Source organism: Streptomyces sp. NPDC042336 (assembly GCF_055581985.1).
Genome location: NZ_JBVJEA010000008.1, coordinates 225,135 through 338,198 on the forward strand (window position 1 = coordinate 225,135; position 113,064 = coordinate 338,198).

General features: G+C 71.2%; 103 protein-coding genes and 2 pseudogenes (1 of these 105 cut by a window edge). 62 read left to right on the plus strand and 43 right to left on the minus strand.

The genetic code is table 11. The features are described 5' to 3' along the window. Positions 1 to 120: 120 nt before the first annotated feature. From ilvA to ACZ6IM_RS19690, 3 genes are all read left to right on the plus strand, one after another. Positions 121 to 1,350, plus strand: coding sequence for a threonine ammonia-lyase (gene ilvA / locus ACZ6IM_RS19680; protein ID WP_469557773.1), 1,230 nt, complete (start codon positions 121 to 123; stop codon positions 1,348 to 1,350). Between the two features lie 171 nt (positions 1,351 to 1,521). Beyond that, on the plus strand, positions 1,522 to 2,529 hold the full coding sequence (locus ACZ6IM_RS19685; protein WP_469557774.1) for an ATP-binding cassette domain-containing protein: 1,008 nt from the start codon (positions 1,522 to 1,524) through the stop codon (positions 2,527 to 2,529). Beyond that, positions 2,526 to 3,383 (plus strand): ABC transporter permease, encoded by an 858-nt coding sequence (locus tag ACZ6IM_RS19690; protein WP_052839655.1) that lies wholly within the window; start codon positions 2,526 to 2,528, stop codon positions 3,381 to 3,383. The genes ACZ6IM_RS19685 and ACZ6IM_RS19690 overlap by 4 nt, the downstream gene beginning before the upstream one ends. 100 nt (positions 3,384 to 3,483) lie before the next feature. Here the strand turns inward: ACZ6IM_RS19690 and greA are convergent, their stop codons facing one another. Both greA and ACZ6IM_RS19700 read right to left on the minus strand, forming a co-directional pair. Beyond that, the gene (gene greA / locus ACZ6IM_RS19695) at positions 3,484 to 3,981 is read right to left on the minus strand and encodes a transcription elongation factor GreA (protein ID WP_052839654.1); all 498 of its coding nucleotides are present in this window, start codon (positions 3,979 to 3,981) and stop codon (positions 3,484 to 3,486) included. 180 nt (positions 3,982 to 4,161) lie between these two features. After that, positions 4,162 to 4,560, minus strand: coding sequence for a DUF4307 domain-containing protein (locus tag ACZ6IM_RS19700; RefSeq protein WP_030145698.1), 399 nt, complete (start codon positions 4,558 to 4,560; stop codon positions 4,162 to 4,164). A gap of 129 nt (positions 4,561 to 4,689) precedes the next feature. On the opposite strand from ACZ6IM_RS19700, the gene mca reads away from it, so the two are divergent. Both mca and ACZ6IM_RS19710 read left to right on the plus strand, forming a co-directional pair. Continuing rightward, positions 4,690 to 5,571 carry a mycothiol conjugate amidase Mca gene (gene mca, locus ACZ6IM_RS19705; RefSeq protein ID WP_469557777.1) on the plus strand — a complete coding sequence of 294 codons (882 nt, stop codon included), beginning with the start codon at positions 4,690 to 4,692 and terminating at the stop codon, positions 5,569 to 5,571. Next, entirely contained in the window at positions 5,564 to 5,800 is a 237-nt protein-coding gene (locus ACZ6IM_RS19710) for a hypothetical protein (RefSeq protein ID WP_052839652.1), read from the plus strand. The genes mca and ACZ6IM_RS19710 overlap by 8 nt, the downstream gene beginning before the upstream one ends. 21 nt (positions 5,801 to 5,821) lie before the next feature. Here the strand turns inward: ACZ6IM_RS19710 and ACZ6IM_RS19715 are convergent, their stop codons facing one another. Then, positions 5,822 to 9,055 (minus strand): tetratricopeptide repeat protein, encoded by a 3,234-nt coding sequence (locus ACZ6IM_RS19715; RefSeq protein ID WP_469557780.1) that lies wholly within the window; start codon positions 9,053 to 9,055, stop codon positions 5,822 to 5,824. Positions 9,056 to 9,605: 550 nt separating this feature from the next. Between ACZ6IM_RS19715 and ACZ6IM_RS19720 the strand changes: the two genes are divergently transcribed. The 5 genes from ACZ6IM_RS19720 (at position 9,606) to ACZ6IM_RS19740 (ending at position 17,213) form a co-directional block, all read left to right on the plus strand. After that, positions 9,606 to 11,117, plus strand: a complete 1,512-nt coding sequence (locus tag ACZ6IM_RS19720; RefSeq protein ID WP_469557782.1) for a xanthine dehydrogenase small subunit — start codon at positions 9,606 to 9,608, stop codon at positions 11,115 to 11,117. Further along, the gene (gene xdhB, locus ACZ6IM_RS19725; protein ID WP_052839649.1) at positions 11,114 to 13,531 is read left to right on the plus strand and encodes a xanthine dehydrogenase molybdopterin binding subunit; all 2,418 of its coding nucleotides are present in this window, start codon (positions 11,114 to 11,116) and stop codon (positions 13,529 to 13,531) included. Before ACZ6IM_RS19720 ends, xdhB begins: the two co-directional genes overlap by 4 nt. 1 nt (position 13,532) lies before the next feature. After that, entirely contained in the window at positions 13,533 to 14,342 is an 810-nt protein-coding gene (xdhC, locus tag ACZ6IM_RS19730) for a xanthine dehydrogenase accessory protein XdhC (protein ID WP_469557784.1), read from the plus strand. A gap of 194 nt (positions 14,343 to 14,536) precedes the next feature. Next, a complete protein-coding gene (locus ACZ6IM_RS19735) occupies positions 14,537 to 15,040 on the plus strand; it encodes a nucleoside deaminase (protein WP_052839647.1) in 504 nt (167 codons plus the stop codon). A 130-nt stretch (positions 15,041 to 15,170) separates the two neighbouring features. After that, entirely contained in the window at positions 15,171 to 17,213 is a 2,043-nt protein-coding gene (locus ACZ6IM_RS19740) for a thioredoxin domain-containing protein (RefSeq protein WP_469557786.1), read from the plus strand. 11 nt (positions 17,214 to 17,224) lie between these two features. Here the strand turns inward: ACZ6IM_RS19740 and ACZ6IM_RS19745 are convergent, their stop codons facing one another. Further along, positions 17,225 to 17,953, minus strand: a complete 729-nt coding sequence (locus ACZ6IM_RS19745; RefSeq protein WP_052839645.1) for a Mut7-C RNAse domain-containing protein — start codon at positions 17,951 to 17,953, stop codon at positions 17,225 to 17,227. Between the two features lie 96 nt (positions 17,954 to 18,049). Continuing rightward, positions 18,050 to 18,754: a PAQR family membrane homeostasis protein TrhA gene (trhA, locus tag ACZ6IM_RS19750; RefSeq protein ID WP_469557788.1), complete on the minus strand. Its 705-nt coding sequence runs from the start codon at positions 18,752 to 18,754 to the stop codon at positions 18,050 to 18,052. Positions 18,755 to 19,040: 286 nt separating this feature from the next. Here trhA and ACZ6IM_RS19755 point away from each other — a divergent pair, with 286 nt between their 5' ends. After that, entirely contained in the window at positions 19,041 to 20,870 is a 1,830-nt protein-coding gene (locus tag ACZ6IM_RS19755; RefSeq protein ID WP_469557790.1) for a phosphoenolpyruvate carboxykinase (GTP), read from the plus strand. Between the two features lie 322 nt (positions 20,871 to 21,192). Further along, complete coding sequence (locus ACZ6IM_RS19760; protein WP_052839642.1) at positions 21,193 to 21,375, plus strand: hypothetical protein; 183 nt, start codon at positions 21,193 to 21,195, stop codon at positions 21,373 to 21,375. A gap of 88 nt (positions 21,376 to 21,463) precedes the next feature. On the opposite strand, the gene ACZ6IM_RS19765 is transcribed toward ACZ6IM_RS19760, so the two are convergent. The 4 genes from ACZ6IM_RS19765 to ACZ6IM_RS19780 form a co-directional block, all read right to left on the minus strand. Continuing rightward, positions 21,464 to 21,886: an SCO4983 family protein gene (locus ACZ6IM_RS19765; protein ID WP_052839641.1), complete on the minus strand. Its 423-nt coding sequence runs from the start codon at positions 21,884 to 21,886 to the stop codon at positions 21,464 to 21,466. Positions 21,887 to 22,011: 125 nt separating this feature from the next. After that, the gene (locus ACZ6IM_RS19770) at positions 22,012 to 23,223 is read right to left on the minus strand and encodes a pyridoxal phosphate-dependent aminotransferase (protein WP_052839640.1); all 1,212 of its coding nucleotides are present in this window, start codon (positions 23,221 to 23,223) and stop codon (positions 22,012 to 22,014) included. A gap of 98 nt (positions 23,224 to 23,321) precedes the next feature. Continuing rightward, complete coding sequence (locus ACZ6IM_RS19775; protein ID WP_469557792.1) at positions 23,322 to 24,944, minus strand: N-acyl-D-amino-acid deacylase family protein; 1,623 nt, start codon at positions 24,942 to 24,944, stop codon at positions 23,322 to 23,324. A 21-nt stretch (positions 24,945 to 24,965) separates the two neighbouring features. Further along, on the minus strand, positions 24,966 to 26,261 hold the full coding sequence (locus tag ACZ6IM_RS19780) for an amino acid deaminase (RefSeq protein ID WP_052839638.1): 1,296 nt from the start codon (positions 26,259 to 26,261) through the stop codon (positions 24,966 to 24,968). A gap of 230 nt (positions 26,262 to 26,491) precedes the next feature. Here ACZ6IM_RS19780 and ACZ6IM_RS19785 point away from each other — a divergent pair, with 230 nt between their 5' ends. From ACZ6IM_RS19785 to ACZ6IM_RS19815, 7 genes are all read left to right on the plus strand, one after another. Continuing rightward, a complete protein-coding gene (locus ACZ6IM_RS19785) occupies positions 26,492 to 27,553 on the plus strand; it encodes a sugar kinase (protein WP_052839637.1) in 1,062 nt (353 codons plus the stop codon). Then, on the plus strand, positions 27,550 to 28,314 hold the full coding sequence (locus ACZ6IM_RS19790) for an IclR family transcriptional regulator (protein ID WP_052839636.1): 765 nt from the start codon (positions 27,550 to 27,552) through the stop codon (positions 28,312 to 28,314). Before ACZ6IM_RS19785 ends, ACZ6IM_RS19790 begins: the two co-directional genes overlap by 4 nt. Then, positions 28,311 to 28,721, plus strand: a complete 411-nt coding sequence (locus tag ACZ6IM_RS19795; protein ID WP_052839635.1) for a RidA family protein — start codon at positions 28,311 to 28,313, stop codon at positions 28,719 to 28,721. Before ACZ6IM_RS19790 ends, ACZ6IM_RS19795 begins: the two co-directional genes overlap by 4 nt. A 126-nt stretch (positions 28,722 to 28,847) precedes the next feature. Next, on the plus strand, positions 28,848 to 30,341 hold the full coding sequence (locus tag ACZ6IM_RS19800) for a GntP family permease (RefSeq protein WP_469557795.1): 1,494 nt from the start codon (positions 28,848 to 28,850) through the stop codon (positions 30,339 to 30,341). 104 nt (positions 30,342 to 30,445) lie between these two features. Then, a complete protein-coding gene (locus tag ACZ6IM_RS19805; RefSeq protein ID WP_469557797.1) occupies positions 30,446 to 31,111 on the plus strand; it encodes a hypothetical protein in 666 nt (221 codons plus the stop codon). 67 nt (positions 31,112 to 31,178) lie between these two features. Further along, positions 31,179 to 32,501, plus strand: coding sequence for an Nramp family divalent metal transporter (locus tag ACZ6IM_RS19810; RefSeq protein WP_052839632.1), 1,323 nt, complete (start codon positions 31,179 to 31,181; stop codon positions 32,499 to 32,501). A 143-nt stretch (positions 32,502 to 32,644) separates the two neighbouring features. Then, a complete protein-coding gene (locus ACZ6IM_RS19815; RefSeq protein WP_052839631.1) occupies positions 32,645 to 33,601 on the plus strand; it encodes a hypothetical protein in 957 nt (318 codons plus the stop codon). Between the two features lie 27 nt (positions 33,602 to 33,628). On the opposite strand, the pseudogene ACZ6IM_RS19820 reads toward ACZ6IM_RS19815, so the two are convergent. Beyond that, positions 33,629 to 33,931 (minus strand): annotated as a pseudogene (locus ACZ6IM_RS19820) (sigma factor-like helix-turn-helix DNA-binding protein); the annotation flags it as partial. A 352-nt stretch (positions 33,932 to 34,283) separates the two neighbouring features. Then, positions 34,284 to 35,993 carry a chitinase gene (locus tag ACZ6IM_RS19825; protein WP_469557800.1) on the minus strand — a complete coding sequence of 570 codons (1,710 nt, stop codon included), beginning with the start codon at positions 35,991 to 35,993 and terminating at the stop codon, positions 34,284 to 34,286. A gap of 306 nt (positions 35,994 to 36,299) precedes the next feature. On the opposite strand from ACZ6IM_RS19825, the gene ACZ6IM_RS19830 reads away from it, so the two are divergent. From ACZ6IM_RS19830 to ACZ6IM_RS19890, 13 genes are all read left to right on the plus strand, one after another. Continuing rightward, complete coding sequence (locus ACZ6IM_RS19830; RefSeq protein WP_469557802.1) at positions 36,300 to 37,256, plus strand: hypothetical protein; 957 nt, start codon at positions 36,300 to 36,302, stop codon at positions 37,254 to 37,256. Between the two features lie 73 nt (positions 37,257 to 37,329). Continuing rightward, positions 37,330 to 38,037 carry a Flp pilus assembly protein CpaB gene (gene cpaB / locus ACZ6IM_RS19835; protein WP_052839623.1) on the plus strand — a complete coding sequence of 236 codons (708 nt, stop codon included), beginning with the start codon at positions 37,330 to 37,332 and terminating at the stop codon, positions 38,035 to 38,037. Positions 38,038 to 38,044: 7 nt separating this feature from the next. Further along, a complete protein-coding gene (locus ACZ6IM_RS19840; RefSeq protein WP_469557804.1) occupies positions 38,045 to 39,334 on the plus strand; it encodes an AAA family ATPase in 1,290 nt (429 codons plus the stop codon). Beyond that, a complete protein-coding gene (locus ACZ6IM_RS19845; RefSeq protein WP_052839621.1) occupies positions 39,331 to 39,732 on the plus strand; it encodes a TadE/TadG family type IV pilus assembly protein in 402 nt (133 codons plus the stop codon). Before ACZ6IM_RS19840 ends, ACZ6IM_RS19845 begins: the two co-directional genes overlap by 4 nt. Position 39,733: 1 nt before the next feature. After that, entirely contained in the window at positions 39,734 to 40,114 is a 381-nt protein-coding gene (locus ACZ6IM_RS19850; protein ID WP_052839620.1) for a TadE/TadG family type IV pilus assembly protein, read from the plus strand. A gap of 18 nt (positions 40,115 to 40,132) precedes the next feature. Continuing rightward, on the plus strand, positions 40,133 to 41,470 hold the full coding sequence (locus ACZ6IM_RS19855; protein WP_052839619.1) for a CpaF family protein: 1,338 nt from the start codon (positions 40,133 to 40,135) through the stop codon (positions 41,468 to 41,470). 9 nt (positions 41,471 to 41,479) lie between these two features. Beyond that, positions 41,480 to 42,424, plus strand: coding sequence for a type II secretion system F family protein (locus ACZ6IM_RS19860; protein WP_052839618.1), 945 nt, complete (start codon positions 41,480 to 41,482; stop codon positions 42,422 to 42,424). A gap of 17 nt (positions 42,425 to 42,441) precedes the next feature. Next, positions 42,442 to 43,344, plus strand: a complete 903-nt coding sequence (locus ACZ6IM_RS19865; protein ID WP_052839617.1) for a DUF5936 domain-containing protein — start codon at positions 42,442 to 42,444, stop codon at positions 43,342 to 43,344. Positions 43,345 to 43,617: 273 nt separating this feature from the next. Next, complete coding sequence (locus ACZ6IM_RS19870; RefSeq protein WP_469557807.1) at positions 43,618 to 43,818, plus strand: Flp family type IVb pilin; 201 nt, start codon at positions 43,618 to 43,620, stop codon at positions 43,816 to 43,818. Continuing rightward, entirely contained in the window at positions 43,815 to 44,426 is a 612-nt protein-coding gene (locus ACZ6IM_RS19875) for a pilus assembly protein TadG-related protein (protein ID WP_469557809.1), read from the plus strand. Before ACZ6IM_RS19870 ends, ACZ6IM_RS19875 begins: the two co-directional genes overlap by 4 nt. Positions 44,427 to 44,442: 16 nt before the next feature. After that, on the plus strand, positions 44,443 to 45,018 hold the full coding sequence (locus ACZ6IM_RS19880; RefSeq protein WP_469557811.1) for a hypothetical protein: 576 nt from the start codon (positions 44,443 to 44,445) through the stop codon (positions 45,016 to 45,018). 8 nt (positions 45,019 to 45,026) lie between these two features. Next, a complete protein-coding gene (locus ACZ6IM_RS19885) occupies positions 45,027 to 45,647 on the plus strand; it encodes an OmpA family protein (protein WP_052839613.1) in 621 nt (206 codons plus the stop codon). A gap of 17 nt (positions 45,648 to 45,664) precedes the next feature. Next, the gene (locus ACZ6IM_RS19890) at positions 45,665 to 46,195 is read left to right on the plus strand and encodes a hypothetical protein (protein ID WP_469557813.1); all 531 of its coding nucleotides are present in this window, start codon (positions 45,665 to 45,667) and stop codon (positions 46,193 to 46,195) included. A 19-nt stretch (positions 46,196 to 46,214) separates the two neighbouring features. On the opposite strand, the gene ACZ6IM_RS19895 is transcribed toward ACZ6IM_RS19890, so the two are convergent. Together ACZ6IM_RS19895 and ACZ6IM_RS19900 are read right to left on the minus strand one after the other, a co-directional pair. Further along, a complete protein-coding gene (locus ACZ6IM_RS19895) occupies positions 46,215 to 46,613 on the minus strand; it encodes a hypothetical protein (protein ID WP_469557814.1) in 399 nt (132 codons plus the stop codon). Further along, complete coding sequence (locus ACZ6IM_RS19900) at positions 46,600 to 47,082, minus strand: hypothetical protein (protein WP_469557816.1); 483 nt, start codon at positions 47,080 to 47,082, stop codon at positions 46,600 to 46,602. The genes ACZ6IM_RS19895 and ACZ6IM_RS19900 overlap by 14 nt, the downstream gene beginning before the upstream one ends. Positions 47,083 to 47,356: 274 nt before the next feature. Between ACZ6IM_RS19900 and ACZ6IM_RS19905 the strand changes: the two genes are divergently transcribed. Further along, complete coding sequence (locus tag ACZ6IM_RS19905; RefSeq protein ID WP_469557818.1) at positions 47,357 to 48,280, plus strand: AraC-like ligand-binding domain-containing protein; 924 nt, start codon at positions 47,357 to 47,359, stop codon at positions 48,278 to 48,280. A gap of 210 nt (positions 48,281 to 48,490) precedes the next feature. After that, positions 48,491 to 48,664 (plus strand): hypothetical protein, encoded by a 174-nt coding sequence (locus tag ACZ6IM_RS19910; protein ID WP_052839610.1) that lies wholly within the window; start codon positions 48,491 to 48,493, stop codon positions 48,662 to 48,664. On the opposite strand, the gene ACZ6IM_RS19915 is transcribed toward ACZ6IM_RS19910, so the two are convergent. Then, positions 48,661 to 49,062: a DUF192 domain-containing protein gene (locus tag ACZ6IM_RS19915; protein ID WP_052839609.1), complete on the minus strand. Its 402-nt coding sequence runs from the start codon at positions 49,060 to 49,062 to the stop codon at positions 48,661 to 48,663. The two genes, ACZ6IM_RS19910 and ACZ6IM_RS19915, sit on opposite strands and share 4 nt — an antisense overlap. Before the next feature lie 242 nt (positions 49,063 to 49,304). On the opposite strand from ACZ6IM_RS19915, the gene ACZ6IM_RS19920 reads away from it, so the two are divergent. Further along, the gene (locus ACZ6IM_RS19920) at positions 49,305 to 49,970 is read left to right on the plus strand and encodes a hypothetical protein (protein WP_469557821.1); all 666 of its coding nucleotides are present in this window, start codon (positions 49,305 to 49,307) and stop codon (positions 49,968 to 49,970) included. A gap of 41 nt (positions 49,971 to 50,011) precedes the next feature. Next, positions 50,012 to 50,995, plus strand: a complete 984-nt coding sequence (locus tag ACZ6IM_RS19925) for a hypothetical protein (protein WP_469557929.1) — start codon at positions 50,012 to 50,014, stop codon at positions 50,993 to 50,995. Between the two features lie 90 nt (positions 50,996 to 51,085). On the opposite strand, the gene ACZ6IM_RS19930 is transcribed toward ACZ6IM_RS19925, so the two are convergent. The 3 genes from ACZ6IM_RS19930 to ACZ6IM_RS19940 all read right to left on the minus strand — a co-directional run bounded on the left by ACZ6IM_RS19930 (position 51,086) and on the right by ACZ6IM_RS19940 (position 56,371). Continuing rightward, complete coding sequence (locus tag ACZ6IM_RS19930) at positions 51,086 to 51,274, minus strand: hypothetical protein (RefSeq protein WP_469557822.1); 189 nt, start codon at positions 51,272 to 51,274, stop codon at positions 51,086 to 51,088. Between the two features lie 77 nt (positions 51,275 to 51,351). Next, positions 51,352 to 51,852, minus strand: a complete 501-nt coding sequence (locus ACZ6IM_RS19935) for an Imm26 family immunity protein (protein ID WP_052839605.1) — start codon at positions 51,850 to 51,852, stop codon at positions 51,352 to 51,354. Positions 51,853 to 51,883: 31 nt separating this feature from the next. Next, positions 51,884 to 56,371, minus strand: a complete 4,488-nt coding sequence (locus ACZ6IM_RS19940) for a DUF6531 domain-containing protein (protein WP_469557824.1) — start codon at positions 56,369 to 56,371, stop codon at positions 51,884 to 51,886. Between the two features lie 304 nt (positions 56,372 to 56,675). Here ACZ6IM_RS19940 and ACZ6IM_RS19945 point away from each other — a divergent pair, with 304 nt between their 5' ends. From ACZ6IM_RS19945 to ACZ6IM_RS19980, 8 genes are all read left to right on the plus strand, one after another. Further along, positions 56,676 to 57,341, plus strand: a complete 666-nt coding sequence (locus tag ACZ6IM_RS19945; protein WP_052840919.1) for a hypothetical protein — start codon at positions 56,676 to 56,678, stop codon at positions 57,339 to 57,341. Beyond that, the gene (locus ACZ6IM_RS19950; RefSeq protein ID WP_469557826.1) at positions 57,329 to 58,357 is read left to right on the plus strand and encodes a hypothetical protein; all 1,029 of its coding nucleotides are present in this window, start codon (positions 57,329 to 57,331) and stop codon (positions 58,355 to 58,357) included. Before ACZ6IM_RS19945 ends, ACZ6IM_RS19950 begins: the two co-directional genes overlap by 13 nt. 107 nt (positions 58,358 to 58,464) lie before the next feature. Beyond that, positions 58,465 to 58,752 (plus strand): hypothetical protein, encoded by a 288-nt coding sequence (locus tag ACZ6IM_RS19955; RefSeq protein WP_052840917.1) that lies wholly within the window; start codon positions 58,465 to 58,467, stop codon positions 58,750 to 58,752. Further along, positions 58,749 to 60,101 (plus strand): zinc ribbon domain-containing protein, encoded by a 1,353-nt coding sequence (locus tag ACZ6IM_RS19960; protein ID WP_469557828.1) that lies wholly within the window; start codon positions 58,749 to 58,751, stop codon positions 60,099 to 60,101. The genes ACZ6IM_RS19955 and ACZ6IM_RS19960 overlap by 4 nt, the downstream gene beginning before the upstream one ends. An 86-nt stretch (positions 60,102 to 60,187) precedes the next feature. Then, positions 60,188 to 60,781, plus strand: coding sequence for a hypothetical protein (locus ACZ6IM_RS19965; protein ID WP_469557829.1), 594 nt, complete (start codon positions 60,188 to 60,190; stop codon positions 60,779 to 60,781). 32 nt (positions 60,782 to 60,813) lie between these two features. Continuing rightward, the gene (locus ACZ6IM_RS19970) at positions 60,814 to 61,464 is read left to right on the plus strand and encodes a hypothetical protein (protein ID WP_469557831.1); all 651 of its coding nucleotides are present in this window, start codon (positions 60,814 to 60,816) and stop codon (positions 61,462 to 61,464) included. A gap of 49 nt (positions 61,465 to 61,513) precedes the next feature. After that, positions 61,514 to 62,389: an LLM class flavin-dependent oxidoreductase gene (locus tag ACZ6IM_RS19975; protein ID WP_052840914.1), complete on the plus strand. Its 876-nt coding sequence runs from the start codon at positions 61,514 to 61,516 to the stop codon at positions 62,387 to 62,389. Between the two features lie 2 nt (positions 62,390 to 62,391). Then, the gene (locus tag ACZ6IM_RS19980; RefSeq protein ID WP_469557833.1) at positions 62,392 to 63,237 is read left to right on the plus strand and encodes a class I SAM-dependent methyltransferase; all 846 of its coding nucleotides are present in this window, start codon (positions 62,392 to 62,394) and stop codon (positions 63,235 to 63,237) included. A 23-nt stretch (positions 63,238 to 63,260) separates the two neighbouring features. Here ACZ6IM_RS19980 and ACZ6IM_RS19985 read toward each other — a convergent pair whose 3' ends face one another. Next, positions 63,261 to 64,472 (minus strand): winged helix DNA-binding domain-containing protein, encoded by a 1,212-nt coding sequence (locus ACZ6IM_RS19985; RefSeq protein ID WP_052840913.1) that lies wholly within the window; start codon positions 64,470 to 64,472, stop codon positions 63,261 to 63,263. 1,094 nt (positions 64,473 to 65,566) lie between these two features. On the opposite strand from ACZ6IM_RS19985, the gene ACZ6IM_RS19990 reads away from it, so the two are divergent. The 3 genes from ACZ6IM_RS19990 (at position 65,567) to ACZ6IM_RS20000 (ending at position 69,619) form a co-directional block, all read left to right on the plus strand. Further along, the gene (locus ACZ6IM_RS19990; RefSeq protein WP_052840912.1) at positions 65,567 to 66,892 is read left to right on the plus strand and encodes a PhoH family protein; all 1,326 of its coding nucleotides are present in this window, start codon (positions 65,567 to 65,569) and stop codon (positions 66,890 to 66,892) included. 439 nt (positions 66,893 to 67,331) lie between these two features. Further along, positions 67,332 to 68,030 (plus strand): aggregation-promoting factor C-terminal-like domain-containing protein, encoded by a 699-nt coding sequence (locus ACZ6IM_RS19995; RefSeq protein ID WP_469557836.1) that lies wholly within the window; start codon positions 67,332 to 67,334, stop codon positions 68,028 to 68,030. 161 nt (positions 68,031 to 68,191) lie between these two features. Further along, positions 68,192 to 69,619: an AI-2E family transporter gene (locus tag ACZ6IM_RS20000; RefSeq protein ID WP_469557837.1), complete on the plus strand. Its 1,428-nt coding sequence runs from the start codon at positions 68,192 to 68,194 to the stop codon at positions 69,617 to 69,619. Between the two features lie 69 nt (positions 69,620 to 69,688). Here the strand turns inward: ACZ6IM_RS20000 and ACZ6IM_RS20005 are convergent, their stop codons facing one another. Next, entirely contained in the window at positions 69,689 to 70,225 is a 537-nt protein-coding gene (locus tag ACZ6IM_RS20005; RefSeq protein ID WP_052840909.1) for an alkyl hydroperoxide reductase, read from the minus strand. Positions 70,226 to 70,231: 6 nt separating this feature from the next. Continuing rightward, on the minus strand, positions 70,232 to 70,786 hold the full coding sequence (locus ACZ6IM_RS20010; RefSeq protein ID WP_030145756.1) for a peroxiredoxin: 555 nt from the start codon (positions 70,784 to 70,786) through the stop codon (positions 70,232 to 70,234). A gap of 138 nt (positions 70,787 to 70,924) precedes the next feature. Between ACZ6IM_RS20010 and ACZ6IM_RS20015 the strand changes: the two genes are divergently transcribed. Then, positions 70,925 to 71,863, plus strand: coding sequence for a LysR substrate-binding domain-containing protein (locus tag ACZ6IM_RS20015; protein WP_469557840.1), 939 nt, complete (start codon positions 70,925 to 70,927; stop codon positions 71,861 to 71,863). 58 nt (positions 71,864 to 71,921) lie between these two features. Here the strand turns inward: ACZ6IM_RS20015 and ACZ6IM_RS20020 are convergent, their stop codons facing one another. The 5 genes from ACZ6IM_RS20020 to ACZ6IM_RS20040 all read right to left on the minus strand — a co-directional run bounded on the left by ACZ6IM_RS20020 (position 71,922) and on the right by ACZ6IM_RS20040 (position 76,865). After that, a complete protein-coding gene (locus ACZ6IM_RS20020; protein WP_052840907.1) occupies positions 71,922 to 74,264 on the minus strand; it encodes an ABC transporter permease in 2,343 nt (780 codons plus the stop codon). Continuing rightward, positions 74,261 to 74,950, minus strand: a complete 690-nt coding sequence (locus tag ACZ6IM_RS20025) for an ABC transporter ATP-binding protein (RefSeq protein WP_052840906.1) — start codon at positions 74,948 to 74,950, stop codon at positions 74,261 to 74,263. The genes ACZ6IM_RS20020 and ACZ6IM_RS20025 overlap by 4 nt, the downstream gene beginning before the upstream one ends. Continuing rightward, on the minus strand, positions 74,947 to 75,471 hold the full coding sequence (locus tag ACZ6IM_RS20030; RefSeq protein WP_003973941.1) for a PadR family transcriptional regulator: 525 nt from the start codon (positions 75,469 to 75,471) through the stop codon (positions 74,947 to 74,949). Before ACZ6IM_RS20030 ends, ACZ6IM_RS20025 begins: the two co-directional genes overlap by 4 nt. A 180-nt stretch (positions 75,472 to 75,651) precedes the next feature. After that, on the minus strand, positions 75,652 to 75,930 hold the full coding sequence (locus tag ACZ6IM_RS20035) for a type II toxin-antitoxin system antitoxin (protein WP_469557846.1): 279 nt from the start codon (positions 75,928 to 75,930) through the stop codon (positions 75,652 to 75,654). Beyond that, positions 75,927 to 76,865 carry an SPFH domain-containing protein gene (locus ACZ6IM_RS20040; protein ID WP_052840904.1) on the minus strand — a complete coding sequence of 313 codons (939 nt, stop codon included), beginning with the start codon at positions 76,863 to 76,865 and terminating at the stop codon, positions 75,927 to 75,929. Before ACZ6IM_RS20040 ends, ACZ6IM_RS20035 begins: the two co-directional genes overlap by 4 nt. A 248-nt stretch (positions 76,866 to 77,113) precedes the next feature. On the opposite strand from ACZ6IM_RS20040, the gene ACZ6IM_RS20045 reads away from it, so the two are divergent. Then, positions 77,114 to 79,438: a transglycosylase domain-containing protein gene (locus ACZ6IM_RS20045; protein WP_052840945.1), complete on the plus strand. Its 2,325-nt coding sequence runs from the start codon at positions 77,114 to 77,116 to the stop codon at positions 79,436 to 79,438. Positions 79,439 to 79,518: 80 nt separating this feature from the next. On the opposite strand, the gene ACZ6IM_RS20050 is transcribed toward ACZ6IM_RS20045, so the two are convergent. The 4 genes from ACZ6IM_RS20050 to ACZ6IM_RS20065 form a co-directional block, all read right to left on the minus strand. Continuing rightward, a complete protein-coding gene (locus ACZ6IM_RS20050; protein ID WP_469557851.1) occupies positions 79,519 to 81,681 on the minus strand; it encodes a SpoIIE family protein phosphatase in 2,163 nt (720 codons plus the stop codon). 282 nt (positions 81,682 to 81,963) lie between these two features. Then, a complete protein-coding gene (fomD, locus tag ACZ6IM_RS20055) occupies positions 81,964 to 82,668 on the minus strand; it encodes a cytidylyl-2-hydroxypropylphosphonate hydrolase (RefSeq protein WP_052840902.1) in 705 nt (234 codons plus the stop codon). An 89-nt stretch (positions 82,669 to 82,757) separates the two neighbouring features. Continuing rightward, a complete protein-coding gene (locus tag ACZ6IM_RS20060) occupies positions 82,758 to 84,161 on the minus strand; it encodes a class II fumarate hydratase (RefSeq protein ID WP_052840901.1) in 1,404 nt (467 codons plus the stop codon). Between the two features lie 77 nt (positions 84,162 to 84,238). After that, entirely contained in the window at positions 84,239 to 85,906 is a 1,668-nt protein-coding gene (locus ACZ6IM_RS20065) for a fumarate hydratase (RefSeq protein WP_052840944.1), read from the minus strand. Between the two features lie 249 nt (positions 85,907 to 86,155). On the opposite strand from ACZ6IM_RS20065, the gene ACZ6IM_RS20070 reads away from it, so the two are divergent. Both ACZ6IM_RS20070 and ACZ6IM_RS20075 read left to right on the plus strand, forming a co-directional pair. Continuing rightward, positions 86,156 to 86,836, plus strand: coding sequence for a DUF1707 SHOCT-like domain-containing protein (locus ACZ6IM_RS20070; protein ID WP_052840900.1), 681 nt, complete (start codon positions 86,156 to 86,158; stop codon positions 86,834 to 86,836). Between the two features lie 106 nt (positions 86,837 to 86,942). Beyond that, positions 86,943 to 87,320 (plus strand): WhiB family transcriptional regulator, encoded by a 378-nt coding sequence (locus ACZ6IM_RS20075; RefSeq protein ID WP_052840899.1) that lies wholly within the window; start codon positions 86,943 to 86,945, stop codon positions 87,318 to 87,320. A 256-nt stretch (positions 87,321 to 87,576) separates the two neighbouring features. Here ACZ6IM_RS20075 and glpX read toward each other — a convergent pair whose 3' ends face one another. Beyond that, positions 87,577 to 88,608 (minus strand): class II fructose-bisphosphatase, encoded by a 1,032-nt coding sequence (glpX, locus tag ACZ6IM_RS20080; RefSeq protein WP_052840898.1) that lies wholly within the window; start codon positions 88,606 to 88,608, stop codon positions 87,577 to 87,579. A 135-nt stretch (positions 88,609 to 88,743) separates the two neighbouring features. Between glpX and ACZ6IM_RS20085 the strand changes: the two genes are divergently transcribed. After that, positions 88,744 to 89,268, plus strand: coding sequence for a DUF4245 domain-containing protein (locus ACZ6IM_RS20085; protein ID WP_052840897.1), 525 nt, complete (start codon positions 88,744 to 88,746; stop codon positions 89,266 to 89,268). A 90-nt stretch (positions 89,269 to 89,358) separates the two neighbouring features. Here ACZ6IM_RS20085 and ACZ6IM_RS20090 read toward each other — a convergent pair whose 3' ends face one another. Continuing rightward, positions 89,359 to 89,949, minus strand: coding sequence for a malonic semialdehyde reductase (locus ACZ6IM_RS20090; RefSeq protein WP_052840896.1), 591 nt, complete (start codon positions 89,947 to 89,949; stop codon positions 89,359 to 89,361). 264 nt (positions 89,950 to 90,213) lie between these two features. Here ACZ6IM_RS20090 and ACZ6IM_RS20095 point away from each other — a divergent pair, with 264 nt between their 5' ends. The 4 genes from ACZ6IM_RS20095 (at position 90,214) to ACZ6IM_RS20110 (ending at position 94,986) form a co-directional block, all read left to right on the plus strand. Next, positions 90,214 to 91,494: a nucleotide sugar dehydrogenase gene (locus tag ACZ6IM_RS20095; RefSeq protein WP_469557857.1), complete on the plus strand. Its 1,281-nt coding sequence runs from the start codon at positions 90,214 to 90,216 to the stop codon at positions 91,492 to 91,494. Beyond that, positions 91,491 to 92,954, plus strand: coding sequence for a glycosyltransferase family 2 protein (locus tag ACZ6IM_RS20100; protein ID WP_469557859.1), 1,464 nt, complete (start codon positions 91,491 to 91,493; stop codon positions 92,952 to 92,954). Before ACZ6IM_RS20095 ends, ACZ6IM_RS20100 begins: the two co-directional genes overlap by 4 nt. A gap of 100 nt (positions 92,955 to 93,054) precedes the next feature. After that, positions 93,055 to 94,635, plus strand: a complete 1,581-nt coding sequence (locus ACZ6IM_RS20105) for a polysaccharide deacetylase family protein (protein ID WP_469557861.1) — start codon at positions 93,055 to 93,057, stop codon at positions 94,633 to 94,635. A gap of 102 nt (positions 94,636 to 94,737) precedes the next feature. Next, positions 94,738 to 94,986 (plus strand): DUF4287 domain-containing protein, encoded by a 249-nt coding sequence (locus tag ACZ6IM_RS20110; RefSeq protein WP_052840893.1) that lies wholly within the window; start codon positions 94,738 to 94,740, stop codon positions 94,984 to 94,986. On the opposite strand, the pseudogene ACZ6IM_RS20115 reads toward ACZ6IM_RS20110, so the two are convergent. The 4 genes and pseudogenes from ACZ6IM_RS20115 to ACZ6IM_RS20130 form a co-directional block, all read right to left on the minus strand. After that, positions 94,976 to 95,236, minus strand: a pseudogene (locus ACZ6IM_RS20115) (zinc-binding dehydrogenase); the annotation flags it as partial. The gene ACZ6IM_RS20110 and the pseudogene ACZ6IM_RS20115 overlap by 11 nt on opposite strands. 74 nt (positions 95,237 to 95,310) lie before the next feature. Then, positions 95,311 to 95,577, minus strand: a complete 267-nt coding sequence (locus tag ACZ6IM_RS20120) for an exodeoxyribonuclease VII small subunit (RefSeq protein WP_052840891.1) — start codon at positions 95,575 to 95,577, stop codon at positions 95,311 to 95,313. A gap of 9 nt (positions 95,578 to 95,586) precedes the next feature. Then, a complete protein-coding gene (xseA, locus tag ACZ6IM_RS20125; RefSeq protein WP_052840890.1) occupies positions 95,587 to 96,795 on the minus strand; it encodes an exodeoxyribonuclease VII large subunit in 1,209 nt (402 codons plus the stop codon). A 55-nt stretch (positions 96,796 to 96,850) separates the two neighbouring features. Next, positions 96,851 to 98,233, minus strand: coding sequence for an APC family permease (locus ACZ6IM_RS20130; RefSeq protein ID WP_052840889.1), 1,383 nt, complete (start codon positions 98,231 to 98,233; stop codon positions 96,851 to 96,853). 127 nt (positions 98,234 to 98,360) lie between these two features. Between ACZ6IM_RS20130 and ACZ6IM_RS20135 the strand changes: the two genes are divergently transcribed. Then, positions 98,361 to 99,377 (plus strand): 4-hydroxy-3-methylbut-2-enyl diphosphate reductase, encoded by a 1,017-nt coding sequence (locus tag ACZ6IM_RS20135; RefSeq protein WP_469557866.1) that lies wholly within the window; start codon positions 98,361 to 98,363, stop codon positions 99,375 to 99,377. Positions 99,378 to 99,431: 54 nt separating this feature from the next. Then, positions 99,432 to 100,172: a polyphosphate--glucose phosphotransferase gene (gene ppgK / locus ACZ6IM_RS20140; RefSeq protein WP_469557869.1), complete on the plus strand. Its 741-nt coding sequence runs from the start codon at positions 99,432 to 99,434 to the stop codon at positions 100,170 to 100,172. A 66-nt stretch (positions 100,173 to 100,238) separates the two neighbouring features. Here the strand turns inward: ppgK and ACZ6IM_RS20145 are convergent, their stop codons facing one another. Further along, the gene (locus ACZ6IM_RS20145; protein WP_469557872.1) at positions 100,239 to 100,844 is read right to left on the minus strand and encodes a DUF6542 domain-containing protein; all 606 of its coding nucleotides are present in this window, start codon (positions 100,842 to 100,844) and stop codon (positions 100,239 to 100,241) included. Positions 100,845 to 101,031: 187 nt separating this feature from the next. Here ACZ6IM_RS20145 and ychF point away from each other — a divergent pair, with 187 nt between their 5' ends. Beyond that, entirely contained in the window at positions 101,032 to 102,120 is a 1,089-nt protein-coding gene (gene ychF, locus ACZ6IM_RS20150) for a redox-regulated ATPase YchF (RefSeq protein WP_052840888.1), read from the plus strand. Positions 102,121 to 102,213: 93 nt separating this feature from the next. Here ychF and ACZ6IM_RS20155 read toward each other — a convergent pair whose 3' ends face one another. Continuing rightward, complete coding sequence (locus ACZ6IM_RS20155) at positions 102,214 to 103,098, minus strand: SCO4651 family lipoprotein (RefSeq protein ID WP_469557875.1); 885 nt, start codon at positions 103,096 to 103,098, stop codon at positions 102,214 to 102,216. 238 nt (positions 103,099 to 103,336) lie between these two features. Next, positions 103,337 to 106,201: an AAA family ATPase gene (locus tag ACZ6IM_RS20160; RefSeq protein ID WP_469557877.1), complete on the minus strand. Its 2,865-nt coding sequence runs from the start codon at positions 106,199 to 106,201 to the stop codon at positions 103,337 to 103,339. 196 nt (positions 106,202 to 106,397) lie between these two features. On the opposite strand from ACZ6IM_RS20160, the gene ACZ6IM_RS20165 reads away from it, so the two are divergent. Both ACZ6IM_RS20165 and ACZ6IM_RS20170 read left to right on the plus strand, forming a co-directional pair. Then, the gene (locus ACZ6IM_RS20165; protein WP_052840885.1) at positions 106,398 to 107,312 is read left to right on the plus strand and encodes an MBL fold metallo-hydrolase; all 915 of its coding nucleotides are present in this window, start codon (positions 106,398 to 106,400) and stop codon (positions 107,310 to 107,312) included. Between the two features lie 47 nt (positions 107,313 to 107,359). Further along, entirely contained in the window at positions 107,360 to 108,853 is a 1,494-nt protein-coding gene (locus tag ACZ6IM_RS20170; RefSeq protein ID WP_469557880.1) for a carboxylesterase/lipase family protein, read from the plus strand. Between the two features lie 29 nt (positions 108,854 to 108,882). Here the strand turns inward: ACZ6IM_RS20170 and ACZ6IM_RS20175 are convergent, their stop codons facing one another. From ACZ6IM_RS20175 to ACZ6IM_RS20190, 4 genes are all read right to left on the minus strand, one after another. Then, positions 108,883 to 110,190 (minus strand): M14 family zinc carboxypeptidase, encoded by a 1,308-nt coding sequence (locus ACZ6IM_RS20175; RefSeq protein WP_052840883.1) that lies wholly within the window; start codon positions 110,188 to 110,190, stop codon positions 108,883 to 108,885. A gap of 13 nt (positions 110,191 to 110,203) precedes the next feature. After that, complete coding sequence (locus ACZ6IM_RS20180) at positions 110,204 to 110,416, minus strand: hypothetical protein (protein ID WP_469557882.1); 213 nt, start codon at positions 110,414 to 110,416, stop codon at positions 110,204 to 110,206. A 179-nt stretch (positions 110,417 to 110,595) separates the two neighbouring features. Further along, a complete protein-coding gene (locus ACZ6IM_RS20185; protein ID WP_052840882.1) occupies positions 110,596 to 111,108 on the minus strand; it encodes a DinB family protein in 513 nt (170 codons plus the stop codon). A 25-nt stretch (positions 111,109 to 111,133) separates the two neighbouring features. Beyond that, positions 111,134 to 111,760, minus strand: a complete 627-nt coding sequence (locus ACZ6IM_RS20190) for a class I SAM-dependent methyltransferase (RefSeq protein WP_052840881.1) — start codon at positions 111,758 to 111,760, stop codon at positions 111,134 to 111,136. A 146-nt stretch (positions 111,761 to 111,906) separates the two neighbouring features. On the opposite strand from ACZ6IM_RS20190, the gene ACZ6IM_RS20195 reads away from it, so the two are divergent. Further along, on the plus strand, positions 111,907 to 112,503 hold the full coding sequence (locus tag ACZ6IM_RS20195; RefSeq protein ID WP_469557886.1) for a helix-turn-helix domain-containing protein: 597 nt from the start codon (positions 111,907 to 111,909) through the stop codon (positions 112,501 to 112,503). Between the two features lie 61 nt (positions 112,504 to 112,564). Here ACZ6IM_RS20195 and ACZ6IM_RS20200 read toward each other — a convergent pair whose 3' ends face one another. After that, positions 112,565 to 113,064, minus strand: partial view of a LysR family transcriptional regulator gene (locus ACZ6IM_RS20200; RefSeq protein ID WP_052840879.1) — the 3' portion only. Its footprint extends 424 nt past the window's final position; only the last 500 of its 924 coding nucleotides appear in the window; its start codon lies beyond the right edge, outside the window — the gene reads right to left on this strand; the stop codon is at positions 112,565 to 112,567.

Genomic DNA, 113,064 nt, shown 5'->3' on the forward strand with positions numbered 1-113,064 from the left:
CTGCTAATTGGGGGACAGGGTACGCGGCCGGGCGGCAGGGCGTACCGGCGCTGGGCAAAGCAGGTCTCGGAGGTTGGTCACAACGGCGCACGGCGCCCGTGAACTGCGATGCTGGAGGCTATGAGCTACAGCACAGCGCCCCGCGTCGCTCCCGTCACCCTCGACGACGTGCGCGGAGCCCAGAAGATGCTCTCGGGCGTGGCGCGGGTGACGGCGATGGAGGGCAGCAGGCACCTGTCCCAGCTGGTCGGCTCCCCGGTGCACTTCAAGTGCGAGAACCTCCAGCGGACCGGCTCGTTCAAGCTGCGTGGCGCCTACGTGCGGATTGCCGGGCTGCTGCCCGAGCAGCGCGCCGCGGGTGTGGTCGCGGCGAGCGCGGGCAACCACGCGCAGGGCGTCGCGCTGGCCTCGGCGCTGCTCGGTGTGCGCTCGACGGTGTTCATGCCGCAGGGGGCGCCGCTGCCGAAGATCAGCGCGACCCGGGAGTACGGTGCCGAGGTGCGGCTGCACGGCCAGGTGGTGGACGAGACGCTGGCCGCCGCGCAGGAGTACGCGGAGCGGACCGGCGCGGTCTTCATCCACCCCTTCGACCACCCCGACGTCATCGCGGGCCAGGGCACGGTCGGGCTGGAGATCCTGGAGCAGTGCCCCGAGGTGCGGACCGTCGTGGTCGGCATCGGCGGGGGCGGGCTGGCGGCCGGGATCGCGGTCGCGGTGAAGGCGCTGCGGCCGGACGTGCGGATCGTCGGCGTGCAGGCGGAGGGCGCCGCCGCCTACCCGCCTTCGCTGGCCGCGGGACGCCCGGTCGCCGTCGAGCACCCGGCGACGATGGCCGACGGGATCAAGGTGGGGCGGCCCGGCGACGTGCCGTTCGGGATCGTCGGCGAGCTGGTGGACGAGGTCCGCACGGTCTCCGAGGACGAGCTGTCGACCGCTCTGCTGCTGTGTCTGGAGCGGGCCAAGCTGGTCGTGGAACCGGCCGGGGCGAGCCCGGTGGCGGCGCTGCTGAGCGCGCCGGACGCCTTCGAGGGGCCGGTCGTGGCGGTCCTGTCCGGCGGCAACGTGGACCCGGTGCTGATGCAGGGCGTGCTGCGGCACGGCATGGCCGCGCAGGGCCGCTACCTGGCGGTCCGGCTGCGGCTGACGGACCGGCCCGGGGCCCTGGCCACGCTTCTCGGGGTGTTGTCAGTGGTCGACGCTAACGTCCTCGACGTGAGCCACGTCCGAACCCATCCGCGGCTCGGGCTCACGGAGGCGGAGGTCGAGCTGCACCTGGAGACGAAGGGTCCGGAGCACTGTGCCGAGGTCGGCCGGGCGCTGGGGGAAGCGGGGTACACCGTCATCGCCTGAGCCCGGGCAGGAGGCCGGCAGCCGCTTCGTCCCTCGCTTGTCACTCGTTCGAGCAACTGCATTGTGAGACGCGATACATCGCGTTATGGTGTGTCGTAAATCGCTCGCTGAGCGCGACGAAAAGTACAAACCTAGGCTTTCCGAAGAATCCCCGACGACGTGGAGACTCATATGCCAGGCGCCATCTATGCCGAAGGTTTGGTGAAGACCTTCGGTGACGTAAGGGCTCTGGACGGCGTCGACCTCGACGTTCCCGAGGGCACGGTCCTGGGCCTGCTCGGGCCGAACGGCGCGGGCAAGACCACCGCCGTCCGCTGCCTCACGACCCTGCTGCGCCCCGACAGCGGCAAGGCGGTCGTCGCGGGCATCGACGTCCTCAGGCAGCCCAACGAGGTACGGCGCTCCATCGGCCTCTCCGGCCAGTTCGCCGCGGTCGACGAATACCTGACCGGCCGGGAGAACCTGCAGATGGTCGGGCAGCTCTACCAGATGAAGGGCAAGGCCGCGAAGGCCCGCGCCGCCGAGCTGCTCGACCAGTTCCATCTCTCGGACGCCGCCGACCGTCCCACCAAGACCTACTCGGGAGGCATGCGCCGCCGGCTCGACCTGGCGGCGGCCCTGGTCGTCTCCCCGCCCGTCATGTTCATGGACGAACCCACGACCGGCCTCGACCCCCGCAACCGCCAGGAGCTGTGGGAGGTCATCAAGCAGCTGGTCGCCGGCGGTACGACCCTGCTGCTGACCACGCAGTACCTGGAGGAGGCCGACCACCTCGCGCACGACATCGCGGTCGTCGACCACGGCCGCGTCATCGCCCGCGGCACCTCCGACCAGCTCAAGGCCCGCACCGGGGGAGAGCGCGTCGAGGTCGTCGTCCACGATCGCGACCACATGGCGACCGCCTCCGAGGTGCTGGCCGGATTCGGCAAGGGTTCGACCACCGTGGAGGAGCACACCCGCAAGCTGACCGTCCCCGTCACCGGCGGCGCGAAGCTGCTCGCCGAGGTCATCCGCGAGCTCGACGTCCGCGGCATCGAGATCGACGACATCGGCCTGCGCCGCCCGACCCTCGACGACGTCTTCCTCTCCCTCACCGGCCACGTGGCCGAGGTGGCGGACGAGGCGAACGGCTCGGCGGACGACGCCGGCCACGAGCAGGAGAAGGAGGCCGCCAAGTGAGCGCCGCCACCGACGCGGCGCCGGTCACGGCGCCCACCAACGCCATCGGCCAGTCCGTCCGGGACTCGCTGGTCATCGCCCGCAGAAACCTCATCCGGATGACCCGGATCCCCGAGATGGTCCTGTTCGGGGTCATCCAGCCGGTGATGTTCGTGGTCCTCTTCACGTACGTCTTCGGTGGCTCGATGAAGATCGGCAACACCACCGACCCGGACGTCTACAAGGACTTCCTGATGGCCGGCATCTTCGCCCAGACCGTCACCTTCGCCACCGCGGGATCGGCGGCCGGCATCGCCGACGACATGCAGAAGGGACTCGTCGACCGTTTCCGCTCGCTGCCGATGGCCCGGGGCGCGGTCCTCACCGGCCGCACCGTCGCCGACCTCGTGCAGACGGCCATCACCCTGCTCGTCCTCGCGATAGTCGCTCTGATCGTGGGCTGGCGGACCGGCTCCGCCGACCCGACCAGCGCCGGCGAGGTCCTGGCCGGATTCGGGCTGCTGCTGCTCCTGGGATACGCCTTCACCTGGATCGGCGCGCTGATCGGTCTGTCCGTGCGCACCCCGGAGGCGGCGACCTCGGGCGGGATCATCTGGCTGTTCCCGGTGACGTTCGTCTCGAACGCCTTCGTGGACTCCAGCCAGATGACGCCCTGGCTCCGGCACATCGCCGAGTGGAACCCGTTCAGCGCCACGGTGCAGGCCTGCCGCGAGCTGTTCGGCAACCCCGGCGTGGTGCAGTCCGACGCCTGGCCCATGCAGCACCCCGTCTGGGCCTCGGTGATCTGGTCCGTCCTGATCATCGCGGTCTTCCGGACGCTGGCGGTGCGCAAGTACCGCTCGGCGGCCACCTGACCACCGGACGAAGGAACGACGCGACGAGCCCCCGGCGTCACGGGGACGCCGGGGGCTCGGTCACGTCGGACGGCCGGCCGCGGCCGGTCGGCGAAGCGGGTCAGCCGTTGTACGGCTCGGCCTTGAGGATCTTCACCGAGGCCGGCTTGCCGTTGGGCAGCTCGTACTGCGCGTCGTCGCCGACCTTGTGGCCGATGACGCCCGAGCCGAGCGGGGACTGCGGAGAGTAGGTCTCGATGTCCGAGCTCGCGTACTCGCGCGAGGCGAGCAGGAAGGTCAGCGTGTCGTCCTCGTCACCGTCGAAGGCGATCGTGACGACCATGCCGGGGGCCACCACGCCGTCGGCGGCCGGGGCCTCACCCACCTTGGCGCTCTCCAGCAGCTGGGTCAGCTGGCGCACGCGGAGCTCCTGCTTGCCCTGCTCCTCCTTCGCCGCGTGGTACCCGCCGTTCTCACGCAGGTCCCCCTCCTCGCGAGCCGCGGCGATCTTGGCAGAGATCTCGGTGCGCGCAGGACCAGTAAGGTATTCAAGCTCCTCCTTGAGCTTGTTGTACGCCTCCTGGGTCAGCCAGGTGACGTTCTCGCTGGTCTGGGTCACGGGTGCTCCTCGTTGGTACTGGGAATACAAATCAACGCCCTACCCAGAAGGATGTTCCTTCACGGAAGGGCGAAACCACGAGCCTAACAATTCAGTGGCCAAAGGGGGAGGACATAAGCCACCAGATTCATGTCCCCGCAGGTCAGGCAGCCTGTATTGGCGCCAGTGGGCCCCGCCGGATCACTCCGGGTGGCAGCCGAGCAGCTCGGCGGACGTCCCCGCCGCCTTGGTGCGCAGGGTGACGACCTTGTCGATGCGGGTGTCGTCCCCGGCGAAGCGGAAGTCGGCCCGGCCCACCTCGTCGCCGTCCTCGGCCTGGGAGCGCACCGTGCAGTAGCCGGTGACGCCGGCGTCCTTGCGGACCTCCAGGTGCACCTGCACCGAGTCCTCGGCGAGCTCGAAGCCGATCAGCTCGCCGCTGATCTTGTTCTGGCCGACATAGTGGTAGCCGAACCAGCCGATCAGGGCGAGGAGGAGGGCACCGAGCACGGCGCCGACGACCTTGAGTGTGCGGTCGGCCTGCTCGTCCGAGGAGCGGCCGTAGCGACCCTGAGGCGTCCGCGTGCTCGCCGTACTCATGATCGTCCTCTCCGCGGGAGCGGGTCCGGTTGCCGGGCCCCGGAATTATTCCGCTCCCGATTCGGTCACTATAGAAGCCGCCGATTGCGCCGCTGTACGCCGGGGCGCCGACTGACCGAGGATTGAGTCTTGACTGACCAGCTGCGACTGATGGCCGTTCACGCCCACCCCGACGACGAGTCGAGCAAGGGCGCGGCCACCATGGCGAAGTACGTGTCCGAGGGGGTGGACGTGCTGGTGGTGACCTGCACGGGCGGGGAACGCGGCTCCATCCTCAACCCCAAGCTCCAGGGGGACGCGTACATCGAGGAGAACATCCACGAGGTGCGCAGGAAGGAGATGGACGAGGCCCGGGAGATCCTGGGCGTCGGGCAGGAGTGGCTCGGCTTCGTCGATTCCGGGCTTCCCGAGGGCGACCCGCTGCCGCCGCTGCCGGAGGGCTGCTTCGCCCTGGAGGACGTCGACAAGGCGGCCGGTGAGCTGGTGCGGAAGATCCGCTCCTTCCGGCCCCAGGTGATCACCACCTACGACGAGAACGGCGGCTACCCGCACCCCGACCACATCATGACCCACAAGATCACGATGGTGGCCTTCGAGGGCGCGGCCGACACCGAGAAGTACCCGGAGGCCGAGTACGGAGCGGCGTACCAGCCGCTGAAGGTGTACTACAACCAGGGCTTCAACCGGCCCCGCACCGAGGCACTGCACAACGCGCTGCTGGAGCGCGGCCTGGAGTCGCCCTACCACGACTGGCTCAAGCGCTGGTCGGAGTTCGAGCGCAAGGAGCGCACCCTCACCACCCACGTGCCCTGCGCGGACTTCTTCGAGACCCGCGACAAGGCGCTGATCGCGCATGCCACGCAGATCGACCCCGACGGGGGCTGGTTCCGGGTGCCGATGGAGATCCAGAAGGAGGTCTGGCCCACCGAGGAGTACGAGCTGGCGAAGTCCCTCGTGGAAACCTCCCTCCCCGAGGACGACCTCTTCGCAGGCATCCGGGACAATGCCTGACATGAGTGCAAGCGCAAGCCTGGCAATGACGCACCTCGTCACTCTCGCCGAGCTGGACGAGGACAAGGTCACCCCCGGCGTCCTCGGGTTCATCGTGTTCGCGGTGATGGCTCTGGCGGTGTGGGGACTGATGAAGTCCATGAGCCGGCACATGGGCAAGGTGGACTTCAAGGAGGCGGCGGAGCAGGACGCCTCCGGCGGCCCCGAGGCCAAGCCCCAGCGGGGCTGACCCAGGGCGGGCGGCCCGGCCTCAGGCCGTGACCGCCACGCCCATCACCTCCCTCGCCTGGCGGCCCGGGACCATGCCCAGGCGCCAGGCCTGCCAGCCCGCCTCCAGTTGCACGCCGCGCTCCAGGAGCAGCTGGTAGGCATCCACGTAGTCGTCCAGCTTGGCGTCGCGGGCCCGGTGGCGGGCGCGGGACAGCTGGGCCAGCTCCTCCTGCGCCACCGCCGTACCGACCTCCACCCCGCCGGGAGCGGCGTACGGCAGCAGCGTGCAGCGCAGGAAGCGGGCCCAGTCCTCGCCCCGCCGGTCGCCGTACCCGGCGAAGAGGGCGGCGGCCTCGTCGCACAGGGCCAGTGCCTGCGGCGTGCGCGCGTTGCCCGCGTCCACGACCGCCAGCTCCAGGCAGGTCCACGCCTCCCCGTGCCCGACGCCGATGCGCTGGAAATCGGCGCGCGCGTCGACCAGGAGCTGCCGGGCGAAGCCCGAGTTGCGCAGGGAACCGGTCTGGGCGGCGCGCTGGTCCCGGGTGACCCGCGCCGAGTGGTGCCGGGCGCAGGCCAGGCCGTACACGTCCCGCATCCGGGAGAACATGGTGCGCGAGCGTTCCAGTGCGCGCACCGACTGGTCCAGGGCGCCCGTCTCCTCCAGTGCCTGGCCCAGGTAGTAGATGCTCCACGCCTTGCCGCGCGCGTCCGCGTTCTCCCGGTGCCGGGTCTCCGCCCGTCGCAGCCCCTCCACCGCCGCGGGCACGTCCCCGTCCACCAGCCGGGCCCGCGCCAGCTGGGTCAGCGCCCAGGCCTCGCCGCGGGCGTCCTGGGTACGGCCGTACAGGTCCAGGGCGACCCGCAGATCCGACTCCGCGCCCGGCACGTCGCCCATCCGCAGGTGCAGCTGGCCGAGCTGGAAGTGGGCCCACGCCTGGCCGTGCACCGACTCGCCCGCCCGGTGCAGCACCAGTGACTCGGTGAGCAGCTCCAGGGCCTCGGCCAGCCGGGCCCGGTCGCGCTGCACCGCCGCCAGCGCGTGCAGCGTCCACGCCCGGTCCGTGGCCAGCTCCGGCGCGGCCTGGAGGTCCAGCGCCTCCCGGAGCTTGGCCGCCGCGTCGGTCAGGTTGCCCTGGTGGTGCAGCGTGATCCCCAGCGAGCACAGGGCCCGCGCCGCCCCGGCGTCGTGATGGGCGTCCCGGTACAGGTCGACCACGGAGGCCAGCGTCGTGCGCGCCTTGTCCAGCTCGCCCAGCTGCCGGGCCGCGATACCGGTGCGCCACTGCACCGAGCGCACCAGCAGCCCCTGGTCCACGGACTGCGCCAGCTCACTGATCTCCCCCAGCCGGTACAGGTCGCCCCGCAGCAGGCAGTAGTCGCACAGCGCGCCCAGCAGGTTCAGCACCGCGCCCTGGTCGACGCCCTCGGCGTGCCTGAGCGTCGCCGTGATGAAGCTCGACTCGTCGTCCAGCCAGCGCAGCGCCTCGTCCAGCGACGTGAAGCCGTACTGCCCGAACTGGTTGGAGCGGGTCGACATGTTGCCGTCGACCAGGCGCAGCACGGAGTCGGCCAGCTCGGCGTAGTTGGCGATCAGCCGTTCCTGCGCGGCCGTCCGGTCGGCGGGCTCCTCCTCGTCGGCGAGCCGGGCGCGGGCGAAGGCGCGTACCACGTCGTGCAGGCGGTAGCGGCTGCCGCGGACGTGGTCGATCAGGCCCGCCCGCGACAGTGCCGTCAGCTGCCGGGTCGCCTCCGCCTCGTCCGTGGCCATCAGCGCGGCGGCGGCCGCGGCTCCCAGCGAGGTGCGCCCCGCGAGCGCCAGCCGGCGCAGCAGCCGACGGGCCTGCTCCGGCTGGTCGGTGTAGCGCAGCCACAGCGCCCGCTCGACCGGCTCCACCGGCCCGTAGGCGCCCAGGTCGGTCGCCAGCGCGCGCGGCGAGCGCGGGCCCAGCGAGGACCCGGCGACCCGCAGCGCCAGCGGCAGCCCGCCGCACAACTGCCGGATCAGCTCGCTCGACTCGGCGTCGTAGGGCCCCGAGGCGTCCTCGGCCGCGGCGCCCAGCAGCTCCTCCGCGCCCGCCGCGTCCAGCTCCTCGACCGGCAGGTCGTACACCCGGGCGGGCAGGTCCGGCGGGAGTCGCAGCGGCTCCCGCGCGGTGACCAGCACCAGGCTGTCCGAGCGCTCCGGCACCAGGGTGCGCACCTGCTCGGGGTCCGAGGCGTCGTCGAGGACGACGGTGACCGGGACGCCCGTCAGATGCTGGTGGTACAGCTCGCTGAGCCGCTTGACCTGCTGGTCCGCCGAGGAGCGCTCCCGGAACAGCAGCTGCTCGCGCGGCGCCCCGAGCCGGTTCAACAGGTGCAGCAGGGCGTCCCGGGTGCTCAGCGGCGCCTCCGAGCCCGCCGAGGAGCCGCCCGCCGCGGACCCGCCCGCCCCGGAGCCGGCCCCGCGCAGATCGACCAGGCAGGCCCCGCGGAAGTAGTCCCGCAGCTCGTGGACGGCCCGGACCGCCAGCGTCGTACGGCCGCTGCCGGGCGCCCCGTGCAGCACCACCACCGTCGGCTTGGTCTCCGTGCTCGCGCGGGCCGCCTGCACCCACTGCCGCAGCCGCGCCATCTCCTGCCGCCGGCCCGCGAACACAGCCTCCGGCTCGGGCAGTTGCCCGAACGACTGCTCCAGCGCGCTGCGTCCGCGGGCGGCCGCGCTCTTGTCGGCGCCCCGCAGCTTCGGCCCGGTCTTGGCCGGCCCGGTGGACGCGGCCAGCATCCGCTGCTGGTCGAGGAAGGGCCGGATGCCGCGCACCTCCAGCGCGGTGAGCCACTGCAACCGCAGCTGCTCGGGCCCGCCGGGCTGGCTGACCGCACCGGCGCGGTGGTGGGCGGCCGGCACATGCACCCCGACCACCTTGACCACCGTCGCCGCCGCGCCGACGACCCCGACCGTCACGCCCGCGCCCACCGCGGTGCCGGTCCCGGTGCCGAGCGCCACGTCGGCCACCACCGCGGCGACCGCCGCCACGGCGGCCACCAGCAGGGGAGTGCCGGCGCCCTCACGGGCGTAGCGCTGGCGGAAGGTGAGCTGTCCGGCCGCGGCCTCGTCGAGGGCGCGGGTGTAGGCCTCGTACTCCTCGCCGGCCGTCCCCGCCATCGCGTCCAGCGCCGCGCGGGCCCGGGAGAGAAGTACGGTCCCGTCCGTGCGTCCGCCCGAGCGCCGTACCTCCTCCTCCACGGCCCGCCTGAGCAGCCCTTCGGCCTCCGCCCGATGACTGTCCCGCATGTCGCGCCCCCTCCGGCGGCATCGGTGTCCTGCCGGGTCGCCCCAGGCGCCCCGGTCGCCCCGGACGTCCCAGGGGCCCTTCCGGCCCATCCCCGGGTCCTTCCCCGGTTATGCGTCGGTCAAGTGTCCTGCCGGGAGGAGACCCTGGGGAGGATCGGTCCGCACCGGCCGGGAAAGTCGACGAATTCCCCTCTTGACCCGGGTGGGCGCAGCCACTAATTTTCGATGGAAGCAGACCCATGACTACCGACAGGAGGCGACCGGCAGATGTGCACCAATTCTGACCTGAGTCGCCTCGCCCGCCGCACGGTGTGGGTTTCGGGTCGGGTCGCACACGGCTGCTGACACGCCGTTCCGCTGTGCCCCCGCGTGGCACATTCCGGGTTCTCCCTCACTTTCACCACTTCACGGCATGCCGTAGTCGCGTGCCGATGTGCGCTCGCACTTCTGCTGCGGCGCGTCCGGACTCAGAAAGCTGCCTGAAATTGGCGAACATGATGAATCGACCTGTCCAGAATCGACCTGTCCCGAGTCGAAATGAAGGTCTGTCATGGTGACGGCACGGATCACGGTCAACGGAAAAGAAGCACCGATCGCACCGGCCGCGCCGCACACCACGGTGCTCGACTTCCTCCGCGAGCGCGGTCTCACCGGCACCAAGGAGGGCTGCGCGGAGGGTGAGTGCGGCGCCTGCTCGGTCCTGGTGGCCCGCCCCGGAGTGAACAAGCCCACCGACTGGGTGCCGGTCAACGCCTGCCTGGTCCCGGTCGCGGCACTCGACGGCCAGGAGGTCGTCACCTCCGAGGGTCTCGCCACGGTCGAGGCACCCGGCACACCGCCCGTCCTGCACCCGGTGCAGGAGGAGATGGCGGTCCGCGGCGGTTCCCAGTGCGGTTACTGCACGCCGGGATTCGTCTGCAGCATGGCGGCCGAGTACTACCGGCCCGACCGCTGCGCGCACGCGGACCAGGAGGCGCACGCCGGCCAGGGCCCGGGCACGGCCGAGGGCGCCGACGACGTCGCCGGTACCGACGCCGAGCACGGTCCGAACGGCTTCGACCTGCACGCGCTCAGCGGCAATCTGTGCCGCTGCACCGGCTACCGGCCCATCCGCGACGCCGCGTTCGCCGTCGGCACGCCCACCGACGAGGACCCGATGGCCCGGCGCCGCGAGCAGGACCCGCCCGCGCCGGTCGCCACCGAGTACCGCCAGGACGGCAGCGCCTTCCTGCGCAGGAGCACCCTGGCCGAGACCCTGCGGCTGCTGCGCGAGCGGCCCGACGCGGTGGTCGTCGCGGGCAGCACCGACTGGGGTGTCGAGGTCAACATCCGTGCCCGCAGGGCGGATTGCGTGATCGCGGTCGACCGGCTGCCCGAACTGCGGGACCTCCGGGTCGAGTCCGACCACGTCGAGATCGGGGCGGCGCTGACGCTCACCGAGATCGAGCGTCGCCTCGACGGCAGCGTCCCGCTGCTGGCGCAGCTGTTCCCGCAGTTCGCGTCCCGGCTGATCCGCAACGGCGCCACCCTCGGCGGCAACCTGGGTACCGGCTCGCCCATCGGCGACAGTCCGCCGGTGCTGCTCGCGCTGGAGGCGTCGCTGGTGCTCGCCGACGCCGACGGCGAGCGCGAGGTCCCGCTGGCCGACTACTTCACCGGCTACCGGCAGAGCGTGCGCCGTCCCGGCGAGCTGATCCGCGCGGTGCGCCTGCCGCTGCCGCTGTCCCCGGTCACCGCCTTCCACAAGATCGCCAAGCGGCGCTTCGACGACATCTCCAGCGTGGCGGTCGCCTTCGCGCTCGACGTCGAGGGCGGGACCGTCCGCAAGGCGCGCATCGGTCTGGGCGGCGTGGCCGCCACGCCGGTCCGCGCGCTCGCCACCGAGGCCGCCCTGGAGGGCAGGCCGTGGACGGCCCGGACCGCCGAGGCCGCGGCCGAGGTGCTGCGGGGCGAGGGCACTCCGATGAGCGACCACCGCGCCAGCGCCGGCTACCGTTCCGCGATGCTCGGCCAGAGCCTGCTGAAGCTGTACGCACAGACCACCGAGGCGGTGCCGTCATGAGCCATCTGTCCGAGCGCCCCGAGAAGCCGGTCGTCGGCGTCTCCATGCCGCACGAGAGTGCCGTCCAGCACGTCACCGGAACCGCGCTGTACACCGACGACCTGGTCCAGCGCACCAAGGACGTGCTGCACGCCTACCCGGTCCAGGTCATGAAGGCCCGCGGCCGGGTCACGGCGGTGCGCACCGGGCCCGCCCTCGCGGTGCCGGGCGTGGTGCGGGTACTGACCGGCGCCGACGTGCCCGGCGTCAACGACGCGGGCATGAAGCACGACGAGCCGCTCTTCCCCGACGAGGTCATGTTCCACGGCCACGCGGTCGCCTGGGTGCTCGGCGAGACGCTGGAGGCGGCCCGGATCGGCGCGGCGGCCGTGGAGGTGGACCTCGAGGAACTGCCCTCGGTCATCACGCTCCAGGACGCCATCGCGGCGGACAGCTACCACGGTGCCCGTCCCGTCATGACGCACGGCGACGTCGACGCGGGCTTCGCCGACTCGGCCCACGTGTTCACCGGCGAGTTCCAGTTCTCCGGCCAGGAGCACTTCTACCTGGAGACGCACGCGGCCCTCGCCCAGGTCGACGAGAACGGGCAGGTGTTCATCCAGAGCAGCACCCAGCACCCGTCCGAGACCCAGGAGATCGTCTCGCACGTGCTCGGGGTGCCCGCCCACGAGGTGACCGTGCAGTGCCTGCGGATGGGCGGCGGCTTCGGCGGCAAGGAGATGCAGCCGCACGGGTTCGCGGCCGTGGCCGCGCTCGGCGCCAAGCTGACCGGCCGGCCGGTGCGGTTCCGGCTCAACCGGACCCAGGACCTCACCATGTCCGGCAAGCGGCACGGGTTCCACGCCACCTGGAGGATCGGCTTCGACGCCGAGGGACGCATCCAGGCCCTGGACGCCACGCTGACCGCGGACGGCGGCTGGAGCCTGGACCTGTCCGAGCCGGTCCTGGCCCGGGCGCTGTGCCACATCGACAACACCTACTGGATCCCCAACGCCCGCGTCGCCGGACGCATCGCCAAGACCAACACGGTCTCCAACACCGCCTTCCGCGGCTTCGGCGGACCGCAGGGCATGCTGGTGATCGAGGACATCCTGGGCCGCTGCGCGCCCCGGCTCGGCCTGGACGCCAAGGAGCTGCGGGAGCGCAACTTCTACCGGCCGGGCCAGGGCCAGACGACCCCCTACGGGCAGCCGGTCACCCAGCCCGAGCGGATCGCCGCCGTCTGGCAACAGGTCCAGGACAACGGCCACATCGCCGACCGCGAGCGCGAGATCGCCGCCTTCAACGCCGCCCACCCGCACACCAAGCGGGCCCTCGCGGTCACCGGGGTGAAGTTCGGCATCTCCTTCAACCTGACCGCCTTCAACCAGGGCGGCGCGCTGGTGCTGATCTACAAGGACGGCTCCGTCCTGATCAACCACGGCGGCACCGAGATGGGCCAGGGCCTGCACACCAAGATGCTCCAGGTGGCCGCGACCACACTGGGCATCCCCCTGCACAAGGTGCGCCTCGCTCCGACCCGGACCGACAAGGTGCCCAACACCTCCGCCACCGCGGCCAGTTCCGGAGCGGACCTCAACGGCGGAGCGGTGAAGAACGCCTGCGAGCAGCTGCGCGAACGGCTGCTGCGGGTGGCCGCGAGCCAACTGGGCTCCAACGCTTCCGACGTGCGCATCGTCGAGGGCGTCGCGCGCACCCTGGGCAGCGACCGGGAGCTGGCCTGGGACGACCTGGTGCGCACCGCGTACTTCCAGCGGGTCCAGCTCTCGGCGGCCGGCTACTACCGGACCGAGGGGCTGCACTGGGACGCCAAGACCTTCCGCGGGTCCCCGTTCAAGTACTTTGCCATCGGCGCCGCCGCGACCGAGGTGGAGGTGGACGGCTTCACCGGCGCGTACCGCATCCGGCGGGTGGACATCGTGCACGACGTCGGCGACAGTCTGTCCCCGCTGATCGACATCGGCCAGGTCGAGGGCGGGTTCGTGCAGGGCGCGGGCTGGCTGACGCTGGAGGACCTGCGCTGGGACACCGGTGACGGCCCCAACCGCGGCCGGCTGCTGACCCAGGCGGCGAGCACGTACAAGCTGCCGAGCTTTTCGGAGATGCCCGAGGAGTTCAACGTCACCCTCCTGGAGAACGCCACCGAGGAGGGCGCGGTGTTCGGCTCCAAGGCGGTGGGCGAGCCTCCGCTGATGCTGGCGTTCTCGGTGCGCGAGGCGTTGCGGCAGGCGGCCGCCGCGTTCGGGCCGAGGGGGACGGCCGTCGAGCTGGCCTCGCCCGCCACGCCGGAGGCGGTGTACTGGGCGATCGAGTCGGCCCGGCAGGGCGGTGCCGCCGGGAACGGCCGCGCCGGCGACGGGGCGGCCGCCGGCGGCGGGGTCCGCACCGGCGTGGAAGCGCTGAGCGGTGCCTGACATGACCTGGGTCGCCGCGGTCGCGCGGTTGCGGGCACGCCGGGAGCCCGGCGTGCTGGTGACCGTCGCGACCGTGCGCGGCCACGCGCCGCGTGACGCCGGTGCGAAACTCGTCGTGGGGCGGACCGGGACCTGGGGATCGATCGGCGGCGGCAACGTCGAGGCCGTCGCCATCGACCGGGCCCGGGAGATGATCGCCGCGGCCGAGCCGGAACCGGAGATGCTCGACTTCGCCCTGAACGACAAGGTGACCAACCGGCACGGCGTGCAGTGCTGCGGCGGGACCGTCGCGCTGCTGCTGGAACCGCTGCCGGTGGTCCGGGCGGTGGCGGTCTTCGGCGTCGGGCACGTCGGTCTGGAACTGGCGCGCATCCTGGCGCGTCAGGACCTCGACCTCCACCTGGTCGACAGCCGCGCCGACATGCTCACCGAGGAGCGCCTCGGCGTGCTGGGGGACGCGGTGGCGCAGGTGCACACGCACCACACGCCGCTGCTGCCGGAGGGGGTGCTGGCCGAACTGCCGCCCGGCACCCACGTCCTGATCATGACCCACGACCACGCCGAGGACGCCGCCCTGTGCGACGCCGCCCTGCGCACCGGCCACCTCGGTTCCGTCGGGCTGATCGGATCGGCGGCCAAGTGGGCGCGGTTCCGCAAGCGCCTCGCCACCGAGGGCGGCCACGACGACGCCGTCATCGACCGGATCAAGACCCCGATCGGGCTGGCCGACATCACCGGCAAGGAGCCCGCGACCATCGCCGTGAGCGTCGCGGCCGACCTGCTGCGCACCTTCGAGGCCGAGGGGGACTGACCCCTTCCGCGGCGGTTGCCCGTCCTTGTGGGAACCTACGAAGCGCCGGTCGCGGCCGGTCCGTAGTTCATGTTTTCGGCCCCTGGCCGGGTGCCGCGGGCGAGCTGTGTACTGCTCCTACGAATCCTCCTCCCCGTGAGTCCGTAGGCCCGCACGCCGTACTCCGCACGCTGCCTGCCCAAGAAGGAGCACGCATGACGACCGACACCATCGAGACCGGCATCCGCGAGTTCGAGCGCGCCTGGATGGACAAGGCCATCGAGCTGGCCACCACCAGCGTCCGCGACGGCGGCGGCCCCTTCGGCGCCCTGATCGCCAAGGGCGGCGACGTCGTCGCCCTCGGCAGCAACCAGGTCACCTCCAGCCTCGACCCCACGGCACACGCCGAGGTCAGCGCCATCCGCGCCGCCTGCAAGACGCTCGGCACGTTCAGCCTGGAGGGCTGCACGCTCGTCACGTCCTGCGAGCCCTGCCCGATGTGCCTGTCCTCGGCGCTGTGGGCCCGCGTCGACCGGCTCGTCTTCTGCGCCGACCGCCACGACGCCGCCGTGGCCGGCTTCGACGACCGCAAGTTCTACGACCTGTTCGAGAAGCGGCCCCAGGACCTGTGGCCCATGACCGTGGAACACCTCGACCTGCCCCACCGCACCCAGCCGTTCGACGCATGGATCGCCAAGACCGACCGCGTCGACTACTGAGTCATCGACTGGGCCGACCACCATGTCGACCGCCGAGAAGAGCCTTTCCGAGGGCTCCGGCCGCCCCGTCCGTACGCCCCGCACCCGTGGCGTACGGACGGGGCGGCGGCGCGTGCGCCAGGATGGGGGCATGCCCAACCGACTTGCGCAGGCGACGTCCCCCTACCTCCTCCAGCACGCGGAGAACCCGGTCGACTGGTGGCCGTGGGAGGCCGAGGCGTTCGAGGAAGCCCGGCGGCGCGGCGTCCCCGTGCTGCTGAGCGTCGGCTACAGCGCGTGCCACTGGTGCCACGTCATGGCGCACGAGTCGTTCGAGGACGGAGCCACCGCCGAGTACCTCAACTCGCACTTCGTGAGCGTCAAGGTCGACCGCGAGGAGCGCCCCGACATCGACGCCGTCTACATGGAGGCCGTGCAGGCGGCGACCGGACAGGGCGGCTGGCCCATGACCGTGTTCCTCACGCCGGACGCGGAGCCCTTCTACTTCGGCACCTACTTCCCGCCCGAGCCCCGGCACGGCATGCCCTCCTTCCGCCAGGTGCTCCAGGGCGTCCAGCAGGCCTGGGCCGAGCGGCGCGACGAGGTCGACGAGGTCGCCGGGAAGATCGTCCGGGACCTCGCCGGGCGGGAGATCTCCTACGGCGACGCGCAGGCGCCCGGCGAGGAGCAGCTCGGCCAGGCGCTGCTCGGACTCACCCGGGAGTACGACGCGCAGCGCGGCGGGTTCGGCGGGGCGCCGAAGTTCCCGCCGTCCATGGCGATCGAGTTCCTGCTGCGCCACCACGCCCGCACCGGCGCCGAGGGCGCGCTCCAGATGGCGCGGGACACCTGCGAGCGGATGGCGCGCGGCGGGATCTACGACCAGCTGGGCGGCGGCTTCGCCCGCTACTCCGTGGACCGCGAGTGGGTCGTGCCGCACTTCGAGAAGATGCTCTACGACAACGCCCTGCTGTGCCGCGTGTACACCCACCTGTGGCGGGCCACCGGCTCGGACCTGGCCCGCCGGGTCGCTCTGGAGACCGCCGACTTCATGGTGCGGGAACTACGCACTGCCGAGGGCGGGTTCGCCTCCGCGCTGGACGCCGACAGCGACGACGGCACCGGGAGGCACGTCGAGGGCGCCTACTACGTGTGGACGCCCGCGCAACTCACCGAGGTCCTCGGCGCCGAGGACGCGGAGTCGGCCGCGCAGTACTTCGGCGTGACCCAGGAGGGCACCTTCGAGCACGGCGCCTCCGTGCTCCAACTGCCGCAGCAGGAAGGCGTCTTCGACGCCGCGAAAATCGCGTCGGTCCGGGAGCGGCTGCTCGCCGCGCGGGACGGACGCCCCGCCCCTGGCCGCGACGACAAGGTGGTCGCCGCCTGGAACGGCCTGGCGATCGCCGCGCTCGCCGAGACCGGCGCCTGCTTCGAGCGCCCCGACCTGGTCGAGGCCGCCGTCGCCGCCGCCGATCTGCTGGTGCGCGTGCACCTCGACGAGCAGGTCCGGCTCACCCGCACCAGCAAGGACGGCCGGGCCGGCGCCAACGCCGGGGTGCTGGAGGACTACGCCGACGTGGCCGAGGGCTTCCTCGCGCTGGCGTCGGTCACCGGGGAGGGCGTCTGGCTGGACTTCGCCGGTTTCCTGCTCGACCACGTCCTCACCCGCTTCACGGACGAGTCCGGCTCGCTGTACGACACCGCGGCCGACGCCGAGCAGCTGATCCGCCGCCCGCAGGACCCCACCGACAACGCCACCCCGTCCGGCTGGAGCGCCGCCGCGGGCGCCCTGCTGTCGTACGCCGCCCACACCGGCTCCGCACCCCACCGCACCGCCGCCGAGCGCGCCCTCGGCGTGGTGAAGGCGCTCGGCCCGCGCGTCCCGCGCTTCATCGGCTGGGGGCTGGCGGCCGCCGAGGCGCTGCTCGACGGCCCGCGCGAGGTCGCCGTCGTCGCCGCGGAGCCGAACGACCCCGCCGCGCGCGGGCTGCACCGTACGGCGCTGCTCGGCACCGCGCCCGGGGCGGTCGTCGCCTTCGGCGTGGCCGGGAGCGACGAGTTCCCGCTGCTCGCCGACCGGCCCCTGGTGGGAGGGGCAGCGGCCGCGTACGTCTGCCGGAACTTCACCTGCGACGCGCCGACCACCGAGGCGGAGCGGCTGCGCGCCGCACTGGGCGCCGCCCCGGGCAGCTGAGGGCGGCCTGCTCAGGCGTCCCGGGTGCTGCTCACGGCGCGCTCCACAATGGTCTCCAGCTGTTCGTGGTGCGCGCCCCGCCAGTAGGCGCGGCCGCACGCGGTGCACTGGGCGAAGACGTCGTACGACCGCTGGGTGCCGCCCTTGAGCTGTTCCGCCACCTCTTCCTTGGTGGCCGCCCGGAGCAGCCCGTTGCAGGCGGTGCAGCGCGTCCAGGGGCGCAGCGCGGGCCGGAACCGGTCCAGGACCTGCTGGAGCTGTTCGTCGGGGCGGGTGCTGTAGACGTATGCACCGGCCCACAGCTCGCGGCGGCGCAGCAGTCCCCGGTCGCGGCTGAGCAGGACCCGCTTCTCGGCCGCCGACAGCGCGGCGAGCGCCGGATCGCCGAGGTCCGTCGACTCGTACGCCGTGTCCACGCCGAGCAGCCGCAGCCGGCGGGCCAGGGTGCCGAGGTGCACGTCGAGCAGGAACCGCAGGGGAGCGCCGGGTACCCGCTGGGGGTGCTGGACGGGCCGTACGCGCACCGACTCGCCGCCCGCCGGGACGTGGCCGGGCGGCACCTCGCGGCCGTCGACGAGCAGGGTGCCGACCTCGGTCAGCGGCACGCCGAGGGACTCGACGAGGTGGCCGAGGGTGGAGACGCCGTCGGTGGCCGCGCGGGCGGTGCCGGTGGGGCGGGCGCGCGGGACGAACAGGTGCAGCTCGGGGGCGAACTCGACGTGGATCTCGGGACCGTTCACCCGGTCAGAATGCCACGGGGGCCGGGGCCGGGCCCCGGCCTTTTCGCAGGCCCTGCCGCGGGCCCCCGGCGGGAAGGAGGGCGGAACCCGCGGCGGCTAGTACGCGACCAGCGAGATCCCCACGTAGTGCGCGATGAAGGCGGCCAGCGTGAAGGAGTGGAAGACCTCGTGGAAGCCGAACCAGCGCGGCGAGGGGTTGGGGCGCTTGAGGCCGTAGATCACGCCGCCCGCGCTGTAGAGGAGGCCGCCGACGATCACCAGGACGAGGACGGCGATGCCGCCGGCCCGCATGAACTCGGGCAGGTAGAAGACCGCCGCCCAGCCCATGGCGAGGTAGCAGGGGGTGTAGAGCCAGCGTGGGGCGCCGACCCAGAAGACGCGGAAGACGATCCCGGCCGCGGCGGCCGCCCAGATGCCCCACAGCAGCCACTCGCCCTTGGCGCCGGGCAGCAGCAGCATCGTGAGCGGGGTGTAGGTGCCCGCGATGATCAGGAAGATGTTGGCGTGGTCGAGACGGCGCAGTATGCCGTCCATGCGCGGGCTCCAGTTGCCCCGGTGGTAGAGCGCGCTGACGCCGAACAGCAGGCAGGCCGTCAGGACGTAGACACCGCAGGCTATGCGGCCCTCGTGCGACTCGGCGAGGGCGGTGAGCACCACACCGGCGATCAGGACGGCGGGGAACATGCCCAGGTGAAGCCACCCGCGCAGCTTCGGCTTGACCGGATGCGGGAGGGGGAGCGCTACGGGCCCGCGGCCGCCGGCCGGCAGGTCCCTGGGCGCATCGGGGACGGACGCAGTCATGGACGCATCGTACCTACGGTTCCGTAAGTTACGCATCAGTACGGACGGCTGCCGTCCGGCAAGTGGTCATCGTCTCACGGGGAACCCGGCGGCGCACTCCCGGTTGGAGCACGTGGCGCTCCTCACTCCGCTCAGGTGTGACGCCCTCTGGACAGATGGGCGCTCGCGTCGGATGATCAAATGAGTGCGGTCGACACCGGATGAGCGCCCACGAGGTCACCATCACGCATCCGGGTCGCAGCCCCCACGGGGCCTCCAACAAAAAACCCCTCATTTAGGAGCAATCGTGGCGCGCGACATCGCGGCTCCCTCCGTCCCCACCAACCACCAGGAACTGATCTCGTGGGTGAACGAGATCGCCGAACTGACCCAGCCGGACGCAGTGGTCTGGTGCGACGGATCCGAGGCCGAGTACGAGCGCCTGTGCGGGGAGCTCGTCGAGAAGGGCACCTTCCGCAAACTCGACCCGATCAAGCGCCCCAACTCCTACTACGCGGCCTCCGACCCCTCCGACGTCGCCCGCGTCGAGGACCGGACCTTCATCTGCTCCGCCAAGGAGGAGGACGCCGGCCCGACCAACCACTGGAAGGACCCCGCCGAGATGCGGGAGATCTTCACCGGTGACAAGGGCCAGGGCGGACTGTTCCGCGGCTCCATGCGCGGCCGGACCATGTACGTCGTGCCCTTCTGCATGGGCCCCCTCGGCTCCCCGCTCTCCGCGCTCGGCGTCGAGATCACCGACTCCGCCTACGTCGCGGCCTCCATGCGCACCATGACCCGCATGGGACAGCCGGTCCTGGACGAGCTGGGCGACGAGGGCTTCTTCGTCAAGGCCGTGCACTCCGTCGGCGCCCCGCTGGAGCCCGGCCAGGAGGACGTCCCCTGGCCCTGCAACGGCACCAAGTACATCTCGCACTTCCCCGAGGACCGCGAGATCTGGTCCTACGGCTCCGGCTACGGCGGCAACGCCCTGCTCGGCAAGAAGTGCTACGCCCTGCGCATCGCCTCCGTCATGGCCCGCGACGAGGGCTGGCTCGCCGAGCACATGCTCGTGCTGAAGCTGACCCCGCCCACCGGTGAGCCCAAGTACGTCGCCGCCGCCTTCCCCTCGGCCTGCGGCAAGACCAACCTCGCCATGCTGGAGCCCACGATCTCCGGCTGGACCGTGGAGACCATCGGCGACGACATCGCCTGGATGCGCTTCGGCGAGGACGGCCGCCTGTACGCCATCAACCCCGAGGCCGGCTTCTTCGGCGTCGCGCCCGGCACCGGTGAGCACACCAACGCCAACGCCATGAAGACCCTGTGGGGCAACTCGGTCTTCACCAACGTCGCCCTCACCGACGACGGCGACGTGTGGTGGGAGGGCATGACCGAGGAGACCCCGGCCCACCTCACGGACTGGAAGGGCAACGACTGGACGCCCGAGTCCGGCACGCCCGCCGCCCACCCCAACGCCCGCTTCACCACGCCCGCCGCGCAGTGCCCGATCATCGCGCCGGAGTGGGAGGACCCCAAGGGCGTGCCGATCTCGGCGATCCTCTTCGGCGGGCGCCGCGCCACCGCCGTACCGCTGGTCACCGAGTCCTTCGACTGGAACCACGGCGTCTTCCTCGGCGCCAACGTAGCCTCCGAGAAGACCGCTGCCGCCGAGGGCAAGGTCGGCGAGCTGCGCCGCGACCCGTTCGCCATGCTGCCGTTCTGCGGCTACAACATGGGCGACTACATGGGGCACTGGGTCGACGTGGCCAAGGACAAGCACCAGTCCAAGCTGCCGAAGATCTACTACGTCAACTGGTTCCGCAAGGACGACGAGGGCCGGTTCGTCTGGCCCGGCTTCGGCGAGAACGGCCGCGTCCTGAAGTGGATCGTGGAGCGCCTGGAGGGCAAGGCGGACGGCGTCGAGACCCCGATCGGCGTGCTGCCGGCCAAGGAGTCCCTGGACACCGAGGGGCTCGACCTCGCCGACGCCGACCTGGAGCTCCTGCTCAGTGTCGACAAGGAGGTGTGGCGCGAGGAGGCGGCGCTCGTCCCCGAGCACCTGAACACCTTCGGCGACCACACGCCCGCCGAGCTGTGGGACCAGTACCGGGCGCTGGTGCGGCGCCTGGGCTGAGCACCGTCCCCACCCAGCTCCGTGGCCGGTCCGACTAGCCCTGACCCGCGAAGTCGTCACGAAGGCCGGTCACGAGGGGGTCTCCCCGCGCTCCAGTAGCTCGTCGCAACCCCGGAGCGCGGAGAAGCCCCGCTCGGGCCGGGTCCCCGCACAACGGCGTGCGACGGACCCGGCCCTTCGGCATGTCCGGGCCCGCCCGGCCTCGCGGCCGCTGCGGGCAGGCGACGTCGTGGCCGGTGGGCATGTGCTGCCGCCCTTGCGGTACCCGGAAGGCCGAAGCCGCGCAGAAGCGGAGAGCAGGAAGAGGAAGGAGGGACCCGCCATGGCAGACGGTGGTGATTTCTACTCGCGCGACCGGCCGCGGGACCCCGACCCGCAGCTGGCGGAGGACCGCCCACGCGGTGGTGGCCCGGAGGATCCGCACAGCCGGGGCAACTGGCCCGTGTGGGCGATCGTCCTCGTGGTCATCCTGGTCTTCGTCGTCCTGACGGTGATCTTCGGCTGACCCGCCGGACGGTGGGATGTGTGGCGCCCGGTCCGCGCGTCGCTGCGGGTGCGCGCGGACCGGGGCCGTACGTGGGGCCCGGGAGGGCTCAGCGGGCCGCGAGCTCGCGCGGTTCCAGGGCGGCGGAGTGCGCGTCCATGCGCTCGGCGGTCAGGATCGCCACCGCCGTGTCGGCGCGGGAGGCCGCGACCACCAGGGCGCGGGCCGCCAGGGTGTGCGCCCGCCGGTGCAGGGCCGCCGGACGCGGCTCCGGACGGGCGGCGGCCACCTGGAGGCGGGCCGGCGCCTGACCTCCCCGCAGCCGGGTCACCTGCTCGGCGAGCCGGTCGGCGGCGGTGTCCAGGCCGGTGTCGGGTGCCAGTGCGCGCAGCTCGTCCGTGACGGCGAGCAGTGCGGCGAGATGGCCCGCGAGCTGGATGTCCAGCTCCTCGTCCCGGGACCGGTGGGGGAAGTCGGGGGTGCCGTCGGCCATCGTGCTGTGGACCGACTTGCTGCGGATCGGCTCGTACATGGGATGGCCTCCTGAGTGGTTCAGGAAACCATCCTACATTGGATTCAATCTAAAGTTGACGGGGTTCAGGACACGACCCGGAAACGGCGGTGGTCGAACGTCCGTGACTCGGGAGCGGGCGTGGCTCAGGGCTGGCCGTAGCCGTCCAGGAAGTTCCCGATCCGGTTCACGGCCTCGCGCAGGTCCACGGCCGTCGGCAGGGTCACCACCCGGAAGTGGTCGGGCTCGGGCCAGTTGAACCCGGTGCCCTGGACGACCATGATCTTCTCCTGGCGCAGCAGGTCCAGGACCATGCGCCGGTCGTCCTTGATCTTGAAGACCTTGGGGTCGAGCCGCGGGAAGAGGTACAGCGCGCCCTTCGGCTTCACACAGGTCACACCGGGAATGCTGGTCAGCGCCTCGTGGGCGGCGTCCCGCTGCTCGCGCAGCCGACCGCCGGGCAGCACCAGTTCGTTGATGGTCTGCCGCCCGCTGAGCGCCGCGACCACGCCGTGCTGGCCCGGCATGTTGGCGCACAGACGCATGTTCGCCAGGATCGTCAGGCCCTCGATGTAGGACTCGGCGTGCGCGCGCGGCCCCGAGATCGACATCCACCCGACCCGGTAGCCGGCCACCCGGTACGCCTTCGACATGCCGTTGAAGGTGAGCGTGAGCAGGTCCGGCGCGATCGCGGCGGTCGGGGTGTGCGTGGCCTCGTCGTACAGGATCTTGTCGTAGATCTCGTCGGAGCAGACCAGCAGGTTGTGGCGGCGGGCGATGTCGGTCAGGCCGCGCAGCATCGCCTCGTCGTACACCGCGCCCGTGGGGTTGTTCGGGTTGATGACGACGAGCGCCTTGGTGCGGTCGGTGATCTTCCGCTCCACGTCCGCGAGGTCGGGCATCCAGTCGGACTGCTCGTCGCAGCGGTAGTGCACCGCGGTGCCGCCGGACAGTGAGACGGCGGCCGTCCACAGCGGGTAGTCGGGCGCCGGGACGAGTACCTCGTCGCCGTCGTCCAGCAGGCCCTGCATCGCCATCACGATCAGCTCGGAGACGCCGTTGCCGATGAAGACGTGCTCGACGTCCGTCTCGATGCCGAGGGTCTGGTTGTGCATGACGACCGCCCGGCGCGCCGCCAGCAGGCCCTTGGCGTCGCCGTAGCCGTGCGCCGTGGAGACGTTGCGGAGGATGTCCTCCAGGATCTCCGGCGGGCATTCGAAGCCGAAGGCGGCCGGGTTGCCGGTGTTCAGCTTCAGGATGCGGTGCCCGGCCGCCTCCAGCCGCATGGCCTCCTCGAGCACCGGGCCCCGGATCTCGTAACAGACGTTGGCGAGCTTGGTCGACTGGATCACCTGCATGTCCGTGAGCTTACGACCCGGTTACGTTCCACGGCTCGTGTTATCCGCCACTTGAGACATGCGGTTTGGGTGGGTTTCGTCACTCGCACGTCGTCGGGTCACCGCGCGGCCCCGTGCGGGGACCGCCGCACCGACCGCCCCGCCAGCACGTCCGTGCGCCGCCCGTCCTCCATCACGAACCGCCCGTCGACCAGCACGTACGGGATGCCCGTCGGCAGCACCCGGGGCTCCGCGAACGTGCTGCCCGCCGCGACCGTCGCCGGGTCGAAGAGCACCAGGTCGGCCCGGTACCCCTCGCGGACCAGACCCCGGTCCGCCAGCCGCAGCCGGGCCGCCGGGCGCGAGGTGAGGTGGGCGACGCACTCCTCCAGCGGGAGCACGCCCAGCTCGCGCACGTAGTGCCCCAGGTAGTGCGGGAAGGTGCCGTAGGCGCGCGGGTGCGGCTTGGCGCCCTGGAGGATGCCGTCCGAGCCGCCGGTGTGCACCCGGTGCCGCATGATCGCGCGCACGTTCTCCTCGTGGCCGACGTGCTGGAGGATGGTCGGCGCCAGCCGGTCGGCCAGCAGCAGGTGCCGGACGGTCGTCCACGGGCTCTCGCCGCGCAGCCGCGCCGACTCCAGCACCGTACGGCCCACGTACTCCGCGAGCGCCGGGTCGCCCGTGCCGGAGATCTCGATCGTCTCCCACTCCATGGGCACGCCGTGCGAGCCGTCGGAGCCCAGCTCCTCCATGTGGTGCCGGATGCGCTCGGCGGTGCCGTCGTCCGCCAGCCGCTTCATGATCTGCTCCGGGCCGCCCTCGCTCGCCCAGCTCGGCAGCAGCGCCACGAGGGTGGTGCAGCCGGGGGTGTACGGGTAGGTGTCGAGCGTGATGTCGGCGCCGCCGGCCAGCGCCTCGTCGAGCAGGGTCAGCAGCTCGGGCGCCTTGCCCTTGTTCACGCCGAAGTTCATCGTGGCGTGGGCGAGGTGGAGGGGACAGCCCGCCTCCCGGGTCAGCTCCACCATCTCCTCGTACGCCTTGAGGGCCCCGGCGCCGTAGGAGCGGTGGTGCGGGCAGTAGTAGCCGCCGTACGACGCCACCACTCGGCACAGCTCGGTCAGCTCGGCGTCCTTGGCGTACATGCCGGGCGTGTACGTCAGCCCGGACGACATGCCGACCGCGCCCTGCTCCAGGCCCTCGGCGACCAGGCGCCGCATGTGCTCCAGCTCCGACCCGGTCGCCTCCCGGTCGTCCCAGCCGACGGCGAGGGCGCGCACCGTGCCCTGCGGGATCAGGTAGGCGGCGTTGACCGCGATGCCCTCGTCCAGCCGGTCCAGGTACTCGCCGACCGACCGCCAGTCGAAGTCGATGTCGTCGCCCGAGCCGTTCCACCCGGCGATCGCGCGGCGCACCTCGCCGAGGGTGCGGTCGTCGACCGGCGCGTACGACAGCCCGTCCTGGCCGATGACCTCCAGGGTCACGCCCTGCGCGGCCTTGGCGCTGTGGTCGGGGTCCCGCAGCAGCGCCAGGTCGCTGTGGGCGTGCATGTCGATGAAGCCGGGGGAGAGGACCAGGCCCTCGGCGTCCAGCTCGCGGCGCGCCTTCGGGCGCTGGCAGCCGGCGGCCGCCGCCTCCTTGACGATCGAGACGATCCGGCCGCCGTCGACCACGACGTCGGCGCGGTAGGAGTCGGCGCCGGAGCCGTCCACGACGTCGGCGTCCCTGATGACCAGCTCTTCCATGCCTGGCTCCTCCTGGCTTCTCTAGAAGAACGTGCGGATGTAGTCGACGACCGTCCCGTCCGCCTCGGCGACCGGGATCAGCTGCCACTTGTCGAAGGAGGTGCACGGGTGGGACAGGCCCGTCCCGAGCCAGTCGCCGACCTCCAGGTCCGCCTCCCCGGTCGTGCGCAGCCAGGCGTGCTGGTCGGACAGGCCGGTCACCTCGATGCCGGTGGCCGGGCGCTCCACGCCGTCGCGGCGCACCACCTGGGCGAAGGGCAGGTGCAGGTCGTACGCAGCGTCCCGTTTGCCCGCGTTGGTGAACGCCTGCTCGGGGGAGGGACGGGAGACGACCTGGCTCCACAGCCGGAAGGCGGGCTCCAGGGCGCCCTCCTGGGGGACCCGGTTGAAGGGGGTCAGTTCGCGGTAGTGGCCGTCGTCGTGGGAGACGTACGCGCCCGAGCGCAGCAGCTTCAGCACGGGCCGGGAGAGGCCGGGAACCTCGGCGAACACGTCGGCCACCGCGTCGAACCAGGCGCTGCCGCCCGCGCTCAGCACGATGTCGTCCAGCCCGTCGAACCGCCCCGCCTTGTCGAAGTCGACGGCCAGCGCGACCAGCCGCCGCAGCCACGCGTGCACGCGCTCCGGGTCGGCGTCCGGCACCTCGCCCTCGTACCCGGCGACCCCGGCCAGCCGCAGGGTCCGCGCCCCGGCCACCGCGTCGGCGACCGCCGCGCACTCGGCCTCGGTGCGCACACCGGTCCGGGCACCCTCACCGGCGCCCAGCTCGACCACGACGTCCAGCGGCCGGACGGCGCCCGCGTCCGTCAGGGCGGCGTCCATCAGCTCCGCGCCGCGCACGGAGTCGACGTAGCAGACGAAGCGGAAGTCGGGGTCGGCGTCCAGCTCGGCGGAGATCCAGCGCAGGGCGGCGGCGTCGACCAGTTCGTTGGCCAGGAAGACACGCTGGATGCCGAAGGCCCGCGCCACCCGTACCTGGTGCGGCACGGCGAGCGTGATGCCCCAGGCGCCGTGCTCGATCTGGCGGTGGAAGAGCTGCGGGGCCATGGAGGTCTTGCCGTGCGGCGCGAAGGCGAGGCCGTGCCGGGCGGAGTACGTCTCCATGAGCTTCAGGTTGTGCTCCAGGCGCTCGGCGGACAGCGCGAGGACGGGAGAGGTGAAACCGCCGGTGAAGAGGTTGCGGCGCTGTCCGGCCAACTCGGCGACGGTCAGACCGTACGCGTCCGGCGGGAGGCCCTTGAAGCGGTGGTCGACGTGCTCCTCGGCCAGCTTGGCGAGAGCGTCGCGGCCGGTGGCGGGGCCGGAGTCGAGGGCCATGGAGCCTCCCTGGTCTGATGCGTTGCAAACTCTGCAACGACCATTGCGTATATCGCTTAGTGCTGTCTAACATCTCGGCGAACGCGGGGTCAACGGAGCCGCCGCCCGCGGGACGCGAAGACGAGACGCAGGACGAGCCGGACGGCCCGGACGACCGGAAGATCCGGACGGCCCGACGATCCGGACGACCCGGACCGCGCGACGACGCCAGACGAGGAGCCCCCACCATCGTGACCGCCATCGGACGAACCAGCACCGCCCCCGACGTCGTGGACGTCGTCGCGCTCGGCGAGTCCATGGTCACCTTCCTTCCCTCCCGCCCCGGGCGCCTCGCCGACGTTCCCTCCTTCGACAGGGCCATCGGCGGTGCCGAGTCCAACCTGGCCTGCGTGCTCGCCGCCGCCGGACACTCCGCCCGCTGGGTCGGCCGGGTCGGCGCCGACGGCTTCGGCGACCACCTCGTCGAGGCGATCGGCGCCTACGGCGTCGACGTCTCCGCCGTGCGCCGCGACCCCGCACGCCCGACCGGCATCTACTTCCGCACCGCCGGGGACCGGGCCACCGACGCCCACGAGGTGGCGTACTACCGGGCGGGCTCCGCGGCCTCCGCGATGTCCGTCGACACCATGGACCTGGACGCCATCCGCTCCGGCCGCGTCCTGCACCTGTCCGGCATCACCCCCGCGCTCTCCGCCGACTGCCTCGGCCTGATGCGCGAGCTGACCGCCCGCCGCCCCGGTCGCCCTCTCGTCTCCTTCGACGTCAACCACCGCCCCGGCCTGTGGCGCGACGCCGGTCACGGGCACGGCCCCGAGGTGCTCCTCGAACTGGCCCGCGGCGCCGACCTGGTCTTCGTCGGCGAGGACGAGGCCTGGGGGCTGGGCGGTCCCGAGGCCGTACGCGCCGCGCTGCCCGAACCCGAGCTGCTCGTCGTCAAGCAGGGCGCGAGCGGCGCCACCGCCTTCCACCGCACCGCCGGGACCGGCGACGAGGTCACCTCCGTCCCCGCGCTCACCGTCGACGTCGTCGCCGCCGTCGGCGCGGGCGACGCCTTCGCCGCCGGGTTCCTCTCCGCCACCCTGCGCGGACTGCCCGTACGCGAGCGCCTGCGCCACGGGCACCTCATGGCCGCCGCTGCCCTCACCGTCCCCGGCGACCTGGCGACACCCCCCGCCCGCGACCACGCCGACCGACTGGCCGCCCTCGACGACGGCGCGTGGGGGAGACTGCGACTCGGCCCCGGCTGGACACAGGACGTCCGAGGGGCCGACGAGGAGGTACGTACGCCATGAGTCAGACCGTCGACCGCGCGCTCAGCATCCTGCCGCTGCTCGCCGAGGGCCCCGCCGACCTGGGCCGGGTCGCCGAACGCCTGGACGTGCACAAGTCCACGGCCCTGCGCCTGCTGCGCACCCTCCACGAACACGGCTTCGTCTACCGCCAGTCCGACCAGCGCTACCGCCTGGGCGCCCGGCTGATCTCCCTCGCCCAGGAGGCGATGGAGAACCTCGACGTCCGCGAGATCGCCCACCCCCACCTCGTACGCCTCAACGAACAGGTCGGACACACCGTCCACCTCGCCGTCCACGAGGAGGACGAGGTCCTCTACATCGACAAGGTCGAGAGCCGCTACCCGGTCCGCATGTACTCCCGGATCGGCAAGCCCGTCGCCATCACCGTCGCGGCCGTCGCCAAGCTGCTGCTCGCCGACCTCCCCGAGAACGAGCGGCGGGCCGTGGCCGAGCAGCTCGACTACCCCATGTACACGGCCCGTTCGACACCGAACGCCGACGGGTTCCTCAAGGAACTCGCCAAGGTGCGCGAACAGGGCTGGGCCACCGACCTCGGTGGCCACGAGGAGTCCATCAACTGCGTCGCCGCGCCCATCCGGGGCGCCGATGGCCGGGTGGTCGCCGCCATGTCGGTCTCCGCGCCGAACGTGGTCGTCACCGCCGAGGAACTCCTCACCCTGCTCCCGCTGGTGCGCCGTACGGCGGACGCCATCAGCGGCGAGTACTCCGGCAGGACCCCAGTCAAGGAAGTCACCGCATGACCGACAAGATCGCTCTCACCCCCGCGACCCACACCGTCCCCCCGGCGAAGTTCAGCCACGGCGTGAAGAAGGGCAACATCCTCCAGGTCGCCGGCCAGGTCGGCTTCCTGCCCCACGAGGAGGGCAAGGCCCCCACCCCGGCCGGGCCGACCCTGCGTGAGCAGACCCTCCAGACCCTCGCCAACGTCAAGGCGATCCTGGAGGAGGGCGGCGCCTCCTGGGACGACGTGATGATGATCCGCGTCTACCTCACGGACGTGGACCACTTCGCCGAGATGAACGAGATCTACAACGCCTACTTCGAGGAGCAGGGCCTCACCCAGCCGCCCGCCGCGCGCACGACCGTGTACGTCGGTCTGCCGGCCGGCCTCCTCATCGAGATCGACGCGCTCGCCGTCCTGGGCTGACCGTCCCCCCTCCCCGCCCGTCCGACCATCTGCATGTGAACGGCACGGCGTCCCTCACCCCCGGGGGCGCCGTGCCGCGCTCCACCCTGCCCGAAAGCTCCATGTACTTATCCAGAGGACCCCCGTATGTCCTGTCCGTCTTATACAACTCTCCAGTTCGCCGCCGCCGCCCCGGAGACGCCGCCCCACACCGGCGGGCTGCTCACCCTGATCGACGGCACGGCCGGTCTGCTGATCGTCGCCGCCATCGGCATCGCGCTCCTGCTCTTCCTCATCATCAAGGCGCGGTTGCAGCCCTTCGTCGCGCTGCTCGCCGTCTCCATAGCCGTCGGCCTGCTCGCCGGTCTCTCGGTCACCGAACTCTTCGGCACCGTGCAGAAGTCGGACGCCGTCTCCACGATCGAGTCCGGGATGGGCGGCATCCTCGGCCACGTCGCCATCATCATCGGCCTGGGCACCATGCTCGGCGCGATCCTCGAAGTCAGCGGCGGGGCACAGGTGCTGGCCTCACGGCTCCTCCGCCTCTTCGGGGAGAAGCGCGCCCCGCTCGCCATGGGGCTCACCGGCCTGATCTTCGGCATCCCGGTCTTCTTCGACGTGGGCATCTTCGTCCTCGCACCCATCGTCTACGCCGCCGCCAAGCGCTCCGGCAAGTCGATCCTGCTCTACTGCCTGCCGCTGCTGGCGGGCCTGTCCATGACCCACGCCTTCCTGCCGCCGCACCCCGGCCCGGTGGCCGCGGCCGGACTGCTGAACGTGAAGCTCGGCTGGATCATCCTCATGGGCATCGTCTGCGGCATCCCCGCCGTCCTCGCCGCCTGGGTGTTCTCCGCCTGGATCGGCCGCCGCATCTTCGTGCCGGTGCCGCAGGACATGGTCGAGGCGGCCGAGGAGGCCAAGCAGGCCGTCATCGAGGAGCAGCGCAAGGCCGGTGTCGCGCCGACCGAGAGCCCCGTCGCGCTCGGCACGGTCCTCGGCATCATCGGCACCCCGCTGGTCCTGATCCTCGCCGCGACCTTCTCCTCCATCGCCCTGGACCCCTCCACTCTCCGCTCGGTGATCGAGTTCTTCGGCAACCCGTTCGTCGCCCTGACCATCGCCCTGCTCCTCGCCTACTACCTGCTCGGCATCCGGCGCGGCTGGTCCCGCAAGTCCCTGGAGACCGTCTCGACGGCCTCGCTGAAGCCGGTCGGCAACATCCTGCTGGTGGTCGGCGCCGGCGGGGTCTTCGGCGCCGTGCTCAAGGCCAGCGGCGTCGCCCAGGCACTCTCCGACACCTTCAACGACGTCGGCCTGCCGGTGATCGTCCTCGCCTACCTGATCTCCGTGGTGCTGCGGGTCGCGCAGGGCTCGGCGACGGTGGCCATCGTGACGACGGCGGGCATCGTGGCGCCGCTGCTCGCCGAGGGCGACCACTCGCAGGCGTTCGTCGCCCTGGTCATCATGGCCATCTCGGCCGGCTCCATCTTCGCCTCGCACGTCAACGACGGCGGCTTCTGGATGGTCGCCAAGTACTTCGGCATCAGCGAGCGGGACACCCTCAAGACGTGGACGGTGCTGGAGAGCGTGCTGTCGGTCGCCGGGTTCGTGGTGGCCGCGGTGGTGAGCCTGTTCGTGTAGGCGGGGCCCGCCCGTACGACGCGTACGGGCGGCTCGTGTAGGCGTCTGATAACGAAGTCGGGGCTGGCTGTGTCCGACACAGGATCGTCGACCATACTGCCCGCGTGGAGCAGCGCAGAGGATCGACGAGCCAGCCCCTGGAAGGCGCCGGATTCGACCCGGCATTCATCCCCGGGCTCACCGCCCCCGTGACCGGTGGGCCCGAGGACGTGAGACGCGACGAGGCCGACGCGGTCGACGACGCCGAGGCGGAGACCGAGCAGCCCTCGGAGTCCACGGAGTCCACGGAGTCCTCGGCGTCCTCGGTCGTCGGCGAACCGCCCGCCGAGGACGCCGCGGAACCGGACAGCGAGGCCCCGGTGGACGGCCCCGTCTTCGAGGCCGCCGACCGCCGCGCGAAGATCGTCGCCGACCACAGGGGCGTACGCCTCTCCCTGGACGACCAGAGCTGCGAGTTCCGCTGGGACGAGGTCGGGGCCGTGGAGACGGAGACCGGCCGCTTCGGCAAGCGGTTCACGGTGACGGTGCACACGCCGGACCGCCGCTGGTACCCGATCGAGATCGAGGCCGCGTCCCGGAGCCGCTTCGCGGAGTGGGAATCGGCTCTGGACGAGGTCCTGGACGCGTACTTCGAGGACGGCGAGGCGCAGGCCGCGGCCGACTCGGAAGCCGACTCGGAAGGTGAATCGGAACCCGGGACGGAAGCCGGAGCCGAGGGCGCCAGCCGGGCCGCGAAGGACGACGAGGAGACCACGGCCCGCGCGGAGTAGGCGCATCGGGTGAAGATCCGTGCACGCCCTCTTGTCGCACCGGCGGCCATGGGCTTTCTTGACCCCCATGGCGGACACCACGGGCAACACCTCAGACGTAGGCGTATCGGGCGGCGCCGACCGGGCTCCCCGCAAGTCCAGTTGGCGCTACATCGGCCCCGGCATCGTGGTGGCGGCGACCGGTGTGGGCGCCGGCGACCTCGTGGCCACCCTCATCGCGGGCAGCAACTTCGGTTACACCCTGCTCTGGGCGGCGGTCATCGGCTGCCTGGTGAAGATCTCCCTCGCCGAGGCGTGCGGCCGCTGGCACCTGGCCACCGGCCGCACCCTGTTCGACGGCTGGGCCAGCATCGGCTCCTGGACCACGTGGTTCTTCGCGATCTACGCCGTGATCTGGGGCTTCGTCTACGGCGCCGCGGCGATGTCGTCCAGCGCCCTCCCGCTCCAGGCGCTTTTCCCGGACGTGATGGGCCTCGAATGGTGGGGCATCGCCTGCGGCCTGGTGGGCCTGGTCTTCGTCTGGTTCAACAAGTACAACGTCTTCGAGAAGGTCATGACGGTCCTGGTGGGCGTCATGTTCGTGGTGACGGTGTACCTGGCGATCCGCGTCACGCCCCACCTGGGCGACGCCTTCGCCGGACTCCTCCCGGTCCTCCCGGACGAGAAGGACTCGGTCCTCAACACCCTGGGCCTGATCGGCGGCGTGGGCGGCACCATCACGCTGGCCGCGTACGGCTACTGGGTCAACGCCAAGGGCTGGACCAACACCGGCTGGATGAAGGTCATGCGCCTGGACAACCGGGTCGCCTACGCCACCACCGGCATCTTCGTCGTCGCGATGCTCTTCGTCGGCTCCGAGCTGCTGCACTCGGCGAACATCGCGATCGCGAGCGGCGACAAGGGCCTGATCCAGCTCGGCGACATCCTGGAGCAGGAGTACGGCACGGCGACCGGGAAGCTCTTCCTGATCGGCTTCTTCGCCACGAGTTTCACCTCGCTGATCGGCGTCTGGCACGGCGTGAGCCTGATGTTCGCCGACTTCCTGGCCCGCCGCCGGGGCGAACGCGAGGCGCGCGGCGACGAACTGGCCTCGGGCCGCCGCGAGCGCTCCTGGGCCTTCCGCGCCTACCTGCTGTGGCTCACCTTCCCGCCCATCGTCCTGCTCTTCCAGGACGAGCCCTTCCGCCTGATCATCATCTACGGCGTCCTGGGCGCCGCCTTCATGCCCTTCCTCGCCCTCACCCTGATGTGGCTCCTCAACTCCTCCCGCACCCCGCGCGAATGGCGCAACGGCCACCTCAGCAACGGCATGCTCACCGTCGCCGGCCTGCTCTTCCTCGTCCTGTGCGTGAAGCAGATCTGGGACCAGCCGTGGTCGGAGTTCTTCTGACCACGCCTGTCCTTTCGGGCACGCGGCCATGTCCCGAAGGGTGCTCTTCCCGTCCTTCCCGGGTGTCGACGAGTCGTATAGGTCTGATGCTGGAGAACTCTGGCCACCCGGGCCAGGCACTGGCGTCCCTCGGAGGGAACAGCATGCGAGGACACGACCGGCAGTCCGACTACGAGCTCACAGGCCGGCGCAGTGCTGGGGACCGTGGCACGGTCGTGCGGACGGACCAGGCCGCGTCGACGACGGGCCAGTCGTGGTCGGCGGGCGACCTCTCGCCCCATGCGGTGTCGGACCTCCAGAACTCGGCGGGAAACGCAGCCGTCGCCGCGTCCTTGGCGGGGCAGCGGCAGCGGCACGGGTCGCAGCCGCCGGTGCAGCGCATGTTCCAGAAGATGAAGAACGCGGTGAGTGGAAACCGCCCGGCGGCGCCCCAGCAGGTGAACGTGCGCGTGGGTGACGAAGAAGTACCCATGACGCGGCAGGGCGCGTTCTACGTCTTCCGGACGCCCCAGGGCGGCAGGGCGTACATCCACGATGTTGCCGTCGTGAACGGTGTACTCAACGACGACCTCACACCGCATGTGATGAAGTACCGGATGGGCGGCCTCGCCCTGTACCGCGGGATCCCACGCCATCACGAGACCTGGCACGACGTCAACGGTGGGGGGGTGATCCCCCCGCTCGGCAGTGGAGAGCTTCCCGACTACCTGACCAACAACACGTCGTTCATCCCGTTCAGCCCGAGCGAGCAAGTCGCGCGCGCGTCCGCCGTCGCCACGAGGGGGATGTCCGAACGCAATCGCGCCGAGTACGTGCAGGGTTACACGCGGAGCAACGAGAACTTCTTCGTCGGCCTGGTCGCGACGGTCGTGGCCGGCCCCAACCTCGACGTCGGGTTCTTCAACGGAGCCGAGGTCCAGATCCGGGGCCCGCTGCACAGCTTCGACACGGATCACATCCGGATGAGTACCGATGTGCACGAGGCTCTGAACGGCACCCCGGGGAACCCGCCGGAACCGATCAGCGAGAACCGCCCCGGGACACCGAACGAGGAGCAGAAGAAGGAGTTCGAGAAGAAGCACGGCGGCCTGCTGCCCTGAGCCGACGGCGGCCCGGACGGCGGAGGCCTAGGGTCTCGCGTACTCCGAGAGGTCCTCGCCCAGCAGGTCCCGCAGCCGGCCGAGCGCCCGCGAGCACCGGGTCCGTACCGCCGCCGAACTGACGCTGAGCAGGCCGGCGGTCTGCTCGACCGAGCGGTCGTCCCAGTACCGCAGCACGACGACGGCCCGGTCCTTGGCGGGCAGCCGCGCGAGCGCGTCCCGCAGCGTCAGCCGCAGGGACGCGTCCCCGTCGCCGGCGCCGGGCAGACCGGGGAACACGTCGGTCCCGCGCCCGCTGCTGCGGCGCCGCTGGTGGGCGAGGAGGGCGCGGGGTGCACCATGGGCATCACCAGGGACAAGTGGAAGGGTCCGCGTCTGGCGGCCGACGAAGCGCGCGGGGGGTGGGAGCGTTACCGGGGTCCGCTGGCCCCGATGTCCGCCTTCATCTCATTGACGCGGTGGACCCCGCTCGATTGGTCGGAGGCCCAGGCTGTGGTCGTCGAGGAGATCATCCCCGCCCCGGACGGTTGCGTGCACGAGATCGCGCTGACGGATGCGACCGTGCTGGTGCGGTGTGCCGATTTACGGGCGACTTGGGAGACGGCTGGCACCCAGCGAGAGGCCCCTGCCCACGTGGCTGCGGGCAGGGGCCGGGTCGGGTCGGCAGTCGGATCAGCCGGAGTTACGGCAGCGCGTCCACGTGCGCCCCCACTGCGTTGGACCACGCGTTGCCCGCCGTCGCGTCCCAGTTGGTGGACCAGGTCATCGCGCCCCGCAGGTCGGGGTACGTCCGCGGCGGCTTGAAGGAGCCGCAGTTGGTCGCCTTGGTGAGGCAGTCCAGGGCGGCGTTGACCACCGACGGGGAGACGTAGCCGCCGCCCGCCGCCCGGGTGGAGGCCGGCAGGCCCAGGCCCACCTGGGACGGGGCGAGGCCGCCCTCGAGCTGGATGCAGGCCAGGGCGGTGAGGAAGTCGACCGTGCCCTGGGCGTACACCTTGCCGTCGCAGCCCAGCATCGTGCCGCTGTTGTAGTACTGCATGTTGACGACCGTGAGGATGTCCTTCACGTTCAGCGCCGTCTGGAAGTAGCCGCCCTGCGTCGACTGCATGTCGATCGTCTGCGGGGCCATCGTGAGGATCATGGCCGGGCCGGCCTTCGCCGACAGGGCGCGCAGGGCCTGGGTCATGTACGTCGGGTTGAGCCCGTTCTCCAGGTCGATGTCGACGCCGTCGAAGCCGTACTCCTGCATGAGGGAGTGGACGGAGCTCGCGAAGTTCGTCGCGGAGGCGGAGCTGTTCACCGAGACGGTGCCCTTCTCGCCGCCCACCGAGATGATGACCTTCTTGCCCGCAGCCTGCTTGGCGCGCACGTCCGCCTTGAACTGGTCGACGGTGTAGCCGCCGAGCCCGGCGGAGTCCAGGTTGAAGGTCACCGCGCCCGGCGTCGTGGTCGCGTCGGCGAAGGCCACCGCGATGATGTCGTACGCGGACGGCACGTCGGAGATCTTCTGGACCGTCGCCCCGTTGTTGAAGTTCTGCCAGTAGCCGGTCACCGCGTGCTTGGGCAGGTCGCCGCCGTTGCCGCCGTCGTCCGGTGCCGTGGTGCGGGCCGTGACCGCCGCCGACTTGGCCGACTCACCGGCCGCGTTCGTCGCCGTGACCTGGAAGGAGTACGAGGTCGAGGCCGCCAGGCCGGTCACCGTCGCCGACGTGCCGGTCACCGCGGTCACCTTCGTGCCGTCGCGGTAGACGTTGTAGCCGGTGGCGCCCGACACCGTGTTCCAGGCCAGCGAGGCGGAGTTCGGGGTCGTACCGGAGACACTCAGGCCGGCCGGGGCGGACGGGACCGTGGGGTCGGGGTTCCCGTCGCCGCCACCGCCGTCGGGGCCGAAGACGGACAGGTCGTCGACGTAGTACGCCGCCTGCCCGTACCAGCCGTGCGTGTACACCGTCACGGAGGTCGTCGAGGAGCCGGTGCTGAAGGTGGCCTTCAGCTGCTTCCAGGAGGCCGAGTCGGGGGTCCAGGTCGACACGTCCGTCGTGCCGGTGCCCGTCACGCCCAGATAGCTGTAGCCGCCCTGCACCCACGCGCTCAGCGTGTACGTCGAGTTGGGCTTCACCGCGACGCTCTGCGAACAGCGCGCGTTGTCCTGCCCCGCCGGGGTGGCCTTCAGCGCGGCCGAGCCCGCGTGCGCCGGGGAGGCGACGGTGGTGCCGCTGTTAGCCGAGCAGGTCCAGCTGCTCAGCCCGGACTCGAAACCGGCGTTCTTGGCGTTGTTGACGTCGGCGGCCGATGCCGGGCCGACGGCCGTGAACGCGAGTGCCAACGCGGCGGTGACGGCGCCCGTCAAGGAGCCGAGACGTCTTCCGCGCCGTCTGCGTACGGGGTCCACTGCTGCCTCCGGGGGTGAGGTGGGGCGGAATGGGGGACGGTGGCCACCGTTGAGGTACAAGGTGGTCCAGACCAATTGAAGGTGTCAAGAGGTAGGTACGGACCAAGTTCGCGGTCGGGGGCCGGGCGTCGGCCCGCTCTCGAAAATGCTCAACCTGCCCCGTTTTGACGCACCTTGTGCAACACAAGATGTTCCACAGCTACAGAAACGCTGTTCTCCGGTCACAGACGCGTGGATACAGTGCTCAGGTAGTCACGCAGTGAAGTCATCCGGGTGTGCCGGAGTAATACCGGCGGACCGACGGGCATGGGAGACGGGGAGCCGCGCGTGCCAACTGCCATTGCCGTGACCAGTGCCGACATGGCACTGCCGCCGCAGGACGAACGGACGCTGCCCGCGGCCGTGCTCCAGGACGTCGACCGGCGACCCCTGGAACAGGTGCTGGCCGAGCTCCAGACGCTGGTCGACCAGCACGGACACCTGATCGTGGTGTGCTCCGAGGCCGTCCCGGCGAGCGTGGAACGACGCCTGCACACCGTCCGCGCCCTCCTGGAGACCGACCGCATCGCCCTGTTCCGGCCGCCCCTGCCACCGCTCGGAATCGCCGTACTCGCCCGCCAGTTGCGCCAGCTGGCCTCCTGCGACCTCGGCCCCGGCGTCCTCGCCTCCGCCGGCCGGCTGCTCACCCACTACGTCCACGCGGGCGCCCTGCTCGGCTCGGTCGCCCGGCTCGACCACGTCCCCGTGGGCCTGAAGGCGCACGCCAGGTCCTGGGTGCCCGGCAGCCAGTTCGGCGTCGTCGCCCACCCCGTGCCGCAACTGGTGAAGGTCGGGCCCGAAGCCGCCCTGGAGGGACCCGAGTTCGGCACCTGCCTGCTGGTCGCCAAGGGCCAGCTCGCCCCCGACTGGGTCACCGGCACCCTCGCCCCGTCCTGGCGCGTGCAGGGGCTGCGCGAGGCGGCGCTGCCCGCCGAGTCCGCCGCCTGGTGGGGCACGGGGCGGCTGACCGAGTTCTGCGCGTACCTCCCCGACCTCTCGGTCCTCTACCAACTGGTCACGTCCGTACGGCGCAGCGCCTGCCACTGGTGCGGCATCGACGTCATCGGCGACCGCTGCGTGTTCTGCTCCGCCACACCGCCGGTCTACGACGACACCGGCGGCGGAAGCGGCAGCGGGCGTGGCGGTGGCCGGGGCCAGTCGCTGGGCCACCGCCGCGATCCCGCCCTCGGCCGCCGCCGTGAGAGACGGGCCCTGACTGGGTAGGCCCGTAGCGCCCCGACCGCCCGCCCAGTCCGTCCGCCCGGACATCCGACCCCCCAATGAGGTTGCACGGCCCATGAACTCCCGTCAGCGCCGCGGCATCATCCTGCTGATCCTTTCGGTCCTCTGCGCCCTCGGCGCCTTCGCCGGCGTGCTGTCCGTCATCAACGACGTGAAGTCCAAGGTCGGCCCCGAGGTGACCGCGTACCGGCTGAAGAGCGACATCGAGCCCTACACGCAACTCGGCGCTACGCAGTTCGAGAAGATCGAGATACCCGAGCGCTGGCTGTCCGAGAACGCCGTCACCGACCTGTCCGAGGTCCGCGGGAAGACAGCCGTGACCAAGCTGAAGGCCGGCTCGCTGCTGCAGAGCGACATGATCGTCGACACGCCCGCCCTGCGGCCCGGACAGCAGGAGGTCGCCATCATGATCGACGCGGCGACCGGCGTCGCCGGGAAGATCACCCCGGGCTCCACCGTCAACGTGTACGCCACCTTCGAGGGCCCCCGCGAGGGCGACCCCGACCAGTCGAAGATCATCGTGACCAACGCCAGGGTCATCGACGTCGGCGAACTCACCTCGCTGGAGCCCGACGAGGACAGCCGCGACCGCGAGCCCACCGACGCCGTCCCCATCACCTTCGCCCTGTCCACCATCGACGCCCAGCGCATCACCTACGCCGAGTCGTTCGCCCGGCGCGTCCGGCTCGCGCTGGTGGCCCCCGGCGGCGACACCACGGTCCCCGACAAGGACCGGACGTACGAACTCGCGAAGGACAAGTGAGAGCCGTATGGCCACGAGGATCCTCCCGGCAGTCGGCGACCCGGACGCCGTACGGTCCCTCACGTCGCTGCTCAGCCAGCTCCCGGACGCCGAACCGGTCGCCCCGGTCGCGGACTCCACCCAGCTCGTCGACACCCTCGCCCGGCTCGCCGCCGAGTCGGTCGACGAACTGCCCGAGGTCGTCGTCGTCCACGAGCGCATCGGCCCGGTCCCGGCCCTGGAACTGATCCGCGAGGTCGCCCTCCGCTTCCCGGCCGTCGGCGTCATCCTCGTCACCTCCGACCCCGGCCCCGGCCTCTTCCAGGCCGCCATGGACCACGGCGCCCGCGGCCTGGTCGCCCTCCCGCTCGGTTACGAGGAACTCGCCAGCCGCGTCCAGGCGGTGGCCCAGTGGTCGGCAGGCGTACGCCGGCACCTCGGCGGCGCCGTCGACGTGTTCACCGGAGCGGGCGGCACCGTCGTCACCGTCAGCGGCGCCAAGGGCGGCGTGGGAGCCACCCTGACCGCCGTCCAACTCGCCCTGGCGGCACAGGCGTCCGGCCGGTCCACGGCGCTGCTCGACATGGACCTGCAGGCCGGCGACGTCGCCTCCTACCTGGACGTCCAGTTCCGCCGCTCCGTGGCCGACCTGGCCGCCATCACGGACCTCTCCCCGCGCGTCCTGGCCGACGCCGTCTTCCGCCACGACAGCGGCCTGGCCCTGCTGCTCGCCCCCGGCGAGGGCGAACGCGGCGAGGAGGTCACCGACCGCGCAGCCCGCCAGATCGTCGCCGCCCTGCGCTCCCGGTACGAGGTCGTCGTCATCGACTGCGGCGCCCAGCTCGGCGGGGCAGGCGCGGCCGCCGTGGAGACCGCCGACACCGCGCTGCTGGTCACCACCCCGGACGTGGTCGCCGTACGGGGCGCCAAGCGGGCGGTGCGGATGTGGGAGCGGCTGCAGATCCGCAAGGCGCAGGAGACGACCGTGGTCGTCAACCGGCACACGCGGAGTACGGAGATCCAGCCCCCGCTGATCCAGAAGATCACCGGCACGGCGATCGCCGCCACCACCGTCCCGGCGAACTTCAAGGAACTCCAAGGTGCCGTGGACGCGGGCCGCGTCCACGAACTGGACGCGAAGAGCACCGTGAAGCAGGCCCTGTGGGCCCTCGCGGGCGAACTGGGCCTGGTGGCCGGCGCACCAGAGGGCGGCCGGAAGGGCCACGGCCATGGCCACGGGCGCTTCCGCGGCGACCGGGGCGACCGGGGCGACCGGGGCCCGGCCGGCTTCAGGCGGCGGAAGGACGGTGCGGGGTGAGGGGATTACGCACCAGGAAGCCGCCCGGGGACCGGGAGAGCGGCCAGGTCACCATCGAGTTCCTCGGCATGACCCCGGTGATCATCGCGACGCTGGTGGTGCTGTGGCAGCTCGTGCTCGTGGGATACACGTACACGCTCGCGGGGAATGCTGCGGACGAGGCGGTGCGGGCGGCGACGGCCGCCGGGCGCGGGGCGCGGCAGGGGGCCTGCCAGGAGGCGGGCCTGGACAAGCTGCCGGGCTCCTGGGAGGGAGGTGCCCGGGTGGACTGCGGCACGGCGGGCGGTTACGTCACCGCCGACGTCCACATCTCGGTCCCCCTCCTCTTCCCGGGCACCCTCAGCGTCCCCTTCACCGTGCACGGACACGCGGGGGCCGTGGAAGAGGAGGACGACTGAGATGCCGTACTCCCGCAGGGGGCGAGACTCCCGCAGGGGACGAGCCGGGGACCGGGGCCAGGTGGCCATCGAGTACCTCGGATTCCTCCCGATCCTGGTCCTCGTCGGCATGGCCGTCGTACAGCTCGGCCTGATCGCGTACACCGCCCAGCAGGCCGGCACCGCGGCCCGCGCCGGGGCGCGCGGCGCCTCGCTCCAGCAGAGCGCGCAGGCGGCGTGCGCGGCGGCCGTCAGCAGCTGGCTGGCGGACCGCACCGACTGCCCGCCCGCGGAAGGCGGCGACGAGGTGACGGTCACCGCCACCGTCCACATCCCCTCGATCGTCCCCGGCTGGGACTTCGGGGACGCCACCCGGACCGCCACCATGCCGCTGGACCACTGACCGAGGAGCCGAGGACGCATGAGCCTGCGCGCACGCATCCACTCGCCCGAGGAGCACGGCAGCCGGGGCGAGGACGGACACCTGGTCGCCTCCTACCGGGCCAAGCTCCTGGAGGAGATCGACCTCGCCGAGATGAGCTCGCTGGCGACGGCCGAGCGCCGGGCCCGCCTGGAGCGGGTCCTCGGGCACATCATCAGCCGCGAGGGCCCGGTCCTGTCGACGGTCGAACGCTCCCAGCTGATCCGCCGGGTCGTCGACGAAGCCCTCGGCCTGGGCATCCTGGAACCGCTCCTCGAAGACCCGTCGATCACGGAGATCATGGTCAACGGCCCCGACGCGATCTTCGTCGAACGCGCCGGCCGCGTCGAACAGCTGCCGCTGCGCTTCGCCTCCCACGACCAGCTGATGCAGACCATCGAGCGGATCGTCTCGACGGTCAACCGCCGCGTGGACGAGTCGAATCCGATGGTCGACGCCCGGCTGCCCTCCGGCGAGCGCGTGAACGTCATCATCCCGCCGCTCTCCCTCACCGGCGCGACCCTCACCATCCGCCGCTTCCCGCGCTCCTTCACCCTGCACGAGCTGATCGGCCTCGGCTCGCTCGACGAGAACATGCTCTACCTGCTGGCCGGGCTGGTGCAGGCCCGCTTCAACATCATCGTCTCGGGCGCGACGGGCACCGGGAAGACCACCCTCCTCAACGCCCTCTCCGGCCTGATCCCCGAATCCGACCGCATCATCACCATCGAGGACTCGGCCGAACTCCAGCTCCAGCAGGCGCACGTCATCCGCCTGGAGTCCCGCCCCCCGAACGTGGAGGGCCAGGGCCGGGTCACGATCCGCGACCTGGTCCGCAACTCGCTGCGCATGCGCCCCGACCGCATCGTCGTCGGCGAGGTACGCGGCGGCGAGTCCCTGGACATGCTCCAGGCCATGTCCACGGGCCACGACGGCTCGCTGGCCACCGTGCACGCCAACAGCGCCGAGGACGCCCTGATGCGCCTGCAGACCCTGGCCTCGATGTCCGACGTCGAGATCCCCTTCGTGGCGCTGCACGACCAGATCAACAGCTCCGTCGACGTCATCATCCAGCTCACCCGCTTCGCCGACGGCGCCCGCCGCATCACCGAGATCGCCCTGCTGGCCAGCCACGGGGGCGAGCCGTACCGCCTGGCCACGGTCGCCCGCTTCAACGCCCGCCCGATGGCCGCCGACGGCCGCGTCGTCGGCGCGTACGAGTACCACCCCCTCCCGCACCGCACCGCCGAGCGCCTCTACATGGCGGGCCAGCCCATCCCGCAGGCCTTCGGCGTGGCCCACACACCGGACCAGCTCACCACCCGAGAAGCCAGGTAGGACCGCCCGATGGAACTGGACACGCTCGTCACGCTCACCACCGGCATCACCCTGCTGACCTGCGTCCTGGCGGTCGTCGGACTGCACTCGTACGCCGCCGGAAAGGCCCAGCGCGCGGCCCTGGTCGACCGCCTCACCGCGACCGGCGGGACCCCGGTGGCCGGACGTCGACGCCGCTTCCCGGGGCTGGACCGCCGCCTGCGCCGCACCGCGTTCGGCAGGAAGCTCGAACTGCGCCTGGGGGCGACGGGCCTGGACGTCACACCCGGGGAGTTCTTCGCCTACATGCTGGCCACCGTCGCCGGCCTGTGGCTGATCGGCCAGGCGGCCCTGGCCCCCTTCTTCGGCCCGCTGGCCGGCCTGCTCGGCATCGGTGTCGCGATCCAGTTCCTCAACTGGCAACGCCAGAAACGCATCGAGAAGTTCATCAACCAGCTCCCCGAACTCGCCCGCATCCTCGCCAACGCCACCCAGGCCGGCCTCGCCCTGCGCACCGCCATCGGCATGGCCGCGGAGGAACTGGAGGCCCCGGCCGGCGAGGAACTCGGCAAGGTGGCCGACCAACTCGCCATCGGCGCCTCGATGGACGACGCCCTCGGCGAACTCGCCGGCCGCCTCCCCTCCCGCGAACTGGTCGTCCTCGTCACCACCCTCGTGCTCTCCAACCGCGCGGGCGGCCAGGTGGTCGGCGCGCTGCGCAACCTGACGGAGACCCTGGAGGAACGCAAGGAGACCCGGCGCGAGGTCCGCACCCAGCTCTCCCAGGTCACGATGACGTCGTACGCCGTCCCCGTCCTGGGCATCGGCTCGTTGCTCCTCATGAACGGGGTCAAGGACGGCGCCCTGGAACGCATGACGGGCTCCCCGGTCGGCCAGGCCGCGGTGATCACCGCCTTCGCGCTCTACGCCGTCGGCTTCGTCCTCATCCGCCGCCTGTCCCGCATCGACGTCTGAGAAGGGGAGACACCGACATGGGCCCCGCACTCCCCGGCATACTCCTCGCCCTCCTCATGGCCCTGGGCGTCTGGGGCGTCTTCGCCGGCATCCGCATGTACCGGGCCGACGCCAAGCTCCCCGACGACCTCGCCCTCGCACTGGAGGTCGGCGCCACCCGCACCGGCGCGGCGCACTCCCTCATCGACCGCATGGGCATGCGCTACGCCCCCGCCGTACTGCGGCTGATGGGCCCCTCCCTGGTCGCCAGGTACCGCCGCCGGATCGACCTGGCCGGCAACCCCGGCGGCCTCACCATCGACCGCTACGCCGCCCGCCGCGCCGTCTACGGCTTCCTCGGCGCCCTCGGCTTCCTGGTCTTCCTGCTCCGGGGCCAGTACGTGGTGGCCCTTCTGCTGCTGGCCTTCGGCGCGTTCTGGACGGAGGTGGGCATCTGGTCGGCGATCCGCATCCGCAAGGACGTCATCGAGCGCACCCTCCCCGACTTCCTGGACGTCCTCGCCGTCGTGGTCAGCGCCGGCCTGGGCTTCCGCCAGGCCCTGGACCGGGTGTCGACGCGCTACGAGGGCCCGTGGGCCGACGAACTGCGCATCACGCTCCGCCAGATGGACCTGGGCATGAGCCGCCGGGAGGCCTTCACGGAGCTGCGCCGGCGCAACGACTCCGAACAGGTGGCGATGTTCGTGACGGCACTCCAGCAGGGCGAGGAACTGGGCGCACCGATCGTCGACACCCTGGTCTCCCTGGCCAAGGACATGCGCCGCACGGACGCCCAGAACGCCCGCCGCAAGGCCGCCCGCGCGGTCCCCAAGGCCACGCTGATGATCACGACCTTCATGGTCCCGGCCACGATGATCCTCCTCGGCGCGGGCCTGATCCTGGGCTCGGGGACGGACTTCGGCACGATCACGGGCGAGTAGGGGAGGTGAGCGTAAACAATAAGAGTGCGACTGCACACGTACCGGCAAGGTCAACAACCGATGAAACTAGGTCTAGTAGGGCCCATTTCGCGCAAAACCTTTCGCACATGCAATCAGCTGTGGGACAGTCGTTGCCTGGTTCTCCCGACAGGCCGAGGTCCCGACCGAGCGCAAGGGAGGTGGAGATCGTGGACGCCGTGACGTCCGGCATGACCAGCCAGCAGATCCCCGCCGCCCACCCGCACGGCTCCGCCCACCCTGGAGGGGAACACCATGACCAACTGGCTTCACACCGCCGCCGCCTACCTGCACTCCCGCACCACCGCCCACAACGACAGGGGCCAGACGGCGGTGGAGTACCTGGGCATCATCGCGGTCGTGGTGGCGATCGTACTGGCGATCACGGGGACGGACATCGGGCAGACGATTTTCGACGCGATCACGTCGAAGATCGCCGAAGTCACCGGTGGATGAGCCGATCCGGTCAGCGCGGCGACGCGGGGCAGGCCTTTCCCATCTACATCACGGTGGTGGGAGGCCTGCTTCTGCTGGCCCTCGCGTACTTCGCGGTCGGCCAGGCGGGAGCGACTCGTAGCAAGGCCCAGACGGCTGCGGATGCCGCCGCGCTTGCCGCGGCTCTCGAAACACGGGACCAGCTTGTCGATGAGTGGGTCACGCACATACTCGACCCGGAGTCGTGGCAGGACATCTTCGACGGCAAGGCCCCCGTTACCGACGCCTGTTGGCGCGCTCAACAGTTCGCTGCGCGCAATGACGCGAGCGTTACCTGCCGTCCGGACGGCTTGCTGGGTTACACCGTTGTCGCGGAGACCAATGATGCCGTAGGCGACACCATCGTCCCGGGAACGGAAGGCCAGAAGGCCACGGAGTCTGCCACCGCCGTCATCGAGGGCCGTTGCTCGTTCGACCTTCCCTCCGAGGACCCTGACGGAGCCGAGTTGCCCAGTCTCTCGTGCAAGGGCAAGCAATGGGACCTGAAACCGGATGACCTCACGGATCTACCGCAGCCCGAGGATCTGTTTGACGTCCATCTGGCCGACTCACCAGCGAGTGACGAGTGACGAAGGAAAAGAAGACATGAGCATTCGGATCCCGACCCGCAGAGCGACGCTCTCCCTGGCTGTCCTTCTCAGCCTGACCCTTGGCGCTGTCGGCTGCAGCAGTAGCGGCGGCGACGACGAGAAGCCAGAGGCGACGGTGTCGGCGTCGACTGCAGAGGGGGACGGACCGAGTGCTCAAGAAGGCAACGCAGAGGATCCCTTGGCTGAGCTGCAGGGGAGCAACGGATTGTTGCTGCGGATCACCTCAGCCGAGCGCGACTCCGGTGGTTTCGTGACGGTGAACGGTGAGCTGAAGAACGATGGTGACAAGAGTGTGGCGGTCCCGTCGGGTCTGAGTGGCAACGAGACGGAGATCATCAAAAACGGCCGGTCACTTGGCGGCGCCACGTTGGTCGACTCCAAGAGCAAGAAGCGGTATTACGTTCTGCGTGATACGGAGGGGCGGCCATTGACGACCACGGGGCTCTCAACGATCAAGGCTGGGGACCGACTGGCTGTGTTCATGCAGTTCCCGTCGCCTCCAGCGGCCACGACCGAGGTCACCTTCCAATTGCCGACCTTCGCCAGCGCGACCATCTCCATCTCCGGGTGAGGCACACCATGACCTCACCCCCACGCCTGATGGCCGCACTCACCCTCGTCCTCGCCACCACCCTCTACGGCACCACCACCGCCCACGCCGACGACGACCCCAACGACCCCCCGGGCACGGAACCCTCCGCCTCCGCCCCCGTGGACGTGGACCCCAACGACCCCGACCTGAAGCTCCCGGACGGGGCCACGCTCGCCCAGGCGAAGGTCCTGGACATCAAGTCGGTGGTGGAAGAGCAGAGCGGCGACGAACGCCGAGAGGACACCAACACGAGCGTGACACTCGCGCTCCAGGCCGAGGTGCTGTTCGACAAGGACAGCTCCAAGCTCGGCGCCGAGGCCAAGTCCCGCATCAGAGGCATCGCCGACGAGATCAGGACCCAGAACGCCACCAGGGTCCGCGTCTTCGGCTTCACCGACAACCTCGGCTCCTCCACCCACGGCGACGCGCTCTCCAAACGGCGCGCCAACGCCGTACACGACGTGCTGTCACAGTCCCTCAACGACGCGGGCATCACCTACGAGGTCCGCGGCTACGGCGAGCAATACCCCATCGCCGACAACTCGACGGAGGCCGGCCGCAAGAAGAACCGCAGGGTCGAGGTCTCCTTCCCCCGCTCGGAGTCTTGAGGCCCATGAGGAGGCACATGCGCCATCGCCCCCGTCCTGCCCGCTCACTCCTGACGGCCCTCGCGGCGCTGACGGCCCTGACAACGACCGCGTGCGGCAACACGGACGAAGCGGACGACGAGGCACCCGCCACGCCCCGGGACCGCCCCACGACGTCCCGCCCCGCGCCCCAGCCCTCCTCTTCGCCGGCCGCGGACGGCAGCGACGCGGGCGCCTGCGCCGACGGCAACTGCGAGATCGCGGTGACCGAGCCCGTGACCATCCGCTTCCCGGCACCGGGCGACGCCGGCCGGGCAACGTTGTCGGTGACGAAGGTCGGCCCGAACGAGATCGAGTACGCGGTGACGTCCGGCGACAACCGCTCCGAGGGCGGCGCGAGCGGCCCCGGCCAGGGCTGTCTCACGTACCTCCGCGAAGGCGGCAGCGGCAACTCCTGCGGCGCCCTGGACCCCACCCGCCCGAGCCCGCAGCCCGGCGCCGTGGTGATCCAGGCGACGACGGGCACGGACGGCACGGCGCTCCTCCACATCGTCTCGTCCTCGCCCTGAGCCAGCCCCCTGGGACACGTCACGCCGTGGTGACGTCGATCAGCAGGCTCTCCCGTGCGGTCGCGAACAAGCGGGCCTGCTCGGCGAGGCGTTGCGCGGTCGCCTCGGTGTCGACCAGCAACTGGTACACGTAACCCGCCCGCCCGGCGACGAAGAGCTCCAGGCGCTTGCGGGGTTCGCTCTGCTTCGCCCAGTGGTAGTCGATCTCCAGCCAGAGGGCGTCCCGGCCGTTCTGCCGCGTCTTGTGCGTGGTGACCTCGAGGTCCGCCATGGACGACTCGGCGGTGTCGCGGTACCAGGCCAGCTGCCCCGCCGAGGCGGCCTGCGGAGTCGACCCGTACGACCTGTCCCGCTTGAGGCTCATGTCGTACGCGCCGTCCGGCGAACGCCAGGTGCTCTGCACCTCACTGGCGGGCACTTCGTCCCACCCGTCCGGCCGCCCGAAGCAGGCGGTCAGCGCGGTCTCCCTGACTCGACGCCAGGTTTTGGGCAGCGAAGGCGAACAGGACGAGGCGGGTGCCGAAGCAGAAGCGGAAACGGACGCCGATGCCGAAGCTTCCCCCGAACCCGAACCCGAACCCGAACCCGAACCCGACGCCGAAGCCGACGGCGAAGTCAACGGCGATGCCGATACCGATGCCGACGGCGACTGCGATGCCGACGGCGACGCGGCAGCGACCGAATCCGAGGTCGACGCCGCGTCGGCCGCGACTCCCCGACCGAGCGGCGAAGAGCCCCCTACCAGCGGTATCCCGAAGACGGCCAGCAGCAGCCCCGCGACGGCGGTGATCGCAGAGACCACGGCCGCCACCTCCCCCATCCGCCGCCCCGGCGAGGCGGCGCCCCCACTCGAACTGCTCAACTGCCCTACCACGCCTCTCTGTCACCGACCGGGCTCACTACTGTCGGACACACTCGCGCCCCTGTCCTCGACCGAGCGCGCAGACTTCCTTGACGATGAGCGCACCCCGCCCGAACTGTCCGGTCCAGTGCTCCCGCAGCGCGGGCCGGAGTCGGAGAATGACGGCAGAGGTGCGACTGCTGCGGGGGTGATGGGGCATGGAACGGGGGACAACGGTGGGGAAGAACGGGGCCGGGGCCTCGGTGTTCCTCTCCACGGACAGTGTCAGTGGACCCGAAGGGTTCGGCTGGTGGAGGGACATGGTCAGCAGGGACGTGATGCCGGTCTCGATCACGAGCGAGCACGCCCACCACTTCAAAGGGCAGGTGACCACGGTGGAACTCGTGGACACCGAGTTCTCGGCCTTCTCCTTCTCGCCGATGTCCGCGCGCCGGACAGCGGACCACGTCCGCTCGTCCGACCCGGGGAACTACTACCTCTTCCTCGTCCACGGCAGCCCCGTCGGTCTGGAGCAGCGCCGCAACAACGCTCTGCTCCAGGCCGGAGACGTGGCACTCTTCGACACGTCGCAGCCCCTGGCCTGCGAGTTCCAGGACCATGGCCGCCACTCGCGGGTGAGCATGCTGCGGCTGCCCCGCACGGCTGTGCCGTTGCCCAGCGACAAGACGGACCGGCTGGTGGCCACGCCGCTGACCGCCCGCACCGGCTCGGGCGCGCTGCTCACCTCCTACCTGGCGGGTCTGCGTGAGAACGCCGCGGACTGCGGCCCGTCGGAGCTGCGCCGCCTGGGCACCATGGCCCTGGAACTCACGTTCACCTTCCTCGCCGCCCGCCTCGGCAGTGCTCCGGCGCTGCCGGTCGAGAGCCGCAAGCGGGTGCTCCTGGCCCGTATCAACGCCTTCATCGACCACAACCTGCACGAGCCGGACCTGGGCCCGGCGGCGATAGCCGCACACCACCACATATCGGTGCGCCTCCTGCACGCCCTCTTCGAGGAGGAGCCCGAAACGGTCAGCGCCACGATCCGTCGCCGCAGACTCGAACGCAGCCGGACCGACCTCACCGATCCGCGCCTACGGCACCACACGATCGGCGAGATCGCCGCCCGGTGGGGTTTCCGCCACCCCGCCGCCTTCAGCCGCACCTTCCGCGAGGCGTACGGCATCGCCCCGACCGAAGCCCGCACTGCGCTCCGCGACAAGCAATCCTGCACTCCCCACTGAGGACCGGGACACCGCTCCCCGGCACAGTGAAGCGGCGCAACCACGGCACCGAGCGGGGGAGAAGCCCAAGAGATGACACCGAACGACACGGGGGAGCCCGAGGGCAGACGCCCCTGGGAACGTTCGCCGGCCCGAAGCGGACCACCGCCACGGAGCCCCGGCGACCCCCGCCCGGGGAACGGTGACGGCCCATGGCACACGACGCGGAGCGTGCCGTCCATCGTGGTCGTCGTCCTCATCGTCATCTGGACGGTCTTCGCCGTGCAGTGGAAGGAGAAGGACTGCGCCCTCGTGCCGACCTCCTACATGCTCGTGATCACACACGGCACCCCGAGCATCTTCGAGGGCTGCGGCGACTACGCCGTCGACGTCACGGACGACTAGTCCTGCCGACCGGCTCCGCCGGCCGACGCTGCCGGCCCCTCCACGACCTCCACCCGCGCCCCCACCCGCACACCCCATTCACCCAACGCCCCGGCCTCCGCCTCCAGCACATGCCGTGCCCGCAGCCGCGGCAGCCCCAGCCGGCCCGGCCGCATCGTGCGCACGGCGATGACCGTGAGCCGCCGGTCGAGGTAGGCCACGTCGATGGCCATCCGCATCCGGAACGTGTGCACACTGCCGGCGGGGCTCAGAAGCATCGCCCCGTCGACCGAGTCGCGCCCCAACAGCCCCTTGGTACGCGCCCGGTACGAGCTGGCGATCTCCAACGGCACGCGAACGCCCCCGCCGTCCGCCCCCACCACGACCAGAGCCCCCACCCCGTCCCGCCACCGCCCCATACAGACACCCTCCCTACGACCCCACCGCCTCCCGAAGGTATCCGCCCCGGACCGGTCGGCAGGCGAACCCCTTTACTGCTTCCGGTGCGTTACGGAACCGTTATGGCCCCAAAAGCCACACGTACCGGTGCTTCGGACTCACCGAGCACCTCGGGGAGACAGGATTTGCCCTGGTGTCGCTCGAACCCGGTGGATAGCGTTGCTTCGCTGAAGAGAAGCCTCGTCCCACCCAGGAGCCGACAGTGAATCGCCGCCGCCCCGCCCTCCTCGCAGCGCTCACGCTGACCGCCACAGCGGCCCTGACGCTGTCCGCCTGCGGCAGCGACGACAGTTCCGGCAAGGGGGAGGACAAGATCGCGGGAGCGGACACGGGTGACAAGCCGTCCGCTTCGCCGACTTCGTCCTCCTCGTCCGCTGCGGCAGCGGAGCGCCCCAGGGTGGAGCTGCCGTCGGACTTGAAGCTGACCTTCGAGGGCGCTGAGACCGGAGACCCGGTGAAGGACGCTGTTCTCGCCGACAACGCGGAGCGGATGCGTGCCGTCGACGCCGCTATCGCGGGTACGGACCCTGAGGGCAAGGCACTCGGCTTCTACAACACGGGCAAGGCCCTGGAAGCGGCAGTGTCGTGGGTCGGGCAGTTCGAAAAGGCCAATGCCACCGTGACCGGTCAGGTCCGCTACTTCGACCGCAAGGTGGAACTCAGGGACAAGACCTCAGCCGTCCTCACGTTCTGTGCGGACGAGAGCAAGGGCTTCAGCAAGGACAAGAAGACCGGCAAGGTCGCGAAGACACCGGTCACGAACAACAGTTACGTCCAGTACAACACCAGGCTCGACAAGAATGCCGACGGCGTCTGGCAGACGTCACAGATCCTTTCCACGAGGGGGGCGGCCCAGTGCCAGCCGTAGTGAGGGGGTCGGTATGCGCGGTGGTGCTGGCGGGTATCACGGTGCTGGCCTCGAGCCCGACAGCCTGGGCTGACATCGTGCCGGGTGGGGCGGGCACAGGGTCCGAGACCCAAGTGGACGGGGGCAAGGGAGACCAGTCCGTCTCGGCGACCGCAGGTGCCGTCGTCTTCGACCGTTCCAAGAACGGCTCGGGGGCGTCCGTGGGCCGGGTGGCCGCTGCGACGAACTGGACACCGCCTGCTTGCTACTACGCCCCGAAGTACACCCCGGAGCAGCTGAAGAAGGCCAAGGAGCCCGTCTGGGAGGCCGAGTCCACGGGCTACCAGTGGGACGCCGAGCAGCGCGACAAGTACGTGAACGGGAAGCCGTACAAGGACTTCAACAAGGAGAAGGCCGGCGAGGGCTACTGGTGGGACTCCTACGTCACGCCTGGACGGGAGGGTGACCCGGGGGCGCTCGACTGCAATAAGGACACCTTCTGGGTGGACACCGGTGACGATCCGCCGGCGGACATCCCGCAGGCGATCACGCCGGAGGTCCTCGCCCAGCTCGCCTACGCGGAGATACGCGTCCCCACCACGGAAGTGGAGCTGAGGCCGGCAGGGGAGACCAAGGTGAACCTTCCGACCTGGGCGTGGCTCGACGCAACGGACTTCAAACCCGTGTCGGTGACGGCTTCGGTGCCTCTGCTGGGCGTCAAGGCGACCACCACGGCGGAGCCGGTCTCGGTGAAGATCGACCCGGGTACGGCAGACGCCCAGACCTATCCCGCTTCCGGAGTGTGCGAGGCCGTGAACGGCAGCATCGGTGAGCCTTACGCGAAAGGCAAGGCCGATGAGACGCCCCCCTGTGGGGTCAAGTATCTGCGTTCGTCGGGCAACGGCTCGTATCAGCTGAAGGCCACGGTCACCTGGAAGATCCACTGGACCGGTACCGGAGTGACCGGGGAACAACCCCTGCCCGACGGCGACTTCGGCGGAGAACAGAACGTCGTCGTCCAGGAGATCCAGGCCGTCAACCGCTGAGCAGCGAGACGCCACTGGGGCGGTGGGACAGAGGTGGGGGTCGAGCCACGGCCGGGTCATCCGTAAGGGGTCGTGAAGAACTCAGGCTGATCACCCGGGAAGTCGGGCGGGAAGAACGGAACGACCGTCGACGGTAAGCAGGTCGGCGTTTTCGGTCGCCCCCCATTGCACGAGGCCGTCGGCGTGGCGCCCTTCCTCGTCCAGGTCTTTGCGTACTGCGATCAGTTCCTTGCTTCGCGGAATGGTTCGCAGCTCGCGGGTGCGCTCCACGATGTCCAATTGCGCCCTTGTGGCACCCTCCGCGAACACCCGGATGAACTCATCGAAACGCCCTGTCCATGTCCGGGCCGAGTTGCTCAGTCACCTGCTTGCCGCGCGTGTGCTCCGGACACCGGGCGCCCTGCGAGCGCTTCGTCCAGCTCGTACTGGAAGTGCTCGAAGTTGGTGAGGGCGAACCATCCGCACGGCTCCACCCGCTCCGGAATGATGTCGTCGTTTTCGTCCACGTAGCCCTCGGTGCTGGCATCGTAGAAACAATGTTGCTTCAATACGTGACCAGGCTCCAGATCCTCATGCGCGACAGTCCGGAAGTAACCCTTCTGCCAGACCCAGTTCATGGTGAAGAACGGGGGCATCAACAACCGATCCACCGTCAGCGAGGCGAGATCAGGTTGAGGCTCGTTGGAGGCGACATCATAGATGTAGGCAAGAATCCCTCCGGGAAAACGCCCGCGGGGCCCACTCTCTCCGATTTTCACGATTCTGCCGAATCGGTAGCTGGAGTCAGCCACTTGGAGGACGAACACGTCGCCGATCTCGTGCTTGCGACGCTGCCCCTTCATCTTCTGCAATGGCATCTGCAGATCACCCTTCCTGTCTGATGCCCATCTAGGACAGAAATATCCTGCCGTACCGCACGGCCGTTCCGTAAATCAAGCGCTTCGGCGCTATCGAGTTGATCTGCGGGATGGAAACACCGTTCCTGGCCCGACTGAGACCTGAGGCCCTGACATCCTCGATGAGGCCCTGCTCGATCGCACGCGCCTGCCACTTCTTGAGGCCGGTAGCTCCACGGACCTCCTGGAGCCTCACGATCCCATAGTTCTTAGCGATGTGCTGCCGTTCACGTCTCGCTATGTTATTGGTTATTCCCGCATAAATTTTCCTTCCTTGGGAATCCAACCCATGGTAGACAGAGTAGCCTCCTTGATTGTTACGGGCCTTCCAGGCTCGAAGCGCGATAACCTTGGCACACGGCGCCAGGCCCAGGGCGTCGAGCCAGGACAGCGGGTTGCGTACATAGCTGTGCTGGTTGTCCTCGGGAAGGAGGCCCAGAGGGTCGGGCGTCGTGTACTGAGCCGTCTGGGGATCGTAGTAACGGTAGAAGTTATAGTGCCAGCCACTCTCTTCGTCGAAGTACTGGCCTGGGAATCGCAGTGGACAGTCGACGTCGCCGGGGCGTGCCGGCCCCGCGTCCAGGCCCCACAGCGTGGTCCTGGACCGCCATGCGATCTCCCCCTCCTCGGAGAGGATCTCTGTAGGAGTGCCGATCAGGTCCGTGACGATTGCGTAGAAGCGCCGGTCGTACTCCTGTTGGTCCGCCCCTCGATCCGTCTGCAGGACTGGTCTGTGCGTATCGGGTTCGTACTCCCAGGTCCGGACCCGGCCGGTGACCGTCGCCTCTTCGGCCAGATTCTCTCCGTCCCAGTCGAAGAGAGCGGCATCACTGACCAGTCCGCCATCATCTACACGCTGCTTGGCTATGCGACGGCCAAGAGGGTCGTACCGGTACTTCCAGTGGGCACCCTCAGGCGTGACCAGGTCCGTGAGCCTGTTCTCGGGGCTCCAGACATAGCTCCACACCTTGCGGATTCCAGAGAGTGTCTTTTTGAACCGACGCACGACACGCCCTTGCTTGTCGTGTTCGTACCGGTAGCCGCCGGCCTTGCGTACCAGTGTTCCGCTGGTTTCCCGCTCATCGGTGCCGATGTTGTTCGTGTCGTGCCCGCCATCGGCTTCGGTCATCGGCGCTGCGGCGCGCACCACGTTCCCGACCGAGTCGTAGTCGTATCGCTCCTGCCACTGGCCGCCGGCCACCGACGTCACACGTCCTACGGCGTCGAACCGGAATCTGCGCGATTCTCCGCCCGGAGTCTCCATCGTCGACAGACGGCCACCGGGTGTGTAGGCGAAGTTTCGGTGCCATCGCCGTGTGCGACCCTCCGGGGCCTCGGTCAGGATCTCCTGTCCGACCAGGTGCCCGTCCGGGCTCCACGATTGGGTGAGAACGGTTGATGGGCCGAGTCGACGTCCTACGTCCCGTCCGCAGGCATCGTGCTCGAAGTCCAGCGTGTGCCCCTGCAGCCTGAGGCGAGTGGGCCGGTCTTCGGAGTCGTAGTCCCACCGGGAGACCACTCCGGACGGAGTGACTCTCTGAGTGCGGCGTCCCAAAGCGTCGTACACGGAGCTGACGACACGGCCGTTGACGGACTCGCGGAGGATGCGCCCCAACGGGTCGCGCTGGATCTCGACCTCGGCGTCGGAGTTGCGAGCCCAAACGAGTTGGCCGACAGCATTGTGGCGAAACGTCGTGATACTGCCGTCTGAGCAGTTTTGCGTGACCGTGTTACCCAACAAGTCATAGGTGAAGGCGACCGATTCTCCGGCTTCATTCGAGCGCCGGGTGAGTTGGCCGGCTGCATCGTACTGATAGGTCCGATCGCTTCCATTGAAGTCACGCTCGGCCGTCAATCGGCCCACCGCGTCGAGGTCGAACGTCCAGGCACGCCCCTGCGGATTGGTGACGCTGCGCAGTTGTTGCTCGGTGTCGTAGGTGAACTGGTAGACCGCTCCGTCGGGGTCGGTCCGAGTGCGCGGCAGGTCGAAGGGGCCGACTTCATGACGCACGATTGCACCGGACGGGTCCTGGTGCAGCAGCTCGTTCCCCTCGGCGTCGTACTCCCAGATCTCTCGCGAACCATCGACTTCCTCGCGAAAGGCGGGGAGCCCGTCGACCGTCCACCCCATGCGGGTGGTGACACCCATCGGATCCGTCAGTTCGACGACGCGACCGAAGGAGTCGCGCGAGCATCGTGTGACTCCTCCCAGTGAGTCCGATATCTCCAGCGGGAGTCCCGCCGCGTCCGTCACCAGTGACCGAGTACTCCCGAGCGCATCGGTGTGCGAGGTGAGGCGGCCACCGGCGGCATAGCTGTACCTGGTGACGGCACCGGTCGGGTCCACGGCCTCGACGAGATTGCCGTGCGCGTCGTAACGCTGTCGCCAAGTTGCCCCATCGGGCTCCACCGTGGCGATCGGAAGCCCCAGGTCGTCATACTCCGTCGCCGTGACAGATCCGTCCGGCAGTTGTACGCGCACGGGGCGCCCCGCGTTGTCGTACGCGCACTCGGTACGCCGTTCGAGCGGATCGGTAAGGGCGAGCAGGTTGTCGTGTCGGTCCCAAGTGCGGTGTGTGGTGCCGCCCAGCGGATCGGTCTCGGTGACCAGTTGGAACGAGTCGTTGAACTGGAAGCGGGTGGTGTGCCCGAGCGAGTTGGTCGCCGTCACCGTGCGGGCATCGTCGTCGTACGAGTAGGTGTAGTCGAGGATTCCGTCGACCCCTCGTGCGGCGACACACCTGTCCGAGTTGTCGTACGTGTAGCGGTACCACGTGCCTATGCGGTCTTCCCAGCCCGTAATCCGATGACGCTCGTCGTAAGTGAACTTCAGGGGGAGACCGGATGAGTTGTATATCTCGGCCAGGTCGCCACGCCGGTTGTACGCGTATCTGCGCAGGGACGGCCGGTCAGGGTGGTTGAGGAGGGTCAGGTCGGTGATCCGACCGTCCTCGCATGCCACTCCGATGCGGTAGCCACCGTGATGCACGACCTCCTGCGGCGTGCCCTCGATGTCATAGGAGATCGAGATCGTGTTGCCGTTTCGATCGCTGAGAAGATGCAGACACAGCTCACCTTCACTCCGCCCGGGTGTGGGGCGGAAATGGAGTGTCTGTCCGGTCTCCGGTTGATGCACGGTGATGTCACCACCGGGCGTGCCGTTCCAGCGAATGGGCCACCTTGGCCCCTCAACGGGCAACAGGACCACGTCCCGTTCTGGGACGGGGTAGTAGAGAGTCATGCCATCGGCCGTGAGAAAACGCACCCCCGAGCGGTCCAGTTGCAGCCGCTGGTCGAGGGTCGAGGACCAACTGCGCCCGAAGAGCCGACCTGTTGTCAGACCGGTCCGATGGTGACGTTCCAAAATGAGAGGAAGGACCCCCGGCAGGGACACGTCCGTCTCGGACATCACCATCTGACCCGTGGCCATGTCGATGGGGTCGCCGCAGGTGACCAGTTTCTTCATCGGACGGCCCAGGGCGCGGGCCCCTTTCCCCACCCCCTTGACTCCCATGGCCATACCCTTGAGACCGACCTTGCCGAAGGCTTTCAGCCCTTTCGCGAGTCCGCCGAGGGTGGTGAGGCCTTTCATGCCGGGTATGCAGTCCAGCGCGGCGAGTCCCACGTCCCACAGGGATGCTTGGCCCTTGCGATATTTGTTGAGCGTGTCGGCGAGGACGACGAGGGCGGCGACGAGGACGATCGCGCCGAGGATCGGGCCGCCGATGATCATCGCGACGATGCCGACGACGGCGACGACGACCTTGCAGACCGCGACGATGGTGTCCCAGTTGTCGGAGAACCAGTCGCCGACGTCCTCCCACCAGGACCGGTTCTGGATGCCGGCGTCGGACGCCTCGTCGATCTTGTTCTTGGCCTCCCGCGCCGCGTCCTCACGCATCTTGCGCGCGTCCTCGGCCATCTTCTTCGCCGCGTCCAGCGCCCCCTGCGCGGAGTCGACGGCGGACTGGGCGTCGGCGTGAGCGGTCTTGGCGTGCTGGACGTCACGGGTGGCGGCCCGGACCTTCGCCTCGTCCGGTTTGTCCGCGTCCGACTTACTGCCCGTCGGATCGTCCTTGTACTTGTCCGCCTCCTTCGACGCCCGCGTCACCCACGAATCCGCCGAGGACAACTTCGACTGCGCCGACGTCAGGTCCTGGCGCGCCTCCCGCGCCTTGACCAACGCCCTGTCCGCCAGCGCCTGCGCCCGCTCCAGCTTCGGCCAGAAGTCCGCGAGCGCGTCACCGCACATCCCGTACGACTTCTCCAGCTTCCTCAAGTTCTTGGGAACCCCGTCGAACTCCTCCTTGAAGACCGTCGCCGACTTCCCCGCCCACTCGGCCAGGGTCGACTCCCCCGCCATGCCCTTCACCAGACGCAACGCCTCCGACACATCGTCGGCGAAGTCGTGCAACGTCTTGGCGAGCGTCCGCACCCGCTGCGGATCCCCCGGGGTCGGGTCCTTGTCCAGGTCCAGCACATGCCAGTCACTCGGCCTGTGGCCCACCATCCCCGCAACCCCCCGTCAGCTCACGCGTCGCACCAGCAACCACCCGTACGCACACGTGAACTTACAAGGCGCAGCAGTTCGAATAAAGGTCATCCGGCCAGACGCCCAGGTGATTGAAGGACGGCCTGCGGGGTCTGTCGTCGGCTTGTGAGACGGAACTGCCGCCCAGTCCCGTTGGGGCCGCCGAGGGACAGGTCTCGCCCTGGTGTCTCTCGGCTCCGATGGATAGCGTTGCGTCGCTGAAGAGAAGCCTCGTCCTACTCAGGAGTCGACCGTGAATCGCCGCCGCCCCACCCTGCTCGCAGCGCTCACGCTGACCGCCGCAGCGGCCTTGACGCTGTCCGCGTGCGGCAGCGACGACAGCCCCGGCAAGGGAGAGGGGGAGGACAAGATCGCGGGGGCGGACACAGGGAGCAAGCCGTCTGCCTCCCCGAGTCCTAGCGAGACGACAGCCGGAGACCGGCCGGTGATCAGCTTTCCGTCCGACGCCAAGAACGTCTTCGAGGGCGGCAAGACGGGCGATGCCAAGAAGGACGCTGTCCTAGCGGACAGCTCATTGGCGGTGAACGCGGTGGACGAAGCCATTTTCAAGGGCAGTACCGGCACGAAAGCGCTCGGCTACTACAACACCGAGAAGGCCCTGAGCTCGTCGATTACGTACGTGCAGGGCTACATCGACGACAATGACACCTGGATCGGTGTGACCCGGTACTTCAACCGTGAGGTCACCTTCTCAGACGAGGGCCAAGCGTACGTGACCTACTGCTCGGACGAGAGTAAGTCGTACATCAAGAACAAGAAGACCGGCAAGGTCGACAGGTCGGCGTCAACGGCTGACAGCTACGTTCTTTACCACACAAAGCTCGCCAAGAACGCAGCCGGTGTCTGGCAGACCACCGATATCGCTTCTACCCGGGGGGACAAGGCGTGCCAGCCGTAAGAACGTTGGGCAGGACGGTGACCGTTCTGACTCTTGTCTGTGTATCCGTTCTCGTCGCGCCGTCGGCATTCGCTGAGCGTGGTAAACACGGGAGCAATGGTCAGACGGAGCAGCACGCCGAGGCCGGTGGTGACGGGACCGTTTCGGTGAGCGTGGGTGGTGTTGTCTTCGATCGTTCGAAGAACGGTAGTGGAGATTCGGTGGGGCCCGTGACGTCGGCGACGTCGTGGAGCCCGCCGGCGTGCTGGTACGCCCCGAAGTTCTCGCCCCAGGAGTTGCAGGATTACCTGGAGCCGATCTGGGAGGCCGAGTCCACGGGATACCAGTGGGATGCCGAGCAGCGGGAGAAGTACAACGCGAAGGATGAGAAGAAGGGATTCCACAAGGACAAGACCGGCCAGGGATATTGGTGGGGCTCGTATGTGAACGAGAGCTTCCCGCCGGGCTGGGACAAGTGCGACACGGATTACTTCTGGGTGGACATCGGCGACCCGCCACCCGCGGACAAGGAGAACGCCGTCACCCCGGAAGTCCTCGCCGAGCTCGCCTACGCGGAGATCCGTGTCCCCGGTACCGAGGTGACGTTGGCGCCCGCGGGGGCGACCAAGGTGAACCTTCCGACGTGGGCCTGGCTGGACGGTGCCGAGTTCAAGCCGGTCTCGGTCACCGCGTCCGTGGAGGAGATCGGTATCTCGGCGACGGCCACGGCGGAGCCGGTCTCGCTGCAGATCAAGCCGGGCACGCCGGATGCCGAGACCTACCCCGCCTCGGGAGTCTGCGAGATCAAGGGCGGTCGTATCGGTGCTCCGTACGAGAAGGGCAGGGCGGACGACACACCGCCGTGCGGCGTGAAGTACCTGCGGTCCTCGGGTGACGGGACGTTCCCGCTTCAGGCGACGGTCACGTGGGAGATCCACTGGACCGGCACCGGCCCCACGGGCGGAGACCTGCCCGACGGGACGTTCGGCGCGACCCAGGATGTCGTCGTCCAGGAGATCCAGGCCGTCAACCGCTGATCCTTTCCGCCAGTCCTCAGGGCGGCGGCGGTCGCCAGGGCGTCACGCAAACCGGATGGCGTCGTTCCTCTCATCGGTGCGGTGGATCGGTGAGAGGGGACGGGCGCATGGCGGAGCGGCTTGCCGTGGACGGGGACGAGCTCGGGCGGTTCATGAAGTCGCTGAGGGAGTCGTCGACTTCGCTCAGGGGAGTGCGGAAGGCGCTGTCGGACGCGACGGTCCTCGGGCTGGGCACGGATGAGCTGGACTCGGCGTGCGAGGCATTCCAGGAGGACTGGAAGTACGGCTCCGAGGAGATCGGCAAGCAGACCGAGGACCTTGCCGACATCATCGGCAAGAGCAAGGACAGTTACCTCGAGGTCGACAAAGCGCTCGAGGCGGCGGTGCGGAAGTGACCGTCACGGCCGGCCAGGACCAGTACGGCGCCGCTCTCGACCCGCAGTCGCGGGCGGACCTGGGCAAGCCGCAGGGGCTCAAGTCCGCTCCGCCCATCCCGAACCCCGGGTATCCGCACCTCGGCTTCAATCCGGTGCCGGGGGACACGGAGACCGTGCGGGGGCTGGAGAAGAAGCTCAGCGGATGCGCGAAGGTGCTCCAGGAGGCGTACGACCTCGTCACCAAGCTTCTCGACGGCAGCTGTTGGAAGGGCGACGCGGCCGTCGCCTTTCGCGAGCATTTGGACGGCGGTCCGTTGCCGCTGAACCTGAGGAACGCGGCGCACTCGGTCCGCAAGGCGGCCCGGCAACTGGACCGCTGGGAGGGCGAGCTGGACGACTTCCAGCGGCGGGCCAGGAAGCTGGAGGACGACGCGAAGGAGGCCCGGGCCGCGCTCGACCGTGCGCAGGGGCGCGCGGACTCGGCGGGCCAGGACCCCGGCCTGAAGAAGGAGGGGGCCGATGGCGATGCCGCGCACAAGGCACTCACGCGCGCGAACGGTGATCTCGATGACGCGCTGGCCGAGCTGAAGAAAGTCATCGGCAAGGCGAAGAGGCTGGCCGAGGAGCACGAGGAGAAGGCCGGGTACCGGGCGCGGAAGATCCGCGACGCCACGAAGAAGCTGGTGCCGCACGAGCCGGGTTGGTTCGACGAGGCACTCGACTGGCTGGGCGACAACCTCCCGGACATCCTCAGTTTCGTGGCGGGTCTGATCGGTGTCGTGGCGCTGCTTTTCGCAGGGCCGTTGGGGCTGGCGACGGTGGCGGCGTTGATGCTGACGGCTTCTGCGCTGAGCGCTACGGCGCTTGGCCTGCGGCTCGGCGACGCAGAGGTGCGAGCGTCTCTGATGGACGGGATCACCGAAGGGGAGCTCGACGCGGATTTCTGGAGTAACGCGGTCTCGGTGGGTGCGGATTTTGCAGGCGTGCTGCCGGGGCTCGGAGCTGTTTCTAAGGGGGGTATCGAAGCGGCAGATGCCATTCAGACGGGTGCCGGGTCGATGAATGTTTGGCAGAAGCTTGCCACCTTCGGGTCGAAATCGCTGGACGAAGCTGGCCAAATCGCTGGACTGGAGAATCAGTTGATTGCGCGAGCTGTGCGCGGGTTCAGTGATCCGGAAAAGGCGGCGAAGGTCGTCTCCGCGACATCTGGCCTCACCGGGATCGCCACCGGCGGTTTCGGCCTCTACCACAAGGCCGTAGATGCAGACGATGACGGTATCAAGGACGGTGCCGTAGCGGGAATCGACGGATCCCGTCTCGTCCTTGATAATGGTGGGCTCGTCGGACTCGTTCGTTACGTCCTCTAGACCTGCTCGGGAGTGCCAAGTTGCATTCTGTAAGTAATTCCCCGGCTTGGAACTGTCGATCGACGCGATGGGCTTGGGTATTGCACATGACCATGAACATCATTGGGCTGATCGGATGGGCCACAGGCTGGATCGCGTTGTTGCAGGTGTCGCTCTGGACTCCAGACTGGGTCGTATGGGTTTTCATGCCCTACTTCATCTACGGCCCGTACCGAGTGCTGATCCAGTTCAAGTACTTTCCGGCAGCATTCTTGATGCTGCGTGTTCTGCGTGCATACCCATGGGAAGTTGTACGAGATGCTCCACGAGGGTTGACCAGGCGCCCAGAAGTGGTGAGTAAGCAATATGGGTGGTTTGAGTTCATCAACCCGGCTTTCTCTGATCAGCGGCTACCGCTCGTATTCCCCAGCCACCTGCGGCGGCGATGGTGGGCTCGCCGAATGTCCCCCCGTACCGAGGCCCGTTTGAGGGCGGAGATCGCGACCATCTGGTTTGCCGGGGATCCGCGGTTCATCGGAGTTGTTGCCGCGCCGCCTCGCTGGGGAACGGTCCCCCGTCGGCTCCATGTCGTCGAGCAGCGCACAGACGCACGGAGTGGTCGGCACTTTGCCGACTGGGGTGCTACGCCCGATGACATCGAGCGTGGGCGACGCGCCGGCGTTTATCCGGTCAATCCTTGAGTCATGAGACGAGGCGTGCTGTGAGTTCTACTGTGGTCGTCGCCCACGAATCTCTTCATGCCCCTTACGCAGAACTGTGGTTCGCTGAACCCGCAAGCTTCATGGCCCTGCCCCTGGAGGCTCTTCTCGCAGAGCCGGAAACGCCTGAGGCCGACCGGCTGTACGCCGCTGCTGCTCCGTTGCTCGCGTCCGCTCCGAACGAAATGGCCCGGCAGCAGTTCATCGCGTTGTTCGCCTCGGGACAGCGGGCGCTGGGCGCGCTGCGCGAGCACGGGACGGTCCATTGTTCCGTGGGCCTGCACCGTGACGACGTCGGCGGTGGCGCACAGCCGTTGCTCTCCTTGTTCACCATCACCTGGCGAGGCACCGCAACGGCTCCGCGTGCGGCGACCGCTGCCCGGGCTGTCACCGAATCGGCCGGTCACCGCCAGGTCGAGTATCTCGAACTGGCCTGTGGCCCCCTCACCATCAGTGAGGTCGTGCGCCGTCCGGCGGCGCAGAGCCCCCTCCCCCAGCTCCCCCTCCTCCAGGTTCACGCTCACCTCCCGCATCCCGACTGCAAGCGGATGGCCGTGTTCACGGTCAGTACCGGGGCGGTCGGGCGTCGGGAGGAGTACCGGGGGTTGTTGAGGGGGATCGTCGAGACCGTTCGTTTCGAGGGACCGCTGGGGGCGGTCCCGTAGGCCTCGTAATCGTGTTGAACGGGGCCTCGGCCGACGGTAGGAAGGCAGCATGACTGGACTCGGTGCCGTATTCCGCCCCCAGCTCGCCCCCGAGCGGCTGCGTGCCGTGGCGCGTGTCGCCGATGAGGTGGGGCTCGAGGAGCTGTGGCTGTGGGAGGACTGCTTCCGCGAGGGCGGGATCTCCACGGCCGCCGCCGCCCTCGCGTGGACCGAGCGGGTGCGGGTCGGGGTCGGGCTGTTGCCCGTGCCGTTGCGGAACGTGGCCGTCACCGCGATGGAGGCCGCCACGCTGCACCGGATGTTCCCCGGCCGTGCCGTCCTCGGCGTGGGGCACGGGGTGCAGGACTGGATGGGGCAGGTCGGGGCGCGGGCCGAGTCGCCGCTCACGCTGCTGCGGGAGCACCTCGTGGCGCTGCGGGCGTTGCTGGGCGGGGAACGGGTGACATCGAAGGGGCGCTACGTCCGGCTTGACGACGTCGCGCTGGACTGGCCGCCGGAGCAGGCCGTCGAGGTGCTGGCCGGCGCCACCGGGCCCCGTTCGCTGCGGCTGGCCGGTGAGGCCGCCGACGGGACCGTGCTCACGGCGAACACTCCGCCGGACGGGGTGCGCCGCGCCCGGCGCCTCATCGACGAGGGGCGGGCCGCGGCCGGCCGGACGGACGCGCACAGGGTCGTCGTGTATCTCCTCACCGCCACCGGCCCCGGCGCCGGTGAAAGGCTCCGGAGCGAGCTGGTCGCCGAAGGCGTCGGGGACGTCCCGGACCTCGGGGCCGCCGGGGGCGCCGAGGCCGTCGCCGACGCCGTGCGGCGGCTGGCCGGGGCCGGGGCCGACACCGTGATCCTCCAGCCCACCGGCGACGAGCCCGACCCGGAGGGATTCGTGCGGTTCGCCGCCGAGCAGGTCCGGCCCTTGGTGGTGGCCTAGTCATGTCCGCCGACCCCTCCTTCGACAACGATCGCTCGACGCGCCGTTCCGTCCGCCGTTCCGCCAGCCGTGACTTCGACGAACTCGTGGCCGAGGGCGCCGCCGTTCCCACCGAGGGGTGGGACTTCTCCTGGTTCGAGGGACGGGCCACCGAGGCCCGGCCGTCCTGGGGATACGCCCGGTCCATGGCGGAGCGGCTGGCCGGGGCCACCGCCGTACTGGACGTGCAGACCGGGGGAGGGGAGGTGCTGGACTTCGCCCTCGAAGCCGCCGGCCCGCAGCGCGCCCCGCTCGTCGTCGCCACCGAGGGCTGGGAGCCCAACGTCGCCGAGGCCACCCGGCTGCTGCGCACGCGCGGGGTCCCGGTGGTCGCCTCGGCGGACGACGCGCCCCTTCCCTTCGCGGACGGCGCCTTCGACCTGGTCGTCAGCCGGCATCCCGTCGAGCCGCACTGGGACGAGCTGGCCCGCGTGCTCGCGCCCGGCGGCACCTACTTCGCCCAGCACGTCGGGCCCGCCAGCGTCTTCGAGCTCATCGAGTACTTCCTCGGGCCGCTGCCGGAAGCGAGCCACCGGCACCGTCACCCGGAGCGTGAGCGCGCCGACGCCGAGGCGGCCGGGCTGGAGGTGGTGGAGGTGCGGGCGGAGCGGCTGCGGATGGAGTTCTTCGACGTCGGTGCCGTGGTCCACTTCCTGCGCAAGGTGGTGTGGATGGTCCCCGGGTTCACCGTCGAGGCGTACCGGGACCGGCTGCGCGACCTGCACGAGCGCATCGAGGACGAGGGACCGTTCGTCGCCCACAGCTCCCGTCACCTCTTCGACGCGCGCAAGCCGCCGGCGACGCCCTGACCACCACCCCCGGCATGCGGTCCTCACGCGTGCGCCCCGACCGTCACCTCCCCGATCACCAGCTCCGCCCCCGCCTCCAGTACGGCCCCCACCCGTTCCACACGGTCCGCCAGCTCGCGTTCCTGCCGTGCCGTCAGGGGGCCAAGCGGCTCCACCGTGACCGTCGTACGGCGGCCCCGGCGGCGCTGGTGCCAGACGCCCGCCACGACCCCGTCCACCAGCAGCACGGGGAAGTTGCCGGCCTGCCCGCCCGCCAGAGCCCGCCGGTACGCGGCCCCCGGGAAGAGCAGCTCCCGCGGCTGCGCGGCGACGACGTACGCGTCGAAGTACGGCAGCAACCGCACCCCCCGGGTCAGTTCGTCCCGCTCCGCGGTGTCCGGGAACCCGGTGTCGCCGGCCACCACCCACGCCGGCGCCCCCTCGAAGCGGACCTCCTCGATCTCGCCCGCGGCGGCCAGTTCCGCGTAGTGGGCCTTCGCCCAGCCGGGCGGTGCGGCCAGCCAGCGGGCGAAGTGCTGCGGTGTCGCGGGTCCGTACGCGTACAGGTATCGGCGTACGAGGAGTCGCGACGCCTCCTCGGGCGGCAGCGGGGTGAAGTGGGGCGGGCGGGTGTACGTCACCTTGCGGCCGCGGTTCGGGCCGAAGGAGAGGGCGCCGCACTGGCCGGCCCGGTGCATGACCTGGCGCCAGCGGGGCCACATGGTCTGGAAGGCAGGCATGACCAGGTCACCGGCCCAGGGGCCGGTACGGGCGACGACCTCCTCGCCGAGTTCGTCGACGGTCAGGAAGGCGCCGTCGAGCGCGTCGGCGATCGCCGCCACCACCTGCCCGGCCTGCTCCTCGGTGAGGTGGGCGCCGGTGGCGGAGGCGGCCGTGCGGGCCGGGATCGCGGGCAGGGCGGCGCACCACATCGGCAGGTCGCGGGCCGGGAGCAGGTGCACCGTCCCGCGTGGGCCGTGCGCCTTCACCAGCGAGGGCGGGGGAGGAGGCGGGGAGGGCGGCGCGGTGGGCGAGACGGTCGGCCACAGGGCGCCGCGTACGTCCGCGCGGGCCACGCCGTCGGCCCGCAGGCCGACCGACAGCTCGGCCGCGGACAGTACCTGGGCGTGGACACCCAGCATCGAGGCGGCCACGTCGGCGACGGGCGTGCCCGTACGGGCGTACTTGGCCAGGAACTGCCGTTCGAATCGTCGTGCGCTCGCCGCGGCCCAAGTGATCCCCGTCGTCTTCGTCATGAGGTGACGTTAGGAGAGGGGTAGGACGGAAGTCGTCCTACCCCTCCAGGGACCGTTTCGGTCGTCGGGAGGGAGCGGGGGAGAGGGGATCTTCCGGATTTAAGGGGCGCACCTTCGCAAATATCTACGCGCTGGCGGCAGGGTGCGGAACCGCTTGTCGATCCTCACAGGGTTTCCACATCGTTATTCACCGTTGTCCTTCTCGGGTCGAACTCGACGCACCCGGTCGCGTAAGTTCGAGCCCAGGTGATTCGCGTGAGCAAAGTCTCGTGCGTGGCACCGCGCAGTGGAGGGGGCTGCGCGGTGCCGGATCGGGCATCGGTCGCCCGCCGGTCGAGCGCCGGACCGAGGCCGGGTCAAGCTTCGGCGTCCCGGTGACGTCACCCGGACGGGGGAAAGGGGCTTCCCTGCTGCGGCGCCCCTCGTCGGCCCGGCCGGGTCACTCCAGTCGCACCCGAATCGGCGGCTCGCCCGGTGGCGCACGGTGATTTGGCCACCGTTCGGGGCGGAATGAGGGCCTCCGTGGTCATCCGGGCGTCGCCGTGCGACTCCGGAGAGTAGTTGTGGCACGCCGATGCACGCAGCATCACTTACGAAGGGTTATGGTGGAAACCCCCCCTCGGGCCGGTCCGTCTCCCCCCCCACGGACCGGCCCGTTTTTTTGTGCTCTCCCGGGCGCCCCCGCGAGTGGGGCGCCCGTAACGAGGAGTTCACCGGTGCGCCGTCCCGTGTCGTGGCATGGCGGCGCTTGTTCGAGGGCATAAGCCAAGCAGGTCGACGCCCGAACCACGGGTGTCGGATCTCAGCGGACGGCACGGAGCCGTCCGCCCGGGAGGCCCTTTGCACCAGCCCCACCGTGCGGTCACGGCACGGAAGACGCGGCGGAGGGCCGGTCCACGGCCCGCGCCAGTGCAGGGCGGCCCCAAGGACCAGCCCGGCCGTTCCCGTCCGCCCCGCGGACGGGACGTGAACGGCCAGGCGGGCCCTGGACCGGTCGGCTCGTTCCCGCCCTCCGGGTGCGGCTCGTTCCCGCCCTCCCGGCCCTGCGTCCACTCCGTCGCTCCCCGACCTCTTCCGAGGGGGTACGTCCTTCCGTGGTGACCAGCACAAAGCGCCACAAGCCCGACAGGCGCACCTACGTTCTCGACACCAGCGTCCTGCTGGCCGACCCGAACGCCCTGAACCGCTTCGACGAGCACGAGGTCGTGCTCCCCATCGTCGTGGTGACGGAGTTGGAGGCCAAACGGCACCATCCCGAACTCGGGTACTTCGCCCGGCAGGCCCTGCGCCTGCTCGACGAGTTCCGGGTGCGGCACGGTCGCCTCGACGCCCCCATCCCGATCGGGGACCTCGGCGGCACCGTCCGTGTCGAGCTCAACCACTCGGACCCCAGCGTGCTGCCCACCGGCTACCGCCTTGGGGACAACGACTCCCGCATCCTCGCGGTCGCCCGCAACCTGCAGGCGGAGGGATTCGACGTCACCGTCGTCTCCAAGGACCTCCCCCTCAGGATCAAGGCGTCCTCCGTCGGACTCCTCGCCGAGGAGTACCGCGCCGAGCTGGCCATCACGGACGCCTCCGGCTGGACCGGGATGTCCGAACTCACCCTGCCGGGTGAACAGGTGGACGTGCTCTTCGAGGAGGGCCGGGTCCACGTCCCCGAGGCCGCCGAGCTGCCCGTGCACACCGGTCTGACCATCCAGTCGGAGCGCGGCAAGGCGCTCGGCCGGGTCACGCCCGACGGGAACGTCCGGCTGGTGCGCGGCGACCGGGAGGCGTTCGGCATCAAGGGCCGCAGCGCCGAGCAGCGGATCGCCCTCGACCTGCTCCTCGACCCGGACATCGGCATCGTGTCGATGGGCGGCCGGGCCGGCACCGGCAAGTCGGCGCTCGCGCTGTGCGCGGGACTGGAGGCCGTGCTGGAGCGCCGGCAGCACCAGAAGGTGATGGTCTTCCGTCCGCTGTACGCGGTGGGCGGGCAGGAGCTCGGCTATCTGCCCGGCTCCGAGGCCGAGAAGATGAGCCCCTGGGCGCAGGCGGTCTTCGACACGCTGTCGGCGGTCACCAGCCGGGAGGTCATCGAGGAGGTGACCGCGCGCGGGATGCTGGAGGTGCTGCCGCTCACCCACATCCGGGGACGCTCGCTGCACGACGCCTTCGTGATCGTCGACGAGGCCCAGTCGCTGGAGCGGAACGTCCTGCTGACCGTGCTGTCCCGGATCGGGGCCAACTCACGCGTCGTACTCACCCATGACGTGGCCCAACGGGACAATCTGCGGGTGGGCCGGTACGACGGGGTCGTCGCCGTCGTCGAGAAGCTGAAGGGGCATCCGCTCTTCGCGCACGTCACCCTGACGCGCTCCGAGAGGTCCCAGATCGCGGCGCTCGTGACCGAAATGCTGGAGGACGGCCACATCTGACCCGTCTCCCACCGGTTCCGAGAACTCCGACCCGACAAGGGCCGGTTACCCGTCGGTCGGCGCCGTCCGGAAAGGCCCAGAGCCTAGCCGGGCGGCGCCTCGGTGTGTGGGAATTTCCGCGAATCCCCTGGGCCAAACGGGATGTGAGCTTTCACACTCAACACAGAATTGCCTCACCCCGCCGGGTTACGGCAGAGTCTCATTCCTGTCAGGCCCCGCATACGACACAGCTGTACCCCCAGCGGTACGGCGCCCCAGAAGCACCAGATCCAACTCCATAGCCGAGTCGTATGCCGCCCGAGCACCACGCGGCGCTCCCGTCGAGGGAGTTGTCCACCGGGCCCGTGCCTCCCGTGACCCGTAGTTGGGGAGGCCAGTGCCAGGGGCACGATTGCGTCCGCGAGGGTCACCGAAGCGGGCGATGCTGGAAGGAAACCGTGTGAGCCGGATCTCGGTCCGGGGATTCGCAGTGGCCTCGGCCACGGCGGTCACCGCCGTCGGAAGCGTCGTCGGAGTTGCCTCGGGCAGCGTCGCGCAGAGCAACGACGACGCGGAGGCGACGGCAGCAGGCACGACCCTGCTCGCCGACATCCCCATGGGTGAGCAGGCGCAGGTGCAGACCGCGTCCCTGACGCAGCAGGCCGACGTGCAGGCCATCGCGGCGGACGCGAGCGCCAAGAAGGACGCCGAGGAGGCGGCCCGCAAGGCCGCCGCCAAGACCGCCGTGGCCAAGCAGGAGAAGGCCAAGAAGGCGGCCGCGGACGCCAAGAAGCGCGAGGCGCAGAGGGAAGCGGCCAGCCGCGACGCCAAGCGCGAGTCCACCACCTTCGCCGTCCAGAGCTCCTACAGCACCGGCCAGATCCAGGCGATGGCCCGGCAAATGGTGCCCAGCGGCCAGTTCCAGTGCTTCAGCAACATCGTGGACCACGAGTCCAGCTGGAACTACCAGGCCGTGAACGCCTCCTCCGGTGCCTACGGCCTCTTCCAGGCCCTCCCCGCGGGCAAGTACGCCTCCGCGGGCGCCGACTGGCGGACCAACCCGGCCACGCAGATCAAGTGGGGCCTCAGCTACATGGACGGCCGATACGGCAGCCCGTGCGAAGCCTGGGCCTTCTGGCAGGCCAACCACTGGTACTGAGCCCGCCGTCCGCCCGTCGTCCCCGTCGGCGCGGCCCACGCTCAACCTCGCGCAGCCCCTCACCGTCCTAGGGTGAGGGGCTGTCGCGCTCCCGCCATGTACGGTCGGACCGGACGACTCCGGGGGGAGTGGTGGGGAAAGACGGGGGAAGAGGACGGATCATGTCACGAGTGCCAGGGTGGCTCGGCCGGCTCGGCGCCGGACTGACGCGGGCCGGCGAGCGGTTGGAGCAGCGCCGCGAGGAAGCGCGGCGGGACGACGCCGACGACGGACCGGCGCACCACTCCGACCACGTGCGGCGGCCCCCGGCCCCCCAGGACGACGACGTGGTCGAGCACGCGGCCGCGGACCCGGTCGCCGAGCACGCCGGGGCGTACCGCGCAGCAGCCGTCGGCAGCCGCCCCGACCCGGCGCAGGCCGTGCCCTGGGGAGTACGGGTGGCCGCCGAGGCCGGCTGGCGGCTGCTGGTGCTCGCGGGCACCGTGTGGGTGCTGATGCGGGTCATCAGCGCCGTACAGCTGGTGGTGCTGGCGTTCGTGGCCGCACTGCTGATCACGGCGCTGCTCCAGCCGGCCGTGGCCTGGCTGCGCCGGCACGGGGTGCCGCGGGGGCCGGCCACCGCGCTGACCGCGATCCTCGGATTCGTGATCATGGGCCTGATCGGCTGGTTCGTCACCTGGCAGGTGATGGAGAACATCGACAACCTCTCCGACCAGGTCCAGGACGGCATCGACGAACTGCGCAACTGGCTGCTGAACAGCCCGTTCCACGTCACCGACAAGCAGATCAACGAGATCGCCAAGAACCTGCGCGACGCGGTCGGCGCCAACACCGACCAGATAACGTCGGCCGGACTCGAGGGCGTCACCGTCGTCGTCGAGGCGCTCACCGGCATCCTGCTGGCCGCCTTCTCGACGCTCTTCCTGCTCTACGACGGCAAGCGCATCTGGCAGTGGACGCTGAAGCTGGTGCCCGCGGCGGCCCGCCCGGGCGTCGCCGGAGCCGGTCCGCGCGCGTGGCGGACGCTGACCGCGTATGTGCGCGGCACGGTCGTCGTGGCGCTGATCGACGCCATCTTCATCGGCCTGGGCATCTACTTCCTGGACGTGCCGATGGCCGTCCCGCTGGCCGTGTTCATCTTCCTGTTCGCCTTCATCCCGCTCGTCGGCGCGGTGGTGTCGGGCGCCCTCGCGGTCGTCGTGGCGCTGGTGACGCAGGGCATGTTCGCGGCGGTCATGACGCTCGTGGTGGTGCTGGCGGTGCAGCAGATCGAGGGGCACATCCTCCAGCCGTTCATCCTCGGGCGCGCGGTGCGGGTCCATCCGCTGGCGGTGGTGCTGTCGGTGGCCGCCGGCGGCATGGTGGCCGGCATCGGCGGCGCCGTGGTCGCCGTACCGCTGGTGGCGGTGACCAACACCGTCGTGGGCTATCTGCGGGCGTACTCGCGTGAGGCCGCCCTGCGGCAGACGCCCAGGCCGCACGGCGCCACTTCGACCGACGCCGCCCCGGCGGCCGACCGGACGCCGGTCCCGCCGAAGACCCCGGAGCCTCCCGCGGACGGCCCGCCGTCGGACCCCTCCCCGGCGTAGCGACGCGAACGGGCCCCGCCCACCTCTCGGTGAGCGGGGCCCGTGCCGTGTGTGCCGCGTGGAGCGGGACTACTCGGCGGCCAGCACCGCCTCGGCGTCCAGCGTGACGCCGACGGCCTCGACCACGGCGGCGATCTTGAACGCCTCCTGGATCGTCTCGCGGTCCACACCGGCCTTGCGGAGCACCTGCTCGTGCGAGTCCAGGCACATGCCGCAGCCGTTGATGGCGGACACCGCGAAGGACCACAGCTCGAAGTCGACCTTGTCGACGCCCGGGTTGCCGATGACGTTCATCCGCAGCCCGGCGCGCAGGGTGCCGTACTCGTGGTCCGACAGCAGGTGCCGGGTGCGGTAGAAGACGTTGTTCATCGCCATGACGGCGGCGGCCGACTTGGCGGCCGAGTACGCCTCAGGCGTCAGGTTCGCCTTCGCCTCCGGCTCCAGTTCGCGCAGCACGATGGGGGAGCGCGAGGCGATGGCGGTCGCCAGCACGGTGCCCCACAGCTGCTGCGCCGGGAGGTCGGAGTTGCCGATGACCGAACCCAGGTTGAGCTTCAGGTCCTTGGCGTAGTCCGGTACGGCGGACTTCAGGGAGTCGAGGGACATGTCAGCTCACTCCCCCGACAGCAGCGCGACCGGGTCCAGGGTCTCGTCGCCCTTGCTCCAGTTGCACGGGCAGAGCTCGTCGGTCTGCAGGGCGTCGAGGACCCGCAGGACCTCCTTGGGGTTACGGCCGACGGAGCCGGCGGTGACCATCGTGAACTGGATCTCGTTGTTCTGGTCCACGATGAAGACCGCGCGCTGCGCGAAGCCGTCCTCGCCCTCGATGCCGAGGTCACGCATGAGCTCGTGCTTCGAGTCGGCCATCATCGGGAAGGGCAGGTCGGTCAGGTCCGGGTGGTCCTTGCGCCAGGCGTGGTGCACGAACTCGGAGTCGCCGGAGAAGCCGAGGATCTGGGCGTCACGGTCGGCGAACTCGTCGTTCAGCTTGCCGAAGGCGGCGATCTCGGTCGGGCACACGAAGGTGAAGTCCTTGGGCCACGCGAAGACGACCTTCCACTGACCCTCGTAGGTCTTGTGGTTGATCTGCTGGAACTCCTTGCCCTTCTCCAGCGAGACGCAGGCGGTCAGGTCGAACTCGGGGAACTTGTCACCGACAGTGAGCACGCGCTCTCCAAAAAATGCAGCGAGGAAACACCTGTTTTGCGAGTGTTTCCCATGGGTTGGACGTTGGTGATGTTGGCACAGGGTGCATTGATTAGTGAAATAGCTACAATCGGTCGAGTTGATCGGAGGTGGCTATTAGTGTCCAGCAAGAAGAGGCAGCCCAGCCTCGCTCAGCTGCGGGCTTTCGACGCGGTCGCCGAGCACCTGCATTTCCGGGACGCCGCTGCCGCGATCGGCATGAGTCAGCCGGCGCTCTCGGGCGCCGTCTCCGCCCTGGAGGAGGCACTGGGTGTCACCCTCCTGGAGCGTACGACGCGCAAGGTGCTGCTCTCGCCGGCCGGGGAACGGCTCGCGGTGCGCGCCAAGGCGGTCCTGGCGGAGGTGGGCGCGCTCCTCGAGGAGGCCGAGGCGGTCCGGGCGCCCTTCACCGGCGCGCTGCGGCTCGGCGTCATCCCGACCGTGGCGCCGTACCTGCTGCCGACGGTGCTGCGGCTGGTCCACGACCGCTACCCCGACCTCGACCTCCAGGTGCACGAGGAGCAGACCGCGAGCCTCCTGGACGGGCTGACCACCGGCCGCCTCGACCTGCTCCTGCTCGCGGTCCCGCTGGGCGTGCCCGGCATCACTGAACTCCCGCTGTTCGACGAGGACTTCGTCCTGGTCACGCCGCTCGATCACCGGCTCGGCGGCCGGGAGGGCCTCGATCGCACGGTGCTGCGCGAGCTGAAGCTGCTGCTGCTCGACGAGGGCCACTGCCTGCGCGACCAGGCCCTCGACATCTGCCGTGAGGCGGGCCGCGCGGGTGTCCCGGCGACGACGACGGCCGCCGGACTGTCCACGCTGGTGCAGCTGGTGGCGGGCGGCCTCGGGGTGACGCTGCTGCCGCGCACCGCCGTCCGGGTGGAGACCTCCCGCTCCAGCCAGCTGCTCACCGCGTCCTTCACCGACCCGGCCCCCACCCGCCGCATCGCCCTCGCCATGCGCACGGGCGCGGCCCGCTCGGCGGAGTACGGGGAACTGGCGGAGGCCCTGCGGGAGGCGATGGCGGACCTGCCGGTGCGGACGGTGCACGACTGAGGGACCGAACGGCCACCCCGGGGCGGTCGTTCGGTCCCTCAGCCGTGCGACGGCGCGGCTACTCCGTGCGCAGGCCCTCCGGCCGCATCAGCCGCAGCAGCGGCGGCAGGCTGCACAGCGTCACCGCCAGGACGACCGCTGCGCCGATGCCGGTCATGGACAGGACGCCGGTCCAGTCGACGCGCACCGGGGTGCTCGTCATCTTCAGCAGCACCGTGCCCAGGGTCAGGCCCACGACCATGGAGAGCAGCAGCCCGAGCACGATGGGAATCGCCGTCTGCCACAGCACCGACATGCTCAGCGTGCGGCGCCGGGTGCCGAAGGCGACCAGGGCCGACAGCAGCTTCTTCCGCTCGCGCAGCTGCTCCAGCTGCGAGACCAGCAGGCTGGCGCCGATCAGCGCCAGCACACACGCCGCGCCGACGAACAGACCGGTGCGGATGGTGTCGAACCGGTCGGTCCGCTCCGTCTCCGCCCACGTCACGGTGTCCGCCAGCCGGTCGATGCCCGACGCGGTGTTGCGGACCCGGTCCTGCACGTCCGGCACCGACTCGTCCACCTTGAGGTAGGCGTGCCCGTCCAGCGTCGTGGTGAGCGCGTCCGGCAGCGCCCCCGGCGTGATCAGGAAGCCGCCCCGGTCGGTCCCGGCCACCAGCCCCCCACGCGCCTTCGCCGTCTTGATGCCCTGCGGAACCGTCCAGGGAACCGCCCGGTGCTTCGGGCCGCCCTCGTAGGACGGGTCGGCGTACAGTTTCCGGCCGGGTGCGGCCAGCTTCGTCATGTCCTCCCCGGTGTCCCACTCGGCACCATGGACGGCGAACACGTCCCCGTCCGCGCACGAGGTCAGCCGGGAGACCTCCCGCAGCGACGCGCAGTCGCCCACAGTGATCATCGTGCCGTGGTCCGGGTCGTGGGCGCGGTCGCCGAGGTAGCCCTCGGAGAAGGCGTAGACCGCCCGCACCCCCTTGGTGCCGCGGAACTTCTCGGCCGCCGGGGCCATCGGGACCCCGCTCGACAGGGTCACCTCCATCTGCGCCCGCGACACGTCCTGCCCGGTGGACTTGGTGTAGTCGTCGTCCACCCCGGCGAACAGCATCTGCAGGGCGATCGCCCCGGCCACGGCCACCGCGATGCCGTTGACCATGCGGGCCGCCGTACCGCTGCTCAGCTGGAGCCTGCGCACGGCCAGCTGCCAGGCCACGCCGCCGGATCCGAGGCGGGCGACGACACTCTCCACGACCCATGGCAGCAGCGCGGTCACACCCACCAGGAGCAGGACGACACCGCCGGTCACCAGGTACTGGTTGAAGTCGCCGTTCTCGCGGCCGTTGCCGATCATCGGGTAGAGCATCGCCAGTCCGGCCAGCGGCAGGATCAGCCGCCACCACAGCCGGCGCCGGGCCGGCCGTCCCGCGCGCACCACACCGAGCGGCTCGATGACCACCCCGCGCAGCGCGAACAGCGTCACCAGCACCGCCGCCGCGGGGACCGCCACCGCGACCAGCAGGGCCAGCAGCGGCGAGGGGTTCAGATAGCTGGGGAACACGCTGATGCGGAACACCTCGGCGCTGCCCGCGAGTTGCCGCCCCACCATGAAGAACGCGGCGCCGAACACCAGCCCGAGGATCGCGCCGGCCAGGGCCTCACCGGCCGCGATGCGCCGCGTCATGCGGCTGTCGGAGCCCACCAGGCGCAGCGCCGCGAGCCGCCGGTCCCGCCGCTCGCCGCCGAACCGCACGGCGGCGGCGATGAACACCGCGACCGGCATCAACAGCACCACGAAGACGACCAGGACCAGCAGGAGCAGCACCGGGTCGGAATCCTCCTCCCCGGGCTCCGGGTCGCCGAACCGGTCGATGCGCTCGACCCGGCCCTGGGAAATCTGCTCGGCGAGACCCTCCGCGCCCCGGTAGTAGGCGAGTTCGGCCGAGCCGATCAGCCCGTCCTCCGCGATCGTGCCGACGATCCGGTCCGGCAGCCGCTCCCGCAGCAGCGCGCCGGAGTCCGACTCCAGCAGCTTCTTCAGTGCGGGGGAGACCACCATCTCGCCCACCGCCGGGAACTTCTCCACGCCCGGCGGCAGCGGTGCCCGCGGTCCCTCGGGCTCCAGGGCGCGGCCCCGGAGGTCGTCGTCGCGGAAGTAGTCGTCGATCCTGGCGAGCACGAGCGTGTCGTTCGCCTTCGGCATCGGGTCGGAGGCGAAGGTGATGTCGGAGCGCGCCGCCTCCCGTTCGTGCCGCACGCTCAGCGCGCTCGGGATCGCGGTCGTCAGCAGCAGCAGCGCCACGCCGAGACCGACGCCGACGGCGGTCAGCACGGCCCGGGTCCAGCCCTCACGGCCGCCGGTGAAGGCGAAGCGGACGCCCAGCGTCAGGTCGGCCGCCCACTGGCGCACGTTCATACGACCCGCTCCATGTCCCTGGACTTGCCGTCCCGTACGACGATCTCGCGGTCGGAGTAGGCGGCCACCCGCGCCTCGTGCGTGACCAGCACGACCGCGGCGTTGGTGGAGCGGGCGGCGTCCGTGAGCAGCTCCATCACGCGCTCCCCGTTGAGGGAGTCCAGCGCGCCGGTCGGCTCGTCCGCGAAGAGCACGCGCGGGTTGGTGACCAGCGAGCGGGCCACCGCGACCCGCTGTCCCTGGCCGCCGGAGACCTCGCCGGGCCGCTTCTTCCTGAGGTCGTCGACCTCCAGCCGCTCCATCCAGGTCAGCGCGGCCCGCTCGGCCTCCTTGCGCGAGGTGCCGTTCAGGCGCAGCGGCAGGGCGACGTTCTCGACACAGGTCAGCTCCGGCACCAGCTGGCCGAACTGGAACACGAACCCGAAGTCCGAGCGGCGCAGCGCACTGCGCTCGGCGTCGGACATGGCGGACAGCTCCCGCCCGTTGTACGTGATCGTCCCCGAGTCGGGCGTCACGATGCCGGCGAGGCAGTGCAGCAGCGTGGACTTGCCGGAGCCGGAGGGGCCCATCACGGCGACGACCTCGCCGGGGTGGATGGAGAACTCGGCGCCGTCGAGGGCGAGGGTGGGACCGTAGGCCTTGCGGAGCGCCTCGGCGGAGAGCAGGGAACCTGCGGGAGGAGTCATCGGGTTACCGCCTCACGGAGCTTGTCGAGGCGCGCGGCGGTCAGTTCCAGCCAGCGCAGGTCGGCCTCGAGGTGGAAGAGGGCGTGGTCGCAGATGAGCTGGTCCGCGAGATCGCCCTTGCGCTTGCGGTCCGTGAGGATGCGCATGCTGCGCAGGTGCTCCGAACGCTGGGTGTCGAGGATGTCGGCGGCGTCGCGGTGGGTGAGCAGTGCGAGGACGACCTTGGTGTACAGCGTCGACTGGAGGTACGGCTCTGGCTTCTCCGGCGTGGCGAGCCACCGCTGTACGTCGGTGATCCCCTCGTCGGTGATCGCGTACCGCTTTCGCTCGGGACCGCCGCCCGCCTCGATGCCGTCGACCACGACGAGGCCGTTCTTCAGCAGGCGGGACATCGTCGAGTAGACCTGGCCGTAGTGCAGCGGCCGGTCGTGACCGAACTTCTCGTCGAAGGCGCGCTTGAGGTCGTAACCGTGGCGCGGCCCGGACTCCAGGAGCCCCAGGAGGGTGTGACCGATGGACATGCCGAGCACTCTACACACGGTGTATACGCCCCATGTATACGCACGGTGCAGAGGCCGTGGCGGCGGGTTCACCAGGGCGGCCGAGCCGCAGGTCGGAGGCGATTGTCACGGTTCCGCTACGACGGAGGCCGCACCTCCGCATCGCTGCGGTGGTGCGGCCGGCGAAGGCGTTCAGGGTGGTCAGGGCGGTGGCGCGGCCCCCGGGCCCCCGCTCCCCGGTGGGCGGCCGCGGCGAGGCAGCGGCCCGGCGTCACCGGGCAGCCGGCCGGCCTCCGCCAGCGCCCTGCGGAGCAGGAACTCGATCTGGGCGTTGGCCGAGCGCAGCTCGTCGCCCGCCCAGCGGGCCAGTGCCTCGTACACCTGAGGGTCGAGCCGCAGCAGCACCTGCTTGCGCTGCCGCGGCCGACGCCCGGGTGCCGGGCCACCGGACGGCGCGGAGCCCTCGGGCGGGGTCGTCACTGGTAGAGCGTCCCCGTGTTCAGGACCGGCTGGGCGGCGCGGTCCCCGCAGAGCACGACCATCAGGTTGGACACCATCGCCGCCTTCCGCTCGTCGTCCAGCTCCACGATGCCCTGCTCGCTGATGCGGACCAGCGCCGCCTCGACCATGCCGACCGCGCCGTCCACGATCTGCCGCCGGGCCGCGACGACCGCGCCGGCCTGCTGCCGCTGGAGCATGGCCGAGGCGATCTCCGGCGCGTAGGCGAGGTGCGTGAAGCGGGACTCGATGATCTCCACCCCGGCCGCCTCCACGCGTGCGTGCAGCTCGACGGCGAGCTTCTCGGTGATCTCCTCGGCGTTGCCGCGCAGCGAGAGGCCGTCCTCGTCGTGGGCGTCGTAGGGGTACTCGATGGCGATGTGCCGCACGGCCGCCTCGGTCTGGGTGGAGACGAACTCGATGTAGTCGTCCACCTCGAAGGTGGCCTGCGCGGTGTCCTCCACCCGCCACACCACGACCGCCGCCAGCTCGATGGGGTTGCCGTAGGCGTCGTTGACCTTCAGGACGGCCGTCTCGTGGTTGCGCACCCGGGTCGAGATCTTGGTGCGGGAGGTGAAGGGGTTGACCCAGCGCAGGCCGTCCTGCCGGATCGTCCCCCGGTACCGCCCGAAGAGCTGCACCACGCGGGCCTCGCCCGGCGCCACCATGTTCAGGCCGCACATCGCGAGGAAGGCGGCCAGGGCGATCACGATGCCCGCGATGATCAGCACCGCCTTCGCGCCGGTGGCGGTGACCGCGGTCGCGGTGACGATCAGGCCGGCGCCGACCAGCAGCCCGACCAGACCCAGCAGCAGCGCGAGGCCGCCGCCGATGCTGGGCGCCTGGATCTCGCGGACCCGGGGCGTCGGCATCTCGGGCACATCGGCGGTGACCTGTGGGGCATCGTGCGTGGACATGGGTAGTCCCCCGTTCTCTCTTTGCTGGCAAACTGATAGCACTTTACCCGCCGATCACAACCCTGAACCCCTCTCGTACGTCGGTTCCTGTGGAACGGGTGCTGATTCTCACGTCCGTACAAGGCCGGATCGGTTGCCGTTTGTCACATCTCCCGGTGTTAGCTTTCTGAGCTGACCTGAGCGACGAACCTGTGTGACGCGTGAGCAGTGCGCGCCCACAGATGACCGAAGCGGAGCGGATCGGATCCATGGGACGAGCGGAAGAGAGAAAAGCGCGACAGCGCGGTGGACGCCGCGCGGCGCCGAAACGCCGCCGTTCGTCGGGCGCGGGCGGGGCCGCGGGCGGGAAGAGCCGGATACGCCGGCTGTTCACCTGGAAGAAGATCCTGGGCACGTTCTTCGGCCTCTGCCTGCTCGGCATGGGCGCCTTCATCGTGCTGTACATGATGATCGACATCCCCGAGGGCAACCCCGAGGCCGAGCTGCAGAGCAACGTCTACAAGTACAGCGACGGCAGCATCATGGCCCGCACGGGCGAGCGCAACCGTGAGATCGTCGACCTCGCCAAGATCCCCAAGGACGTCCAGCGCACCTTCGTCGCCGCCGAGAACAAGACCTTCTACAAGGACGCGGGCGTCGACCTCAAGGGCACCACGCGCGGTGTGCTCAACACCCTCTCCGGCAAGGGCGCGCAAGGCGGTTCGACGATCACCCAGCAGTACGTCAAGAACTACTACCTGAGCCAGGAACAGACGGTCTCGCGCAAGCTGAAGGAACTGGTCATCTCCCTGAAGCTGGACCGGGAGAAGTCCAAGGACTACATCCTGGCCGGCTACATCAACACGAGCTACTACGGCCGCGGCGCCTACGGCATCCAGGCCGCCGCCCAGGCCTACTACCGCGTCGACGCCGAGGACCTGACGGTCGAACAGGGCGCGTACCTCTCCGCGTTGCTCCAGGCACCGAACCAGTACGACTGGGCGATCGCCAGCGAGACCGGCAAGAAGCTCGTCCAGGAGCGCTGGAACTACGTCCTGGACAACATGGTCGAGCAGAAGTGGCTGAGCGCCTCCGACCGGCAGGGCATGAAGTTCCCGACGCCCAAGGAACCCAAGGCCGCCGCGGGGATGGACGGCCAGACCGGATACCTGGTGGACGCGGCCAACTTCGCGCTCAAGAAGCAGCTCGTCGCCCAGGGCGCCGCCGAGGACATGGAGCAGGCCAAGGCCCTGGTGGACCTCGGCGGCTACACCGTCACGCTCAACATCGACAAGAAGAAGCAGGCCGCGCTGGAGAAGGCGGTCAAGGAGAAGCTCACCAGCAAGCTGGACCCCGACAAGCGCAAGGTCGACGCGGACGTCCAGGCCGGAGCCGTCTCGGTCGACCCGAAGACGGGCTCCGTCGTGGCGATGTACGGCGGCGTGAACTACCTGAAGCACTACACCAACAACGCCACCCGCGACGACTACCAGCCCGCCTCCACCTTCAAGCCGGTGATCCTCGCCGCCGCCGTGGACCACGACGCCGAGACCCAGGACGGCGTGCCGATCACGGCCAACACCCTCTACGACGGCGACAGCGAGCGCCCCGTGATGGACGGCGACCAGAAGGTCGGCTTCGCCCCGCCCAACGAGGACGACCGGGACTACGGCGAGATCGACGTGCAGGAGGCGATGAACAAGTCGGTCAACTCCGTCTTCGCGCAGATGGGCATCGACGTCGGCATGCCCGAGGTCATGAAGGTCGCGGCCGACCTCGGCATGGACACCGAGGGCGAGCAGGCCGTGCCCGCGCAGACCCTGGGCAGTATGGGCGCCAGCCCGCTGGAGATGGCCGGCGTCTACGCCACCTTCGACAACCACGGCAAGAAGGTCACCCCGGCGATCGTGAAGTCGGTCGAGCACAAGGACCGCACGGTCGAGATGCCCGACCCCATCGGCGAGGAGGTCATCAGCCGGGAGGCCGCGGACACGGTGACCTCCGTGCTCACCGGCGTGGTCGACGACGGTACGGCCAAGACGTCCGTACGGGAGAACCCGCTGCGGGACGGTCAGCAGGTGGCCGGCAAGACCGGCACCTCCGACAACAACAAGTCGGCCTGGTTCACCGGCTTCACCCCGGGTCTCGTCACCTCGGTCGGTCTGTTCGGCGAGGACGACAAGGCACCGCACCCGCAGGTCCCGATGTACAAGGCCGCCGGCGTCGACTACCGCGTCAACGGCGGTGGCCCCCCGGCGGAGATCTGGGCCGCGTACACCTTCGGCGTCATGGACGAGGTCACCAAGTTCGACCTGGACACCAAGCAGGGTGCCGCCGTGAAGCCCAGCAGGTCGCCGTCGACCTCCCAGTCGCCGAGCCACTCACCGTCCAAGGAGCCGACGACCGAGGCGCCGCCCCCGTCCAAGGAGCCGACGACCGAGGCACCGCCGTCGAACGATCCGACGACCGAGGCGCCGCCCGAGTCGCCGACGAACTCGCCGTCGAACAGCCCGTCCACCGAACCCCCGCCGGACGGCGGCGGGTCCACCGAGTCGGGAGAGCCCGGGTTCCCCGGCGGGGACTGGGTGCCGTAGACGGTCTGGAGTCGCAGAACGCGTGAAGGGGCGCCCGGTGAGCACCGGGCGCCCCTTCACGCGTTCACGGCTTCTGGGCCTCAGCCGCGGTTCAGCTCGAACCACACCACCTTGCCGGTGCTCAGGCGCGTCGCGCCCCAGCGCCGGGCCAGCCGGTTCACCAGGTACAGCCCGCGCCCGCCCTCGTCGGTGGCGCGCGCCTGCCGCAGCCGGGGCAGCTGCGGCACGTCGTCGCCGACCTCGCAGCGCAGCACGTCCGTGCGCAGCAGCCGCAGGGTGACCGGCTTCGTCGCGTACCGCACCGCGTTGGTCACGACCTCGCTGACGAGCAGCTCCACGGAGTCCGTGAGGTCCTCCATGCCCCAGCGGGCGAGCGCCCGCCGGGCCAGGCGGCGGGCCTTGCCGGGGGCCGCGTCCTCGGGGTCCAGGAACCAGTACGCCACGTCGCTGGGCGCGATGCCGTCGAAGCGGGCGGCGAGCAGCGCAATGTCGTCGTCCCGGTCCCCCGGGCCGAGCATGTCGAGCACCTCGTCGCACAGGGCTTCCAGGGGCGGCGGATGGTCCGGACCGGTGAGCTGCGCGGTCGCCGCCAGGCGTTCCCGCAGCTGCTCTATGCCGGTCCACACGTCGCGCAGCCGGGACTCGACCAGCCCGTCCGTGTACAACAGCAGGGTCGCACCGGCCGGGGCGTCCAGCTCCACCGCCTCGAAGTCCACGCCGCCCACCCCGATCGGGGCGCCGGCCGGCACCCGCAGCACCTCGGCGTGGCCGTCCATGTGCAGCAGCACCGGCGGCGGGTGGCCGGCGTTGGCGACGGTGATGCGGTGCGAGACCGGGTCGTACACCGCGTACAGGCAGGTCGCCATGCGGTCGGTGCCGAGCCGCTGGGCCTGCTCGTCCAGGTGGTGGAGCACCTCCTGCGGCGGCAGGTCGAGCCCGGCCAGGGTCTGCGCCGTGGTCCGCAGCTGCCCCATGATGGCCGCCGAGGTCATGGAGTGGCCCATGACGTCGCCGACGACCAGCGCGACCCGGCTGCCGGGCAGCGGGATGGCGTCGTACCAGTCGCCGCCGACCCGCGCGGTCTCGGCGGCCGGGAGGTAGCGGGAGGCCAGCCGCACGCCGGTGCAGCGCGGCAGGTTCTCCGGGAGCATGGTGCGCTGCAGCTCGTCGGCGATGTACGCCTCACGCCCGTACAGCACCGCCTTGTCGATGCCGAGGGCGCTGTGCGTGGCGAGTTGCGCGGCCACCAGCAGGTCGTCGGCCTCGAAGGCGACGCGCTCGGGGCCGCGCAGGAACAGCGCGGCACCGATCACCCGGCGCCGGCCGCGCAGCGGGGCGAGGATCGCCCTGCGGCCGTCGGGCAGGGGGAAGTCGCGCTCCTCGCCCAGCAGGTCCGGCAGCGCGGCGCGGGCGGCGGGCGTGTCCGTGAACACCGGGCGCACCCCGCGCAGCACCTCGGCCAGCGCGCTGCCCGGCCGCACCTCGCACAGCTCGGCGCCGACCGTCTCCAGCTCGGAGGGCTCCGGCTGGGCGGCGGGGGTGAAGCCGCCCTCGGTGTCCCGCTCGGCCGGTATGCGGTCGGTGCGCCGCAACCGCAGCACCAGGGGACCCGTGGGCCGCTCGTCGCCGACGGGCAGCGGTTCGCGCAGATAGACCAGGATGGCGTCCGCGAACGTGGGCACGGTGGCCCGGCACAGCCCCATCACGATCTCGTCGAGGTCCATGCCCCGGGCGATCCGCCGGGTCGCGGCGCCCACGAACCGCAGCCGGTCCCCGTCGCGCCGCATGGGTGTGGGCCGGCCGGGCGCGGTGGGCTGCCCGGTGCGCCGGTCCGGGCCCGCGGCACCGGCCGGAGCGCCGGAGCCCGGCAGCACCAGGCCTGCCTGCCCGCCGGAGGCGCCGCCGGGAGACACACCGTCCGCGGGCGGGCCGCCGGCGGCCGTGCCGCCGGGCTGCCCGCCGCCCGGCTGGACCGGGACGCCCTCGGCCGCCGGCCGCGGACGGTGTGCGTCGGGCTCGGCGGACTGCTCGGCGCCCGGCTGGGAGTGCTCGAAGGCCCCCGGGGAGTCCTCGCCCGCGGCGGGCGGCGTCTGACCGGCACCCCCCTGGGCCGGTAACGCGGACCCGGAGGCGCGCGGCGGCACGGGGGTACGCAGGAGCGCCCCGCGGGGATCCGCGGGGTCGGCGCCCGGCGAGGGGCGGTCGAAGGAGGTCGGGTGCTCCGTCACGCGTGTCGAATCCATCCGTCCGGGACTGCGCGCGGCGCGTGCAGTTCGTCCCGCAGAAATCCCGATACCCGCAATCCGTGTCCAAGGAACGGGGTTCCCGCGTGGTCAGAGGCTGTTCCTGTGTCACCGGCGGACCGTCTGCGGTCCGCCCGCGTGTTGCCCTCGTACCCCTCGCTCACGTCCTGCCGCCCCTCGGTGACGATCGGTCAAGCACAGCGCACGCTCCGCCGGTTGCCGCTGCCGCGCTCATTGCGGAGGACGATCCTACGTTTGTTGCCGGGGGGCACATCAAGGGTCTCATGAGGAGACGTGCGCGGGCGTGCGATCCCAGTCCGCCGGCAGGGCCGGTACCGGCCACGCCGGATCGGGGCGCCAGTGCTCCCAGCCGTCGGCGAACGGGGTCCCCCAGGCGCGGATCTCCGCGACCGCGGCCCGGCCCGCCCGGCGCACCCGCTCGGCCAGCGCCGGGTCCATCAGCCGGTCCCGCTGGGCCTGAGCGAACTCGTCCTCGTCCCGCCAGTGCCAGGTGCGGTCCGGGTGGACGGAGATGTCCAGGAAGTGGTCCTCCGAGTCGACCCCGCCCTCCCAACGGGTCAGCGGCTCCTCCAGGTTCACGTACCAGTTCTTGAACCGCCAGCCCGGGTCCCAGAACAGCCACACCGACCAGGCCTCGCCCGGCCGAGCCAGCTTCAGCACCCCCGTGCCGAACCACCGGTCGCGCTGCACCGTGCGCGGCTTGGTGTAGCGCGTGGCCAGCGGTTCCAGGTGCACCGGCGTGCCGTCGGCGAGGACCGGCTTCACGCACTCGGTGCCGGGCGCCAGCCATACGGCGAGCAGTTCGGCGTCGTCCCGTACGACGGTGACGGGGCGCGCGATGTGCGGGTGCGGTCCGCCGTTCTCCCGGTACCGCCACAGGATGTGACTGCCGGGGGCCCAGTGGTCCACCGGGCCCGCCGGGCCGTCCGCTCCCGCCCCCGCGCTCACCGCTTCTCCGTCTGCCATGGAGAGATATTAGGTGCCATGACCAATCGACGCCCCGGAGACCGCGACGGCGTGCGCCGGCGTACGCCCCCGGGCCGCGCCGGGACTCCTCACGGGCGGGTCATCCGCAGCACGTCCAGCGCCTCGTCCAGCTGGTCGTCCGTCAGGTCGCCGCGCTCGACGTACCCGCCCTCCAGCACGACCTGACGGATCGTCTTCCGCTCGGCCAGCGCCTTCTTGGCGACCCTGGCGGCCTCCTCGTACCCGATGTACTTGTTGAGCGGCGTGACCACGGAGGGCGACGACTCGGCGTACTCGCGGGCCCGCTCGGGGTGCGCGACGATCCCGTCCACGGTCCGGTCGGCGAGCAGCCGGGAGACGTTGGCGAGCAGCCGCACCGACTCCAGTACGTTCTTGGCGATGACGGGCAGCATGACGTTCAGCTCGAAGTTGCCGGCCGCTCCGGCGGCGGCGACCGTCGCGTCGTTTCCGGTGACCTGGGCGGCGACCATGAGCACCGCCTCCGGGATCACCGGGTTGACCTTGCCGGGCATGATGGAGGAGCCGGGCTGGAGGTCGGGCAGCGAGATCTCCGCGAGGCCGGTGCGCGGGCCGGACGCCATCCACCGCAGGTCGTTGGCGATCTTCGTGAGCCCGACGGCGATGGTCCGCAGCTGCCCGCTCGTCTCGACGACGCCGTCCCGGGCGCCCTGCGCCTCGAAGTGGTTCCGCGCCTCGGTCAGCGGCAGCCCGGTCGCGCGGGCGACCTCCTCGATGACGGCGGCGGAGAAACCGGGCGGGGTGTTGATGCCGGTGCCCACCGCGGTGCCGCCCAGCGGCAGTTCGGCGAGCCGGGGGAGCGACGCCTGGAGCCGCTCGATGCCGTACCGCACCTGGGCCGCGTACCCGCCGAACTCCTGGCCCAGGGTGACGGGCGTGGCGTCCATGAGGTGCGTGCGCCCGGACTTCACCACGTCGGCGAACTCCTCCGCCTTGCGCTCCAGGGCGCCGGCGAGGTGGTCGAGGGCCGGGACCAGGTCCCGGGTGACGGCGGCGGTGGCCGCGATGTGGATCGAGGACGGGAAGACGTCGTTGGACGACTGGGAGGCGTTGACGTGGTCGTTGGGGTGCACGTTGCGGCCGAGCCGCTCGGTGGCCAGGGTCGCGATGACCTCGTTGGTGTTCATGTTGGACGAGGTCCCCGACCCGGTCTGGAACACGTCGACGGGGAAGTGCTCGTCCCACTTCCCCTCGGCCACCTCGGCGGCCGCCTCCCGGATCGCGCCGGCGACGTCCTCGTCGAGCACCCCCAGCTCGGCGTTGACCTTGGCCGCCGCGCCCTTGATCCGCGCGAGTGCCTCGATGTGTGCGCGCTCGATGCGCTGCCCGGAGACGGGGAAGTTCTCCACCGCCCGCTGGGTCTGGGCGCGCCACTTGGCGTGGGCGGGGACCCGCACCTCGCCCATGGAGTCGTGCTCGGTGCGGTACTCGGTCCTGTCCTGCTCGTCGGCCATCGACGATCACCTCCACGTGTCACAGCGTCCGGGCCCGGACCACTGTTCCCCGTGGAGGCGAATCGTCACCGCCCTTGTCAGGCGAGTCCGGGGCCGCGTACCGGAATGGACGTGAAGGTGGGCGCGGGCGCCGGGTCCTGGAAGAAGTCGTTGCCCTTGTCGTCCACCACGATGAACGCCGGGAAGTCCTCGACCTCGATCTTCCAGACCGCCTCCATGCCGAGCTCCTCGTACTCGACGACCTCCACCTTCTTGATGCAGTCCTGCGCCAGCCGGGCCGCGGGGCCGCCGATCGAGCCCAGGTAGAAGCCGCCGTGCGTGTCGCACGCGTCGGTGACCTGCTTGCTCCGGTTGCCCTTCGCCAGCATCACCTTGGACCCGCCCGCCGCCTGGAACTGCTCCACGTAGGAGTCCATGCGCCCGGCGGTCGTCGGACCGAAGGACCCGGACGCGTAGCCCTCGGGCGTCTTCGCCGGACCCGCGTAGTACACCGGGTGGTCCTTCAGGTACTGCGGCATCTCCTCGCCCGCGTCCAGCCGCTCCTTGATCTTGGCGTGCGCGATGTCGCGGGCCACGACGAGCGGACCGGTCAGGGACAGCCGGGTCTTGACCGGGTGCTTGGACAGCTCGGCGAGGATGTCGTCCATCGGACGGTTGAGGTCGATCTTGACGACGTCACCGTCGGCGTCGAGGTGCTCGTCCGTCGTCTCCGGCAGGAAGCGCGCCGGGTCGGTCTCCAGCTGCTCCAGGAAGACGCCCTCGGCGGTGATCTTCGCGACGGCCTGCCGGTCGGCCGAGCAGGACACGGCGATGGCGACCGGGCAGGACGCCCCGTGCCGGGGCAGGCGCACCACGCGCACGTCGTGGCAGAAGTACTTGCCGCCGAACTGCGCGCCGATGCCGATCTTCTGGGTCAGCTCGAAGACCTTCTCCTCCAGCTCCTTGTCCCGGAAGCCGTGCCCGAGCTCCGAGCCCTCGGCCGGGATCTCGTCCAGGTAGTGCGCGGAGGCGTACTTCGCGGTCTTCAGCGCGTACTCGGCCGACGTGCCGCCGACGACGATCGCCAGGTGGTACGGCGGGCAGGCGGCCGTGCCCAGCGAGCGGATCTTCTCCTCCAGGAACTTCATCATGGAGGACTCGTTCAGGACGGCCTTCGTCTCCTGGTAGAGGAACGACTTGTTGGCCGAGCCGCCGCCCTTGGCCATGAAGAGGAACTTGTAGGCGCCGCCGTCGGTCGCGTACAGCTCGATCTGCGCGGGGAGGTTGGAGCCGGTGTTCTTCTCCTCCCACATGGTGAGCGGAGCCATCTGCGAGTAGCGCAGATTCAGGTTCTTGTAGGCGTCGTAGATGCCCCGGCTCAGGGCCTCCTCGTCGCCGCCCGCCGTCAGCACGTTCTGGCCGCGCTTGCCCATGACGATCGCCGTGCCGGTGTCCTGGCACATCGGGAGCACGCCCGCCGCCGCGATGTTCGCGTTCTTCAGCAGGTCGAGGGCGACGAACTTGTCGTTGCCCGACGCCTCCGGATCGTCGATGATCCGGCGCAGCTGCGCCAGGTGCGCGGGGCGCAGGTAGTGCTGGATGTCGTGGATGGCCTCCTCGGCCAGCTTGCGCAGCGCCTCCGGCTCCACCTTGAGGAAGGTCCGCCCGTCGGCCTCGAAGGTGGAGACACCCTCGGCGGTCACCAGCCGGTACGGAGTGGTGTCCTCGCCTTGGGGGAGCAGATCGGTGTACGCGAACTCAGGCATCTCGCCCATTCCTCACTCGACATCACGCGCGGCTGGATTTCGCCGGACCCCTCAGCGGACCCCTTGGCGCATCTCCCAGCAACGACGGCTGGCCTCCGTTGGCAGCGTCAACCAGCGTAAAACCTGCCGACGGCGCCGAGCTTGTGAGGTAAGGCTCAGTAAGCCGGTCCCCCGGGCCGGTCCCCCGGTCCACGGCAAGGTTGTCCACAGGGCTAGTCGCGATCTATCGCGTTTCGGTACGCTACTGCCGTGGACCTTCAGAAGCACGCCCCAGCCGCACCGCGCACCTCCGAGCTGCGCGCCTCGGACGCCGACCGCGACCGCGTCGCCGACATGCTGCGCGAAGCCCTCGCCGAGGGACGGCTCACCGCCGACGAGCACGCCGAGCGCGTCGAAGGCGTGCTGGCCGCCAAGACCGTCGGCGAGCTGGACGTCTTCGTCCGGGACCTGCCCGCCGCCCACCGCGCCCGGGACACCACCGCCCCGGCCCCCCACCGCCCCACCCCCGGCGCCGTCCCGGCGGAACCCGACGAGAACGTGGTGGCGGTGTTCAGCAGCGCCGTCCGCAAGGGACGCTGGCGGGCGAACCGCCGCATCCACGCCTACGCGGTATTCGGCAGCGTCGAGATCGACCTCAGCGAGGCGGTCTTCGAGTACCAGCAGGTCGTCATCAAGGCGTTCGCCGTCTTCGGCAGCGTCGACGTGCGCGTCCCGGAGAACGTCTCGGTGCGCGGCGCGGGCGGCAGCGTCCTCGGCAGCTTCGAGGTCCACACCCACGACTCCAGCGAGGCCGAGGCCCCCGTCATCTACCTGGACGGTTGGGCCGTGCTGGGCAGCGTCGAGGCCCGCCCCAAGCGCGGGAAGGTCGTCGCGGACATCCTCGACCGGGTGCACCGCCGGGTGGAGAAGGGTTTGCGCAAGCACCTGTAGCCCCGGCACCGGCAGCGGTGGGGCACCCAGTGCATAGGCGCGCGTACAACGGGTAAGCCTTGACGCATCGTCTCTCGCTAGCGAAGCCGTCGTCAGGAGTAGACCCGTGCTGCAACCGCCGCATTCGTCCCTGCAGGTAGCTGCCGTTCCGGCCCAGCGGGTGCCCGTGCGGGACAGGGACCAAGACGCTCCGTGGCACACCGAGGCGGTGTGCCGGCGCGACGAGGCCGGACTGTTCTTCGCCCCCTCCAAGGAACCGACCGCGGCGCGCCTCTCCCGCGAGGAGGCCGCCAAGCGCGTCTGCGCGCGCTGTCCGGTCATGGTCGAGTGCCGCGAGCACGCCCTGCTGCAGCCCGAGCCCTACGGCGTCTGGGGCGGCCTCACCGCCGCCGAACGCCGGGTGGTCCTGGCCCGGCGCCGCCGCCGCGACGTCGAACTCAAGAAGGCCGCCCGCACCACGGGCCGCATAGCCGCGGCCGGCTAGACCCACACCCGCAAAAGGGCACCCTCCCCACACGGAGGGTGCCCTTTTGGCGCCGGGTACCGCAGCCACCCCGGGTTCGCGGAGCTGTCCCCGATCCCCGACTCCGCCGCGCGGACACGCCGCAGCCGGCCCAGGGGCGCGGGGCTGTGCTCGTTCTGCGGCTCCGCCGCGCGGGCGCGACCAGCCACGACGGCGCCGCAGCCGCCACGCGGCAGACACCCCCACCCCCGTGGGCCCCCCGCGAAACCGGCGGAGTCTACTTCGCCCGGTCGAAATCCACCGCGCTGTACGCCCGCAGCTTGCTCAGCCGATGCTCGGAGTCGATCCGCCGCACCGTCCCCGACTTGGACCGCATCACGATCGAGTCGGTCGTCGCCGTCTCCGACCGGTACCGCACCCCCCGCAGCAGCTCCCCGTCGGTGATGCCGGTCGCGACGAAGAAGACGTTCTCCCCGGAGACCAGGTCGTCGGTGGTCAGCACCCGGTCCAGGTCGTGCCCCGCGTCGATCGCCCGCTGCCGCTCCTCGTCGTCCTTCGGCCACAGCTTGCCCTGGATGGTGCCGCCCAGGCACTTCACGGCGCAGGCCGAGATGATGCCCTCCGGCGTGCCGCCGACGCCGAGCAGCAGGTCGATGCCCGTGCCCTCGCGCAGCGCCAGGATGGAGCCGGCCACGTCGCCGTCGGAGATCAGCTTGATCCGGGCGCCGGTGTCCCGGACCTCCTTGATGAGGCCCTGGTGCCGCGGCCGGTCGAGGATGACCACGGTGACGTCCTCGGGCGTGCGCCGCTTGGCCTTGGCGATCCGGCGGATGTTCACGGCGACGGGCGCGTTGATGTCGACGAAGTCGGCTGCCTCGGGGCCGGTGACCAGCTTGTCCATGTAGAAGACCGCGGACGGGTCGAACATGGAACCGCGCTCGGCGGCGGCCAGCACCGCGATCGCGTTGGTCATGCCGTTGGCGGTCAGCGTGGTGCCGTCGATCGGGTCGACGGCGATGTCGACCTCGGCCCCGGTCCCGTCGCCGACCCGCTCCCCGTTGAAGAGCATCGGGGCCTCGTCCTTCTCGCCCTCGCCGATGACGACGACGCCGTTCATCGAGACGGTGTGGACGAGGGTCCGCATGGCGCGCACCGCGGCACCGTCGGCGCCGTTCTTGTCACCGCGCCCGACCCAGCGGCCGGCGGCCATCGCCGCGGCCTCGGTGACCCGCACCAGCTCCATGGCGAGGTTGCGGTCGGGGGCCTCTGAGGGGACGTCCAGCTCGGACGGGAGATGATGCTCGGTCATCGGAACGCACCTTTCTGATACGACGACGGCCGGATGAGGGTGTGGCCACGACTCTATCGTCAGTCCGACAAAATGAGCAGGGGACCCCACGTATGAGCGGATCAGGCACCTGCGACGATAGAGGACGTGGCAGGTATGAAAGGCAAGCAGAAGTCGGCCCGGGACATGATTCTCTCCCTCGGGGTCATCGTGCTGGCGGCGGGCGTGATCTGGATGTTCATTCCGCACGACGACGGCGAACCGGACGTCAAGCGGGTCGACTACCGGGTCGAGCTGCTGACCGCGCAGCGCGCCGCGTCGTACCCGGTGGCCGCGCCCGAGGGCCTGTCCGAGGACTGGAAGCCGACCTCCGTCCGCTTCCGGGGTGACGACTCCGACACCTGGCACCTGGGGTTCAGGGCCCCGGACGGCGAGTACGTGGCGATCGAGCAGTCCACGAAGAAGGCGTCCACGTTCATCCACGACGCCAGCCAGGGCGCGCGGGAGACCGAGCGCACCGAGGAGATCGGCGGCCGGACCTGGACGCGGTACACGGGCGGCCGGTACGACGCGCTGGTGCTGCACGGCGCCGACGACATGAAGGGCGCGACCACGGTCGTGGCCGGCACCGGGTCGTTCGAGCAGCTGGGCAAGATGGCGGCGGCACTGAAGCTGACGTGACCGGCCGCCGGGCCGCGCGCCCGGCTCACAGGCCACGAAGAAGCCCCCGGCGAGGTGCCGGGGGCTTCGTCGCGTGCGGTGCCGCGTGCCTCAGACCGTGGTGACGACCTGGTCGTAGGGCAGGCGCGGGGAGCGCGGGAACCAGGCGTCCGGACCCGGACGGCCGATGTTGACGACCATCAGCGGGGTGTGGTCGTCGTCCAGGAACTCCTTGCGCACGCCCTCGAAGTCGAGACCGGTCATCGGGCCGGCGGCCAGCCCCGCGGCGCGGACGCCGACGATGAAGTACGCGGCCTGGAGAGCGGCGTTCAGGGTGGCCGCGCCCTCGCGGACCGGGCGCTCGCTGAAGAAGGCGTCCTTCGCGGCGGGGAAGTGCGGGAAGAGCTGCGGCAGCTCCTCGTGGAACTCGTTGTCCGCGGACAGGATCGCGACCAGCGGGGCGGCGGCGGTCTTGGGCCGGTTGCCTTCCGCCATGTGCGCGACCAGACGCTCGCGGGCCTCGGGGGAGCGGACCAGCGTGATGCGCAGCGGCGACTGGTTGAAGGCGGTCGGGCCGTACTTGACCAGGTCGTAGATCGCCTGCACCTGCTCGTCGGTCACCGGCTCGTCGGTGAAGGTGTTCGCCGTGCGGGCCTCGCGGAACAGCAGGTCCTGGGCGGCGGGGTCAAGAACGAGAGACATGCGTGATCTTTCTCCGGGGGTGCGTCGGCTCCGCACGGCACGGGGGCCGGGAGCCGTTGACGCCGACGACACTACGACAAAGAAGTTCAAGTTTCAACAAAAGACGGAGCGTGGTGATCCGCTTCACACCTCCGCCTGAGTGAAGCAGCCCTGGCGTGTGCGGCGGCACGTGTGTCATCGGCACGGTGTTTCCGTGGGGTGCGCCTATATGACGATGTGCAATTCACGTCATACAGCTCAGAGATTGATGCATCCGGACCAACCGTGGCGGTCGTAGGACTCGGCTACGTGGGACTTCCCACCGCGCTCGCCCTCTCCGACGCGGGCGCCACCGTCATCGGCGTCGACAGCAGCCCGGACCGGCTGCGGGACATCGCACGCGGAGCCGTGGACCTGCTGCCGCTGCACCACGCGCAACTCGCCTGCGCCTCGGCCGGTGACCGCTTCCGGCTCACCCCGGACCCCACGGCGGTGCGCGAAGCCGACGCCGTGGTCATCTGTGTGCCCACCCCCGTCGACGCGCGGCGCGAGCCGGACCTCACGGCCCTGTCCTCGGCCTGCGCCTCGGCGGTGGAACACGCCGTGCCCGGCCAGCTGATCGTGCTCACCTCCACCAGTTACGTCGGCACCACCCGCGACCTGCTGGTCGAACCGCTGCGGGCCCGCGGGTTCACCGTCGACGAGGACGTGTACGTCGCCTTCGCCCCCGAGCGGATCGACCCCGGCAACGAACGCCACACCCCCGAACGCACCCCCCGCCTGGTCGGCGGCGCCGGACCGCGCAGCAGTCGCGCCGCCGCGGACCTGCTGGCCCCGACCGCCTCCGTCGTCCGGACGGTCGCCGACCCCGAGACCGCCGAGATGGCCAAGCTCTGGGAGAACACCTACCGCGCCGTCAACATCGCCCTGGCCAACGAACTCGCCGACGCCTGCCACTCCCTCGGCCTGGCGCCGGTCCCGGTGATCGAGGCCGCGGCGACCAAGCCGTACGGCTTCATGCCCTTCTACCCGGGGCCCGGCGTCGGCGGTCACTGCATCCCGTGCGACCCGCACTACCTGCTCTGGCAGCTGGACAAGGTCCGCCAGAGCGCGCCGCTGGTCGCCACCGCCCTCGCGGCCAACAGCGACCGGCCCGCGCGGATCACCGAACGCGCCCTCGACCTGCTGGCGGCCTCCGGCGTCCCCGCGCGCGACGCCCGCGTCCTGCTGGTCGGCGCCGCCTACAAGGAGGGCGTGGCCGACGTCCGGGAGAGTCCCGCCGTGGAGATCCTCGCCGGGCTCACCCGGGCCGGCGCGCACGTCGCCTACTGCGACCCCCTGGTGCCCTCCCTCCGCGTCGGCGCGGACGCGCTGCACCACGTACCCGACCCGCACACCCGCCGCTGGGACCTGGTCGTCCTGAACACCGTCCACCCCGTGCACGACCTGACCTGGCTGTGCGCCGCCGACGCCCCGCCCGTGCTGGACACCCGCCAGCGCGGCCTCGCCCGGGCGGTGGCACGAACCGGGACCGGCGTCCCTCCCGCGGCGGAGGCCACCGCATGACCGTCCTGCGCCCCGGCCACGCGCCGGCCACCCCGGTCCGCACCGCCGCCCGCCACCGGCTCGGCAGCCGCCTCGACGCGCTGGACCCCGGCGTCCGCCGCGACGTCGTGCGGCTGCTCACCCTCCTCGCCCTGCTGCCCCTCCTCCTGCTGCTGGCCCGCGGCGCCGTCCGCCTCCCGCACGCCTTCGACCCGCTCGCGCTCTACGGCCTGGCGGTCCTGGCCGGCACCGTCTGCCTCCTCCACCTCGCCTACAGCCGCTACGACGACCCGGCCGTCCGCCCGCTGCGCAGCCGCCCGCGCCACGCCGAGGCCTTCCCGGCCCTCCCCGCACAGCCCCGGGTGAGCTTCCTGCTGGCCGTGCGCAACGAACGCGCGCACATCGAGGCCTGCGTGCGCTCCATGGCCGCCGTGGACTACCCCGACGTGCAGCTCGTCGTGGTCGACGACGCCTCCGACGACGGCACCCCCGACGTCCTGCAACGCCTCGCCGAGGAACTGCCGCTCACCCTGATCCGGCTGGAGGAGAACCTCGGCAAGAAGGGCGCGCTGGTCCGCGCCTGCGCCGTCGCCGACGGGGACGTACTGCTGTTCACCGACTCCGACTGCGTCGTCGCGCCGGACGCCGTACGGCAGTGCGTCACCGCCCTCGTCCGGCACCCCGAGCTGGGCGCGGTCAGCGGACACTGCCGGGCGCTCAACACCGACGCCGGCCTGCTGGCCCGCGTACAGGACATCTGGTACGAGGGCCAGTTCCGCATCAGCAAGGCCGCCGAGGCCGCCTTCGGCTCGGTGACCTGCGTCTCCGGACCGCTCGCCGCCTTCCGCCGCGAGGCGATCTACAACTACCTGCCCGCCTGGGCCGAGGACCGCTTCCTCGGCGCCCCCTTCCGCTTCGCCACCGACCGCCAGCTCACCGGCTACGTCCTGGGCCAGGCCTGGCACGGCCGCGCGCTCAAGGAACGGCACGCCGACTCCCCCTTCGTCCGCGGGCACGACTACCCCGAGCTGCGCTGGGAGGTCGGCTACACCCGCTCCGCCCGCGTGTGGACCCGGGTGCCGTCCCGCCCCGGCTCCTTCCTGCGCCAGCAGATCCGCTGGAAGAAGAGCTTCATCAGGAACCTCTTCTTCACCGGCCGCTTCATGTGGCGCCGGGGACCGGCAGCCGCCGCGCTGTACTACGGACACGCCCTGTGGGTGATCGCGGCACCGGCCCTGGTCGTACGGCACCTGCTGTGGGCGCCGCTGCACCTGGCCGGCCTGCTGACCCTGCTGTACCTGGGCGGGGTCGTCCTCAAGGGCTGCGTCTGGGGCCTCGCCTACCGGATCGACCATCCGGGGGACCGCGCCTGGCGCTGCCGCCCCCTGATGAGTCTGCTGTCCTGCTGCGTACTGGCCTGGCTGCTGCCGTATGCCCTGCTCACGCTGCGCCGCGGCGTCTGGTCGAGGAGCGCCGCATGAGAGTCCTGCTGCGCGGCCTTGCCCGCTCGCTCGCCGTCGGCCTCACCTGCGCCGCCCTCGCCCTGGTCTACGTGTTCGTCGTCACCCGGGGACGGTGGATGTGAGAAGCGACGGTTCCCGTGCGCACCGGCCCCGTGAGCACCGGCCGGGTGGAGGCGGACAGGGGCGGCCGCTGCTGCGCGCCGTGCTCGGACTGCTCACGGCGGCCGTCGTGGCCCTGCCCTTCACCGCCGCCTGGCAGTACGACACCCTCCGGCACGCGGTGGCCGAACAGACCGCGCCGCCCGACTCCGGCGACGGCGGCGCCGGCGCGGACGCCAAGGCGGCGCCCGCCGGGAGTGCGCCGGTCGTCCTCGCCTACCACGACATCGGCCCCGACGACCGCGGCCGCTACACCGTCTCCCTGGAGCGCTTCGACGCACAGCTGCGCGCCCTGCGCGACGCCGGCTACCGCACGCTTTCCACCCGGGAGTTCACCGACTTCCTGCGCGACGGCCGCACCCCCGGCCCACGCACCGTCCACCTCACCTTCGACGACGGCGCGCACGGACTGTGGACGCACGCCGACCCGGTGCTGGCCAGGTACGGGATGAAGGCCGCCGCCTACCTGATCACCGGACGGGTGGGGACCCACCGGCCGTACTACCTCTCCTGGGCCGAGGTCGGGCAGATGGCGCGGTCGGGGCGCTGGGACTTCCAGGCCCACACCCACCTCAGCCACGAACGTGCCGCGGTGGACGCCGCCGGGCACGAGCGGTCGGTGTTCACCAACCGGCGGTGGCTGGCGGACGAGGGGCGCGTCGAGACCTCCGACGAGTACCGGCGCCGGATCGCGGCGGACCTCGACCGGTCGGTCCACGACCTCGTACGGCACGACCTGCCCCGCCCCCGGCTCTTCGCCTACCCCTTCTCGGAACGGCTGGACGCCTCCAACCTGGGCGCGCGGGACGCCGAGGCCCTGCGCTCCATGCTGCGGGAGCGTTTCACCGCCACGCTCACCAACAGCGCGGCCCGGCCACTGCCCGCCGGGCCGCGTGCGGCCGCCGCCGGACAGGTGCAGCGCCTCGAGGTCACCCGGGACACCACCCCGGCCGGTCTGCTGCGCGAACTGGCCCGATGGGCTCCGGTGGCACCGCGGGACGCCGACCGGCCGCTGTCCCGGCAGGCGGACTGGCGGACGACCGGCGACACCGGGCAGACCGGACCCGGGGTCCTCACCGGTGCCAGCCGTCCCGCGGACGGCACCGACTACGCATCGGCCGACTACCGCCCGCTCGCCACCGCCGACTGGACCGACTACCGCCTGCGCGCCCGCGTCGGCGGCCTGCACGGCACCTCCAACAGCGTCGGCATCACCGTGCGGGCGGGCAGTGAACATCCCGTGTCGCTCTCCGTCGGCCGCAACACGGCGAGCCTGAGCACGGGCGGCACGGGCGGTCCGGGCGGTCCGGAGGGTGCCGAGGCCCGGCGGACCTGCCGGCTCGACCCCGCCGCCACGCACCGGGTCACCGTCTCCGTGACCCCCCGGCAGGTGCGGGTGAGCATCGACGGCGAGCCCTGTACGGCCCTCCGCGCGGGGCGCTGGCGGGCGGCGGAGGGCGCCGGCGGCTTCTCGCTCAGCGTGCGCAACGACGGGCCGGAGCGGCAGTGGCCCCGCTTCCACTCCTTGAAGGTCGGGTGACGTGCATCACAGGCGGTCGGCGATCACTTCCGGCGCCGGCGGCGGTCCACAGAGCGCATCACCACTCGTACCTCGTACCTCTTGCACAGGGAGCGCATCGACATGACCGCCGCCGTGAAGGGCCCGGCCTCGTACTTCCCGTCCATCGAGAAGAAGTACGGCCGCCCGGTCGCGGAGTGGAAGGACCTCATCCGGTCCTCGCCGCTCACCAAGCACATGGAACTGGTCACCTGGCTCAAGACCGAGCACGGCCTGGGCCACGGGCACGCCAACGCACTCGTCGCGCACACCCTGGCCGAGGGCACGGCGCAGGAGGGGCAGGGGTCCTCCGGCGCGGCTGGAGGTCGATGACGACCTTGCCCCGCACATGCCGGCCGGCCTGGAGCTCGACCGCGCGGCGGATCCGCTCGACCGGGAAGCCCGCCGCGACGGGCACCCGGAGCGGGCCCGCCGCGACCGGGCGGGCGATCTCCGGCAGGGCACCGCGGGCCGCGTTCGCGCCCTTGGCCGCCGGGACGCCGTCGACCTGCGCGGCGACGGTGCAGATGCGGCCGTCCGGGACACCGAGTTCCCTCGCGGCGTGCACGGTCTCGGTCCCGTGGCAGACAGCCAAGGCCGGTCGCCTGCTGACCCTCCTGACGGCCGGCCTCCGACCCCCTGCCCGGCCGGCCTGAGCTAGCGGGCGCCGCCGCCCTCGGCGTCCGCGCCCTCGGCGTCCGCCTCCTCCTCGGCCAGTGCCGCGTCCAGGCGGGCCCGGGCGCCGTCCAGCCGGCGGCGGCAGACCTTCGCCAGCTCCTCGCCCCGCTCCCACAGGGCCAGGGACTCCTCCAGCGTCGTACCGCCGGCCTCCAGCCGCCGGACCACCTCGATCAGCTCGTCCCGCGCCTGCTCGTACCCGAGCGCCTCGGACATCGCCGTCGGCTGCTCCACCTCGCTGGTCATCCACCCACCCTATGCGTCGACTCGTACGGAGAAATCGCCCTCGGAGACCCGGGCGCGCAGCGTCTCGCCGGGCTCCACCTCGGCGGGGTCGCGGACCGCGTGGCCGTCGGCCCGCTGGAGCACCGCGTACCCGCGCTCGAGGGTCGCGGCGGGGGAGAGGGCCACCACGCGCGCGTGCGTGTGCGTCAGCTCGGAGTCGGCCCGGTCGAGGTGGTGCCCCAGCGTGCGACGGCTCCGGTCCAGCAGCGCCGTCACCTGCTCGGCCCGCTCCTCGATCATCCGGTGCGGGTCCTGTATCGACGGCCGGGCCAGCGCGTGCGCCAGCCCGCGCTGCTCGCGGTCGACGAACGCCGCCACACACCGCCGGGCGCGGTCCCGCAGCAGCCGTACCCGCTCGTACTCCTCGCCGACGTCCGGCACGACCTTCTTCGCGGCGTCGGTCGGCGTGGAGGCGCGCAGGTCGGCGACCAGGTCGAGGAGCGGGCTGTCCGGCTCGTGGCCGATCGCCGAGACGACCGGCGTACGACAGGCGGCCACCGCCCGGACCAGCTGCTCGTCGGAGAACGGCAGCAGGTCCTCCACGCTGCCCCCGCCGCGCGCGACGACGATCACGTCCACGTCGTCCAGCGCGTCCAGCTCCTTCACCGCCTGCACCACCTGCGGCACCGCGTGCACGCCCTGCACCGGGACGTTGCGCACCTCGAAGCGGACGGCGGGCCAGCGGTGCCGGGCGTTCTCCAGGACGTCCCGCTCGGCCGCCGAGGCCCGCCCGCACACCAGGCCGACCAGCTGCGGCAGGAACGGCAGCGGCTTCTTGCGCTCCGCCGCGAACAGCCCCTCGCGCGCGAGTGCCTTCTTCAGCTGCTCCAGACGGGCGAGCAGCTCACCGACGCCGACCGGCTTGATCTCGGCGGCCCGCAGCGACAGCTGCCCCCGCGGCGCATACCACTCCGGCTTGGCGTGCACGACCACCCGCGCACCCTCGCCGACCACGTCGGCCACGGCGTCGAACACCTGCCGGTAGCAGGTCACGCTCACCGAGATGTCGTACGACGGGTCGCGCAGCGTCAGGAACACCACGCCCGCGCCCGGCCGCCGCGACAACTGGGTGATCTGCCCCTCGACCCAGACCGCGCCGAGCCGGTCGATCCAGCCCCCGATCAGCCGGGAGACCTCGCCCACGGGCAGCGGGCTTTCGGGGGTCGAGTTGGCAGCCATGCGCCCGAGCGTAACGGCCGGGTGCGACAACGGGCCCCATCGAGCCCGCCCTCCGTCACACGCCCGCCCGGTCCGTGTCCCGCCGCCCCCTCCACTGCACCGCCAGCACCACCAGGCCCGCCGCCAGCCAGACCGCCCCGACCACCTGGGCGGCGCCCGACGCCTCCACGATCACCGCGACCGTGATCGCCGCGCCGAGCACCGGCACCAGCAGATGCCGCCACCAGCTCACCGTGCCCGCGCCGCGCCGCACCACGAACCAGCCCACCACGCTCGCGTGCAGCAGCGTGAACGCGGTCAGCGCGCCGACGTCGACCACCGAGACCAGGTGGTCGAGACCGTCGTCCCGGCGCGCCGCCCACACCGCCGCCGCCATCGTGATCACCGCCGACACCAGCAGCGCCACGCGCGGAACGCCGGCGTCCGTCCGCGACAGCACCCCGGGCAGCCGCCGGTCGCGGCCCATCGCGAACAGCAGCCGCCCGGCCGCCGCCTGCCCGGCCAGCGCCGCGAACGCCGCGCCGATCGCCTTGCTCACCGCCACCAGATCGTGCAGCCACGTGCCCACCGAGGCGTCCACGGCGTCGTAGAACGCCGATCCCTGCCGCTCCGGCTCCGCCGCCAGCTGCGCCGACGACACCGGCTCCAGGAGCGCCACCAGGTACGTCTGCGCCACGAACAGCACGCCCGCCAGCGCCAGGCAGAACAGCAGCGCCCGCGCGACCTTCGCCGAACCTCCGGTGACCTCCTCGGCGAACGTGGCGATCGCGTCGAAGCCCAGGTACGACAGCACCGCCACCGACACCGCGCCGACCACCGCCGACAGCGCGAACGCCCCCTGCGTGCCGTCCCCCGACAGCGGCGACAGCCAGTCCCGCTCGGCCCCGTCCTGCGCCAGGACCACGATCGCGGTGGCCACGAAGACGATCAGTACGACGATCTCCATGGCGAGCACCAGGAAGCCCACCCGGGCCGCCGTCCGCACCCCCCACAGGTTCAGCAGCGTCGTGACGACCACCGCGATCGCCGTCCACACCCACCGCGACACCTCGGGGACCAGCGCCTCCATCGCGATGCCGGAGAAGAGGTACGCCACCGCCGGGATGAGGACGTAGTCCAGCATCGCCATCCACCCGGCGATGAACCCGGCCCCGTTGCCGAGCCCCGCGCGCGCGTAGGCGAACACCGACCCCGCCTGGGGGACCACCCGCACCATCTGCGCGTAGCTGAATGCGGTGAACGCCATCGCGACCGTGGCGACGACGTAGACGAGCGCCACCGCGCCGTGCGACTTGGCGTCCAGCGTGCCGAACACGCCGACCGGCGCCATGGGCGCGATGAACAGCAGGCCGTAGACGACCAGGTCCCTGAACCCCAGACTGCGCCTCAGCTGGTGTTCCTCACCGGCCCCCGGGGCCGTCGTACCGGTCTGCGACATCGTGCCTCCGCCAGTGCCTCGGTTCTCGCCCGGGTTCCGCTTCGGGCCACGCCTCGGAACGTTCCCGCCAGTCTCCCCGGCAACGCCGCACCCACGCGATCTTTGACCCGCCGAACGCGGCCTTACGATGGGTGCCATGACTGCTTCGCCTGGCCGCCGTGTCCTGCTCGCCGCCCCCCGTGGCTACTGCGCGGGTGTGGACCGCGCCGTGATCGCCGTCGAGAAAGCCCTGGAGCAGTACGGGGCTCCGGTGTACGTCCGGCACGAGATCGTTCACAACAAGTACGTCGTCCAGACCCTGGAGAAGAAAGGCGCGATCTTCGTCGAGCGGACGGAGGAGGTCCCCCCGGGGAACATCGTGATGTTCTCCGCGCACGGCGTCGCCCCCGTCGTCCACGAAGAAGCCGAGCGTGGCCGCCTCGCCACCATCGACGCCACCTGCCCGCTCGTCACCAAGGTCCACAAGGAAGCCGTCCGCTTCGCGAACGACGACTACGACATCCTGCTGATCGGCCACGAGGGCCACGAGGAGGTCATCGGCACCTCCGGCGAGGCCCCCGACCACATCCAGCTCGTCGACGGACCCGAGGACGTCGCCAAGGTGGAGGTCCGGGACCCGTCGAAGGTGGTCTGGCTCTCCCAGACCACCCTCTCCGTCGACGAGACGATGGAGACCGTCGACGCGCTCAAGGACAAGTTCCCGCAGCTCATCTCCCCGCCGAGCGACGACATCTGCTACGCCACGCAGAACCGCCAGCTCGCGGTGAAGCAGATGGGCGCCGAGGCCGAGCTGGTGATCGTCGTCGGCTCCCGCAACTCCTCCAACTCCAAGCGCCTGGTCGAGGTCGCCAAGCAGGCCGGCTCCCGCGAGGCGTACCTGGTGGACTTCGCCGACGAGATCGAGGAGTCCTGGCTGGACGGCGTCACCACGGTCGGCGTCACCTCCGGCGCCTCCGTCCCCGACGTCCTGGTCGAACAGGTCCTGGAGTGGCTGTCGCAGCGCGGCTTCGAGGACGTGGAGATCGTCAAGGCCGCCGAGGAGTCGATCACCTTCTCGCTGCCCAAGGAGCTGCGCCGCGACCTGCGCGAGGAGGCGGCGTCCCTGGTGGCGGAGCGGGGCGGCTCGGGTACGGCGGGGGACTGACCGGCCGGGACCACCGCCTGGGTGACCGTCAGTCCTCCGTCGTAACGTAGGGCCATGCAGATCTTCGGCGTGGACATCGGCGGATCCGGGATCAAGGGCGCCCCTGTGGACCTCGACAGGGGCGACCTGGCCCAGGAGCGCTGCAAGGTGCTGACCCCGCACCCGGCGACCCCCGACGGCGTGGCCGACGGGGTCAAGGAGGTCGTCGAGCACTTCGGCTGGACCGGCCCGGTCGGCCTCACCTTCCCGGGCGTGGTGACGGGCGGCGCGACCGTGCGCACCGCGGCCAACGTCGACAAGAGCTGGGTCGACACCGACGCGCGTGCCCTGTTCGGCGAGCGGCTGGGCGGGCTGGACGTGACGGTCGTCAACGACGCGGACGCGGCGGGCGTCGCCGAGATGCACTTCGGAGCCGGCCGCGGCCGCAAGGGCACGGTCATCCTGCTCACCTTCGGCACCGGCATCGGCAGCGCGGTGTTCACCGACGGGGTCCTGATCCCCAACACCGAGCTGGGCCACCTGGAGCTGGACGGTCACGACGCGGAGAAGCGGGCCTCCAGCAAGGTCAAGGACGACCACGACATGTCGTGGGAGCACTGGGCCCACCGGGTCCAGAAGTACCTCGCGCACGTCGAGATGCTGTTCTCGCCGGAGCTGTTCATCATCGGCGGCGGCGTCAGCCGCAAGTCCCAGAAGTTCCTGCCCCACATCGAGGGCGTCCGGGCGGAGATCGTCCCCGCCCAGCTCCAGAACAACGCGGGGATCGTGGGCGCGGCGATGCACGCGTCGGGCTGAGCGGGGCGCCTGGGGCGGGCCCGCTGACGGGGCCCGGCTGAGCGCAGGCCGGCTGCCGGGGAGCCGTCAGGCGGCCGGGGGCCGGTTGCGGGCGGCGGCCCGTCGTCGTACCAGCCGGATCCGGCGGACGATCACGGCCGTCCCGGCGACCAGTGTCCCGCCGTACAGCCACCCGGCCTCGGTGGCCAGCGCGGTCACGAGACCCATGAGCCGTCCGCCGAGACCGTCCCCGCTCTCCGCCACGGGCACCAGGCCCACGGCGAAGGCGATCGGCACGACGATGGGGGCGGTCAGCAGGTCGCCCCGGCGCACCCAGAGCGCGGTGAGCAGGCTCACCGGCACGAACAGCACCCCGTACACGGTCAGGGACGCGCCGAACATCAGCTCGTCCAGGAAGCCGAGCAGGGTCATCACGGCCGCGCAGAACAGACCGCTGCCGAGCCCCGTCAACCGCGGATTGGGCATCCCGCGCAGGGCACGCACCACCCTGGCCACCGGCGGACCCGCCCCCGGAGCCGGGCGCGGCGGCTCTACGGGCCGTCCCGCCGGTCTCCCGGCCACCCGCCCCGCCGGCGGCCGCGCGGCAGCGGCGCCGCCCCGCCCCTGTGCGGGCAGCGGCGCCCGGCCTCGTCGCGGTCCGTACTGCGCAGGTCGCGTCCTGTATTGCTCCACTGGACCAACTTAGGTCGGTTTATGTGCCGAATAGCCCGACAGACACGCCGTCGGGCGCGCCTTGGCCAAGCGTTCGACTCCGCGCGGGCCCGGTACGGCACACCCCGTAGACTGGTGGATCGGCCGTGCCTGGCCCTGTTCCCCTCCCATCCAGCCCCTCCGCATCTCACGTACGGGAAGTCGCAACGTGTCGCTCACGATCGGAATCGTCGGTCTGCCGAATGTCGGCAAGTCGACCCTGTTCAACGCCCTGACCAAGAACGACGTGCTCGCGGCCAACTACCCGTTCGCCACCATCGAGCCCAACGTCGGCGTGGTCGGTGTCCCCGACCCCCGCCTGGCGAAGCTGGCCGAGATCTTCTCCTCCGAGAAGATCCTTCCGGCGACGGTCGACTTCGTCGACATCGCGGGCATCGTGCGCGGCGCGAGCGAGGGCGAGGGCCTGGGCAACAAGTTCCTGGCCAACATCCGCGAGTCCGACGCGATCTGCCAGGTCATCCGCGCCTTCAAGGACGAGAACGTCGTGCACGTCGACGGCAAGGTCTCGCCGAAGGACGACATCGAGACGATCAACACCGAGCTGATCCTCGCCGACCTCCAGACCATCGAGAAGGTCCTCCCGCGCCTCCAGAAGGAGTCGCGCATCAAGAAGGACATCGCTCCCAAGGTCAAGGCCGTCGAGGAGGCCAAGGAGATCCTGGAGAAGGGCGACACCCTCTTCTCCCAGGGCATCCTCCAGGGCACCGAGCGCGCGGAACTCCTCCACGACCTCCACCTCCTCACGACGAAGCCCTTCCTCTACGTCTTCAACGTCGACGAGGACGAGCTGACCGACGAGGCCTTCAAGAACGAGCAGCGCGCCCTGGTCGCCCCCGCCGAGGCGATCTTCCTCAACGCCAAGCTGGAGGCGGACCTCGCCGAGCTGGACGAGGACGAGGCCCTCGAACTCCTCCAGTCCGTCGGCCAGGACGAGCCCGGCCTCGCCACCCTCGCCCACGTCGGCTTCCGCACCCTCGGCCTGCAGACCTACCTGACGGCCGGCCCCAAGGAATCCCGCGCCTGGACCATCAAGAAGGGCGCCACCGCCCCCGAGGCCGCCGGTGTCATCCACACCGACTTCCAGAAGGGCTTCATCAAGGCCGAGGTCATCTCCTTCGACGACCTCGTCACGACGGGCTCGGTCGCCGAGGCCCGCGCCAAGGGCAAGGCCCGCATGGAGGGCAAGGACTACGTGATGCAGGACGGGGACGTGGTGGAGTTCAGGTTCAACGTCTGACCGGTGACACGGCACCCTTCGCGCTGGACGCGGTGAGGCCCCCCGCGCCGCCATGCGGTGCGGGGGCCTGGCGGGAGGGCGACCCGGTGGCGGTCAGTTCTGCTTGGTTGCGCCCTGGAGCGCCTGATCGGTCATGTCGGCCACCTGTCCGGCCGGCGGTGCCGCGGCGTCGACCTCGGTGCCGAAGTCCGAGAACCGCGTCACCGTGCTCATCCTGAGCTGCTTCGGGGAGGCGCTGTCGTCCGGCTTCGCGGACGCGGAAGCGGGAGCCTCGACGGTCATGTCGATCTGCTGCTGCCGGAGCCGGCCCTCGTCGTCGAGCCAGACCTGCATGGGCAGCGTCGGGCCGAGCTGCTTGCTCATCCCGGCGCCGCCCGGCAGTTTCGAGACGTCCACGGTGACCTTGTAGTGCGTGGTGTCGACTCCGTCGAGCTTCTCGGTGCCGACCTTCTCGACGTCCTTGTCGGTGATCGCCTTGGCGTAGGCGGCGGTCTGCGCGGGGTCGCCGATCTGCTGGTTGCTCATCCCCTGCTGGGCGGCCACCTTCTTCAGGTCGATCTTGATCCAGGGCTTGCCGCCGGGGGCCTTCTGGCCGGGGGCCTTCTGGTAGAGGACCTGGTCGACCACGCGCTGCTCGATGCTCTCGTCCTGCGCGGTGACGGTCATGACGCTGTCCCCCTCCGCCAGGTCCAGGACCCCCTTGCCGTCGGACGTGATCGTCCGGCCCTCCGCCGCGAGCTTCATCCGGATGGTCATCCGCGCCGACTCGGCTTCGGCCGTCTTGTCGTAGGCCGCTCGGACCTCCGCCGTGCCCTGCTCGCGGGCGCCCGCGCTCCCGCCCGCACTCGGCGACTCGTCGCCCCCCTTCGCATCGGACTCGTCGCCCCCACCGCATCCCGACAGGACGACGCTTCCCATGATCGCGGCAACCACGATCGCACCGGTCCTCGTCCCGTTGACCCGCATCTGCATCCCCATCTCCCCAGCCCCTCTTCGACACGTACCAGCCGGCGTCATCTCACGCCCGCACGCCGTACCGAATGCCCCGAAAGGTCCCCAACTCACCTACAAAGGCCGGTATTTGGGGTGAGGTGCCGGGTCACGTGGTGGTTCTTCCCGGAGCGGCGTGTGACCACGGGCCGCCGGACGGGGCTCCAGAACCTCCGACGAATCTGTCGGCTGCCCTGGATGCGGAGGGCCATGCGCCGAGCCACGCCTACCCCGAGGCCGTTCGCCCCACCCGCTGGGAGGAAGAGGGGGGTCGCGATTCAATCGTGAGCTGTACGGTTCCGGTGCCCTGCCCGGTGCCGTCGGTCACGTCGCGCAGCTGGGAGCGGGCGGTGATGCCCAGCTTGGGGAAGACGCGGTAGAGGTGGGAGCCGACCGTGCGAGGGGAGAGGAACAGCCTCTCCCCGATCTCACGGTTGGTCAGACCGCGGGCCGCCAGCCGGACGATCTGTTGCTGTTGCGGGGTGAGTTCGGCGATCGCGCCGGGGGCAACGCCGGCCGGCTCGATGCCGGCGGCCCGCAGTTCTGCCTCCGCCCGTTCGATCCACGGGCGGGCGCCGAGCCTCCGGAAGGTGTCGAGTGCCCCCGTCAGCAGCGGGCGGGCCTCCGCGATACGGCGTCGGCGGCGCAGCCATTCGCCGTAGTCCAGCCGGGTCTGGGCCCGCTCGAAGGGCCACTGCTCGCCCGCTTCGTCCGCCAGCGCCGCCCGGAAGTGCCGTTCGGCGTGCTCCGGTCCGGCGAGCAGGGCGCGGCCCCGCTCGACCAGCGGAAAGACGCGTGCCGACCGGGCGGTGCCCAGGTGCCGCGCCGACCGTTCCAGCAGTTCCGCGGCGGGTTCGCGCTCGCCTCGGCGGACGGCCGCCGCGGCGAGTTCGGCCAGGACGGTGTGGGAGACGTGGTAGTGGACCGGGTCGCCGTCCTGAGTGAAGGCCGAGCGGAACCGCGCGTACGCGGTGTCGTAGTCGCCCTCGGCCACCGCCGCCAGCCCCAGGGCGCGGCGGGCGAAGACCGCGACGGAGCGGCTTTCCAGGGGGTCGACGAGGGCCAGCGCCCGCTCGGCGTTCCGGCGTGCCCCGGCCGGCTCGCCGAGCAGCGCCAGCACGGTCGCGTCGAGGGCTCGTGCGCAAGCCTCGGCGTGGTCCAGTCCGGCCTGCGAGGCGACCTCCGCGATCTCGGCGGCCACCGAGCGGGCCTCGGCCCAGCGGCCCTGCTCCAGATAGGCCCAGCCGGCGGCGCAGGCCAGACCGGCGGGCACCGGGCCGTGGGCCTGCCAACGGCCGAACGCCTCGTCGAAGGTCCTGGCGGCGAGGAGGGGCCGGTCGAGGAGCCAGGCCACGACGGCGAGCGCGGTCAGGGATCCGGCGTCGTCCCCGGCCCCGGCGATGAGCCGGGGCAGCGCCGGGGCCAGGGAGGCTCCCGCGCCGGTGGGATCGGAGACGGCCCGCACCCAGGCGCGCGGCGTGCCGCCCCCCGGGGAGTCCGGCACCTCGGAGAGCAGGTCCTCGATGCGCTTCCGCTGGGACTCCTCGCCCGAGTAGTAGCGGACCACCGCAGCCGCGGCGAGCGCGTCCAGCAGGCGGGGCGAACCGGCGCCAGCCGCCTCCTCGGCGATGCGCGACAGCAGTCCGAAGGCGGCCGTGTGGTGCGGGCCCATGGTCATGAGCTGCCCCGTCGCCAGCGCGGCCCGGCCGGTCAGCGCCGGGTCGTCACTGCGCTTGCGTACCTCGTCGGCCAGGTGTTCCACCCAGCCGAGCTGACCGGTGAAGACGGCCGCGTCCGCGGCGTCGGCCAGCAGTCGTGCCTGGTCCGCGCGGTGCGGGCTGAGTTCCGCGGCGCGCTCCAAGGCGACGGCAGCGGCCGCGTGGCCGCCCCGGCGCCGGGCCCGGCCGGCTGTCTCCTGGAGGGCCGCCGACACCTGCTCGTCGGGCCGCTCGGTGGCGGCGGCGAGATGCCAGGCGCGGCGGTCGGGCTCCTCGCCCAGCAACTGGGCGAGGGCGAGATGGGCACGCCTTCGCTCCTCGAACGGCGCGGCGTGGTAGACGGCCGACCGGACGAGCGGGTGGCGGAACGCGATCCCGGTGGTGTCCCGCCGTACGAGACCGGCCCGTTCGGCGGGCAGCCACGTCGTGTCGTCGGCCTCGGGCAGGCCCCGCGCGGCCACCGGCGCGTCCGCCGCGCCGGCGGCGGCGAGCGCCAGCAGGGCCCGGCGGGTGGCTTCCGGCAGGTCCCGCAGGTGCCGGGCGAAGATCCCTTCCAGCCGGTCGGTGACGGGCAGCGGGCCCTCCGCCGCGCCGCCCTCCGGCTGGCCGCCCGCGGCGGCGGCACGGGTGAGTTCGACCAGGGCGAGCGGATTGCCCGCCGCCTCCCGCAGGATCCGGACCCGGGTGCGGCCGGTGGGGCGCTTCGGCTGCTCGTCCAGCAGCCGGTTCGCCGCGTCACCGCTCAAGGGCCCGATCTCCAGGCGCTCGTACCCCTTGTCGAACCCGGGCAGCGCGGCCGCGGCACGCACGCCCAGCAGCAGTGTCACGGGCTCGCGGTCCATGCGCCGGGCCAGGAAGGAGAGAACGTCCAGCGACGCGCGGTCGATCCACTGGGCGTCGTCGGCCACCACGAGCAGCGGTGCCGGTTCCGCCAGGTCCGACACCAGGGTCAGCACCGCCAGGCCGACGAGCAGGGCGTCGGGGGTCTCGGCGGGCCCGGCGTGCTCGCTGTGTTCGGCCAGTCCCAGAGCGGCCCTGAGCGCGGAACGCTGCCGGGCGGGCAGCCCGTCCAGGTCGCCGAGCACCGGGCGGAGCAACTGGTGCAGACCGGCGAAAGCCAGGTGCGCCTCGGACTCGCTGCCCATCGCCCGCAGCACCCGGTGGCCGGCGCCGCGCGTCCGCCGCACCGCGAGGTCCAGCAGGACGCTCTTGCCGACCCCGGGTTCGCCCTCGACGACCAGCACCGCGCTGCGGGACCGGCCGGGGGCGACGCGCTTCATGAGGTGCGCGGTCTCCGTCTCCCGGCCCACCACGCTCGGACCGGGGTCTGCGGGCGTGCCTCGGCCCGCTCCGGCGCGTTCACCATTCTTCACGCAAGCTCCAGGAACTGGGACAGCCGTCACGGCAACGTGGCGGTGCCGCGGCCGTATTCCCGCCGGCCCGCAGCCGCACACCACGGTCGGGCCGGACGCGGGTGCAGTCACCTGACGCATACCGCGGCCCGTCACCCGCGACGCACCCTTGCGGAACAGGGGCGATCCCGCCCGACCTTCTGCACTGGAGCACCCCATGGACACCATCGCCCTGGGCGATGTCACCGTGACCCGCGTCCGGGAGTACTACGGTCCCGTCGACCTGACGCCCGAGGCGTTCGTCCCGGAGAGCCCGGCCCAGGCATGGGACACGCACCGTTCCTGGCTGGTGCCGGACTTCCTGGACGCCGAGACCCGGATCGTCAACACCGCGATCCAGACCTGGGTCCTGCGCAGCGAGGGCAGGACCATCCTGGTCGACACCGGCGTCGGCAACCACAAGGACCGGCCGTACGCGCCGGTGTGGAGCCGTCTGGACACCGACTTCCTGGGCAATCTCGCCCGCGCCGGGGTCCGCCCCGAGGACGTCGACATCGTGATCAACACCCACCTGCACGTCGACCACGTCGGCTGGAACACCTACCTCGACGGCCGGACCTGGGTGCCGACATTCCCCAACGCCACCTACCTCATGGCCAAGGCGGACTTCGACTACTGGAACCCCGCCAACGAGATCAGGACCCTGCTCGGCCGCGGCAACCAGAACGTCTTCGAGGACAGCGTCGCCCCCGTGCACGCGGCCGGCCTCACCCGGCTGTGGGAGGGCAGCCACCGGATCGACGCCAACCTGCGCCTCGACCTCGCCCCCGGCCACACGCCCGGCTCGTCCGTGCTGCGGCTGGAGTCCGGCTCCGACCGGGCCCTGTTCGTCGGCGACCTGCTGCACAGCCCGATCCAGATCCACGAACCCGACGCCAACAGCTGCTTCTGCGAGGACCCCGCCGCAGCCCGCGCCACCCGCCGCAGGCTCCTGGGCTCGGCGGCCGACGGCAACGCCCTCGTCTTCCCCGCGCACCTCGGCGGCCACGGCGCCGCCGAGGTCGTCCGCGAGGGGGGCAAGTTCGCCGTCAAGGGCTGGGCGCCCTTCGCCAAGTACACCCAGCACGGCTGAGGCCGCGGAAGGAAAGGCGAGAAGGACATACGAGAAGGACACGCGACATGAACCAGCAGTACCCCGACCCCGTCGTGACCACCGCGCAGGGCACCGTTCGCGGCCTGCGCCGGGGCGGCACCCGCACCTTCCTGAACATCCCGTACGCCGCCCCGCCCCGCGGCGCGGGCCGGTTCGCCCCGCCGCGGCCGCACGAGCCGTGGGAGGGCGTACGGGACGCGACCCTGCCGGGACCCACCGCCCCGCAGTCCGCACGCAGGCTCGGCGACATCGACATGACGCCCTACTTCGGCCCCGGCTGGAGCCGCGGCGAGGACTACCTCACCGTCAACGTCTTCGCACCCGCCGCCGCGGGTGGCGAACTGCCGGTCATGGTGTTCGTCCACGGCGGCGGCTTCGTCGCCGGATCGACGCGGGCCGCCCTGTACGACGGCACCGCGTTCGCCCGTGACGGCGTCGTCCTCGTCACCCTCAACTACCGGCTAGGGATCGCCGGGTTCCTCGACGTCCCCGGGGCACCCGCCAACCGCGGCCTGCTCGACGTCGTCGCCGCGCTGCGCTGGGTGCGGGAGAACATCTCCGGCTTCGGCGGTGACCCGCACAACGTCACCCTCTTCGGCCAGTCGGCCGGGGCGACCGTCGTCGGCGGTGTCCTCGCCACGCCGGAGGCCGCCGGGCTGTTCCGCCGCGCGATCGTGCAGAGCGGCAGCGGCCTGGGCGCGTTCACGCCCGAGCAGGCCGCCCGCGTCACCAGGGCCGCGGCCGAGGCCCTGGGCGTCGAGCCCCACGTCGACGCGTTCGCCGGCATCCCCGACGAGCGGCTCGTCGAGGCGGCCGGCCGGCTCGCGGGCATCGACCTGCGGACCGGGACCCACCGCGACCCGCTGATCGGCCTCAGCCCCTTCAGCCTGGTCCTGGACAGCCAGCCCGCCGCGTCCGTCGCCGCCGGCCGATCCGCCGACGTCGACCTGCTCGTCGGCACCAACACCGAGGAGGGCAACCTCTACCTGGTCCCGGTGGGCAGATACGCCACCTCGACCGCCGCCGACGTCGACGACGCCGCACGCTCGCACCCCGATCCCGCGCGGCTGGTCGAGACCTACCGCGCGTCCCGCCCGGGGGCGTCCTTCGCGGAACTGCGCTCCGCCATCATGGGCGACGCCCTGTTCGGCGCGGGCAGCCGTGCCCTGGCCGACGCCCACGCCGCCCATCCGCGGTCCGCCACCCACGCCTACCAGTTCGCCTGGCGCTCCCACGCCCTGGACGGAGAACTCGGCGCCACGCACGCGGTCGAACTGCCCTTCGTCTTCGACCTCGCGGACCTGCCCGAACTCCACGGCCCGGGCGCCCTGCTCGGCCCCGACCGGGCCCCCGCGGACCTCGCCACCCGCGTCCACGGGACCTGGGTCCGCTTCGCCCGGACCGGCGATCCGGGCTGGGACCCGTACGACACCGACCGCCGGGCCACCATGCGCATCGACGCCGAGTGGACGCAGGTCGACGACCCCCGCGGCCAGGAACGACGGGCCTGGGAGAGCTGACGCCGCCGGTCCAGGACTGCTCCGGCGCCTCAGCGCTCCAGCGCGCACTCCGCCGCCGCCAGCACCGTGCGGGCCTGGAGTTCCACCTGGTCGGACACGGGCACCCAGCGCAGCCGCAGGGACGACTCGAAATCCGTGCACCAGGTGGTGAAGAGTTCGTCCAGCTCCAGGCGGAGTCCGGTAGCCGCCGGATCGTCGGCCGCCAGCAGGAGCCGCAGCAGGAGCCCCGCCGCGCGCAGCGGCTGGCGGCGTGCGACGACCTCCAGGGCGCTGATCCCGGCCGTCGTCAGCCGGGGTGAGGTCTCGGCGCGGGGCCCCTCGTCCTCCGCCTGCCGGACCAGGGGCACCCAGGCGTCGGCCACCAGGTCGTACAGGTCGTCGGCCATCCACTCCAGTACCCGTCTGGGCGGGCTGTCCTCGGCCGGCGGCAGGAAGCCCCGGGCCTTGTCGAATACGGCGGTCACCTGCCGGCCGCCCTCCCGCACCAGCCCGGACAGCTCGCGCAGGGCCCCGGCCGGGTCCGGGTGCGGGGACAGGTCGTCGGCCGTCTCGGTGGCCCACAGGGGGACTTCGACGATCGCCGTGACACCGTCGTACGCCTGGGGCGCGCACCAGGTGGACCGCCCGATGTTCTCAGACCCGGCCGCCAGCCGGGCGGTGCTGTCCGGCGGGGGCAGGACGTGGATGCCGGGGGCCGGGTTCTCCCAGTACAGGGCGTCGTACGTGCCGTGCTGGACCGGGACGCCGACCGCGGCGGCGGACGCGCGGAAGGGCGCCGCGAGGCCCGGGAGGTCACGGGTGAGCTGGACCCAGGTGCCGCCGACGTCGACGCTGTGCAGCGAGCACTGGAGCACGGGCCGCAGCTCGTCGATCGCGTCGAGCAGCGCACGGCTCTCCGGCATTCGCCGTCCCTCGATGGGCGCCCACTCCGGCTGCTCCGCCGCGACCGGGCGGAAGGCGGCGCGGTAGTAGCCGTCCAGGGGGTGTCCGGGGCCGGCCGTCGCCGCTTCGAGTCCCTCGCTCAGGGCCGCGCCGTCCGGGTCGAGGCACAGGACGACGTCCCAGGTGACGGCGTCGGGGTCGGTCGCCGTGGACCGCCGGTCCCCGTCGGCCACCCGCTCCGCCAGCGCCAGCGCGGTCGCGCCGCCCACCGGCTCGTCCGAGTGCGGCCGGGCCACCACCAGGACGTGGCGCGGCCCGTGGCCCACGGACAGCATCAGGATCGGCCGGCCGGCCCGGGACGTGCCGATCCGGCGCAGGCGGCAGGCCCCGGGGAACCAGGAGACCAGCCGCCGCGCCGCCTCGGTGACTGCCGCGACCGTGAGGTAGCGGTGCATGGGCGCGTCCCTGTCAGGCGCCGCCGTTACCGCCGCTGTCGCCGGTGGTTTCCTTCTTGTCCAGCGGACGGATCTCGATCTTGTTCGCCATGCCGTCTCCTTCCGATGGTGCCTGTGAGGCCTGTGATGCCTGTGAGGCCTGTGCCTGTGGTGCCTGTAATGCCCGTGGCGCAGGTGGTGCCCTGGATGTGCGGGACACATCGTGCTCCTGCCAGCGTTCGCTCACCCGGTCACCGGTGTCAACGTCCCGTGGTGCCCGTGCGGTCGGGAAGTGCGGCGTCGCCGCGGAATTGACGGCGCACGCGATGCACCCGCGGACCTTCGTCGCGCTGCCGGCACCGGTGGCCAGGTGGCGCAACCGCCGCGCACGCGGGTCCGCGGGCGCGACCTGAGGGACCGGCCCCGTCAGCGCCCCGTCGTGCCGTCGATCAGTTCGCGCACGATGTCCGCATGGCCGGCGTGGCGGCCGGTCTCCTCGATCATGTGGGTCAGGGCCCAGCGGACGCTGGGCGCGGGGCGGCCCGGGCGGGACCTGGGGAGCGGTTCGCCGAGGTCGGCGCAGGCGTCGAGCACGCGGTTCGCCCGATCGACGGTCTCGCGGTAGCGGGCGACGACCTCGGCCACGCCGTCCTCGGGCGCGGCCCGGAAGGTGGCCGGCCAGCTCCGCACCTCCTCCCCGAGGAAGAGCGCGCGTTCGACGTGGGTCAGGTGGTTGAGCAGCCCGAGCAGGTTGGTGCCGGACGGCACCGCGGCCGTGCGGACCTGCGGTTCCGGGGCGCCCTCGACCTTGCCGGCGACCGAGGTCCGCAGGTAGTCGAGGAACCCGCGCAGGGTCTCCGCCTCACTGCCGCCGGTCCGGGGCGGCGGGGTGTCCCGGCGGTGGGTGCGGTGGTGCGGGGAGCGGTGGGCGGTGGGCACGGTGTTCTCCTTGGGACGCGCGCGGTCAGCCCGCGCGGCGGACGAGCAGGACGTGGTCGACGACCTCGGCGGTGCGCCCGCCGGGACCGGTCGCGGTCCGGCGCGGGGCCGCGGCCCGCTCGACCCGCCAGGTCGCCGGGTCCAGAGCCAGGTCCGCCGCGACCTCCTCAGGGGACGGGTACCGCGCGTCGGGGTCCTGGTCCCACGACCACGGCGCGGTCGAGCCGTGGTCGACGACCAGCAGCCGCCCGCCCGGGCGCAGCGCGTGCGCGGCCGTACGCAGGACCGACGCGCGGTCCAGGCCGAAGGGGGTGTGGAGGTAGTGGGCGCAGACCAGGTCGAACCGGCCCTCGGGGAAGGACGCGCCCAGGTCGTGCCGTACGGCGTCCACCAGGCCGCCGAGGCCGTGCGCGCGGGCGATCCCCGCGAGCCGTTCGGCCGCCACGCCGGAGATGTCCACGGCCCTGACCCGCCAGCCCCGCCGGGCCAGCCACAGTGCGTCACCGCCGCTGCCGCACCCCAGGTCCAGCGCGTCGCCGGGCGGCAGGGCGGCGACCGTCTCGACGAGGCGGACGTTCGGTCGCGGGGTATCGGGCGCCGGGCGGGCGGCGTACACGCCGTCCCAGAACGTGACCGCGTCGGTGGCGCTCATCGGAACTCCTTCAATTGGCATTCGGTCGGCTCGATCGCCTGGGTCGCCTCGGTCGGCTCGGCCCGGCGTGAGCAACGGACGTGGCCAGTCTTGACAGCGGTCGCACGATCCGGCACGGAAACTTGCCGTTATGACAAGGTGACCCGATGGACGCCGGAACGGACGACGTACTCGACGCGGTGGGCCCACGACTGCGCGCGCTGCGCCGCGAGCGGGGCATCACCCTCGCCCACCTCTCGGCGGCGACGGGCGTGTCGGAGAGCACCCTGTCCCGGCTGGAGAGCGGGCAGCGCCGCGCCACCCTGGAACTGCTGCTGCCGCTCGCCCGGATCTACGACGTTCCCCTGGACGACCTCGTCGGCGCCCCGCGCACGGGCGACCCCCGCATCCACCTGAAGCCGATCCGGCGCTACGGAATGGTCTTCGTGCCGTTGTCCCGGCGGCCGGGCGGCACCCAGGCCTTCAAGATGAGCATCCCGAGCCGCCCCGCCCCGCTGGAACCGACCCCGCAGACCCACGAGGGCTTCGAGTGGCTGTACGTGCTCGGCGGCCGTCTGCGGTTGCTGATCGGGGAGCGCGACCTGACGCTGTCGCCCGGCGAGGCGGCCGAGTTCGACACCTCCCTGCCGCACTGGCTGGGCAGCGCCGACGGCGGCGCGGTCGAACTGCTGGTCCTGTTCGGGCTCCAAGGAGTGCGGGCCCATGTGCGCGGCGGCGGTGCCGGGGGAGGCGTGGACGACTGAGCGGCCGTCCGGGCGGTGGCCTAGAACGGACGGGCCGGGAACGGACGGGGCCGGGCCGCCGTCAGGCGGGGTCCGTCACCCGGCGGCACGCCTCCGCGTACCCGCGCACCAGCGTCCGCCCCTCGTCCTCGCGGCGCCAGGCCAGTGCGTAGCGGCTCGGGGACAGGTCGCGGACCGGGCGGGTGGTGACGCCGCCCAGGGTGATCAGCGGGGCGTTGCCGCCGGCCACGAGGCAGATGCCGAGGCCCGCGACCAGGGCCTCGTACGTCTCCTCCGTGCCGGAGATCTCGGCGCCGACGCGCGGTGGGCGGGCGGCGGACCCGCCGAGCGCGCGCCGTTCGTCCACCGCCAGCCAGAAGTCGCGCAGCACGCCCGCCTCCGGGGGCAGAGCGAGGAACGGCTCGTCGGCCAGGTCGGCGAAGTCCAGTTCCCCGCGGGCGGCGAGGGGGTGGGTGTCGGGGAGGGCGACCAGGCGGGGCTCCTCGGCGACCACCGTCCAGGCGTAGCGGTGGGCGTCCGGCAGCGGCAGCCACACGTACGCGACGTCGGCCGTGCGGTCGG

Excerpts from the sequence above, each read along its gene's own strand:
- ACZ6IM_RS19915 (WP_052839609.1), bottom strand. The coding sequence starts at position 49,062 with ATGGGGCGGTGGCGGGACGGGGTGGGGGCTCTGGTCGTGGTGGGGGCG.
- ACZ6IM_RS19760 (WP_052839642.1), top strand. The coding sequence starts at position 21,193 with ATGGCAGACGGTGGTGATTTCTACTCGCGCGACCGGCCGCGGGACCCC.
- ACZ6IM_RS19985 (WP_052840913.1), bottom strand. The coding sequence starts at position 64,472 with ATGACGAAGACGACGGGGATCACTTGGGCCGCGGCGAGCGCACGACGA.
- ACZ6IM_RS19790 (WP_052839636.1), top strand. The coding sequence starts at position 27,550 with ATGAGTCAGACCGTCGACCGCGCGCTCAGCATCCTGCCGCTGCTCGCC.
- cpaB (WP_052839623.1), top strand. The coding sequence starts at position 37,330 with ATGAACTCCCGTCAGCGCCGCGGCATCATCCTGCTGATCCTTTCGGTC.
- ACZ6IM_RS20065 (WP_052840944.1), bottom strand. The coding sequence starts at position 85,906 with ATGCCTGAGTTCGCGTACACCGATCTGCTCCCCCAAGGCGAGGACACC.
- ACZ6IM_RS19810 (WP_052839632.1), top strand. The coding sequence starts at position 31,179 with ATGGCGGACACCACGGGCAACACCTCAGACGTAGGCGTATCGGGCGGC.
- ACZ6IM_RS19850 (WP_052839620.1), top strand. The coding sequence starts at position 39,734 with ATGCCGTACTCCCGCAGGGGGCGAGACTCCCGCAGGGGACGAGCCGGG.
- ACZ6IM_RS19765 (WP_052839641.1), bottom strand. The coding sequence starts at position 21,886 with ATGTACGAGCCGATCCGCAGCAAGTCGGTCCACAGCACGATGGCCGAC.
- ACZ6IM_RS19710 (WP_052839652.1), top strand. The coding sequence starts at position 5,564 with ATGCCTGACATGAGTGCAAGCGCAAGCCTGGCAATGACGCACCTCGTC.
- ACZ6IM_RS20165 (WP_052840885.1), top strand. The coding sequence starts at position 106,398 with ATGGACACCATCGCCCTGGGCGATGTCACCGTGACCCGCGTCCGGGAG.
- ACZ6IM_RS20175 (WP_052840883.1), bottom strand. The coding sequence starts at position 110,190 with ATGCACCGCTACCTCACGGTCGCGGCAGTCACCGAGGCGGCGCGGCGG.
- ACZ6IM_RS19830 (WP_469557802.1), top strand. The coding sequence starts at position 36,300 with ATGGGAGACGGGGAGCCGCGCGTGCCAACTGCCATTGCCGTGACCAGT.
- ACZ6IM_RS20135 (WP_469557866.1), top strand. The coding sequence starts at position 98,361 with ATGGGTGCCATGACTGCTTCGCCTGGCCGCCGTGTCCTGCTCGCCGCC.
- ACZ6IM_RS19720 (WP_469557782.1), top strand. The coding sequence starts at position 9,606 with ATGGTGACGGCACGGATCACGGTCAACGGAAAAGAAGCACCGATCGCA.
- ACZ6IM_RS19770 (WP_052839640.1), bottom strand. The coding sequence starts at position 23,223 with ATGCAGGTGATCCAGTCGACCAAGCTCGCCAACGTCTGTTACGAGATC.
- ACZ6IM_RS19780 (WP_052839638.1), bottom strand. The coding sequence starts at position 26,261 with ATGGCCCTCGACTCCGGCCCCGCCACCGGCCGCGACGCTCTCGCCAAG.
- ACZ6IM_RS20155 (WP_469557875.1), bottom strand. The coding sequence starts at position 103,098 with ATGGGGATGCAGATGCGGGTCAACGGGACGAGGACCGGTGCGATCGTG.
- ACZ6IM_RS20040 (WP_052840904.1), bottom strand. The coding sequence starts at position 76,865 with ATGTCCACGCACGATGCCCCACAGGTCACCGCCGATGTGCCCGAGATG.
- ACZ6IM_RS20090 (WP_052840896.1), bottom strand. The coding sequence starts at position 89,949 with ATGTCTCTCGTTCTTGACCCCGCCGCCCAGGACCTGCTGTTCCGCGAG.
- ACZ6IM_RS19870 (WP_469557807.1), top strand. The coding sequence starts at position 43,618 with ATGACCAACTGGCTTCACACCGCCGCCGCCTACCTGCACTCCCGCACC.
- ACZ6IM_RS19865 (WP_052839617.1), top strand. The coding sequence starts at position 42,442 with ATGGGCCCCGCACTCCCCGGCATACTCCTCGCCCTCCTCATGGCCCTG.
- trhA (WP_469557788.1), bottom strand. The coding sequence starts at position 18,754 with ATGACTGCGTCCGTCCCCGATGCGCCCAGGGACCTGCCGGCCGGCGGC.
- ACZ6IM_RS19840 (WP_469557804.1), top strand. The coding sequence starts at position 38,045 with ATGGCCACGAGGATCCTCCCGGCAGTCGGCGACCCGGACGCCGTACGG.
- ACZ6IM_RS20045 (WP_052840945.1), top strand. The coding sequence starts at position 77,114 with ATGGGACGAGCGGAAGAGAGAAAAGCGCGACAGCGCGGTGGACGCCGC.
- ACZ6IM_RS20170 (WP_469557880.1), top strand. The coding sequence starts at position 107,360 with ATGAACCAGCAGTACCCCGACCCCGTCGTGACCACCGCGCAGGGCACC.
- ACZ6IM_RS19875 (WP_469557809.1), top strand. The coding sequence starts at position 43,815 with ATGAGCCGATCCGGTCAGCGCGGCGACGCGGGGCAGGCCTTTCCCATC.
- ACZ6IM_RS20195 (WP_469557886.1), top strand. The coding sequence starts at position 111,907 with ATGGACGCCGGAACGGACGACGTACTCGACGCGGTGGGCCCACGACTG.
- ACZ6IM_RS20030 (WP_003973941.1), bottom strand. The coding sequence starts at position 75,471 with ATGTCCATCGGTCACACCCTCCTGGGGCTCCTGGAGTCCGGGCCGCGC.
- ACZ6IM_RS20025 (WP_052840906.1), bottom strand. The coding sequence starts at position 74,950 with ATGACTCCTCCCGCAGGTTCCCTGCTCTCCGCCGAGGCGCTCCGCAAG.
- ACZ6IM_RS20130 (WP_052840889.1), bottom strand. The coding sequence starts at position 98,233 with ATGTCGCAGACCGGTACGACGGCCCCGGGGGCCGGTGAGGAACACCAG.
- ACZ6IM_RS19885 (WP_052839613.1), top strand. The coding sequence starts at position 45,027 with ATGACCTCACCCCCACGCCTGATGGCCGCACTCACCCTCGTCCTCGCC.
- xseA (WP_052840890.1), bottom strand. The coding sequence starts at position 96,795 with ATGGCTGCCAACTCGACCCCCGAAAGCCCGCTGCCCGTGGGCGAGGTC.
- glpX (WP_052840898.1), bottom strand. The coding sequence starts at position 88,608 with ATGACCGAGCATCATCTCCCGTCCGAGCTGGACGTCCCCTCAGAGGCC.
- ACZ6IM_RS19890 (WP_469557813.1), top strand. The coding sequence starts at position 45,665 with ATGCGCCATCGCCCCCGTCCTGCCCGCTCACTCCTGACGGCCCTCGCG.
- xdhB (WP_052839649.1), top strand. The coding sequence starts at position 11,114 with ATGAGCCATCTGTCCGAGCGCCCCGAGAAGCCGGTCGTCGGCGTCTCC.
- ACZ6IM_RS20005 (WP_052840909.1), bottom strand. The coding sequence starts at position 70,225 with ATGTCCCTCGACTCCCTGAAGTCCGCCGTACCGGACTACGCCAAGGAC.
- fomD (WP_052840902.1), bottom strand. The coding sequence starts at position 82,668 with ATGGCAGACGGAGAAGCGGTGAGCGCGGGGGCGGGAGCGGACGGCCCG.
- ACZ6IM_RS19955 (WP_052840917.1), top strand. The coding sequence starts at position 58,465 with ATGGCGGAGCGGCTTGCCGTGGACGGGGACGAGCTCGGGCGGTTCATG.
- ACZ6IM_RS19700 (WP_030145698.1), bottom strand. The coding sequence starts at position 4,560 with ATGAGTACGGCGAGCACGCGGACGCCTCAGGGTCGCTACGGCCGCTCC.
- ACZ6IM_RS19965 (WP_469557829.1), top strand. The coding sequence starts at position 60,188 with ATGACCATGAACATCATTGGGCTGATCGGATGGGCCACAGGCTGGATC.
- ACZ6IM_RS19980 (WP_469557833.1), top strand. The coding sequence starts at position 62,392 with ATGTCCGCCGACCCCTCCTTCGACAACGATCGCTCGACGCGCCGTTCC.
- ppgK (WP_469557869.1), top strand. The coding sequence starts at position 99,432 with ATGCAGATCTTCGGCGTGGACATCGGCGGATCCGGGATCAAGGGCGCC.
- ACZ6IM_RS19975 (WP_052840914.1), top strand. The coding sequence starts at position 61,514 with ATGACTGGACTCGGTGCCGTATTCCGCCCCCAGCTCGCCCCCGAGCGG.
- ACZ6IM_RS20060 (WP_052840901.1), bottom strand. The coding sequence starts at position 84,161 with ATGGCCGACGAGCAGGACAGGACCGAGTACCGCACCGAGCACGACTCC.
- ACZ6IM_RS20050 (WP_469557851.1), bottom strand. The coding sequence starts at position 81,681 with ATGGATTCGACACGCGTGACGGAGCACCCGACCTCCTTCGACCGCCCC.
- xdhC (WP_469557784.1), top strand. The coding sequence starts at position 13,533 with ATGACCTGGGTCGCCGCGGTCGCGCGGTTGCGGGCACGCCGGGAGCCC.
- ACZ6IM_RS19775 (WP_469557792.1), bottom strand. The coding sequence starts at position 24,944 with ATGGAAGAGCTGGTCATCAGGGACGCCGACGTCGTGGACGGCTCCGGC.
- ACZ6IM_RS20085 (WP_052840897.1), top strand. The coding sequence starts at position 88,744 with ATGAAAGGCAAGCAGAAGTCGGCCCGGGACATGATTCTCTCCCTCGGG.
- ACZ6IM_RS20190 (WP_052840881.1), bottom strand. The coding sequence starts at position 111,760 with ATGAGCGCCACCGACGCGGTCACGTTCTGGGACGGCGTGTACGCCGCC.
- ilvA (WP_469557773.1), top strand. The coding sequence starts at position 121 with ATGAGCTACAGCACAGCGCCCCGCGTCGCTCCCGTCACCCTCGACGAC.
- ACZ6IM_RS20020 (WP_052840907.1), bottom strand. The coding sequence starts at position 74,264 with ATGAACGTGCGCCAGTGGGCGGCCGACCTGACGCTGGGCGTCCGCTTC.
- ACZ6IM_RS19935 (WP_052839605.1), bottom strand. The coding sequence starts at position 51,852 with ATGCCATTGCAGAAGATGAAGGGGCAGCGTCGCAAGCACGAGATCGGC.
- ACZ6IM_RS19795 (WP_052839635.1), top strand. The coding sequence starts at position 28,311 with ATGACCGACAAGATCGCTCTCACCCCCGCGACCCACACCGTCCCCCCG.
- ACZ6IM_RS19815 (WP_052839631.1), top strand. The coding sequence starts at position 32,645 with ATGCGAGGACACGACCGGCAGTCCGACTACGAGCTCACAGGCCGGCGC.
- ACZ6IM_RS19880 (WP_469557811.1), top strand. The coding sequence starts at position 44,443 with ATGAGCATTCGGATCCCGACCCGCAGAGCGACGCTCTCCCTGGCTGTC.
- ACZ6IM_RS19735 (WP_052839647.1), top strand. The coding sequence starts at position 14,537 with ATGACGACCGACACCATCGAGACCGGCATCCGCGAGTTCGAGCGCGCC.
- ACZ6IM_RS20100 (WP_469557859.1), top strand. The coding sequence starts at position 91,491 with ATGACCGTCCTGCGCCCCGGCCACGCGCCGGCCACCCCGGTCCGCACC.
- ACZ6IM_RS19855 (WP_052839619.1), top strand. The coding sequence starts at position 40,133 with ATGAGCCTGCGCGCACGCATCCACTCGCCCGAGGAGCACGGCAGCCGG.
- ACZ6IM_RS20000 (WP_469557837.1), top strand. The coding sequence starts at position 68,192 with ATGTCACGAGTGCCAGGGTGGCTCGGCCGGCTCGGCGCCGGACTGACG.
- ACZ6IM_RS19685 (WP_469557774.1), top strand. The coding sequence starts at position 1,522 with ATGCCAGGCGCCATCTATGCCGAAGGTTTGGTGAAGACCTTCGGTGAC.
- ACZ6IM_RS19905 (WP_469557818.1), top strand. The coding sequence starts at position 47,357 with ATGGTCAGCAGGGACGTGATGCCGGTCTCGATCACGAGCGAGCACGCC.
- ACZ6IM_RS20110 (WP_052840893.1), top strand. The coding sequence starts at position 94,738 with ATGACCGCCGCCGTGAAGGGCCCGGCCTCGTACTTCCCGTCCATCGAG.
- ACZ6IM_RS19715 (WP_469557780.1), bottom strand. The coding sequence starts at position 9,055 with ATGCGGGACAGTCATCGGGCGGAGGCCGAAGGGCTGCTCAGGCGGGCC.
- ACZ6IM_RS20120 (WP_052840891.1), bottom strand. The coding sequence starts at position 95,577 with ATGACCAGCGAGGTGGAGCAGCCGACGGCGATGTCCGAGGCGCTCGGG.
- ACZ6IM_RS19860 (WP_052839618.1), top strand. The coding sequence starts at position 41,480 with ATGGAACTGGACACGCTCGTCACGCTCACCACCGGCATCACCCTGCTG.
- ACZ6IM_RS19800 (WP_469557795.1), top strand. The coding sequence starts at position 28,848 with ATGTCCTGTCCGTCTTATACAACTCTCCAGTTCGCCGCCGCCGCCCCG.
- ACZ6IM_RS19740 (WP_469557786.1), top strand. The coding sequence starts at position 15,171 with ATGCCCAACCGACTTGCGCAGGCGACGTCCCCCTACCTCCTCCAGCAC.